Origin of the sequence: Vibrio sp. SS-MA-C1-2 (assembly GCF_021513135.1) — a bacterium.
Classification (GTDB): domain Bacteria; phylum Pseudomonadota; class Gammaproteobacteria; order Enterobacterales; family Vibrionaceae.
The window spans coordinates 115,343-218,490 of sequence record NZ_CP090982.1; the positions used below are offsets into that span (position 1 = coordinate 115,343).

97 protein-coding genes and 1 pseudogene (1 of these 98 cut by a window edge) are annotated in these 103,148 nt (G+C 37.8%); 34 read left to right on the forward strand and 64 right to left on the reverse strand.

The features are described 5' to 3' along the window. A protein-coding gene (gene cueO / locus L0B53_RS18825; protein WP_235062308.1) for a multicopper oxidase CueO crosses the window boundary here: on the reverse strand, positions 1-862 show its 5' portion. 695 nt of this gene lie to the left of the window's left edge; only the first 862 of its 1,557 coding nucleotides appear in the window; it begins with the start codon at positions 860-862; its stop codon lies beyond the left edge, outside the window. A 582-nt stretch (positions 863-1,444) separates the two neighbouring features. On the opposite strand from cueO, the gene L0B53_RS18830 reads away from it, so the two are divergent. Then, positions 1,445-2,869: an IS4 family transposase gene (locus tag L0B53_RS18830; protein WP_235062309.1), complete on the forward strand. Its 1,425-nt coding sequence runs from the start codon at positions 1,445-1,447 to the stop codon at positions 2,867-2,869. Between the two features lie 220 nt (positions 2,870-3,089). Here the strand turns inward: L0B53_RS18830 and L0B53_RS18835 are convergent, their stop codons facing one another. Continuing rightward, entirely contained in the window at positions 3,090-3,260 is a 171-nt protein-coding gene (locus tag L0B53_RS18835) for a hypothetical protein (protein WP_235062310.1), read from the reverse strand. 104 nt (positions 3,261-3,364) lie between these two features. Beyond that, positions 3,365-5,434, reverse strand: coding sequence for an ATP-dependent DNA helicase DinG (dinG, locus tag L0B53_RS18840; protein ID WP_235062311.1), 2,070 nt, complete (start codon positions 5,432-5,434; stop codon positions 3,365-3,367). Positions 5,435-5,566: 132 nt separating this feature from the next. On the opposite strand from dinG, the gene L0B53_RS18845 reads away from it, so the two are divergent. After that, entirely contained in the window at positions 5,567-5,860 is a 294-nt protein-coding gene (locus tag L0B53_RS18845) for a type II toxin-antitoxin system prevent-host-death family antitoxin (RefSeq protein ID WP_235062312.1), read from the forward strand. Beyond that, complete coding sequence (locus L0B53_RS18850) at positions 5,857-6,267, forward strand: type II toxin-antitoxin system YafO family toxin (RefSeq protein WP_311197328.1); 411 nt, start codon at positions 5,857-5,859, stop codon at positions 6,265-6,267. Before L0B53_RS18845 ends, L0B53_RS18850 begins: the two co-directional genes overlap by 4 nt. Positions 6,268-6,292: 25 nt before the next feature. Here L0B53_RS18850 and L0B53_RS18855 read toward each other — a convergent pair whose 3' ends face one another. The 7 genes from L0B53_RS18855 to L0B53_RS18885 are packed head-to-tail and all read right to left on the reverse strand — an operon-like array spanning position 6,293 to position 14,899. Continuing rightward, positions 6,293-7,264, reverse strand: coding sequence for a S49 family peptidase (locus L0B53_RS18855; RefSeq protein ID WP_235062313.1), 972 nt, complete (start codon positions 7,262-7,264; stop codon positions 6,293-6,295). 9 nt (positions 7,265-7,273) lie between these two features. Next, positions 7,274-7,966 (reverse strand): DUF4400 domain-containing protein, encoded by a 693-nt coding sequence (locus tag L0B53_RS18860; protein WP_235062314.1) that lies wholly within the window; start codon positions 7,964-7,966, stop codon positions 7,274-7,276. Between the two features lie 10 nt (positions 7,967-7,976). Further along, positions 7,977-8,585, reverse strand: coding sequence for a hypothetical protein (locus L0B53_RS18865; RefSeq protein WP_235062315.1), 609 nt, complete (start codon positions 8,583-8,585; stop codon positions 7,977-7,979). Between the two features lie 9 nt (positions 8,586-8,594). After that, entirely contained in the window at positions 8,595-10,496 is a 1,902-nt protein-coding gene (traD, locus tag L0B53_RS18870; protein ID WP_235062316.1) for a conjugative transfer system coupling protein TraD, read from the reverse strand. Further along, on the reverse strand, positions 10,493-13,465 hold the full coding sequence (mobH, locus tag L0B53_RS18875; protein ID WP_311197329.1) for a MobH family relaxase: 2,973 nt from the start codon (positions 13,463-13,465) through the stop codon (positions 10,493-10,495). The genes traD and mobH overlap by 4 nt, the downstream gene beginning before the upstream one ends. A gap of 2 nt (positions 13,466-13,467) precedes the next feature. Beyond that, positions 13,468-14,205 (reverse strand): hypothetical protein, encoded by a 738-nt coding sequence (locus L0B53_RS18880; RefSeq protein WP_235062317.1) that lies wholly within the window; start codon positions 14,203-14,205, stop codon positions 13,468-13,470. After that, a complete protein-coding gene (locus tag L0B53_RS18885) occupies positions 14,198-14,899 on the reverse strand; it encodes a hypothetical protein (RefSeq protein WP_235062318.1) in 702 nt (233 codons plus the stop codon). The genes L0B53_RS18880 and L0B53_RS18885 overlap by 8 nt, the downstream gene beginning before the upstream one ends. Before the next feature lie 1,228 nt (positions 14,900-16,127). On the opposite strand from L0B53_RS18885, the gene L0B53_RS18890 reads away from it, so the two are divergent. From L0B53_RS18890 to L0B53_RS18955, 14 genes are all read left to right on the forward strand, one after another. Further along, a complete protein-coding gene (locus tag L0B53_RS18890) occupies positions 16,128-17,186 on the forward strand; it encodes a ParM/StbA family protein (protein WP_235062319.1) in 1,059 nt (352 codons plus the stop codon). A gap of 3 nt (positions 17,187-17,189) precedes the next feature. Then, positions 17,190-17,642 (forward strand): hypothetical protein, encoded by a 453-nt coding sequence (locus tag L0B53_RS18895; RefSeq protein ID WP_235062320.1) that lies wholly within the window; start codon positions 17,190-17,192, stop codon positions 17,640-17,642. 177 nt (positions 17,643-17,819) lie between these two features. Next, positions 17,820-18,407 carry a hypothetical protein gene (locus L0B53_RS18900; RefSeq protein ID WP_235062321.1) on the forward strand — a complete coding sequence of 196 codons (588 nt, stop codon included), beginning with the start codon at positions 17,820-17,822 and terminating at the stop codon, positions 18,405-18,407. Positions 18,408-18,470: 63 nt separating this feature from the next. Beyond that, a complete protein-coding gene (locus tag L0B53_RS18905; RefSeq protein ID WP_235062322.1) occupies positions 18,471-19,007 on the forward strand; it encodes a FlhC family transcriptional regulator in 537 nt (178 codons plus the stop codon). Then, positions 19,001-19,927 (forward strand): conjugal transfer protein TraF, encoded by a 927-nt coding sequence (gene traF / locus L0B53_RS18910; protein WP_235062323.1) that lies wholly within the window; start codon positions 19,001-19,003, stop codon positions 19,925-19,927. The genes L0B53_RS18905 and traF overlap by 7 nt, the downstream gene beginning before the upstream one ends. A gap of 102 nt (positions 19,928-20,029) precedes the next feature. Further along, positions 20,030-20,497, forward strand: a complete 468-nt coding sequence (locus L0B53_RS18915; protein WP_235062324.1) for a hypothetical protein — start codon at positions 20,030-20,032, stop codon at positions 20,495-20,497. Next, entirely contained in the window at positions 20,487-21,917 is a 1,431-nt protein-coding gene (locus L0B53_RS18920; protein WP_235062325.1) for a conjugal transfer protein TraH, read from the forward strand. The genes L0B53_RS18915 and L0B53_RS18920 overlap by 11 nt, the downstream gene beginning before the upstream one ends. A 10-nt stretch (positions 21,918-21,927) precedes the next feature. Beyond that, positions 21,928-27,546: a conjugal transfer protein TraG N-terminal domain-containing protein gene (locus L0B53_RS18925; RefSeq protein WP_235062326.1), complete on the forward strand. Its 5,619-nt coding sequence runs from the start codon at positions 21,928-21,930 to the stop codon at positions 27,544-27,546. A 73-nt stretch (positions 27,547-27,619) separates the two neighbouring features. After that, entirely contained in the window at positions 27,620-28,648 is a 1,029-nt protein-coding gene (locus L0B53_RS18930; protein WP_235062327.1) for a hypothetical protein, read from the forward strand. A 380-nt stretch (positions 28,649-29,028) separates the two neighbouring features. Continuing rightward, positions 29,029-29,625, forward strand: a complete 597-nt coding sequence (locus L0B53_RS18935) for a hypothetical protein (protein ID WP_235062328.1) — start codon at positions 29,029-29,031, stop codon at positions 29,623-29,625. A gap of 79 nt (positions 29,626-29,704) precedes the next feature. Continuing rightward, positions 29,705-30,265 carry a hypothetical protein gene (locus tag L0B53_RS18940; RefSeq protein ID WP_235062329.1) on the forward strand — a complete coding sequence of 187 codons (561 nt, stop codon included), beginning with the start codon at positions 29,705-29,707 and terminating at the stop codon, positions 30,263-30,265. Positions 30,266-30,445: 180 nt separating this feature from the next. Continuing rightward, positions 30,446-30,841: a hypothetical protein gene (locus L0B53_RS18945; RefSeq protein WP_235062330.1), complete on the forward strand. Its 396-nt coding sequence runs from the start codon at positions 30,446-30,448 to the stop codon at positions 30,839-30,841. Further along, positions 30,823-31,161: a hypothetical protein gene (locus L0B53_RS18950; RefSeq protein WP_235062331.1), complete on the forward strand. Its 339-nt coding sequence runs from the start codon at positions 30,823-30,825 to the stop codon at positions 31,159-31,161. Before L0B53_RS18945 ends, L0B53_RS18950 begins: the two co-directional genes overlap by 19 nt. A gap of 194 nt (positions 31,162-31,355) precedes the next feature. Then, positions 31,356-31,826 (forward strand): hypothetical protein, encoded by a 471-nt coding sequence (locus L0B53_RS18955; RefSeq protein WP_235062332.1) that lies wholly within the window; start codon positions 31,356-31,358, stop codon positions 31,824-31,826. Positions 31,827-32,040: 214 nt separating this feature from the next. Here the strand turns inward: L0B53_RS18955 and L0B53_RS18960 are convergent, their stop codons facing one another. The 8 genes from L0B53_RS18960 to L0B53_RS18995 all read right to left on the reverse strand — a co-directional run bounded on the left by L0B53_RS18960 (position 32,041) and on the right by L0B53_RS18995 (position 35,595). Continuing rightward, positions 32,041-32,280 (reverse strand): hypothetical protein, encoded by a 240-nt coding sequence (locus tag L0B53_RS18960; RefSeq protein ID WP_235062333.1) that lies wholly within the window; start codon positions 32,278-32,280, stop codon positions 32,041-32,043. Between the two features lie 16 nt (positions 32,281-32,296). Then, positions 32,297-32,641 carry a hypothetical protein gene (locus L0B53_RS18965; protein ID WP_235062334.1) on the reverse strand — a complete coding sequence of 115 codons (345 nt, stop codon included), beginning with the start codon at positions 32,639-32,641 and terminating at the stop codon, positions 32,297-32,299. Between the two features lie 296 nt (positions 32,642-32,937). Then, on the reverse strand, positions 32,938-33,456 hold the full coding sequence (locus tag L0B53_RS18970) for a hypothetical protein (protein WP_235062335.1): 519 nt from the start codon (positions 33,454-33,456) through the stop codon (positions 32,938-32,940). An 80-nt stretch (positions 33,457-33,536) separates the two neighbouring features. Further along, a complete protein-coding gene (locus tag L0B53_RS18975) occupies positions 33,537-33,914 on the reverse strand; it encodes a hypothetical protein (protein ID WP_235062336.1) in 378 nt (125 codons plus the stop codon). A 23-nt stretch (positions 33,915-33,937) separates the two neighbouring features. Further along, positions 33,938-34,600, reverse strand: a complete 663-nt coding sequence (locus tag L0B53_RS18980) for a hypothetical protein (RefSeq protein ID WP_235062337.1) — start codon at positions 34,598-34,600, stop codon at positions 33,938-33,940. A gap of 81 nt (positions 34,601-34,681) precedes the next feature. Beyond that, a complete protein-coding gene (locus tag L0B53_RS18985) occupies positions 34,682-34,885 on the reverse strand; it encodes a DUF4314 domain-containing protein (RefSeq protein ID WP_235062338.1) in 204 nt (67 codons plus the stop codon). A gap of 183 nt (positions 34,886-35,068) precedes the next feature. Further along, a complete protein-coding gene (locus tag L0B53_RS18990) occupies positions 35,069-35,443 on the reverse strand; it encodes a hypothetical protein (RefSeq protein WP_235062339.1) in 375 nt (124 codons plus the stop codon). Next, entirely contained in the window at positions 35,443-35,595 is a 153-nt protein-coding gene (locus tag L0B53_RS18995; RefSeq protein ID WP_235062340.1) for a hypothetical protein, read from the reverse strand. The genes L0B53_RS18990 and L0B53_RS18995 overlap by 1 nt, the downstream gene beginning before the upstream one ends. Positions 35,596-35,700: 105 nt before the next feature. On the opposite strand from L0B53_RS18995, the gene L0B53_RS19000 reads away from it, so the two are divergent. After that, positions 35,701-36,519, forward strand: coding sequence for a hypothetical protein (locus L0B53_RS19000; RefSeq protein ID WP_235062341.1), 819 nt, complete (start codon positions 35,701-35,703; stop codon positions 36,517-36,519). On the opposite strand, the gene L0B53_RS19005 is transcribed toward L0B53_RS19000, so the two are convergent. The 6 genes from L0B53_RS19005 to lepB all read right to left on the reverse strand — a co-directional run bounded on the left by L0B53_RS19005 (position 36,508) and on the right by lepB (position 42,348). Further along, complete coding sequence (locus L0B53_RS19005; protein ID WP_235062342.1) at positions 36,508-36,888, reverse strand: hypothetical protein; 381 nt, start codon at positions 36,886-36,888, stop codon at positions 36,508-36,510. The two genes, L0B53_RS19000 and L0B53_RS19005, sit on opposite strands and share 12 nt — an antisense overlap. A gap of 99 nt (positions 36,889-36,987) precedes the next feature. Continuing rightward, positions 36,988-38,109, reverse strand: a complete 1,122-nt coding sequence (locus L0B53_RS19010) for a TraU family protein (RefSeq protein WP_235062343.1) — start codon at positions 38,107-38,109, stop codon at positions 36,988-36,990. Positions 38,110-38,124: 15 nt separating this feature from the next. Continuing rightward, complete coding sequence (locus L0B53_RS19015) at positions 38,125-40,053, reverse strand: hypothetical protein (RefSeq protein WP_235062344.1); 1,929 nt, start codon at positions 40,051-40,053, stop codon at positions 38,125-38,127. Between the two features lie 152 nt (positions 40,054-40,205). Further along, positions 40,206-40,346, reverse strand: a complete 141-nt coding sequence (locus L0B53_RS19020) for a hypothetical protein (protein WP_235062345.1) — start codon at positions 40,344-40,346, stop codon at positions 40,206-40,208. Continuing rightward, positions 40,347-41,852 (reverse strand): TrbC family F-type conjugative pilus assembly protein, encoded by a 1,506-nt coding sequence (locus tag L0B53_RS19025; RefSeq protein WP_235062346.1) that lies wholly within the window; start codon positions 41,850-41,852, stop codon positions 40,347-40,349. Next, entirely contained in the window at positions 41,839-42,348 is a 510-nt protein-coding gene (lepB, locus tag L0B53_RS19030) for a signal peptidase I (RefSeq protein ID WP_235062347.1), read from the reverse strand. Before lepB ends, L0B53_RS19025 begins: the two co-directional genes overlap by 14 nt. A gap of 168 nt (positions 42,349-42,516) precedes the next feature. On the opposite strand from lepB, the gene L0B53_RS19035 reads away from it, so the two are divergent. Next, the gene (locus L0B53_RS19035; protein ID WP_235062348.1) at positions 42,517-43,395 is read left to right on the forward strand and encodes a hypothetical protein; all 879 of its coding nucleotides are present in this window, start codon (positions 42,517-42,519) and stop codon (positions 43,393-43,395) included. A gap of 148 nt (positions 43,396-43,543) precedes the next feature. Here the strand turns inward: L0B53_RS19035 and L0B53_RS19040 are convergent, their stop codons facing one another. From L0B53_RS19040 to L0B53_RS19055, 4 genes are all read right to left on the reverse strand, one after another. Beyond that, on the reverse strand, positions 43,544-44,347 hold the full coding sequence (locus tag L0B53_RS19040) for a ParB/RepB/Spo0J family partition protein (protein WP_235062349.1): 804 nt from the start codon (positions 44,345-44,347) through the stop codon (positions 43,544-43,546). Positions 44,348-44,702: 355 nt separating this feature from the next. Further along, positions 44,703-45,929 carry a ParA family protein gene (locus L0B53_RS19045; RefSeq protein ID WP_235062350.1) on the reverse strand — a complete coding sequence of 409 codons (1,227 nt, stop codon included), beginning with the start codon at positions 45,927-45,929 and terminating at the stop codon, positions 44,703-44,705. 633 nt (positions 45,930-46,562) lie between these two features. Then, a complete protein-coding gene (locus L0B53_RS19050; RefSeq protein WP_235062351.1) occupies positions 46,563-47,702 on the reverse strand; it encodes a RepB family plasmid replication initiator protein in 1,140 nt (379 codons plus the stop codon). Positions 47,703-49,320: 1,618 nt separating this feature from the next. After that, complete coding sequence (locus tag L0B53_RS19055) at positions 49,321-53,526, reverse strand: Ig-like domain-containing protein (RefSeq protein ID WP_235062352.1); 4,206 nt, start codon at positions 53,524-53,526, stop codon at positions 49,321-49,323. Between the two features lie 159 nt (positions 53,527-53,685). Between L0B53_RS19055 and L0B53_RS19060 the strand changes: the two genes are divergently transcribed. Both L0B53_RS19060 and L0B53_RS19065 read left to right on the forward strand, forming a co-directional pair. After that, entirely contained in the window at positions 53,686-54,039 is a 354-nt protein-coding gene (locus tag L0B53_RS19060) for a hypothetical protein (protein WP_235062353.1), read from the forward strand. Positions 54,040-54,042: 3 nt separating this feature from the next. Then, positions 54,043-54,480 carry a DUF3268 family zinc-finger domain-containing protein gene (locus L0B53_RS19065; RefSeq protein ID WP_235062354.1) on the forward strand — a complete coding sequence of 146 codons (438 nt, stop codon included), beginning with the start codon at positions 54,043-54,045 and terminating at the stop codon, positions 54,478-54,480. A 1-nt stretch (position 54,481) separates the two neighbouring features. On the opposite strand, the gene L0B53_RS19070 is transcribed toward L0B53_RS19065, so the two are convergent. Both L0B53_RS19070 and L0B53_RS19075 read right to left on the reverse strand, forming a co-directional pair. Next, a complete protein-coding gene (locus tag L0B53_RS19070) occupies positions 54,482-54,775 on the reverse strand; it encodes a hypothetical protein (RefSeq protein WP_235062355.1) in 294 nt (97 codons plus the stop codon). A gap of 12 nt (positions 54,776-54,787) precedes the next feature. Next, complete coding sequence (locus L0B53_RS19075) at positions 54,788-57,172, reverse strand: Ig-like domain-containing protein (RefSeq protein ID WP_235062356.1); 2,385 nt, start codon at positions 57,170-57,172, stop codon at positions 54,788-54,790. Between the two features lie 216 nt (positions 57,173-57,388). Between L0B53_RS19075 and L0B53_RS19080 the strand changes: the two genes are divergently transcribed. The 5 genes from L0B53_RS19080 (at position 57,389) to L0B53_RS19100 (ending at position 62,075) form a co-directional block, all read left to right on the forward strand. Continuing rightward, positions 57,389-58,333 (forward strand): DNA-binding protein, encoded by a 945-nt coding sequence (locus L0B53_RS19080; protein WP_235062357.1) that lies wholly within the window; start codon positions 57,389-57,391, stop codon positions 58,331-58,333. Further along, positions 58,311-58,457 (forward strand): hypothetical protein, encoded by a 147-nt coding sequence (locus tag L0B53_RS19085; RefSeq protein ID WP_235062358.1) that lies wholly within the window; start codon positions 58,311-58,313, stop codon positions 58,455-58,457. The genes L0B53_RS19080 and L0B53_RS19085 overlap by 23 nt, the downstream gene beginning before the upstream one ends. Before the next feature lie 726 nt (positions 58,458-59,183). Then, the gene (locus L0B53_RS19090) at positions 59,184-60,122 is read left to right on the forward strand and encodes an NYN domain-containing protein (protein ID WP_235062359.1); all 939 of its coding nucleotides are present in this window, start codon (positions 59,184-59,186) and stop codon (positions 60,120-60,122) included. A 1,035-nt stretch (positions 60,123-61,157) separates the two neighbouring features. After that, positions 61,158-61,451, forward strand: coding sequence for a hypothetical protein (locus L0B53_RS19095; RefSeq protein ID WP_235062360.1), 294 nt, complete (start codon positions 61,158-61,160; stop codon positions 61,449-61,451). A gap of 168 nt (positions 61,452-61,619) precedes the next feature. Beyond that, the gene (locus tag L0B53_RS19100; protein ID WP_235062361.1) at positions 61,620-62,075 is read left to right on the forward strand and encodes a hypothetical protein; all 456 of its coding nucleotides are present in this window, start codon (positions 61,620-61,622) and stop codon (positions 62,073-62,075) included. A gap of 351 nt (positions 62,076-62,426) precedes the next feature. Here the strand turns inward: L0B53_RS19100 and L0B53_RS19105 are convergent, their stop codons facing one another. From L0B53_RS19105 to L0B53_RS19125, 5 genes are all read right to left on the reverse strand, one after another. Continuing rightward, on the reverse strand, positions 62,427-63,092 hold the full coding sequence (locus L0B53_RS19105; protein ID WP_235062487.1) for a DNA alkylation repair protein: 666 nt from the start codon (positions 63,090-63,092) through the stop codon (positions 62,427-62,429). Then, positions 63,085-63,459: a VOC family protein gene (locus tag L0B53_RS19110; protein WP_235062362.1), complete on the reverse strand. Its 375-nt coding sequence runs from the start codon at positions 63,457-63,459 to the stop codon at positions 63,085-63,087. The genes L0B53_RS19105 and L0B53_RS19110 overlap by 8 nt, the downstream gene beginning before the upstream one ends. Before the next feature lie 438 nt (positions 63,460-63,897). Beyond that, positions 63,898-64,308 (reverse strand): YeeE/YedE family protein, encoded by a 411-nt coding sequence (locus L0B53_RS19115; RefSeq protein WP_235062363.1) that lies wholly within the window; start codon positions 64,306-64,308, stop codon positions 63,898-63,900. Between the two features lie 9 nt (positions 64,309-64,317). Then, positions 64,318-64,737 (reverse strand): YeeE/YedE family protein, encoded by a 420-nt coding sequence (locus L0B53_RS19120; RefSeq protein WP_235059722.1) that lies wholly within the window; start codon positions 64,735-64,737, stop codon positions 64,318-64,320. A gap of 9 nt (positions 64,738-64,746) precedes the next feature. After that, positions 64,747-65,040 carry a helix-turn-helix transcriptional regulator gene (locus L0B53_RS19125; protein WP_235062364.1) on the reverse strand — a complete coding sequence of 98 codons (294 nt, stop codon included), beginning with the start codon at positions 65,038-65,040 and terminating at the stop codon, positions 64,747-64,749. 207 nt (positions 65,041-65,247) lie between these two features. Here L0B53_RS19125 and L0B53_RS19130 point away from each other — a divergent pair, with 207 nt between their 5' ends. Next, positions 65,248-66,894 (forward strand): FAD-dependent oxidoreductase, encoded by a 1,647-nt coding sequence (locus tag L0B53_RS19130; protein ID WP_235062365.1) that lies wholly within the window; start codon positions 65,248-65,250, stop codon positions 66,892-66,894. Positions 66,895-67,249: 355 nt separating this feature from the next. Here L0B53_RS19130 and L0B53_RS19135 read toward each other — a convergent pair whose 3' ends face one another. Beyond that, positions 67,250-72,970, reverse strand: coding sequence for an NACHT domain-containing protein (locus tag L0B53_RS19135; protein WP_235062366.1), 5,721 nt, complete (start codon positions 72,968-72,970; stop codon positions 67,250-67,252). A gap of 286 nt (positions 72,971-73,256) precedes the next feature. On the opposite strand from L0B53_RS19135, the gene L0B53_RS19140 reads away from it, so the two are divergent. Both L0B53_RS19140 and L0B53_RS19145 read left to right on the forward strand, forming a co-directional pair. Further along, complete coding sequence (locus L0B53_RS19140; protein WP_235062367.1) at positions 73,257-73,601, forward strand: hypothetical protein; 345 nt, start codon at positions 73,257-73,259, stop codon at positions 73,599-73,601. Positions 73,602-73,687: 86 nt separating this feature from the next. Continuing rightward, positions 73,688-73,966: a hypothetical protein gene (locus L0B53_RS19145; RefSeq protein ID WP_235062368.1), complete on the forward strand. Its 279-nt coding sequence runs from the start codon at positions 73,688-73,690 to the stop codon at positions 73,964-73,966. A 480-nt stretch (positions 73,967-74,446) separates the two neighbouring features. On the opposite strand, the pseudogene L0B53_RS19150 reads toward L0B53_RS19145, so the two are convergent. The 10 genes and pseudogenes from L0B53_RS19150 to L0B53_RS19195 all read right to left on the reverse strand — a co-directional run bounded on the left by L0B53_RS19150 (position 74,447) and on the right by L0B53_RS19195 (position 82,845). Next, positions 74,447-74,730, reverse strand: a pseudogene (locus L0B53_RS19150) (type II toxin-antitoxin system RelE family toxin). Continuing rightward, the gene (locus L0B53_RS19155; protein WP_235062369.1) at positions 74,720-74,959 is read right to left on the reverse strand and encodes a type II toxin-antitoxin system RelB/DinJ family antitoxin; all 240 of its coding nucleotides are present in this window, start codon (positions 74,957-74,959) and stop codon (positions 74,720-74,722) included. Before L0B53_RS19155 ends, L0B53_RS19150 begins: the two are co-directional and overlap by 11 nt. A 266-nt stretch (positions 74,960-75,225) precedes the next feature. Next, positions 75,226-76,671, reverse strand: coding sequence for a glycosyltransferase family 39 protein (locus L0B53_RS19160; protein ID WP_235062370.1), 1,446 nt, complete (start codon positions 76,669-76,671; stop codon positions 75,226-75,228). A 194-nt stretch (positions 76,672-76,865) separates the two neighbouring features. Beyond that, complete coding sequence (locus L0B53_RS19165) at positions 76,866-77,525, reverse strand: TVP38/TMEM64 family protein (protein ID WP_235062371.1); 660 nt, start codon at positions 77,523-77,525, stop codon at positions 76,866-76,868. A gap of 6 nt (positions 77,526-77,531) precedes the next feature. Further along, entirely contained in the window at positions 77,532-78,263 is a 732-nt protein-coding gene (locus tag L0B53_RS19170) for a glycosyltransferase family 2 protein (protein ID WP_235059179.1), read from the reverse strand. Between the two features lie 104 nt (positions 78,264-78,367). Then, complete coding sequence (locus tag L0B53_RS19175) at positions 78,368-78,940, reverse strand: cytochrome b/b6 domain-containing protein (RefSeq protein WP_235062372.1); 573 nt, start codon at positions 78,938-78,940, stop codon at positions 78,368-78,370. Between the two features lie 249 nt (positions 78,941-79,189). Continuing rightward, positions 79,190-79,660 carry a metal-dependent hydrolase gene (locus L0B53_RS19180; RefSeq protein WP_235062373.1) on the reverse strand — a complete coding sequence of 157 codons (471 nt, stop codon included), beginning with the start codon at positions 79,658-79,660 and terminating at the stop codon, positions 79,190-79,192. Between the two features lie 417 nt (positions 79,661-80,077). Further along, a complete protein-coding gene (locus L0B53_RS19185; protein WP_235062374.1) occupies positions 80,078-80,668 on the reverse strand; it encodes a hypothetical protein in 591 nt (196 codons plus the stop codon). A gap of 79 nt (positions 80,669-80,747) precedes the next feature. After that, complete coding sequence (locus L0B53_RS19190) at positions 80,748-81,425, reverse strand: hypothetical protein (RefSeq protein ID WP_235062375.1); 678 nt, start codon at positions 81,423-81,425, stop codon at positions 80,748-80,750. Between the two features lie 697 nt (positions 81,426-82,122). After that, positions 82,123-82,845, reverse strand: coding sequence for a DsbA family protein (locus L0B53_RS19195; protein ID WP_235062376.1), 723 nt, complete (start codon positions 82,843-82,845; stop codon positions 82,123-82,125). A 189-nt stretch (positions 82,846-83,034) separates the two neighbouring features. Between L0B53_RS19195 and L0B53_RS19200 the strand changes: the two genes are divergently transcribed. Next, positions 83,035-83,478, forward strand: a complete 444-nt coding sequence (locus L0B53_RS19200; protein WP_235062377.1) for an antitoxin Xre/MbcA/ParS toxin-binding domain-containing protein — start codon at positions 83,035-83,037, stop codon at positions 83,476-83,478. After that, entirely contained in the window at positions 83,478-83,948 is a 471-nt protein-coding gene (locus tag L0B53_RS19205; protein ID WP_235062378.1) for an RES family NAD+ phosphorylase, read from the forward strand. Before L0B53_RS19200 ends, L0B53_RS19205 begins: the two co-directional genes overlap by 1 nt. 287 nt (positions 83,949-84,235) lie before the next feature. On the opposite strand, the gene L0B53_RS19210 is transcribed toward L0B53_RS19205, so the two are convergent. Beyond that, entirely contained in the window at positions 84,236-86,179 is a 1,944-nt protein-coding gene (locus L0B53_RS19210; protein ID WP_235062379.1) for a zinc-ribbon domain-containing protein, read from the reverse strand. Positions 86,180-86,255: 76 nt separating this feature from the next. On the opposite strand from L0B53_RS19210, the gene L0B53_RS19215 reads away from it, so the two are divergent. Further along, a complete protein-coding gene (locus L0B53_RS19215; RefSeq protein ID WP_235062380.1) occupies positions 86,256-86,753 on the forward strand; it encodes a CGNR zinc finger domain-containing protein in 498 nt (165 codons plus the stop codon). 35 nt (positions 86,754-86,788) lie between these two features. On the opposite strand, the gene L0B53_RS19220 is transcribed toward L0B53_RS19215, so the two are convergent. The 15 genes from L0B53_RS19220 to L0B53_RS19290 form a co-directional block, all read right to left on the reverse strand. Beyond that, a complete protein-coding gene (locus L0B53_RS19220; protein ID WP_235062381.1) occupies positions 86,789-87,940 on the reverse strand; it encodes a toprim domain-containing protein in 1,152 nt (383 codons plus the stop codon). Between the two features lie 104 nt (positions 87,941-88,044). Next, entirely contained in the window at positions 88,045-89,748 is a 1,704-nt protein-coding gene (locus L0B53_RS19225; protein WP_235062382.1) for a vWA domain-containing protein, read from the reverse strand. Positions 89,749-89,832: 84 nt separating this feature from the next. Beyond that, on the reverse strand, positions 89,833-90,858 hold the full coding sequence (locus L0B53_RS19230; RefSeq protein WP_235062383.1) for a DUF3150 domain-containing protein: 1,026 nt from the start codon (positions 90,856-90,858) through the stop codon (positions 89,833-89,835). 87 nt (positions 90,859-90,945) lie between these two features. Next, positions 90,946-92,328: an AAA family ATPase gene (locus L0B53_RS19235; RefSeq protein ID WP_235062384.1), complete on the reverse strand. Its 1,383-nt coding sequence runs from the start codon at positions 92,326-92,328 to the stop codon at positions 90,946-90,948. Between the two features lie 284 nt (positions 92,329-92,612). Continuing rightward, entirely contained in the window at positions 92,613-93,506 is an 894-nt protein-coding gene (locus L0B53_RS19240; protein WP_235062385.1) for a single-stranded DNA-binding protein, read from the reverse strand. 386 nt (positions 93,507-93,892) lie between these two features. Continuing rightward, entirely contained in the window at positions 93,893-94,165 is a 273-nt protein-coding gene (locus tag L0B53_RS19245; RefSeq protein ID WP_235062386.1) for a hypothetical protein, read from the reverse strand. Positions 94,166-94,173: 8 nt separating this feature from the next. Further along, a complete protein-coding gene (locus L0B53_RS19250) occupies positions 94,174-94,749 on the reverse strand; it encodes a hypothetical protein (protein ID WP_235062387.1) in 576 nt (191 codons plus the stop codon). Next, positions 94,746-95,324 carry a hypothetical protein gene (locus tag L0B53_RS19255; RefSeq protein ID WP_235062388.1) on the reverse strand — a complete coding sequence of 193 codons (579 nt, stop codon included), beginning with the start codon at positions 95,322-95,324 and terminating at the stop codon, positions 94,746-94,748. The genes L0B53_RS19250 and L0B53_RS19255 overlap by 4 nt, the downstream gene beginning before the upstream one ends. A gap of 34 nt (positions 95,325-95,358) precedes the next feature. Beyond that, positions 95,359-95,739 (reverse strand): hypothetical protein, encoded by a 381-nt coding sequence (locus L0B53_RS19260; RefSeq protein ID WP_235062389.1) that lies wholly within the window; start codon positions 95,737-95,739, stop codon positions 95,359-95,361. Between the two features lie 13 nt (positions 95,740-95,752). Beyond that, positions 95,753-96,010 (reverse strand): hypothetical protein, encoded by a 258-nt coding sequence (locus L0B53_RS19265; protein WP_235062390.1) that lies wholly within the window; start codon positions 96,008-96,010, stop codon positions 95,753-95,755. Then, complete coding sequence (locus L0B53_RS19270) at positions 96,003-96,422, reverse strand: hypothetical protein (RefSeq protein WP_235062391.1); 420 nt, start codon at positions 96,420-96,422, stop codon at positions 96,003-96,005. The genes L0B53_RS19265 and L0B53_RS19270 overlap by 8 nt, the downstream gene beginning before the upstream one ends. A 126-nt stretch (positions 96,423-96,548) precedes the next feature. Next, a complete protein-coding gene (locus tag L0B53_RS19275) occupies positions 96,549-96,953 on the reverse strand; it encodes a hypothetical protein (RefSeq protein ID WP_235062392.1) in 405 nt (134 codons plus the stop codon). Positions 96,954-97,216: 263 nt separating this feature from the next. Then, positions 97,217-97,774, reverse strand: a complete 558-nt coding sequence (locus L0B53_RS19280; protein ID WP_235062393.1) for a DUF2913 family protein — start codon at positions 97,772-97,774, stop codon at positions 97,217-97,219. Positions 97,775-97,833: 59 nt separating this feature from the next. Continuing rightward, a complete protein-coding gene (locus L0B53_RS19285) occupies positions 97,834-99,609 on the reverse strand; it encodes a UvrD-helicase domain-containing protein (protein WP_235062394.1) in 1,776 nt (591 codons plus the stop codon). Positions 99,610-99,799: 190 nt separating this feature from the next. Further along, a complete protein-coding gene (locus L0B53_RS19290; protein WP_235062395.1) occupies positions 99,800-100,105 on the reverse strand; it encodes a hypothetical protein in 306 nt (101 codons plus the stop codon). 230 nt (positions 100,106-100,335) lie between these two features. Between L0B53_RS19290 and L0B53_RS19295 the strand changes: the two genes are divergently transcribed. Then, complete coding sequence (locus L0B53_RS19295) at positions 100,336-100,959, forward strand: Crp/Fnr family transcriptional regulator (RefSeq protein WP_235062396.1); 624 nt, start codon at positions 100,336-100,338, stop codon at positions 100,957-100,959. A gap of 160 nt (positions 100,960-101,119) precedes the next feature. Here L0B53_RS19295 and L0B53_RS19300 read toward each other — a convergent pair whose 3' ends face one another. Continuing rightward, positions 101,120-101,281 (reverse strand): hypothetical protein, encoded by a 162-nt coding sequence (locus L0B53_RS19300; protein ID WP_235062397.1) that lies wholly within the window; start codon positions 101,279-101,281, stop codon positions 101,120-101,122. 234 nt (positions 101,282-101,515) lie between these two features. Between L0B53_RS19300 and L0B53_RS19305 the strand changes: the two genes are divergently transcribed. Continuing rightward, positions 101,516-102,121 (forward strand): hypothetical protein, encoded by a 606-nt coding sequence (locus L0B53_RS19305; RefSeq protein ID WP_235062398.1) that lies wholly within the window; start codon positions 101,516-101,518, stop codon positions 102,119-102,121. A gap of 59 nt (positions 102,122-102,180) precedes the next feature. Here the strand turns inward: L0B53_RS19305 and L0B53_RS19310 are convergent. Beyond that, a partial coding sequence (locus L0B53_RS19310) for an IS3 family transposase (RefSeq protein WP_235062399.1) occupies positions 102,181-103,148 on the reverse strand: 968 nt, incomplete at its 5' end.

Consider the following 103,148-nt stretch of genomic DNA (forward strand, 5'->3'; position numbering starts at 1 on the left):
TTGAAATAAGAATTTCATATCGCTCACCAGCAAGTATAGGTAATTCCGTCACCTTGACAGGGCTGTTTAAAAATCCCCCATCACTTGCAATAACATAAAATGCCCTTTTATCTGAGATTGTTACGTTATAGCTTCTTGCATTAGACCCATTTAAAACCCTAAACCTAATCCAGCCAGAAGGTACTTCTTTTTCAGGATAAATATCACCATTTACAAGCACTTTATCGCCAACATATCCTGTAGATACTGTTGGGATATCTAATAACTTATAATTAAAGCTGCCATCATCATTAAATTTGCGGTCTTGAATAATAATAGGAATATCATCTATTCCCCATGCTTTTGGTAATGGCAATGTATCAGAGTTTTTATCCTCAATAATAAATAAACCGGCAAGGCCTTTTGCAACTAATTCAGATGTTTTAGGGTAAATATGTGGATGATACCAACATGTACTTGCTTCTTGTTTAATCGGTAATGAAACTTTCCATGTTTTTGATGGCTTTATAATTTGATGTGGGCCGCCATCTAAACTACCTGGAATAATTAACCCATGCCAGTGTAAAGTAACATCTTCTTTCAAGTTATTATTTACATTCAACTTAATATCCTGACCTTGCTTTGCTCGAATCACTGGCCCCAAGTAATTGCCGTTAAACCCTAATGTTTTAGTTGCTTTCCCAGCTATAAAATACTTATGACCATATTGAAAGTTAAGCACAAAGGTTCCATTAGAACTCGGCTCTAAAATTGGTGGAACAAACAGTTCTTTACGCTTTAATGATTCAACTGCAAAACTAAGAGGGGTCATCATTAATCCAGCACTTCCTAGCATTAACTTCATTAAGTTTCGTCTATTCATCTTTCAGCCTCAAAATTTTCAAAAAGCATGTTTAGTAACTATAGTCAGCTTTAAGCCCACTTAAAAGTGAAAATTATTTGCATTTATATTGTTGATTACATCATGTTACATGTTAAAAATGATATGTATATTATTGAAATCTAAGTATCTAAAATATTAAATGTTCCTCATAGACTGGACATTAAGCATTTAAACTCCGATAAACACCATCTAACGTTATATCTTTTCTAACTTTTCTTTGTGTGCTCTTTATCGTATTTCTTTTTAGATAAGTTATTGCCCAATCTATTTTTTCATCTATTTCAGTTAGAGCACTATGACTAAGAGTGATTAATATTGGTAAAAACCAGACATCCACATTTTTTGCGGCTTTATAAACTGATATTTTACTTCAAAGAGCAATCGCTCTTCGTAAAATTAACGCTAAAACGCTTGTCCAAACTAAGCCTTCAATTGCTGGGTTTTTGAGTCGTTGCAAAACGTCTCCAGCTGACTCTTCTACACAAATATTTGCGGTAAAAAGGGAACGATATTAAGGAATTATGATCAGATCATTAGAACTCACTTTTTTATGGTCTTAATATGTCACTTTTTAACACTGAACAATGGGCGGCTAATCATTTTGCAAATACAGAGCTAGGTGATAAACGCAGAACTGATAGACTAAAACAAGTCGCTTCTCAGTTAGCGTCTGCGGCTAGCAAGTCTCTCGCACGGACGTGCGAGGGAGATGAATCTAAATTAGAAGGAGCTTATCGCTTGATCCGGAATGAAAATGTCAGCGCGTCCGTCATTAGAGCCAATGGGTTTAATTATACCGCTCAATTGGCCGCCGATGTCCCAGAAATACTGGCTCTAGAAGACACAACATCATTAAGCTATCGACACAGTATTGCTCCTCAATTGGGCAAGCTCGGTAAGGAAACAGATACCTCTCGTGGTTGGTGGGTTCATTCTGTGATGTTGCTTGATAGTTCGACTTCAAAGACCTTGGGGTTAATACATCAAGACTGGTGGTGCCGACCAAATGACCCAAATGATGCTGACGAAAAAGAAAGTGGTAAATGGGCAGACGCTTCTCATTTTACTCGGCAGAGGCTTAAAACTCATATGTCACGTGTTATATCCGTCTGTGACAGAGAAGCAGACATAATGAGCTATCTCGCTGATAAACAATCACATGCCGAACGTTTTGTGGTTAGGGCTAAGCACTCAAGAAAACTCATTGATGAGAGCAAGCTATTTGCGCAGATGGACAGTCAACCAATGACTGGCGGATATACCGTGGCTATACCTCAAAAAGGGATGAAAGGTGCTCGCGGTAAGACGAAAAACAGAGTATCTCGCACAGCAAATTTAACGCTAAAAGCCAGCTCTGTCACCGTTAAGTTTAATGGGCAAGAACACATTCTTAATGCGGTATATGCACAAGAGTCAGGAACGACACAAGAAAACGAGAAGCTCTCTTGGTTACTTTTGACGAGTGAGCCGATAGATACGCTAGAGCAACAGCTTCATATTATTGATATTTATACAACTCGATGGCGTATTGAGGACTTTCATAAAGCCTGGAAAACAGGTGCTGGTGTAGAAAGATTACGCATGACCTCCCCCGATAATTTAGAGCGAGCAGCCTCAATCCTAGCGTTTGAGGGCATTCGGTTGCTCCAACTTCGAGAAATTATGACTCTATCTTTGTACCTGCGAAAAAAAGGGAAGAGAGAAGAGGCTGAAGAACTAGAGAAGCAGAGTTGCCACCATGTATTAGAAAAAGATGAGTGGCGCATTTTAATGCAACACTACAAGCCCAGAGGGCACAAAGGAAAAAATGCCCCGAGCTTGAAGTGGGCGTATCAATCCATAGCAAAACTTGGTGGTTTCACAGTTACTAAAAGGACAGGAATGGCAAGTTGGACAACGATTTGGGAGGGTTGGGATAAGCTGCAATCGCAAGTTCAAGGCTACCGAGTGGCCAAGGCGATCTTTGAAGCGGAAGGATCGCTATGAGATCTGATCAAGAGACAGCGTCTCCAGTTAGTATCAGATTTTAGTTCTTTAAGTTCTATCAAGTAGATTTGTTTGGCCAATTGGCGTATGACCTACTTGTGCGGCGGTTGCTGATGTTGCCATTATCAGCAAAGAAAACAGTCTTCTCATTGCTCACCCCACTCAAACTCGGTCAGAATTGGTTGCTCGCTATCAATAGGCTGACTGCATTTGGCAAGTATCACATCGCCATCAAGAATAACTTCTCCTCGCGCTTTTTTATCGCTATTTCTTTTTTATTCAATGTAACGATTTCGCCAACCTGAACAATACGTTCATCATAGAGACACGTTTTTTCCGTCCCAGTTGCCAGCACCGGCGTAGTAATAAGTGCGAGTAAAAGTGGAGTCATAATTCAGCCTTACAATGTGTAACTGAATTAAGTATGAACGATGGTTTCGAGCCAAACCTGCGCTAACAGGATTAAAACGCACGTTTAACAAGAGAGTTTTCACATTATGGATAGGCATTATTTATTTTAAACGGCGGCAAACTATTAATAATCTGTTTACCATAGCCTTTTGTGGTTAACCGATTGTCCAGTATCACCACAATGCCTGTGTCATCTTCACTTCTAATCAGTCGTCCGACCGATTGCGTCAATGCTCGGGCAGTTGTCGGCAGTGTTAAATCGAAGAAGGGTTTGCGGCCTTGAGCGGCAATATTCTCAGAAACAACCGTCGCCAGTGGGGAATTTGGCATAGCAAAAGGAAGCTTTGTAATAATCACGTTTGTTACATATTGACGAGGCAAGTCTAATCCCTCAGAGAGCGATGAAACACCACAGAGCAATGATTTACCACCGTTATCAATAATGGATTTATGCTGTTTTATCAGTTCACTCTTGGATTTATCACCCTGCTTTAAGAGACTAAATCCTTGTTTTTCTGCTTTTTCCTTTATTGCATTACACACTTGATTCATCTGCCAATAGGAGCAGAATAGAACCAATATTGCTTTGTGTTGCCCAACACTTTTTTCTAATAAATTTTTAGATAAGTACTCGGTAAATGCAGTGGCATCAGAGGGCGAAACCTCAATATCGGGAAGGTGCAGTATTGCACTCTGTTGATAATTAAATGGTGAATCTAATTTCAACAGTTGCGCGTGCTCTGGACTACCAACTTCTTGCTTAAAAAGGTTGAAGTTATTCAACGATGACAACGTAGCTGAAGTCAATACCACATGACTTGCGTGCTCCCAAAGTTTGCTGGACAGAATTTCGCCTGGTGATAGCACGGTTGAGTTAAGCTGAAAACTGTCCGTATTGGACTTTTTATCAACCCAATTGGCAAATTGTGTGTCTTCGTCACCAGACAAGAAACCTGTTAGAACCATTTCAACTGTCTCATATCGTCCACCATAAAAGTGCCAATCAGAGAGCATGGTGGCGTGCTTAGTCGATAAACTTTGAGTATCCTTCATCTCTTTATCAATGAGCTGAATGATCTTCTTAATTGTCTTAATAAGATTGTTAGTAACATTTCGATAGTCAGATAATGGAGCCAGCAACTCCTTGTTTGGATCTCTAATAATGTAACTGCCATTGTCTTTGAATAAATTGGGGTTCGCTGCGAATAATTCATCCAGTTGATTTAATAGGGCGTTGCTATCCTGCATTAAGGGAGAGAGTGATTTCATCTCTGTTGTCATTGATGAGATGAAGGTTGCTTGATTACCCATGCTGTTAATTGTCTTAATGTGACGCTTGATAGCTTTATTTACACCATCGAGCATCTCAATTTGACCTTTTATCGAAAAACGACCTGATGTTGATTCTCTGGCGATATCTGACAGGTGGTGCGCCTCATCAATAACATAAATCGAATCTTCGGCAGCAGGCAGAATTACTCCTCCACCTTCTTTGAGATTTAAGTCAGCGAGCAATAATGCGTGGTTTACAACCAACACATCCATTTCATCAAGATTGTCTCGAACGAGATTGAATGGACATTCCGAATGACCAAGGTGTTTTTTACATCGATATCTGTCGCTTTGTACTTCTTGCCATAGACCTGCAGGGATAGCATGAGGATACGTTTCTTTGTCACCATTCCATTCATTGCTGTCCAAGAGTGACTGCATAGTAAGGAATGTTTGGTGCTCGCGTGAATCGTCAGGAAACATCGTACCAAATGACGCATCCCGACCAAGTGCGTCAAGCAATGCATGTTTACAAATATAATTCGCGCGGCCTTTGACCAGCGCGTATTTAAACGGCACATCAAAGAGTGTAGAAAATAGAGGAAGGTCTTTTTGGATTAATTGCTCCTGCAACGCAATCGTACCAGTCGATATGATCACCTTTTTATTACCAAGTGCAGGTGGTACAGCCCCGATGAGATAAGCGAGGGACTTGCCTACCCCGGTCCCGGCTTCAGCAAGAATCACACCTTTTTCTTCTGTGACCGATTTAGCAATTTCCCACGCAAGGCGTTTTTGAGAATCTCGTCCACGATAGTTTGGTATGATATCGGCACAACGATCAAATATTTTAATTAAAATATCAACTACTTCTCTATCCATGCTACATCCTATGGTTCACCTTTAGTAAGTATATGTTACTTCTGAAACTTGTAATACATCATTAACAACATTGCCCACTCAATCAGAATAAAGTACAATATTTGGTACAAATTAAAGTACAAGGTTGAAATCATGAAAGCAAGTACGATTTATGCACAGAAGGCAATATCTTCCAGTGAAGCACGTAAGCATTTCAAAGACTGCTTATCAGGTGAGCCAGTTGTGATCTTATCTAACAATGAACCTGCTGGGTATATGATGAGCGCATCCTTCTTTGAAAGCCTAATGAAAGCGTTAGAAAGTAAAAATGCCACATCAATATCTTCATTTCGTCCGATGAGTGCAAGATTAGAAGCCATTGCTCATCTCAATGTCTCTGCACTTGAGAATATTGACAACACTCAATTGGGTGAATTTGAAGAATGAGTCTTAGGCAAAAGATAAGAGTATTCAAACATAAAATTTTAATTGAATCTCTAACTCAAAATGAGCTAGACGCACTAGTTAATGACTTTAAATCTTATAAAGAAACAGGGGTTATTCCAGAGTTTTTTGGTAGAGATGAGCCATACAATCACCCACACACTCTACCAATATTAAAAACAGAAGAAGTCAAACATATTCACTTAGCAACAGAGGATGCCCCCTTTCTTCAATCAATTCAGTTTTATCAGACAAGTGATAAACATTTAGTTTACTGCCAAGGTTGGAATAATCCTCATTGCTACCTTCTCATTGCGATACTGGCACCTAATGCCCATGAACAAGCTAGAAATCGTACAATTATGTTTAACTTAGGAAAAATTGCTGAAATTTTCAGGCAACAATTTTGATATTTACTTACTATTGGCGTTTTCTTCAGTAAGATATATTATATACCGATGTCTCATTCAGCTTAATATCAATCGCTTTTGAGACAACTTCAGCCCAAAACTCGCTGGTTAATAGCGATTTAATCGAGAAAGGCTTACGTGTGTAATTCTGAATAGTGTCGAGTTGGTACTGCTCAAGCACTTCCTCTCTTAACTGGAAGTGAGTTTTAATTTCGTCAACAAAACCTAAGTCCATTGCTTCTTTACCCGTCCAAATATAACCAGTAAACAAATTCGGGTTATCAATCTGCAGTTTATCCCCACGCCCCTCAATAAGCGCATCTTTAAACTCAACATAAAGTGGCGCCAAGATTTTCGACTTAACATGGGCAACGGCTTCTGCGTTTTCCGGTAAATACGGATCTAACAATGTTTTATTTTTCCCTGCTGACAGGGTACGTCGCTCGATATCAAGCTTCGCCAATATCTTATCAAAACCCCAAGAGTCCATCCGAACGCCAATCGAGCCAATCATACTGTTACGGTGGGCAAATACCATGTCGGCGGCACTGGCCATGTACAAACACGCTGAAGCACAAACCTCACCAACCGAGAAGAAAATAGGTTTAGCGGTGGTATCACGCATGTCCATCATTGTTTGATGCAGAATTTCCGCCTGTACAGGGCTTCCGCCTGGTGAATTAGCTTCAATGATTATTGCGTGGGCAAGCGGGTCATTCATTGCCTTTTTGATGGCCTCTGACAGAATTGTACCATCGGCAGTTTTACTTCCCCGCTGCACAGGTCCCTCTAGCTGAATCAAAGCAACGTGTGGCATCGGTACTTTCCAGAAATGATTCATATAAAGTGTATGACCAATACCAAAAATGACAGCTGTGACGATAGCGATCACTTTAAGCGTGTTAAACCGTGTCATCGTTTTAAAACGCTGCGTCATATCAGCAACTTGAGCTTTTAATGGTGGGCTTTCTTTTTTCTTCTTCTTGAAAAGTAACATAAAATCCTCCTAAACACGGGTATAGTGTCGAATAAGTGAAGATGTCGTCAATATCATGACCAAGATGAACATTAACGGTACATAATGCCAGTACGCGACACTGACCATTGGGATAATTAAATAGATAATAAAAAGGAAGATGCTAAGAGCAATGCTGTTGAGCATCACGCCACTCATCTTAATGTTCTGGATTTCAAAGACAGCTAATCGTATCTTGTAGTTGTAAAACGCATCCATCGCAAAGATAAACCATGCGACACCGCCTAATACGAACCACTCCCAAACAAAGTTAGCTCTAAATAACGCCCGATAAGACAGTAACTTAAAGTTTGTCACAAAAGCATTGGTAACATTGGTCACTTTTGCCAGAGCAACCGAGTAACTACTGTCGATTTGCCGATATATTTGTGTCTCTAAATAGCCGACGATACCGGACTCGATAAACATCGACTGATAACTAGAGTTAGTTCTCTCAATGGCTGTCCGATACTGACTATCGACAAGCGATTGTTGGGAGAGATGTATCTCACTGGCCACTTGCGACTGGAGTTCCTCCTCGTTTAGCCAAAACAGGCTATAGGCCAATGTGAAAAACAAGCTCAATATAATCAGAACAGGCGCAATGGTTTTATATTGATACCCTTTACCAATAAGGCTTTTATTGCCCTCGTCGATTAAATCATTTGTATCGTAAGATGACATAATGACCTCCTCATGCTACGCCAAGATTCAGGCTGCTTGCTATTGGGTTTGCTTGCGTGTTGCGCCCCATATGCGGCACAAATCCCCACAACACCAAATCACTGCGACTAAATACGCGAGCCAATACGATAGTTGCCAACGTGTTTTTATTTAAATCACTTAGCTCATTTTTGTAGCGATAAATGTTCACATCGCACTTCTGATGAACAGTGCAGAACTCATCATAGTTCAACTCAACGGGATCAAAGTGCAAGTTCATGATTTCATCCTTACGTGACCCACCTCGACGACCCGCCGAGGTGATATGCACGCTGTAGTTGAACATCTCGCCAAGTGCGGCAAAAATTTTATGGAACACTTGTTGTGACATCGACTTAAAATCAATTTCCTCTTTTTTCATGCACTCATAAAGATCAAGACTCTCGCAGAGTGTATCGATACTTAAAGAACGGTTTTTTTGACCGATATCAAAACCAACAACTTTGAAAAAATTCATAAAGAAACGTGGGAAGCTTGGCCACATCACTGAAACTTCTTTAAGCAGTGTGAGATGACGATGACCTAAATTTTTCGTAATTTGTGAAAAAGGTGGTAGTGGCTTTAATTTTATCTCTTTCATACCAACGCCTTATCGTGGTTCAACAGGTAGACGAACTAACGTTTTGTCGCCATTTGAAAATGAGCAGATTGCCTGTAAGTTCGGCAAGCCTGAAACGAGCTGTGGTGGAAATAGTGGTCGTTCCTGAGAGTCTTCTCTCATACCTCGGCCCCCTGAGAACTGACCAAATCCGTCATAGGTGTTAGATGTGTTACTGCGCATTTTGGTGTATTTAACAAGGTCGGCGTAACCAATTTTGTCTGAGATATATTCACGCGTTAACTGGTCTTCACAGCGGAAGCCAATTGTGTTTGCACAGAGTGATGTAATACGGTCTAGTTGCTCTTTAGGGAAATCTCCCAAGCCTTGTGAGGCGAGCGTTAATTGATATCGACTTTGACGACCAACCGCTAAGAGCGATAACAAAGTATCATTGATAGCACTATGGCCTTCATCAATATAGAAACTCACTTTCGGTAGTTGGCCACCATTTGAAAAGTTGTAGCGAGAAGCGGATGCCCCTGCGACGGCCGCTGACACCAATTTAGAAATAGAACCTGCAATGATGTCATCGGTTAGACCATCGGTAGCCATATAAAGTACACCACCGAGTTTGGCCAGTTCTTCAATGTTAACGATATTGGGATCATTGAGCTTTATATCTGCATTATTAGGCGAGAGGAGATTACCTAAAGGCTCAGAACAAAGCTGTTCTAACAGTGCATTAAGTGATGCTGTTTTAGAGGCAATGTCCGAGTCCGACTTAGAGAACTGGTCAATTATGCCCGACACTGAGGCATCACTCTGTGTTTTCGCCAATGTCAATTGATAATACCCCACCATCTTATCGAATAAGGTGGTGCCGGGGATTGTTTGGAATTGTGACTGCAAATCACTCTCCCACGTTTGACCAAAATGGTTTGTGTAGTAGCGTAATAAACACTTCTCTACCAATGTCCCCATCCCCTCACGCAGATAATATCTGAGTGTCTGAATGGTAATACGCTCGCCAATATAGTGAATGGCTTGGGCAACTTGGTTAACTCGTTCCCAACAGAAAGCACGGAAGACTTCCCCACTAGGGCCACCTGCAGGGATGCAGTTAACGATACGTGTGGCAACATCCGTCGTTCGGTTGATATTGGCTAAACAATCCACGATGCATGACTCACTTGGTCGAGCAGGAGAGAAATAATAGAAATCACGCTCTCTACCTTGACGCCTCATCTCATCTTCCAGCCCATAACGCAGCTCTGGTGTGTTTTTTGGATCGATAACGATGAGAAGGACTGGCTCTTTATCGTGTTGCCATAATTCGTTAAGAGCCATCATTTTCAAAATCGTTGTCTTTCCAGTCCCCGGCAAACCAACTATCAACGAATGTGCTCGCCATGTGTCATTTCTCACGGTGACCGTTTTCTCGTCGCCAAGTCCCATCAAAAAGGGCTCCCCGCCCAATTCTTCATTGAGTTGTTTGTTATACGGCACGATTTTTCTCATAAAGAATGGTACTTTGATTTCTCGACGAAATGAGGGCATGGAGAGCACTTTATACATGTCTGTTGCGTGCTCTGGGCCATAGTTATAGCCCGTGCCAAGATAAGTACGTTCTGGCGTTTTAGCTGCCTTTTTACGCGTTGCTTCTAATTTTTCTACAGTTAGCTGTGTGCTGACCAATTTAGCCTGACGTTTGAGAAGCGGCATGGCTTGTCTTATTCGGACAACAAACATCACTGCACAGACTAGGACGCACATCATCGAGAACATCATCGTGTCAGAGACTTGATAGCCATTGAACAACACATACATGCTCTCCAATCCACCCGCGATGAAATAGAACACCATTCCAATAAACCAAACTCTGGCTTGTTTTATCTCATACACCTCTCGAAATGAGTGCTCAATACTTTCTATTAGTCGATTAAATTTCATGAATCAACCTCCGTTTTGGTTGAGAAAAGTTCCAATAGACCAGAGCGGTCAACGCTTTCTTGGAAGAAATCAGGGATAAGGAACACGGTTTTGTCTTCACTGATACCCTCAAGAGCTTTAAATAACTCTCCATCCGCCGTGTACTTATCTGCTAGTTTTAAAATATGCACTTCAGGAATAGATGTCAGGTTCGATACCATCAGCATTAAAGACTGATTCACACCCAAGTAATCATCTGATATTCCTTGGATATTCTTAGGTACTCGGTAGTACTGGAGCTTAATATTTGAGCGAGAGTTCTCCAGTTTTTTCATGATAACGTTGGCATTGTCTTCACTAATGGTCAGATTGCGACTAGCGGCAAAGTGGCGAATAACTTTTTTAATAAAGCCTTTGGCTACATAAACAACATCTGCACGGGACTCAACGACAAGCAATGTCTTGGGCGTTACTTTAAATTGGGTTGAATGAAAGTAGTTAGCCAACATCAGAGCAAATGCATGATACTTTTCGCTAGGTACGATATTCATTTGACGCTGCACACCTGCACTAAATCGTGCTGCACGGCGTTTTGGATCATCACCCGATTTTGTTACCTGAAACGGTACCGGTTTTTTGTCTGCTTTTTTGGCTTTACTACTTTCTTCTTGATTGTCTGGATTAGTCTCAGATTGTGGAGGTGTGCTCGGAGAAGTACCTTGAGATGCAACTGCAGGTTCTCTCGCCTGTTCATCAGTAGTCGATGGCTTAACATTTTGGGTAGAAGGCTGGCCATTATTTTCTTTAGCCTTTTTCGCAGGTTTCTTTGCGGCTGGTTTGCGTCGACTGGTGAATGCTGTCGGTTTAGGCTCAGTATTAACAGTTGGCACTGTTTCTTTTGCATCCAGGTTAGATGAAGGCTCTTTTGAAGAATCTACTTTTGCACTGACCGATGCGGAATTTTTTGGATTTTCATCAACTGCAGGCTGCGGGACTTCAGGTTCAATGATTTCTTTAAAGACTGGCTTCTTAATTGTCGGTGTTGGACTTTTTACAGGGTGCCTGTTTTCATTGCCGGTTGTGCTGGACTGAGAAATGTCTTCTTGGCCACTGTGGTCATCTGTTGTTTGGTTATCAGCAACCTCGACTGCAGAAGACACCACATTATCGTCTGTATTGTCTGCCTTCTCACCTGTTTCGCCATACGTGAAAGGTGTTTGCGCTGTACCCAGTGAATAACTGTAATCGCCACTCGGTAATTTTAAGGTTAATGAGGCGTCATAGTACGAGTTACAAAACTCTCTTTTTCCAGCGGGTTTAATTCGATACGGTTCACCAAAATCCGTATCGAGAAAGTCTTTCCACGTCACAGGTGATGCCTGCTCAGTCTGATTTGGAATTTTCACAACGGATTGCGCGGCTTGCTTGCGCTCCATCAACGCTTTGTTAGCCCTATCGATGGCACTGGAGACTCGTTTCGACTGTTTATCAATCTCGCTCATGCCTTCTTGTGGGAATGGTCGGTAACCCTCAACCTCATCCCCTTCAAAGACATTTTTATAACGCGCCTGGTCATCGCAGGTCTCTGGATATTCAATACTTATCTGTTGTCCAACTTCGTCAAACGACACGACTTCTCCCGCTTCAGATAACAAAAGCTGACAATTAGGAATGTTTGGCGGCATAATATCGCCATCAAACACAACGCCTTCGAACATGAATTGCATCACATTGACGTTAAACTCTGCCCCACTTGGTTTAAAGAAGGTCAACGTAGAAGTCAATGAGTGCTCATGCAGATGACGGAGCATCCCGCCATCGTACATCATTCTAATCACACGCTCGGGCGAAATAGGTAGACGGTTAGGCTCTCGCTTATTAACAAATCGAATAATATCGCCAATGCCTTTTTCCGCATCAATGTATAAACGCTCACCCACAACAAACAAACGGCCTTTATCTTTGTTAATGTACTTTCGCCAACTGCCTTTGTACAAATCACGGATAGCCAGTGTAATTGTTGCTTCAATTGCGGCTTTACGCTCACCGAATGCCTGGTGCCACTGCACTTTCATGTCGCGCTCGGACGAATAACAGTCTGCTTGACGCAGAGAGGTTTCTAAAAAACCATCTTGAGTTTTATAGTTCGATAAGCAATTTGCTATCGGACCAGATAAGTTATCATCACTGGTAAATAGCCATGCCTTTACTTCGGGTGTCAGTATTGACTCAAGCAGAAAGAGAGAGAGATTATCATGAGCTTTGTGCATTCTATTCGGCTTCCATGTCACCACATAACGCTTAATGTTGTTATCAACTGCCCATTCGAAAATAGTTTGAGTTTGCGGATTCCAAACACAATCTTCGTTATCTCGGTCACTAATGATCATGTCATCGATAACTTTACCCGCATCATGTAAAATACCAACCAGCCAGCTTGCATATTGCCAGCGAACCAAACGTTCTCGCTCTACGTCCTGAAGACCAATCGGGACAGGGCGGGAAAATTTACACGCTCGCAGTGACATTAAGGCAACCTCTAACGAGTGGCGCAGTAAACCACCCACATCGCGGTGATGATTAAATTCACTTGCAGGTAAAAGATGAAAATAGGCGATGACTCTAGCGATGACTGGCATGTACATTTTTTCAAAGGTTTCACCATTACCTTCAATGCCCATATTAGACGAGCGAATCGTCTCGTTTATAATGTCTTTATAAACATAAACAATGTCCTGAACAGACAAAATAGGAACACCATCTGGTGTTGGGGGATATTCTAAAATTAGGCGGAGTTGCTCCTGCATCTGCTTGATATGCACATCTTGTTTCTCAAGAAGCTTCGTCTTTGCACGCACCACCATCTTGAGATGTTGTACTTTATCAAAAGTCGAATTTATCAAACCAAATTTTTGCAAATACCTAAATACCTGAGTCGATAATTTGGTCGGTACAAAACGCTTAACTAAAGATAATCCCCATACAGCCATAATTAACTTGCCTCCGTTTTTTTCAACTCATCAACTAAGTCGATTTGGTCTTCTTGGTTGACTGATTTGGACTCTGGTTTTTCAGCGACCAATTCTGACAAACCTTCTGTATCAGAATCATCGTTTTGAGCATCAACAATTAATTCAGGCATGATTGATTTAAGCTGATGGCGCATCGCTTTGTTCATGTTTGGACTAGGACGATTAAACTTCTTCAACACATTCGTCTCACGATAAATCTCCATCACAAAGCGATCATAAATGGCGCGGTAACGAAGTTTGGCTATCACCATACGATCTTCTGACAAGATACCTGCATACCAAAATTTTTCGATATTGGTAAATTGACGGTCACCATTTTTAATGCCTGTCACAATTGGCATCATGATAGGGTGTGTAACCTCAAGCTTATGGATAAAGTTCTCAGGGGAAACGAACTCGAACTCCTTCAAGTTCAACTTCATTTTTTTCGCATTACGATGGCACTCTCTGACCATTGCGTTGTACTCAATGTCAAAGTCATTCACATCTTCATTGAGTCGCTCAAAAATCGGATTAAAGACATCGTTCACAACTTGGCGCAGCTCTTTATTTGTCTCCGTGGCTTTATGTAACAGGGCAACACGCTGCATTGCGCCCATCATTCTTGATTCAATATTCTCTAAAATTTCGTGAACCACTTCTGATTGGCAGTAGATTTCACGAGGCATGTTCTTTCGGCGTTGAGTGAACTTAGGCATAGTCAGTCTCCTTTTGTTGGTAACTTATGCTTATTTTCAGACCGAGTTGGTCGGTTACTATCTGTCGCAGGGCGACATTGGATTTATTATGTAGATATTTAATCTCCTCTTTATGGGTTGCTCTGATCACCATCTTTAGGAACTCAGTCTCACTACTCATCAACGCTTTCCAAAGCAGCCGCGTCTTAAAATAGAACGCGACATCAATCATTGATGCGTTCATAAAGTCCAAGTACCACAACATCTCATTATCATCGAGATAAGACGTCATGCTTGATGGCTTATATAAGAAATAATCACCATTCTTTCTTCTCATTTTTTTTCTTATAGTAAAACTAAATCGTTGAATCGCTTTCACCTGCTCTTGTGATGTTACGTGCAGGTAATTTTTTTTACGGCCTGTTGCTTCTCTTGAGTAATCTAGAGCACATAATGTTTTTCTCAGGACTTCTGGTGTGTCCAACTCTGACTTGTTTTTTTTAATACGCAATACGACACGCGACATTCCCACATACGATCGAACGCCATTTTTTATATTGGACTGTCTGAGATTCCTATTACTCGCTTTCTGCTTTTCAATGTACTTTTCATTAAGAGCATGTTCTATGTTAGCGGTAAGCCATACAGCCTTATCCAAAAGAGCCAACGCTTCTTGATTAAATTCAGAATAAAAACGGTCAATTAATGTTTGCATAACCTACTCCTTTATATTGATTATGTATTAAGTATGAGCGATGGTGTCGAGCTAAACCTCTGCTAACAGGACCAAATGACCCCGATTAGAAGATATTTTTATTTTTATTTGCCCGAAAACCAATAAGGCAGCGGATGGCTAACAAGAACGGAGTATGGTGATTGTATTTCATTTAATAAATAATTGATTAATTATTCGTTAGTCTCTAGGCCGTTTGGCCAAGACCTAGAAATAGAGTTTTAACTGAATCCCCAATCTAATCCAACGTGAACGAAGAAACAAATGAATATCGTAAATAAGAAAAAACACTATATTTTTACGAAATTATAGGTGAATATCGATATAAGAAAATATAACCTACTCGCCAACTTTAATATCTACAAATAACTTACAAAACAATAAAATAAAAAATGAAAAAACAAAGGAAATAAAAATAGCTAACTAATGAATATCGATATAAATAATCAACAAAACAACGTAAAAAATGATTTTTTAACTTTATAATTTCAAAAGAATTAATTCAGTTAAATTTCCAACAAATAACACTGTTTTTTTAACCCAACTAATGAATACCGAATATTATTTTGTATCAGTAAGCCGTAAAAACATTTAGAGTAATCCACTGATTTAAAAGGAAATATAGATTATGCACGTTTTATTCATTTTTTAACACAAAATTGTGAAATAAAAAAAATATCAACAACTTACACTAAAATAAACAAAATAACATATCCCACAAACAGTTTTAATATCCTATAAACAGATTTAATATCCCATGAACAACTTTAATATCCCATAAGCAGATATAATATCCCATGAACAACTTTAATATCCCATAAACAGAGTATAAAAAATAACAAATTAAGACACCCTTTAGTCATCATGAAAAAAGCAAAGCAACACACATAAAATATCAATAACCTACATGAAAATAAACCTAATAACATATCCCATAAACGGTTTTAATATCCCACAAACGGTTTTAATATCCCATAAACAGTTTTAATATCCCATGAACACGAAATCTTCTCTATTTTTGAAAGCATCGTGATTACATATATAATTACAGCAATATCAATCGAAAATACACATCCTTACGCACAATAAATAGAATACTTTAATATCCCAAAAACAAATAAATCCAAATTAATATTAATTTTACCTTGATTTTTTAATGAATAATTATATAAATTAAAATAAACACCAAATATAATAATGGAGCAGTATCATGAGTAATAAAGTATCTCTCGTAGGATGTGCCGTAGATATTGGTTTTGGTACAACAGCAATCGGCTACAATATAAAACCAACGTCCTCAGAAATTAAATTTAATTTATTCCCAAGTAGGACAGTACGCACCAATAAAAATAGGAGCCTTGAACTATCAAGCGGAATGTTAGAAAAAAGAGAATCAGTATTCGTAAAGGTAAATGGAACTGAATACGAGGTCGGCCCAAGCGTTTCCTCAATTACCAACCCAGACGAGGTTCGCTCACTTAATTGCGAGTTCACATCATCGGATAAATACCTTGCATTATTCTATGGTGCATTGAGCCTGCAAGATGCTGACACGATCAATATCTTGGTTGCTGGACTGCCACTCAATGCCCTTGGAAAAGTAAATAAGGTGGAATCACTTCTATTTGGTCATCATCAAATTGGCGAGAGAAATATTAATATTGAAAAAGTGAAGGTATTTGCACAACCGCTTGGTGCGCTTATTCATCACGCAAAGTGTATTGCACAAGAGCAAGGAATAACTGACCCGCTTTCCGTCATTGCAGATAAAAAACGACTTATTATTGATCAAGGGTATGGCACGTTCGATTTTCTAACAACCATAGGTTTAACCGCTGACGATAAACGCTCATCGGCAGTCAATCTCGGCCATAATAAAACGATTTATGCGATATCAGAGCATCTAACTTCACATTTCGACATAGACATTCCGTTCGATCTCATTGATCAAGCTTTTCATACAGGAAAACTAGAAGTGTTTGGTCAGAGTTATGACTTCCCGACATCTACTAATAATGAGTTTGATGTGATGCCAATCATAAACTCTCACTGTGATGATTGTATCGAAGCACTAAAAAATAAAGTAGGTAATGCCGTCGATATTTCAGAAATTTTGGTATCGGGTGGACCTGCAAAATTTTTCGTTAAGCCACTCATAAAAGCGTTTCCGAGACACAATATTACGTTAGTCAATCAACACCATATTGCTGTTACACTCGGTTTCTCAGAGTTAACAAAGGTATTATTGCAGACAATGCAAAAGGGGTGAGCTATGGACTTTCCAAAAGTAAAATATAATAAAGAATTTCTTCCACCACAAAGTGCGCCAGAAGAAATTAAGGATCACTTAAAAACTCTTTGTCGAATGGTGTATCAGTTTGATGAGGCAAAATTAACAGAACTTGAGTTATATTATTTTGTTAATCGCCTATCCACGCCAGATACAATTAGACTCACTTTTTTTGATCCATTGGATGAACTTTATAATTATATTGCAGACTGTCATCACCGACAAAAAACAATCAATCGCCTGCTTCGTTGTAGTTTTGCCATGCTCCATCAATGTCAAGTTGAAAAATTAACACTTCAGAGCAATACAGCAGTGAGTAGTAATAATACGGCTCAAACAAATCACGATGAAACTAATACAGGTACTTCGAGTGAGAAATTTGAAGATACATCATTTAATTCATCATTACTTGATGCCTTGAAAATTGACCTATAGAGAAAAGTGTCAACTTTATTAACTTGCAATGCTCAAAATATAAGCAATAATTTGTATATCAATTTAGGAAAATTGATACCTGAAATTAGCGTCGGGCTAAATTTCAAAAAGGACACAAACTTAATTTGGAATTAGGTTTGTACGTGCTAAATCATTATGTATTTAGAGGGTAATAATATGTCTTTAGATAACCTAACTCAGTTGGGACGCACACTCATTGCGTCTGCACAAAATCACAATATCTCCACGAACTTTTCTGATTCATTTGATGAAGAACGATTCTTTGCATTAGCTCATTCTAATGTCAAAAATGTCTTATCATCAAATGGTTGCCCATTGAAACTCATCCCAGTCTCATATCGCGGCTGCTCACCTATCAAGTCTTTTATTTTAGCTTGCCAACGCTTTAACTTTAAAGAGTACTTATCGCTGTATGAAGAGCAGTACAAAACTAAGCTAACAAATGAAAATACAATGGTTCATAATCACGCTTTTGCCATCCTATTTGAAATTCACACTTTAGCAAAAACAGAACCACTCCAAGTAAAAACATTCTTAGCCTGTACTGATGCTGATGTTGCAGCAATTGCAGAACTTCCGCTTGAGCGTTGGACGGGCTGCCTAGCACATGGTTACATCCCATTCACACTAAGTTGCGCAAATGACTTTATTGATTGTTGTGAAAAAGATAATGAAAAAAATTATTTCAATGCACTCATTAAAAAGCAAGTTCAGTCTCTTAGTGAAACACTACTCGCAGCATAATATCTTTACTCCATAGCCATACTTTTTTGAAGGTATGGCTTATTTTTTGTGAGGTGTAGCCATATGAAACTCATGTGTGAATCAACCAAATTCTTCGTACATAACCAAGAAACTTCATTAGAATTAGTCAGACTTGGGGCATCAAAAACAACAATCACCGCGCTTTTTGATACATGTACAAAAGTCGTTAAAAATGAAATTGTAGCTCGAAACAGAGCGTCTGGAAAAAAGCACACTCGCGTAACGTGGCGAGTAAACTTCCTATCTGTATCTAACATTCACTCTTATAAAGGTGCAGCACTATTCTATCTTTGCTACCTGAGAGAAATTGGTCAAAATGAAATCCCATCCAATATAGATCCTGTCTCTGTACTTCATGCTTATAAAACATTTTTACGCACGTTCACGGAAGAAAGAGCACTAAAGCACTTTCCAGTAGACCGTGCTGTTGAAATACTCACTAAAGTCCGAGATAACTCAATTAAATTAGTTCAGTGCAAAAATGAAGACTGTCGATGTTCTTATATAGTACCAAGTGAACTTGATCAAACGACTTGTCCGTTTTGTCGTAAGCGTAACAGGGAGTCGGATCTATGCTGAAACCATTATTAATTTCTACTTTACTATTTTCTTCATCACTATTGGCAAGTGACGCTTACATTAATAGTAATGATTCGCCTGGAGGCTGGCATTTTTATGTCGATCCCAAAAAAGAAGAAGAAGTAAAAAAAGAGAAACCTACCCCACCACCACCATCTGCAAGTCCTGCAACCACATCTGCAAAACCTCTAAGTTCCGAATGGATACGTGCTAATTGGACTGTTTTTCGTGATGCCGCTATAGACAATCCAAGCCCTGAAAATATACGCCGTTTAAGAAATTTGCAGCGCGTTATTATGGATAAAGCACAGGTTTTCTCTGAAGAATTTATGAAGGATGTTGCTCAAAACTCGATGCTGGATGAAACTGTTGCTCGTCCAACTTCGTCGTTCGGTATCATTGCACATGGCCGCGAGGCATATTTAGCTAAAAAGCCACTGATTGAGAAAATTGGTCAACAAGCGGGTTTTTGGTTTTTCTATGAGTCAGATTGTCCATATTGTAATAAACAAGCGCCTCTTATGAAGTCAATCGAGAATATGGGCATTAAAACTCAAGCGATTAGTATCGATGGTCCAGCATTAAGCAGTGGTTTATTTGCCGACAATTTTATTGTTGATAGGAAAGGGAAATATAAAGAACTTGGTGTAAGCCGCGTTCCTGCTTTATTTCTTGTTACGCATGATGGCGAGTTTATTATTCCAGTATCACAAGGCATTTTAACTCAGAACGAAATTTTAGAAATGACGTTTAAGCAGTCAAAAGCGGCAGGCCTTATTACAGCAGAAGAATATGATTCAATCGCTGATGTAAAATCAATGCAGCGTTATACCGAATTTAACGAAGAAAATATCGATGTCGAGCGTCTTTCAACCGATCCACGTTACTTCAATCAGCTCATGGAGAGTGGAAATTTTTAAAACTTTCTTCTAATCGGGGCTTTTTAGTCCTGTTAGCAGGGTTTTGGGTTGTTTTCATCATTCATACTTATAAATAACAAGATTTTTTATAGGTGTATAGATATGATGAAAACGACTTCAACAACGTTGGCAATACTGTTCTCTTTATCTGTATTTGCAGCTCAAGAAGAAGAAACCATTTATCAATTCGAGTCTATACCACCCGCCAAAATAGATAACTCACTTGTTCGTCAAATTCAGACTGATTTGGTCAAAGCACAGCAAGAACATAATGAGGAAGCATTGTCTCACTCGATTTTGCATTATTACTCTCATGTTATCCCTGCGCTTCGATACAACAGTGTCGTACTAAATAATGAACTCTCAACGAATCTCTACATCATTGCTCACGATGCCAGTATCAACTATATAAAGTTACGGCTATCTGATAGCAATAAATGGAACATGGATGAGTATCAATTTCTAAAAAAGATAGCCATTGATGACGCCCTAGAAGGTATCAATAAAATCCAATTAAATTTGGATCAGATCGTTAGTATGCCACAAGGAGGTCAAGATTATGTTCAATAAAATTTTAACAATTATTCTCTCCGCCATGTTCAGTATTGGCATTTTATCGGTTGCAAATGCAGGTAGTCCTCTTAAAGATGTCTTTGATAGTTACTCTGTTAGTCATGGCATGACAACGATTGAAACTCAAAAACGAACGGGTGTTGTCTTTGGTTCAGCCAACATTCGCTTCAAAGGCACAGAAGAAGAACTTTTCAACTTCCAAACCCCTTCAATATCGGCAGGTTGTAACGGAATCGACATGCAGCTCGGCGCATTTTCTGCTATCAAAGACCTCTCAGGACAACTACAGAATGCTATGCGGCAAATTGCCGCTGGTGCCGCATCATACGCCTTCATGTTAGCAATAGACTCACTTTGTGCCCAGTGTAGCTCACTAATGCAAGCATTAAAGAAAAAATTAGACCAACTTTCTCAGTTCTTTAAAAATGCGTGTGAAGCAGGAAGTAAGTTTATGGAAAATGTGGCCACGGAGCATGGTATAGAAGAAAAAATCAAATCCAATGCAGCAGTGACAGCCGTAAATGAAGGTCTAGAAGATGACGTTAGTTCTTGGGTTAACAAAATTCCTTCAATGGGCATCGCGGATATGATGGACTTCATCACGCCAGATGGCATACCTAATGAAGATTTAGAGATCTATTTTGGTAATGTCATTTACAATGCGTTCGACATGGCAAACATCAAAGATACCACAACCATTGGTGGTGGTGATTGGAAATACTTTGAGTTAATTCAATCAATCACGGGGACTTATATCGCACCTAAAGGGCTGGACAAATATGATATCTATAGCTACCCGAGTCAAGTTTCACTGTCTGAGCTGGCCTACGGTAAGCCAAATGGAAAACCTTTCACTTACTGGGATTGCAATAATAACACTGATTGTGATGAAGTGACCAAAGTTGAAAAGACTAACTGGAAATCACTCTCTCACCATATTTGTTTAACGATCATGGGACTGAGTTCAACCGCAAGTGAATGCGTCACGCCTGGTGATGCAAACCTGATTTCTGTTTATAAAGATGGTGGAAGAAGTAAAACCCTCACATCAGATCAAGTCGCTCTGCTATCCGTATCTACTATTAATGTGTACGGCATGATGCGTCACTTTGCTGTTAAAGGTTACAAAATGGAGCAACTAAGTGGCGCGGTAGAATATCTCTCACAATTAATTGCGTATGAGTATGCAAGAGCACTCGCTGTTGATGTGCAAACTCAGTTAATGAATGCGCATCACTCGGCTAAAAACCAAAATGCAGATGTCACAGACAATATCCAAAAGTTACTAAATACACTAAACACCCAACTCGCAGAGTTAAATTCGACCTATAAAACTCGCATTGAAGGTCATCCAAATCACGAAGCGGTATCTGAAGTTGTCGGTGACATCATGAACCATAATACGTTTTATAGATAAGGGGCAGAGCATGGAATGGACTATTTACACGCTTGGTAATTTCGATTTTACTTCACGCATATTTCGTGCTGTTCAGATGGCATTTGATCCATCTACGGGTGACTTTGGTAATGCTAACTATGTACTTGGTCTAGGATTATTACTTGCTGTTCTGGCTGGCGCATTGAAAGGTATTTTCGAGAAAGGAATGCCAGATTTTGGGATGGTCATTAAAGGCTACGCGCTCTGGTTACTCTTATTTGTACCAAGGGTGGATGTGGTCTTAGAGCAGCCAACGACAGGTAATGTGTCCTTTTATCCTGATATGCCTATTGGCCTTGCTGTAGCTGGCAATGTATCGACTTCGATTCCTAACGCCTTTCGTGAAATCGTTGAAAATCTCTTTGTCTTACCAAATTCAGGAAGCAGTCATGTTAATGCACTCCGCGCTTTGGTTAAGACTGAAAAAGCAGGGCAAGGTGACGGCTCCAAGAGGACATTAGATACCAACTTGGGTGATACTGACTTTTCTACATCATTCGTTAACTACATGAACGACTGTTATTATGAGGATATTCGCACTTCAGCTCCAAATACTGAAGCAAATCCCGCTGAACTATACTCGGCATTGGATTCGTGGGCAGCCTTAGAAATCACCTCAAACGCATGGTATACAGATGTAAAATTAGGTACAGCTACAGATGGCGTTTGGAAAAGAGAAAGTTGTGATGAAGCATATAGATTAATTGGAACATACTTCACTAGTCCACATTCAGATTTTCATCAAATGATTCAAGCGAACCTTATTCGTTTAAAAACGTCTGAAGTTGAAGTAAAAAATGCATTGGTCCAATTGGGAAATTCCTCAGAGGATGCACTCGATTTAGCAACCAACCAGTTTATTCAATACCATCTTTATAAGTCTGCTAACAGTCTGCCTAGCGATGATCCACTAAGAGCTTATCTTGCTGATTATCAAGAATTCCAAGCTAAAAACTCTCGAATTTATGAACAAGCTGGTGCAAAAGCGATGTGGATGGAAATGGCACCTGCTCTTATCTCTATTTTTGAAGGGTTTGTCTGGTTTTGTGCGCCATTAATCAGCTTCTTTGTCCTATTCGGAGAAAATGGCATTAAAACCTCGTTGGGATATTTCCGTTTTCTTGTCTTAGTTGGTCTGTATCCTGTGGTCGGTGTCTTAATCGATTTTTATCTAGATTGGTCAATTGAGCAATATAACTCAAATGATATTGTTGATGGCTCAGCCTTTACCATTGGAGGGATTTCTACATTTTATACGGAAGCTCAAAGCTACATTGCTAATGCGTCGTTCATGTACACATTCATCCCACTACTGGCTTATATGATGTTGAAAGGCGGCGAATACGCGGCTGTTTCAATGGCTAATCGCATAGGCGGTGGCCAAGTACAAGCAGGTGGTTTATCACCAAATATTGCACCAAACGTATCTGGCGGCTCATATAAGATTGGTACGCACACTCGCACGATGGGTGAAGATGGCTCTTGGGTAGGTACTCAATCTGGTTTTTCAGGTATCGGTATGGGTTCAATTTCGGGTATCAGTGGGATCACTTCTGGTACAACCAGCTCTACTCAAGCTAGCCATTCGACAATGAAAGCGACGAGTTCTGCAATTAATCAGCAATTGTCTAGTTTAGCCAAAGTTTCAAAAAGCTGGGTAGAAGGTGCAAACAGTGGCGAAGCGGGTCAAACGTCATTATCTAAAGGACAACAATATATCGCTCAAGTTGCCCATCAATTATCTAAAAATACAGGTAAGTCTTATGAAGAAGCCTATAGCACGGTTGTAAACGCAGGTGTTAGAGGCATGAGTAAGATCCCTGGTCTGCCGAGCTTTAATGCAACAACAGGCGGCCAGTTATCTGAAGCCGATAGAAAGTCACTGAACAAGGCCATTTCTAATGTTAATAGTGATTCAACAATCATAAAAAGTGACTTTTCTCTCCAGAATACTGCTGATTTAAGAAAGGCTTTTAGTGATGGTCGCCTTAATGACACGGCTTATACCAACATGAAACAATCAGCTCAACAGTATAATGAGGCTAAACAACGCATTGCGCTTAACAGTGCCACCGAGCAAAGTAGCAATGGAGTAAACTTAAAATTTGACTCTAACTTATCTGCCGCCATCGGAACGAACAACCGATTTGCAGCTTGGTATAAAAACCTAAAAGCAGAGGAGTTTGGTGGTAAAGATACTGACAAATACAAAGAGTTTGAACAAAAATATTTAACAACACTAAAAGCATTGAATGGCCATGAGGGTATGACTGCCGCCCAGATGTATATTCAGGATGTCAATGAGCGTCAACGTAATATTGGCACAATGGATAATAAAGAAGATCGTGCGGCTGCAATGAATAAACTCGGTGGAGAGTTTAGAGAAATCGGCACGAAGTTTGGTAGCGATCATAACTTAGTAAAACTCGGTGGTAGCTTAGAACAGATGGCCACTAACTTAAATGCACAAAAAATTGATCAACCCAAACTTGATCAAGATCCATTTGAGAAAGACCGTAAAAATATTGAACAGGACGTTAGAAATGGCGGTTCACAAGTTAAGGGAAGTGTTGATCATGCTCTCAATGGTAAAACTGTTACCAGCGTGAACAATCAAAATCAGGCTGAACTTAAAACACAAGACGAAGAAAATAAGAACAAAGCTGAACAGCAAGGCGAACAGCAAACTCAAGAGTTTAATCAGAGTGACGCCGCCAAACGGATTCTGCAAACGATTGGCTCTGGACCACAAATGGGTGAGTATGGTATGCCTAAAGCTGCACTTGAAAATGCGACTACGTTTATCAATAACACTCAAAAATCATTATCTACAACAGACTTAGAGAATGATACGTCAGCAGAACCTACGTTATCACCATATTCTAAACAAGTACCCGCTGTAATGGGCTTGGTTACAGATAAACTCAATGCAAATAACGTACTGAAAAATGAAAATAATCCTCTGTTAACATCTAATTCTAAAGAAGCTACGGCCTTAGCAACAACAGTTGCCCTATCAATGCCTGGAGCAAATGGAGAGCCTTCTATTTTAGAACGAGCGATTAATAATAATATCGTTTCTGACTTTGATAAAAAGGTAGGTGCTGAAATGATAAATAACAGTAAAGAAATTTATCAGCAAGCACAAGATAATCCAAAACTGATGGCGATGGCCACAGCGATTCGTGATGGAAAAATCACACCGGAATCTGCCGCTAATTATTATTCTGCAAGAGAAGGAGGTTTTGAAAGTAATACTAATAATCCTAACTTCTTCAATAATGCATATGCAGGCGCGCAGATTGTTGGAGATGAAAAATTACAAGGCCGACTAGCTCCAATGATCGGCCAACATGCTGCATTAAAAGATAATCCAACTACGCAACTACAAACAGGGACAAGTTACTCTACATTTACGCCTGATAATACAGCAGCAACATCGATATATCATGAACAAAAAAATGATAGTAAATTTGTAGATAACGCGATTACAGAAGGACAATCTTCATTTAATAAAGAAAATGAAGCAGAGCAAATCAAGCGTCAGACTGTAGTTACAGATAGCTTAAAAGAAAATGGTACACTGAGCAGTCAACAACACGATTTATTTACTCAAGCTCAAGTTCCTAATGCGCAGCTTTCTAAAGAGCAGTGGCAGACCGTTAATGGAATAGCTAACCAAAACGGTATCCAATTAACGCCTTACCAACAGAAGCGAGTTAATTTAAGCTCCGCTGGTGAGTTACCAAGCTCATTTACCAATAATTCAACATTGAGTCCAGTTGCACCACAAAGTAATGATGGGTTTAAGTTTTCCACATTACTCGGTAATAATCCAGCACCAACAGGTGTAGCAACCGAACCGAATAAAGCTGATGGTGGTCAATCACCAACCCGAACAACAGGGGTTACACCAACACCACAACCTGAAAGTGTTGCGCCTACTGGCAATGCCTCTGAGCCCAAAAATACTGATGGTAGTCAGTCGCCAACTCAAACAACAGGGGTTACACCAACGCCACAACCTGAAAGTATTGCGCCAACTGGCAATGCCTCTGAGCCCAAAAATACTGATGGTGGTCAGTCGCCAACTCAAACAACAGGTGTTACACCAACGCCACAACCTGAAAGTATTGCGCCAACTGGCAATGCCTCTGCGCCCAAAAATACTGATGGTGGTCAGTCGCCAACTCAAACAACAGGTGTTACACCAACGCCACAACCTGAAAGTATTGCGCCTACTGGCAATGCCTCTGAGCCCAAAAATACTGATGGTGGTCAGTCGCCAACTCAAACAACAGGGGTTACACCAACGCCACAACCTGAAAGTGTTGCGCCAAATGGCAATGCCTCTGAGCCCAAAAATACTGATGGTGGTCAGTCGCCAACTCAAACAACAGGGGTTACACCAACGCCACAACCTGAAAGTATTGCGCCAACTGGCAATGCCTCTGCGCCCAAAAATACTGATGGTGGTCAGTCGCCAACTCAAACAACAGGTGTTACACCAACGCCACAACCTGAAAGTATTGCGCCTACTGGCAATGCCTCTGAGCCCAAAAATACTGATGGTGGTCAGTCGCCAACTCAAACAACAGGGGTTACACCAACGCCACAACCTGAAAGTGTTGCGCCAAATGGCAATGCCTCTGAGCCCAAAAATACTGATGGTGGTCAGTCGCCAACTCAAACAACAGGGGTTACACCAACGCCACAACCTGAAAGTATTGCGCCAACTGGCAATGCCTCTGAGCCCAAAAATACTGATGGTGGTCAGTCGCCAACTCAAACAACAGGGGTTACACCAACGCCACAACCTGAAAGTATTGCGCCAACTGGCAATGCCTTTGAGCCCAAAAATACTGATGGTGGTCAGTCGCCAACTCAAACAACAGGGGTTACACCAACGCCACAACCTGAAAGTATTGCGCCAACTGGCAATGCCTCTGAGTCCAAAAATACTGATGGTGGTCAGTCGCCAACTCAAACAACAGGTGTTACACCAACGCCACAACCTGAAAGTATTGCGCCAACTGGCAATGCCTCTGAGCCCAAAAATACTGATGGTGGTCAGTCGCCAACTCAAACAACAGGTGTTACACCAACGCCACAACCTGAAAGTGTTGCGCCAAATGGCAATGTTGAAAGTGCGCAGCCCGCTAATACGACAGAACAAAATATTGATTCTGTGAGTAATCCAATTTCTATTAGTCAAAATTCGTCAGAGCTAGTAAATCAAGAACAGACTCGACAGTTAGAACAAGCCAAAAATGGCGGAATGGATAACCAAACTGCACAGTTATTTGAAATGACTCAAAACGCTGGTGTGGCTAACTTAACCAATAATGAGTGGAAAGAGCTTGGTGATGCAGCTCTTTCGAATAACATTCAGTTAAACAGCTATCAGCAGTCAGAAGTTGACCGAGTTAACCAAGACGTAAAGTATGAAGTACCAACAGAGTTATCCGCTGTCGATGCGATGATATCAGGTCCAAACGCAATGGATGGGTCACTAGATGTATTTAGCACAGAAGGTGATAGAGCCGATCTTCATTGGGATGGTACAGCCTCACCATTGGATATTGATTCCGATGTATTGAAGAAATAGCAGATTAGCATTTTTGCAATAAATGACCGCCTTTGACATAAACTAGTAAAAGTAGTTATTCAAAGGTGGTCTTATGCGTTATTTGGTATTGATGTTGATATTGTTAACAACAAATGTATCAGCCAAAGAAATCATCGGGAAATCAACCATTGCTATCAATGATTTAGAGCAAGAAACGTTTGACTACCTGAAACAACATGGTGTCTATTTTGCCACTAAGAATGCCTCAGAGCAGAGTGCATTTATTATTAGTGCAAGCGAGCTTGGTGCCATTTCTCACAATATCGTTAGCATGTCCAAAGATATCAAAAATGTCGAAGTTGTCGATTACAGCTATCGTGCTTGCCAACCCCATGAGTCCAATCACTCTCATTGCATCGATACCGTTGTAAAAATCACGTTTGATGAGAACATGGCCAAGAACCTCAACCGTTTACACTATAGCCGTGCGCAATTTCGAGTTGCACAACCATCACTTGATGACCAAAAAAAGAATAAACATCGATTTGATCGCAAAGGTGGGTTTGGTCTAGATCTCATTCCTTCAACAACCTACTCACGCTTATTTATTTACCAAGAAAAGAAAGACGTACTACCTTTAGATTTACCCTATGAACAACAAAAAGATACGAGCATTTACTATTCTATTCACCAAGATACATTGCCAACACTAAAAAAAGGACAGGTCCTTGCAACTGTTACCTTCAAAGAGGGTGCGCCTAATTCAAAAGAAATAGGCTATTACTTACATCAAAAAGCTTTAAAGATGATGAATTATCGTGCTGCTAACAAAGTCGTACAGGAAGAATTTGTTGCTTATTCTGACCCAATTTTTCATGCCAGTTATCAGGGCTTTTCACCTGCGATCACTAGTGCCAGTCAGTTTTATCAAACTAAAAAAGCGTGCCCACCTAACTATCCTAAATGTGTTAGCTATCATCAAGTTTTTAATATCAATGAGAAAATCAGTGATTCAATCGTAAACTCCCTTTCAACTAACGCTACAAGTAAAAAAAGAAATGGTCAGCTAACGAGATTGCCAACCTGTATCGCAACGATAAAAAATTCAAAGCACTTGAAAAGAAGTATCAAGCTATCGTAAAAGAAAAAGATATATATTCATCTCGATATTATGGTCCTGTATATGATGCCCGAGAAGAATTAACCAATCGCATCTATGAACTAGTAGAACTTGTAGTCAATCAGTATGCAGAACAACTGCAAGCCGCACTGTCTCATTATCATGGAAATTATGAAATATTCAGTAATTTAGAGCCGTTACACCCTAAAATCAGAGATGTTGCAGTTCAGCCGATTAATATTCATGGTATTTTTCTACATTCAACGTGGGACATTGGTGAGCGAATCATGGAGGTGAATTCACGGTTTGATTTCTCAACGCTTGTTTACGATCTTTGCCAATACAAGTTTTTTAAAAAATCCGATGATTTTAGAGCCACTACCTGTAAATCATGGACTCACTTGAGCAATTTAAAGCCAGATGGTTTTAGGAGTGGCGCAGGTGCGAACTATTGGCAATTAGCTAAAAAAGCCACGTTATTCGACTTCATTAGCAACACTGCTGCAGAAAAAATCTTGTATGGTGGAGGCATGAAGCCGAGCCAAATTAAAAAGCTAGATATGCCAGAAGCTAAACTTAGTTCTGCTGGCGTGTGTACTGGTATTTGGCCGATATTTCAAAACGAATATTTAAACTCAGTCGCATTGAGTCAGGATTACATTGAACTCAGTGAAGCAGGAAAGGTCATTGATCGCTTTTCAGCATACAGGTTTCATTTTGATTTTGAGAAAGATACGGTATTAAGTGGAGATAGTCCGTATAACCCTGCAGCCGACCCGTCCCGGTTATGTTATTTCACATCATTTACTATCAATACCTATATTGAAAATGACTTTCCACACAGTCGTCAAATAGGATTAAGCGTCATTGATTTAAGACCTAAAGCCCTCAATGCGGTTGTAAAGCGTGTGTATCCGAAAGGAGAGTTTGAAAATACTGCACCATCTCGCGGCCATCTGTGGCATTTTGATGCAAGTAGAATGGCACGAAAAAAATGAACCTTTTAGTCCTGTTAGCGCGGGTTTAGTCTCAATCACTCTACCATACTTAAAAATATCAGTATGGTGGAGCATGATTATGCGCGTAAATATCAATCTATTTTTAAAAAGAAAAGTCTTTCCTGTTGCTAAAAAACTCAATATCTCAGATAACATAGACACTGTGATTGAAGATATTCATGCTTCAATGGATACCGACTTATCCCCTAAACAAGCAATGGTATTATTTTGTGTGAAAAACCACATACCTGTTCCGTACCAACTTTATCGAAGTTGGTCAAAAGGTACAAAGAGCGTATTTGACTTAGTATCACAAACTCTGTCCATTAACTCATTAAACTCATTTATTACATCAAAAAAGCATCATTTTCAAAATGCAGTCTATTTTATGGATACAAGAAAATTGGCTAACGATCTTAATTTAGATAATTGCTTAGATTACTCAGCGTCTTTACAACAAGTTCTAGAATCAAAACGGTTAGTCATCTATTTATGTGGTCGCCGTATTTATATCGATGAATTTGGTAACACCAGTAAACCCAATCTCAACTCGCTCTATCACCCATCTGACAGCTCCCCACTTATCTTGACAGATTCCCTTTTTTTTATGGCTTATGTGTTGTTAAGAACCTTCATGTAATGTGGTTCCATCCCAATTCAACGCCAGAGGTGAATACTGAAAAATCTGGTTTTATTGTCGAGTTTATAGAAAAAGACAACCAAACAAACATAAAAGATTTCACATCTATACCATCAATCTACATTGACAAATCAACGGTTAATCCAACCATTTATTTAAATAAATTAGTCGAGGTAACTCATGCTGTATCAACGAATTAATACTGAACTACCGATTTGCAACACTATTCGTTTCTTTACTCACGGCCTTGCGGCATTGGTCGCATTAATGATGAGTAGCTCTCTCATCAATGGCTATGCATTTCCAGTTGAATTAACCGTACTAACATTCTTTTTGTACTTTCTATCGGCTTGGCGCATCAAAGTAAAATTGTTCTACAATCAGGTAAGGATTATTTACTCTCACGCATGGTTCAATATTTTCCGTCGCTCCGTGACAATTCAGAGCCATGAGAGACTAAAGAGCTTGCGATGTGAAGAACTCAATTTTGGTTATGTTCGCTGGATAGCGGTTTCAAATGTTGGCCACGAACAGCCTATTTTAATAGCCGGTAAGCAATGTTTAAAAAGAGTGTAATATCATCATGTCTAATACTACTTGCTGTCGCATGTCAAAGTGCGGCAGCACAGGTTATTTGTCTCGATAACAGACAAACAAGCCTTGATGATGTCACTAAACAAAAACTGGCTATTGATCTTGCTTTTATTCACTTGCTAGATACTCAGAATCAGCAAGTAACCACTTCTCACTATTTAAGCAATAGTACTTATGCCAACCAACATTTTGAGCACGAGCACTACTCTTTAGAAATAAAATCATCACTCTACCCCACCTCGGTTAAAACCGTTCGTATTGACGAAAACTGCTACCAAGTAAAAATAAATTTGGAAAACTAGGTAAAACAACACAACAAAGCTCAAATCACTCAATAAGAGCACTTACTATGTCTTCTACCATTTTATCTACTTTTTCCCATTGGCAGTCACGTTATCAATCAGATGAGCCCATTAAAGAGTTTTTTCGAAATTGGGCATTTTTAATGTAAGAGCAGTATCCCATCGAAAGTGACCTCATTTTAGATCGTCAATTTATGCAAGAGGCTGGTGCGGTCAAAGATGAAATTCACTATGCATTGCTTGACGGTAAAACTGGTTATATTTTTGACCTTCTGCATAAAGCAAACCTTGTTGATACCCCGATTATCGGATCAACATGTGAATGCTATGAGAACGAAACTTTAAGGTTCAAATACCCTGGTTATTCTAAGCAACCCCTTCAATACTTAGAGTCCATTTATGAAACTCAACCGAGTAGCAATCCGTTTGAAGACACGACGATTGTGTTTGAAGAACAAGACGATTTTTTGACTGCTATAATTATGATTCAGCTAGTCTATTTATTTCATCGACATACGAATAGAACTGGACTTGATTCAAATCCAAAAGTGATGGCCGTCATCAATTATTCAAGTGATGGAGAACCGACGCATCATACTTATTTAGCAGGAAAGTTAGACTATGAATATTTACCAATACATCAAAGATCAACCCGATTGCATTAAGGTCATGCTTGCTGGCAATGCCCTTATGTTCATGGGTGTCTTACTCTATAAGTATTCGCGCTCTATTGAGCATACTGGCTTTTTGTATTTATCTGGATTTTGTATGTTGATAGGTGCGGCAACAGGTATTACTTGCATTATTATCTTTATAAAAGGCGAGATTAGTAAGAATAGCACCAAGTAGCTCCAAAAGGAGCCACTTGATTAACTATTGTTATGATTTAACTTTCATTGACTTGAACAACTTAAACACAATGTAAGCAGTTAAGTTAACGGTAACACCAATCGCCATATAAAACGTAATTTCCGTTTCCATCATGCGAAAGACTTCTGAATTTCCAAAACGAGTCGGAAAATCAAATTGAATTAACCCAATTAAAAAAGGCAATGCCACAGTAGATAGAATAACCCACCCCACAAGACAATAGCTGGTCATATCTTTAGAAATTTTCATGATAATACCCTCTACATTAACGACGACGATTAGAACGAGCTTGATTATTAGAACGTTGAGCTTCACGCTCTCTACGTTCTGTCCAATACTGCTCTTGAGCTTGTGATGCGCGAGTTCGTGCATTTGTTGCATTTTCTTGCGCTCTAGCATTCTTTTCGCGTTGAAAATCTTGCTGTTGTTTTGATTTAAAATTCGCGTAACGTTGAGAATCACGAAATTCTTTATCAAATTGGTTATTCCATTTGCGAACATCATCTTCACACGGTAATTCGTCTTTAACGAATACATTGTTATGACGTTGTTCTTTAATGAAAGCGAATAGCGCGATGAATGCAATAATTACAATAGTTAAACCGATCATAATGATCTCCTATATAAAAAAAGCACTCATCTGCCCAATGGCAAAAAAAGTGCCATTGGCGGTGTTGTAAAAAAATACAACGTGGATGTATTACGCCTTTCGACAATAATACTCACTCAAAAGAGCGACAAGAGACTGCTTGCACAGATTCTAAGAATCGCTGCATCAAAAGATGCAAATCTTCTTATAAAGAATATTAAAAGTATAAAAGATAGGATAAGTAGAAAGGTGCGCTAACAGGACTAAATTGTTCTGATTTTTTTAAGTTTGACTCCATTGGAGTCAAACTTAGATAGTTAGAAAATAACTTTTTCCTCATCGATATAGACAGAGCGTGATGTTAATTCATAGCTATGAAGTAACTTATCAATTAACTCCAATGTCCAATAGTGCGCCTTGGCTTTAATTCGCAATAAGATATTATTGTGATCATCTTTAACCGTTAACACGCCTTTTGGATTAAACAAAGGCAATGTATCTGTAGCACCAAACTGAGCTATCTGCTTGATACAAGCAATGCAGTAGGTATGCGGTTTATTGTCAATTCGTGGGTAAAAAAACACACTATCGCACGGATAATACTCATTACACTTCGCGCAGTACTTCTCAACACCAAGCTCGGTTAAAATAAACATACCTTTTTCTAGAATATGTTCATCGTATCCGTTAGAGAAATCAAAAAATCTGACATCATTCACTCGGATTTGATGAATTAGAACTAGAGGTAAATTAAACTTTTCAGCGACATGCTGTATTGAGAAGCAGGCTAATTCGTGGCGTATTTTGTAGATATTTAATCGTAACTTACTGGGCATGTTAACCTCCATTAACCTAAAGAGGCAACACTCCCACAGAGGAAGTATTTTCCTCTTTGGGTAATAAGTTTTTAGTATCTCTATAAGATAAAAGAGATACAGGTTGTACCAATAGATAGCATGATAGCTAACATTGATATTTTAAACGGCAGTCGTATCGTGGCATCGTCATGCGACCATTGATGTTTTATGTGATCAATGTATGTCGCTTTGCGAACGACCAAACGAACGTCTGCATTTTTATAAACACTTAGTAACGACATCGTATCGTAATCCATTGCAATCGCATTTTTGGTTAGACCTGGTATGCCATTTGCACCCCACACTTTAACTAACACCCAATGCTGATTTTCTAGGTTAACAATAACTAAGTCTTGATTGCGTCTATAATTTTTCATCACGTTATTATTTACTCGAACGAATACTCTTTCAGAAAAAGCATCGTCTTTGGATAACATAATGACTCTAGTGAACAATCTCATTATCTTGCTCGCTTTACAGACAGGTGATATTCAGGAACAGGCAACTTAAAGTAGCCTTTCTGCTGATTTATCAATGATGCAAAGAGCACATACTCAAAGCTATTTTTCGGTCTGCAGAATATACGTGTGCGTTTTGAGCTATAGGTCTTCTCAACTTCCAACTCAAACTCATTAATAAATGAAAGCTTATTGCTTATTACATCTAGCGAGTCAAAATCCACATCACATTTAGGTTCAGGTAAGTAACCTGTAATACAATAAGGAAGTTCAAAACGTGACGCATTAGCTAATAATCTCCGCACTTTTTTAATATATCCTTCAGCAACACCATGCCTACCATTTGGATGAATATTGCCATTCTCGACATGAACAGCAGTACGAATACCGTGCTCCTCAAAAATTGATGAATGAATATCAATACCAAGCGTTGTCCAATCTCGTACACGTTGATTATCATCATTATATACATTTGATGGTCCAACCAAGGCTTGCAGAGTGATAACATCTTCAAAATTAACGACGGATAGACCGAATCGGTCACGCGAGAGCGAGTAAATATCGTTACTATCAATAGAACAACCAAAGAAATCAGCCGTTTCTTTCCGTAGTTCATCAATATCAATTTTAGTAGCGACTAGATCATAAAGAATTTCGTAAGACATAATAATCTCCAATAATATAGAGCTTACTTTTGTCCCACTGGACAAAAGTAATGCCCAGTGCATGAAATGAGTTAAATAAATCTATTCGACCAACTCAAATAAATCTTTATCTTGGATTAAACCAAGTGTGGCTCCGTTATCCCAAGCTACATGAATAGTGCCAACATCATCAACATGCAAAATTGTACCCAATAAGTTTGGAGACAATTTTTCATCATGCATATAGATGAGGCGTACTCGACGACCTTGTTTATAAAGGCGATGTACTATAAACGGCTTTAGCATAATTAACTCCTTGTTTAGCGAGTAGTCATGCTCTATGAGCAGTGTTCTACTCATAGTTCTTGTCGCAATGCGACGGATGGCAGGATATTTAGTCCCGATGACAGTTAGCTGCAGTCACAACAGTGTGATAGAAAAATCCTGATGGTATTGAGCCATCAATCAATTTCTATCGGGGAAAATTCTTTAATGAACCACTTTTTTATCTTGCAGTGTTTGGATGATCTTCTCTTTGACCGAAAGCGGGAGAGATAATATTTTCAAGTAGTCATCCCTTGCATCACTCGAATAAGTCCAAAGCAACGTTGCAAAAGCACGCAAATCAAACAAGCCTTGATCATCAAATTGAGTAATCAAAGCGACTTCATTATCATCAATAGCAACATAAGAGCATTGGAGTGCATTGCAGCGTTCAGGATGGAAAATATTTAAAATGATTCGCCATTCAATTAGATTGAAATCATAATGCTTTAATGCCTCAATTGGATGATTAAATCGTTGAGCCATCATCATTTTCTGATCACTAGAAAATGTCTCTCTTTCCAAATTAAAAATCTGCATCAGCTTTTTCCTTTACCTAATTTATTCTTATAGCGTTCTCTCAAGTCAGAACGAACTTGCTCTTGTATCAGATTCATTCCTTCTCGGTAATTTTTATCTGTTTCAGCATTTTTGCGATAAAAATTAAATAGCATTTGTTGATAACCTGTCATCACTCACTCCACTTTTAAATTGTTAATACAAGTACTTAACACTTTTTAAAACTATGGGTGTTGGGCCTGTTATAGTGTTCGAATCAACCGGGCGAGGATCTGATTATGAACAACCAATCTTTCAATAAAAAAATCATCAATGACATTGCAGAGCTTAATCAATTGGTCAATGAACTGTTATTGACGATGGATGTACAACAATTAAAGTCGTGGATTACTCCTCATTTAAATAAACGTCATTTCGCATCACTTGCACTTAACTCAACACGCGATAAAGATATGGCAAAAGAAGCACTCATCTCATTCAGCAGTATTGATGAGCTAATCAAATTAGAGCCATCAGCATTTTTCATTCAAACAGTGATTCCCAAATACTCTGTTTATCGCAGTCATTTATTTAATTTTGACGCGCATTTATCAATGATGGCCTTTGAGTTAGAGTCGGTTAACCACTCAACGTCAATCAATGTGTGTAACAAATATCACGCTAACGAATCCATTGATGATGTAAACCAAGAAGGCTTCTTTATTATCAGAAAATGCCTATCTCATATTCGCTCTAACAGCTCTATCAATGAAGTTGCTGGCTATATATTAAGAACGTTGTATCTCGATAAAGCCGACTTTCTTAAAAAGCAAATTGAGCATAATATTACGCATGACGAACTCGTTTATGATAATGAGCCCCAAGTTTCTTCAAATCCAGAAACCGCGCTCTTATCTAGCTCTATTGAAGATGAAGTTCAAAGCCTGTTTGATAATCTCAAGCCTATGCATCAAATCATTTTTTTAAATGATGCAGGGTTATTGGACAAGCAATATGATATCGCTGAGATTGCTTCCATATTTTCATGTTCAAAAAGTTTGGTAAGCCACAATAAGCACCAACTCAATAGTCAGCTTGAATCGCTATTAGTCGCCTAAAATGGCATCTAAAATTCCCACCTTGGCTTGCGTCACATACTTACCACTTGGCAAGATCGTGAGTAAGCCTTGCGTCATTTCTTCGATACTATTTTCATAACCTGCGCTTGTAAGTGATTTATGCAGTGAAACGACATCACTAACAGATACAGTACTCTTATTAAATTGATTCATCGTATTAGAATAAGCGGTAAAAAATGAGTTACATGAATCAAAGTTGTCATTAGCAATGGATGACTCACACTCATTATATAATGACTTCACTTCCGTATATGGGTTGCCTTTATCGCCAATAAAACTATAAGTAGCAAACGCCATCACACCCGCGATTAATCCATATTTAAATTTATTATCAATAAAAATACTCATGACACTATCCTTTTCTCTCATTAACTACTCATAAGTATGGTTGATGAGTCTTACCCAAACCTGCACTAACAGGACTAAAACGTTCCGATTTTTGATGAGTTATCTCAAGCAGCAATCATTCCACTGATAAATGAGATAAACATAGGCATTTTTGCTTGGTCGTGTTCGGTTATTTCCCCACTTCCACGTTGACTCACCAAGCTTGTGACAGCACTCTTGGTCATAAATGGTTGTCGTTTGTGAATTGTTTTCTGTTGAATTACCGACACTGCTCGCACCATCCATCATTTCAACGGTCGTATTCTGCGCTTCGGGAACGGGGTATAACATCGATGAGCGGTATTGGGTTTTTGGGAGCATTGGTGCGTATTCAACTTCACATGTTCCACTTGTTCTATGATCGCCCATTGTGAGCCAAGCTTGTCCTCGACGGTGCAATACACCAAGTAAGCGAGCAGTAAGCAGCTCAGTATTGCGAACGGCATCATCATCACTGGTTGTTACTGTTCCGGTCATTGGGTATAAATTTCCCGCGCAAGATGCACAAAAATAATTCTGCTCAAACTCTGCACCAGCCATTAAAGCGGCACAATCCGCAGTACAAATACTTTGAGCAATTGGGTTAGCAAAGACTATGGACTCAGGGAACATCAAGAAGTTGAGAAAATCATTGCCGTATAGCGGATCAACTTCACTAAAGAAAGCTAAATCAATGGTGTTCGATGGCCCGGTTGGACAATCGGCATTAGTGAACATCCCAATGATTTGCATGATTGGATAAATCCAGTACTTGTAGTGCATGAAGGACTTATCATCCATCTCTTGCGTGCTCTCAGTACCTAGATTTCCAAGCAAGGTAATATCATCTGATAATCGCGATCCCGAAAGTGACGGCATACAATACGGTGTCGGGCTGTAAGACACTAGGCGAGATGGCTCAAAATAGCCGATAGGCAAACCAATTTCAGGCAACCCTAAAGCTTCATCAAAACACATGCAAAATGGTGAATCTGGTGCAGCTCCCGTAGGTGCATCACCAATCCCTGCCATGCGAATTGGAAGCAAGCAAGACCAACACATTCTATCAATAATACCACTCAAAATATTCGCATCGGGACACATATCACCTGCAAGCTCATTCTCTGTGGCAGATACCGTCGCACTATAGCCAGAGAGTGTAATTGTGAGTGCAAATAGAAGTGTCTTAAAGAGTTGTTTCATTACATGCTCCTTGCTTTATGGCATATCAAATAGGTGGCTCGTTTGAGTTCCCCACGAGTTTTGAGGCGTTGAACGCTGATAACTATCGACACCAATTTGCTCTGCATATACAAGTGAACCATTGTTGTTGGCATGATTACCAAGACCACCTTGAATTGAAATATAATTATCAAGTGCATTACTTAGGCTTGACCAAACAGACGAAGAAATTGAATTCACATTAATTGCAATAATATCGTTAGCCGTCCGTTTACTGTTTAAGTGCGAAGTCACTGATGAGACAAATGAAGCAACAGCCGATGAGCTAGAACTACCGTTATAAACAAAGAAGTCTATTTCTTGTGTTTCATAGTCAAGATAACCAATTTGAATTTTTCCAGAGGGAGATTCTTCACCGTTGAGTTCTAAATAGTTATCACAAATGTCTGAATCCGTCTGAGCGCAACTGACTTGCACCACTCGTCGAAAATCATGAAGTGAATCTAACCAAGGAATAGAGATACCAAAGTTCACTCGCTTATTGGCTGCATTATGTGTAATAAAAGTTAGCGGCGTACCATCTTTTAGAATATCAATGTCTATTTCAACACTATCGCCTGGCTGTAGAGTGTCATTGCCAAGTCGTATGTAAGATTGAGAACTAACAAGATTAGTGAACGTTGCTTTATGAATACCTGTAACCTCATTTCCTTCAGATGAAGTTAGAGCAGGAATAACATAACGGACTAATGATTGATTGGAATTAATGGAAAGTGGTTTAGAAGAAACAGGCACACTTGCTGAATAACTATAATCGTGCGGTTCATTTTTTTGTGCAACATAAAACTGGAATGGACCAAGACGAACGGCACCTGAGTTATCAGTATGCTTGGTATCGATATAGAACATCTGAACACTGTCGGATTGCGATAAAGGCGGGTCTATTTTAATGCGGTTGTTATTGTTTTCGATAGTAACCCATGAAGGTGCATTAACGAGTGTTGCCTTTGCCTCATTAATTTCATCATAATTAACATAAGTAATTTCGTCTGAATAAACACGGGCTGGCATCTCGATTGTCATGCCGCGTCCTTTGACATCAATGGTTGCTGTGCCATTGCCGTAAATATATGAAGAATCTGTTACACGATAAACTATAGCTGCATCTTCATGGCTATCTGAATCAGCAGTGTAGGTCACGGTACAACCTGAAATTGTAGCTGTTCCGCCAGTAAAAGAATCTAGCGAGCAAGTATGTGTTTCAGTGGGATTTTCGTCGGTGTATTCAATAGTAAATTGAGAGCTAGAACCAGAATGAATTGCAATATTTTCATTATCTACAGCAGGTGGATAAAGTTCTTCAATACCAATATATTTTACGCCTGCTTGGGACCAGTTTGTAAAACCAAATTTTCCATCAGCATCGGTGATAGGTTCATCAAAAATAGTATCGCCATTTATTTTAAATAATACTCCAGTTGGCTTAATATGTAACTCAAATTGATAAACGGTATCTCTGGACCATGAATAATTATCTCTACGGTCAATCAATGTTGAAAAGGATGTATTTTGATCATGCATAAGCCACCCATAGCTTTCCATATCAGAAAAAGTTCCTCTCACTTCTACCAGTGCAATGCCTCGTTTCGCACCACTTTGATCGCCTTGCTTCCAATTGATTAAATAAAATTTATCTCCTCCATAACCAAACATAATACCAATATAATCATCATCACCTTCTGTTACCTGCCATCCTCCTCTAAACACTCTATTACCATATGATTCAGATGATAAGAACGCAGTTGGCGAACCATTGACCGTCTGAGTTACAGAGTAGGTATCTGAGGACAAATTCCATGTTCCACTGCCGATTTTTGTCCAATCAGACATAGACACTTTTTGCGCTGTAGCAAATGACAAAGAAGGAAATAGAATACTCATTGTTATTAGCAAAACTCGTAGCATAAACACTCCTTACCTAAAAATTAACCACAGCATACAAATCCAACTCAACGTTACACTCAACACCAATATGAGAGCTAAATACCAACGCACCGATTTACTATCTATTTCTATAAACTCAGCTTCTTCAATGTCATTTAGCTCTCGAATGTTCATTACAAGTTCTCCACAGTTTCTATGACTTTATCCGATACAACATCAGTGCCATCTCTGACCGAATCCGCAATGGTTGGATTGTTGTCAGCCAAATAAACACCTAATGCTACACCGACGATTAACGCTAGGATGGTTTTCATTTACTCCTCCTCACTCTCCTTTTCTATACGATTTAATTGATTTTGATAACGGACGGTTTGCTGTGAAAATTCTTTAATTTTCAATCGTGCATATTCCGTTGTTTTAATTTGTGTAGGCGTAACAGTGAGATCAAATCGTTGAATGATTTCTCTATTAAGCATCTTGATTGGGATCTTGAAATATTGATTGAGCTCTGCAAGTTGAGAGAAGCCTCTTTCACCATCGATACGAGTGGCCAACAACATCACTGAACCAATGGAGTCGGTTTCCACCAAATGCTTCACAAAAGCGAGTTCTTCTTCATCATTTGGATCGAATACGTACATGGTTAAATGACTTGGCACGATGGCCAGTGGATTAAACATTTCACCAGCTTTGGCAAGAACTGTTCCATCGACTGCTCTCACTTCTTTTTTTACAACAACCGTTGGGTTAAATAAGTAAGTTTTATCTTCTTGTGATGGAGCTAAATCGAAGTATTCACGGATTTTCCAATGGCGTGCAACTGCTTCTTCTTGCGCTTTTTCCCAATCATAACGTTCCATCCGTGACTTCATTTCTTCAATCAAATCTCGCTCGGCAATTTTGTTCACATTGCCTATCTCGCCTAAATGAATGTGGTTAACACCTTCCTCTTTATTAACTAATGCAGTTTCCGCTTTATCTTGCAGATAGCTCGGATTTACCATGCCAAAAATTTTCGCGTAAAAAAGATTACCGTCGTAGTCTTGGCGTTCATAAACCAACGCTGGCACACGGTTTATACCAAATCGTGTAAAGGCAGTTGGATCGAGATAAACAGAGGCTATCTCCTCATTTTTTGTTACTTCATTAAGTGATGCATGATTTTGTGACTCACGCATTTCATGACTAATACGGTCAAGATTTGCTTGCATTTTCATGACGTATTTGGCCATTTCATTCACTGAGTCTGTTCCTGGTGCAAGTCCACGATAGATAACACGACCTCCCCACTCAGCAGCTAATTCAAACGCCTTTTTTTGTTGAAGTTTGCTCATCGACGTAGAGACAAATACCCATAAAATCGGTTTATTTCCCGCTTCTGGATAATCATTATTTGGCTCTTGGTTTTCTTCTTTAACTTCAGATTGAAGGGGTGTCGTCCCTGACATCTCGGGTATCTCCCCTGCACTAGCAGAAGACGGTTTAAGTAGTTCACCTACTTTTTCAAAATTGATTGATGGCAATCCATCGCTGTCTTTTGTCACCAACTCATGTTGATGTGCCAACATATCATCGTTGATTTGTTGGGATTGAATTCTTATGCCTTGAAGTTCAGCTTTGAATTTATCTGAAGCTAGAACTTCTTTTGTACGATTGATGATTGCCTGATTTTCTGCGCTTACATTCTTTTGATTGTCCGATATGGTCGATTTAGAGTCGTTTATAAGATCGTAATCATCGGCAGTTAGCTTGCCATCGGCCATGACTGTTTGACTCATAAATAATGCTGAAAACAGAATAGACCCTCTAATAAATGGCATAAGCGACTCCTTCAATATTTTTTGTACTTACTGTTCCCCAGTAACGCGAATCAAACGAACTTGGTAATGTGCCTAATGCGAACACTTGACCAACTTCGACAGTGAACGTTTTTTCAATCATGCTCAGTGGCCAATTCAGATAGTTCAGCATTCTTGTTGCATCAACCGCGTATTCTCGACTGTAAGAACGATTAGTCACAATCACACTGTCTTTATTAATCGTCACTTGGTCACCTTCTAGGGCAGCTGCAATTTTTAGAAACTTGGTATTATTAGCAAATAATGGCTCTGCATTTTCAGATCTGAAATAGATAAGTTGTCCTCTTTTTATAGACGTATTCCAGTTGTCGATAAGGGCAACATCTACGGGTAAGCAGCCAGTGGTTTTAGATCCTGTAAATGCGATTGAATATCTTGAAAACAGATACAAACAAATAATCAAAAAACAGGTGATAAAAAATAAAATCTTATTTCTTAACTGAGGTTCACTTGCCATCTCTGTCATGCCTCTTGCGATTGCTTATATATAAGTATGAGAGATAGTTTCGAGCCAAACCTCTGCTAACAGGACCAAATGACCCCGATTAGACGATATTTTTATTTTTTTGGAGGTTTTCCTGATTTAACACATCAATGAGTAACAAAATGAAAATAGGTAATCATCATGTCTTTTACCCCCGACCCAAATTATTTAAATAACTATCGCCGTGTCTTGAACAATGCTGAACAGAAACAAGTGCAGTCAAATGTTGAGCCTCAAAACTCTGTTCCACCAGAACCGCAAAATGCATTTCAGCAACATCATCGTATGAGTCAGCATAGCGATCACATTCGAGATGATGTTGATATTTACGAGCCGCAAAGTGATGGCAATAGCCATTCTCCTAACTACTTTAATCAAGTTCAACCACAACAAGAGTCGCAACATCCACTCATCGAGAGCCACTCGAATCAGCAACAAACTCAGCAAGAGTACAAACAAATCAGAGAACATGGTTTGAAAGTGCATGGTCGAAGTGCAGCATTAGATGTGAAAAATACAATTGTGATAAAAGAGAAAGAGCAGGGTATTGTTGATCAAAATGGCGAGGTTAATGCTTTTCACACGATTACCATTGAGGCAGCGAGTAGTCTTAGTGATGGTAGTCGAGCATTTGATTGGTCGGATAAAATTATTATAAGGCTAACTAGCAATGAATTGCCTTTGTTTATCGCAACCTGTTTTGGCTTTCTAAGCTCAATTAAATTCGGTAATCACGGGGTAGGGGATAGAAAAGGTAAGTTCTTTGGAATCGCGCATCAAGGAAAGAATCTTTTTGTCCAAGTTGGTCAGCCCAAAGAATACTGTAAAAACCCTTCAAATTCGATTAAATCAATACCGGTTAGTCTGCCAGATGGCACAGCATTGGGACTAAAGGCACTTGGCCAATATTGTACTAATTTCCCTAATATAAATAGTCAAACTGCTTTGGAACAGATAAGGCAAATGGCAAATATTTACGTTAATAATGGTTTTGCTAGCATTGAAAATAAGCTGCCATAAATGAGATTTTAGTTGGTAAATCAGCCTGATTTGAGTTGGTAAATCAGGCTGATTTGAGTTGGTAAATCAGGCTGATTTAAAGGTGGTAGAACTCTAATAAATAATGCTAAATCAATATGTTACACCTGTATTTTTCATTGGTTATTTTTTATTTATTTACCGAATTTTCGAACCATGCAGTTAGTGTTTTTTTCAATGATTCTGATTGTTTGGCGTTGAGCCTCCCAAAATCATAACTAAAGACATCGCCTTTCTTGATCTCTTTTAGATAGGTTCGATGATCGTGTTTAACCAGTATTGACTTCTCAGTTTCAGTTTTAACCTTTTTAGGCTTTTTAGGGAAATCAGTAATTAGTGAAATTATCTTATCTTTTAAATCTAAGCCCGTTAGTTCAATACCATCAAGTTCCTCACGTATACCATTAATCATTTCGTCAACGGCATCATCGTTAATTAACTTTATAGCGTTGTCTATTTTCGTGAAGTCAGGGTGTTTTAATAGATTTATATCACTAAATAATTCAATGATCTTCTCGGGTTGTCGTCCAGCTCTTAATAATCGATTAATAGTAGGAACACTTTTCCCTTCAATCTTTGCTAGTTCATCAGGACTGAGGTTATGGGCTGTCTGCTTTTTATAAAGTCTTAGCCCTTTTTCCCACAGTGAATGCTCTTTAGCTGTTTGCAATGCTTTAGCTAAATCTTTGGCATCTTTTGTCGTAATTGTATCTTTAGTAACTAATACTTTGATTGTTGGTTTATTAGCTATTTTAAGGGCAGCTCTACGTCTTGAACCATCCAGAATTTCAACTGTTCCATCTGGCTTTTCAATACCAATGGCAGGGTAATATTGAGTTTTACTAATGGTAGCTAAAACATCTTTAAGTGACTCTTCTGTTATAAAACTTTGAGCGCGGCCATTATTTTCAAATTCAACAACAGTTTGGTTCAATGGAATATCTTTTAAAATGAATGTCGCTGTTTCGCCACTGGTAAGCTCCCAAGTCTCTGAATAAGGTAAATTTGGTTGCTCTTGATGCTCAGCTTCGGAATCTAGCTTTTTCTTCGCTCTAGAAATTAGATTACTAATTATCTTATCTAATTTAGCAATATTAATATTAATATGCTTTTCAGCAAGTTTAATACTAGTGGGATTGAGTGGTTTTTTTCTTTAATTGCGGTCAAAGCATTCTTTATCTTATTTCTATGATTCTTACTCGCTAAGTTAGCAATTATTTCAAGTTCTTCATTTGTAGCTTCACAAAGGTAAACGCGAAAATTGTTGGATTTGGTTGATGTTGACACGCTTATTTCTCCATTGTTCGGCTGCGTAAATAGTTATTGAATGATTCCCACTCACTGTGTGCTTCTCTAATTGACTTGCTCATTTCTGATGAGGGAAGGGAGTAGGTGGTTTGTTTATCAGCAGATAAAGATTCATAGCAATCCTTCTTGCTGATATATTGCGCGTACACCTTATCACCAAAGAGTTGCATATATTGAGCGTAATAACTCCGAGACGATTCATTATTTGAGAACATGACTGGCAATATAATCAGGTCAGGATCTTTAGGCTCAGCCAACTCTAACTCTTGATTAATATCAAGATAAAATTGATCCATCGATAAAATGAAATTGATACTGGATTCAAAATCCATTGCCTTACAAGGAGCAGGAATAACAACGGTATCGGCTGCAAATAGCAACATCTTAATAAATGTATTGTTATGTGGCGCACCATCAGCAATGATGTAATCAAATTCTGATTCAATAAGATCGATAAATTTTTCTTTGAATAACTTAAATACCTCATTACCTGAGTAATCTTCATCATCCAGTGATAGTTCTAATTGATTTAAATAACCTTCTAATGCATTGTCATCGGTAAGTGCAATGGTATAGAACATATTGGGTAAGTGAGAGGGACGGATTATTTCATTAAGTAAGAATTGCTTCTGTTCATCAATACCCTCAAATTCATGGTCATATTCACCCATGAGATAACGGAAAAGAGTTTTTGTTGTATAGGGGTTGGTATAACGGCCATCTAGAAATGAGTTAATATTGCCTTGTGGATCATAGTCAATGAGTAAAACTTTAGCTTCCGCTAAATCCATTAACGCCATACCCATTGCAGCATGTAAAGCCGATGTTGATTTAGATGCTCCACCTTTTTGATTCACAAAGGCAACTAATTTGGCTTTATGGTTTTTGAATTTCTTAACAACCTGAAATTTGCTTTTTTTACGGGCTTGTTGTTCTAGTTGTCTACACGCATCAATAATCTTATATACTTCATCTAAAGTATAATAATATGGCGATTTCTCGTTATATTGAGTACCCAGTTTTTCACCAACAATGGCTTCAATATCAGGTATTTTGTTTGAGAGTGCATTAGTCGAAGAACATCCAGCAGCTTGAAAGATTTCTCGACGTTGGTATAAACGATGCTGAACACGATCAAATTCCTCATCAGTCCCTTCGTATTCTTCTTTGAACTTTGTTAACAACTCAATCCGTTTTTGACGATCCATTTTGCTACACCACCATTAATAATTAAGGTATCTACCAAAAATTATATATTCTTTAATTATTAAATCAATAGTATTTTATAATTAAAGTAACTATATATGAATTTTGTTTCTTAATTGTCGTGTTATAAATATTTGGTAGCCCAACTGAAATAATTTAATTGAGTGACTTCTCACGCCCATCATCGAGGGGTTACGGTGAATTTGCTAAGTGTGCATATATTTATGCTGTAGAAGCTCTATTAAGCCTTTCTATGCGAAAATCTAAATTTAGTAGAGGCATTGGTAGGGTATAACCTTTAAAAAGGCTTAAATCTGCTTTCAGCTCTTTAAATTATTAATAAAAAAAGAATATTGATTATCTGTCTTGTGGTTAAGGTGTGTTAAAGCGTAGCTTTATCCACTTATCCACAATCTTTATAATAAGTTATATATTGTTTTATAGGTTATATGTTTATAAAGCTTATAACGTTCTTTAAATCGTTGTTTATAAACGACTTCATCTGTAGATCTGGATCATTAAGTTGCTATTTGAGGATCAGAGATATGCATATTTGGGATCGAAAACATGCTTAATAAGGATCAAAAACATGCATATTCGGGATCAAAATAGTGCTTAATAGGGATCAAAAACAATCATTTGTTAAATAAGCTTAATAATTGATCCTCCAGTTTTGCTTCTTCAGAGTCATCTAATTTCGTTGTTTTCTCTTCTTCAGCTTCTTTTTCTTTTAAAAGTCGCTGCTTATGTCCTTCAAACTCTTTTTGCAATTTAGCAAATATAGATGATGTTCGTTCATTATGATCAGCTAAACTAATCGAATCCAACATTGCGAGCACATCTTTCCAATCCTTGATGGTAGGTTTTTTGTGCATATATTTATTAGCTAGATTAATTATTTGTTTTAGGTAATCGGCTTTATTTTGAGTTTTTTTCCATCTATATAAGAACTGGATTTTTTCTATTTTTCTCTTATCCTGCTTATCATAAATAGGTTTATAGCCTAAATATGTGGTTGTCTTATTACCTTTTATTTCTTTATGTTCTATAAATTCGATCTGCTTACCTAAAACTGGGTGCTGTGCGATAAGTTGAATTGGTTCAGCTATATGTCGTCTGATAAAGGTTTTTTTAACTGTAGAGCTTGTGTTTAATTTTTTAACCTTACCATTTTTATCTAATTTTGGCGGCGGATTACCATCTTTATCTAATGCTCCTAGCCTAATCATTAGATCATGGACAGGTATCGGATGATGTATGAAGTTAGGTTGATCTATGCTAAGAGAAATTTGCTCATACAAACGTCGTGCTGAGATATTATTTAGTTCGAGATAATTTTGAGTGTTTATACGAGCATAACCTTTGGAACTAAGATCTAGGAACGGCACAATTTCTGGATGGATCCCAAAAACAAATGAATTCTCTTTTGGTTTTATATGTACATACATCGCATAATCATTTTTTCCAATAATTACACGCTGATGCTTTAATTTCTCAATTGTTTCTAAGACTTTCTTCTTTGCATTACGCTTAGTCCCAGTAGTTCTAAGACTAGCTAGTGCGTAACTTACTTCTATTTCCGGTATCCCATCATCTGTAACATGTGGAAAATCTCCAACTCTTAACGGTATCAGTTTCCCCGTAGCAGCATCTTTTTCTTGAAAAGGCATCGACTCAAACATAAGAAACTGTAACTCTTGTTCCTTCTTCGTTATGGTATGCCCTGAATTAACTAACCAAGTCGATTTTTGAATCTCAGTTTTTTCCTTACTCATTATACTACCCACGAATCATGATTTTATAATTATAGGTTACAAAAAAAGTGAATTGATTGCTATGTTTTTCACTTTTTTTGTAACCTATTTATGTGTTTTTTTATTTGTCCGTATTAGACATAAATGAGAATTGCATTGAAGGTAGGTTACATTTTGGGTGAGTTTTATATGAAACCATTTTTAAAAATGATAAATAGGTTACATTTTTAATGATCTGTTTAATATTTAATTTATGATATTTATTCTTATTAATCAATAGTTAACTGGATGGATTGACGAGGGTAGGTTACATCTTTAGTGACTTTCCTATTTATATTCTGCCTAAAATTGTCCTTCATTTACTATAACCGTCCAGTGAGTAACCGTTAATCAGAAATGGGTTACATTTTTGGTGACTTTTATAGTTATATCCTGCCTAAAATTGTCCCTCATTTACTATAACCGTCCAGCGAGCGAGCGCTAATCAGAAATGGGTTACATTTTTGGTGACTTTTATAGTCATATCCTGCTTAAAATTGTCCCTCATTTACTATAACCGTCCACTGAATGAGTGTTAATCAGGAATGGGGTACATTTTTGGTGACTTTTATAGTCATATCCTGCCTAAAATTGTCCCTCATTTACTACAACCGTTCAGTGAACGAGTGTTAATCAGGAATAGGTTACATTTTTGGTGACTTTTATTGTCATATTCTGCCTAAAATTGTCCCTCATTTACTATAACCGTCCAGCGAGCGAGCGTTAATCAGAAATGGGTTACATTTTTGGTGACTTTTATAGTCATATTCTGCCTAAAATTGTCCCTCATTTACTATAACCGTTCAGTGAGTGACCGTTAATCAGGGATGGGTTACATTTTTGGTGACTTTTATAGTCATATTCTGCCTAAAATTGTCCCTCATTTACTATAACCGTCCAGCGAGCGAGCATTAATCAGAAATGGGTTACATTTTTGGTGATTTTTATAGTCATATCCTGCCTAAAATTGTCCCTCATTTACTACAACCGTTCAGTGAGTGACCGTTAATCAGGGATGGGTTACATTTTTGGTGACTTTTATAGTCATATCCTGCCTAAAATTGTCCCTCATTTACTACAACCGTTCAGTGAGTGACCGTTAATCAGGGATGGGTTACATTTTTGGTGACTTTTATAGTCATATCCTGCCTAAAATTGTCCCTCATTTACTATAACGGTCCAGTGAGCGAGCGTTAATCAGGAATGGGTTACATTTTTGGTGACTTTTATAGTCATATTCTGCCTAAAATTATCCCTCATTTGCTTTAACCGTCCAGTGGGCGATCGTTTATAAGAGATGGGTTGCATTTTTGGTGACTTCTCTATAAATAATGGACTATAACTGTACCCTATTTTTGATAATGTACTAGATTTATCCAGCATCTATTTGTTGTGCTTGTTTTAAATTACTTGGTTATTTAAACAGTGTCTATAGCAAAAAGGTTAATAAAGTTGACACTTTTCGAGTTGTTACTCTAACCTTTTGGATTTTATGGTTTTATCGTTGTCGAAATTTATTAAAATCGATAAAAAATCTACAGTTACCATACACTTTGTCGGGTTAACTGTTCACTGTAACCCGACAAAGTGTTAGATATTCCTACCAATTAACCACTGTTGTCGCGGTAGCAGTGTCGCCAGAATCATCTTCACCGATCAGTTCGACGACAACTGATGAACCGAGTTCTCTGTATTCGGATATACGCTTACCAACGTTGCGACGCTCTACACCATCCACTTTCCAGTGATAGCGAGCCATCTTGCCATCATCATCGTCACAAACCGCTTCTATGCGAGCTGATTTCGAGTAAATGTTGTGCTTAATTTCACAGGTTGGCGGCTTGTTTGGTATTACCTCAACAGTCTGTTCATATTCTTCTTCTTGACCGTACTTAGTTAAAACAGCTAATTTTAATTTATGCACTCCTGCTGGTAAATCTTCAAATGTTGCTGTACTTCTATCAAGTTCTGGTTGAAGCATACCATTTAAGTACCACTTGTAATCAGCTACTCGGTCTGATGGGTGGCCACCGCGTATTTGAGGTCGCATATTGACATTTAGGGGTGCGCGTTGATATTTGTTAGAGAATCGTTCAACTAACTCTATTGATAGAGGCTCTGGTTCAAGCACTTCAATATACTCAATAAAGTCTTGATAATTGCCGCGCTCATCTTTGACCGATACGGTAATTGGGTATAGACCAGGTTGTTTTGCAGTAAAGCGCGCTTTGTAACCCATATCACGGGTAATCTCGACTTCACCATTGCCGTTCCAATCATACTCAAAGTCTTCGTGTAAGTTATGGCCAATTGGTCTTCTTAACCACACTTCAAAGACTGAAGGTGCAACCTTAATTGATTGTTTATACGCTAAATTAAACTCAGGGAATTGATACTCCCACACGCGCACGCGATGCTTATATTCATTGTACGTTTCTGCTTTGGCATCTTGTACCCAAGCACGGAGCGTAAAGTCATGCCAATCTGCCCATGCAAGATCATCAAGTGTTGGTGCAAACTCTAACTCATTTGTTTGTACAATTGAGCCATCTGGACGAACCCACTCAGTAACAATCGTGCTGTCCATATTGGAATAAGGAAGGGATACTCTTGCTTTGAGCATTTCTACATCGCCTGTTTCCATCTCTTTTAAGCCATGAACACCTGTGCGAACAGGACGAGGTGGTTGGCCACGCACGGATAATATGGTTTCATCCCATGAGTTAGGATTACTCTCAAAACCAATGTAGGCTGCTCTTAACAATAGTTTGTTATTGCCAATCTCATCTGCGGTGTAATCTATATTATTCACATCTTCGACGAATGTTAGGCCACCATCGATAGACCATTGTAAAATGATGTCTGATAAATCAGCAGGTTGACCATGATCCATTGCGACATAGTTCTTAGTCATACCTGAAATGACATTGGTTGCACCTATTATGTCCAAGTCAGGCACTTGATACGACATGATTTGAACATGGTTAGTTGTAGCTAAAATGCCAGTAAAGCGGTTTTTGACTTCTGCTTTAACAAGCCAAGTGCCTTCGTTTTCTGCTCGATAAATAAATCGAGATCCGTCTTGGCCATGCTTTGTCCAACTCTGACCATTGTTAGAGCTGATAAACCATTCGACTTCATCTGCAGCATCTTTATCATCTCGACTGTCGTGAACATATTGAATCATTGCACTAAGCGGTGCTGGACCTGCAATTCGCATTGTACGCAAATCACCATTAATGGCTGTCCCTTTTAGCACTTTCACGGCTGACTTGTTGGAGCGAACCTCATGCACATACTTTGGATTTGGACTCTTTAGTTTCGCTATTGTATAGAAGCGGTTATGGCCGATATCATCAGCTGCCCAGTTAAGCTTGTAAGTATCTTCACCATTGGCTGAAATATTCTTTAGCGTTGTTAGTGGTGTAATGGTTTTATCTCTGTTCTCTGCAACAACTTGAATTTCCCAATCACCCATCGTTTCTGGTTTATATACAACTCGACGATAGAATGAGTCATATAAACCAAATGTTGAGCTTAAATTTAACTCATTAAGCGTTGATAACTCTCTGACATTATTTGCCATTTTCATACGAATACGCTTACTTGGTACAGCGTATGAGTAAGCAATGTTTGAGCCTTCAATATTCGGCATCAAAGCATAACGAACGGTTACTGTATATTCATGTTCTTCCCACAAGCGGCGGTTATATGCTTTTTCTAAATCAATCAGAGTTTGAGTGACATTGTGCCAAGCGTAGCGATTAGATTGACGGATAAATGACTCTTTTAATACTTCGCCATTTCTTGAAACTGTCACTCTAATTGGAGAGGACGCTGCTCTTAAACGAAATCGTGATATTTTACTCACGCCTGGTTCAACCGCATACTTGTTGGTATCAAACTGGCCACGCTCATCAAAGATAATCTCAGGTTGGTCGGGTGCTGACACTAGTAGTGTGACATCATCGGTTTTAATGAGGTTTTTGCGACCAAACTTATCGTGCATCCAAATCCGTGCATTAATAAATGCATCGGTATCATAAGCAAAGGCACCAATTAACTCAGGTAGTGGTGTATCCCACGCAGGTTCTAAACCATCTGGTATCGACAACCATTCGATTGAGCAGTTTAACTGGCCATGATTACGAATAGCTGTTACCGCTTCGTGTTCTGATTTATAGAGTTTACAACTTTGGCCTTGCGTCTGAATAAAGCTGATTTGTTGCTCTTGAACCAATGCAAATTTTTGGTTTTCAATATCAGAATATCTGAAATTAAGTGGCATAAAATCAAGTGTAAAGGTACGAGTAATCGAATTTCCTGCCATGTCTTGACCTGTGATGGATAAAGCATGGACGGTTCTTGCATCTAAGCTAATACCATCACTGATGGCTTTGGCCATGTCATGCTCACCATGAAAATCTATGTCATTACCATTTAATTTAACTGCCGTAATTTGGTTGTTATCTGATGTTTCATCCTGCACTGTCATGACAAGGTGCTCAAGAAAGTAAACAGGATCACCATTGCTGAACTTATCTTTGATATTAAACACATGAATTTCTGGCGGAAGTCTATCTATAACACTCGAATCATGGCTGAGTGTTGATGAATTATTGAAGGTATCTTTAGCAACAATTTCGCCTTTATAAATGCCATCTTTCACGTTTGCAATATTCACACGATATACATATTTATTACCGTATTGCTCGTATGTACCGTCCGAGAGCATCGTTCTATCTGTATAATTAACAAAGTCATTTTTAAACAACTTACCAATATTTTCACCATCTAGTGTCACATATGACATATCAATCACATGATCTTCATCTTTGGTAAACTTCACCTCTAGGGTTGGCGGTAACCACCAAAAGTTAGAAGAGTAGGCTGCTTTATGTGGCGAACTAACGACAATTACTGCTTCATCATTGCCAACTGTCACATTGTGACCACCGACATTAATTGACTTAGGACTGTTTTGATGCGCCTGGTTCGATTTAGCGTTTACAACATATTGCTCAATCACTGGTGGGCGATAGTCCCAAGCAAAGTTAATGGTGTCGGCATTGGTCATAAAGTTGTATGGATCGGCAACACTAAATGCAATTGGTAGGTTACCTGTTAATGCATCGTTGCTTGATATTTCTAAAGTCACATTACTGATATTACAAGATGTATTGTTTTCAGGAACAGTACATTGAGCGTTTGCAAGGCTTGGCACTCGTATTATTTGAGGGTAATTTCTGGCTTCGACATGCACCTTCACATTTTTTAACTTTTCGTTTTTATTATGCGTGATGTGGTTCAAACCAGAATATGTGCCTGTAGAAGTGGTAGTCACAATGTTGGTGATAACAGGAGGTACGGGATCGACGGTTGTATAGTTAATATCGCCACCACCGACGATAACTTTTTCTTTACTAGAGCCTGAAAAAAAGGATATTTGGTAAGAGCGAGTATGATTTCCAGCAGGAGCTAATGCGCGGCCGCTAGTATTAAAGCCACTGTTATTCCAGCCACCACCATTGTCGGTATCACTGAGCCACTCAAAATAACAGTATCGATTGTCCAATGTGGACTGTTGAGCTTGCGATATATCAGTTGTAATAGTACAACCCGCTTGGCCACCACTTTGACTACCGACGAAATTATAGGACTTAACACCTCGCAAAATAGGCGAAGGTATCGTTGATGAAAACGTTGGTTCAACGGTTTGAATTGTACCTGTGATGTAGACTGATTTTGCTACAGCAAGTGACGAAACTATCGTCATCGTTAAAATACTCAGTGCTCTTTTCATCATAGTCATATCCTTTTTATCGCTCTATTTATAAAACTAGACGATGGAAAGTGAGCAAAACCCTGCTAACAGGACCAAATGACCCCGATTAGAGGAGAGTTAACATTTTTTCATGGTTTTTAGCTAATTTTGATTAAAGCCGATAGCTAAATGGAGAGTTTGATGAAAAAGTTAATCGTTATTGCACTTACTGCAATTGTTACTGTTGGTGCGTTTACTTCCCTCGTTATTTATCATGAAAACAATAATGAGAATAAACTGCAGATTGTTGGTCAATGGAAATCCGAAGATGGCTCAATTGTTGAAGTTGGACAATCGACAATTTCGCTGAATGGCATTTCTGTGCCGGTTAATTTTACCTTTGATAAAGATGGTAAGTCTCAAGCTGAATCGAAGTTCCAAGTATTTAAGTTTGAAGAAAAGGGGAATGAGTTATTTATGACTGTTTCTCGACGAATTTTCACGCAAATTGGTGATGAAGAAGTTAAATCAATGATTTATAAAATGCAGAGGTAATGGATGTTAGCTACTAAAAAAATAAAATTTGATAAGACATTAACTATTTATTGTCATATCTGCCATGCGGATAAAGTGTGTAACCTTAAATTAGGTGCAGAACTGTTCCCGAAATTGAAAAACATAGCCAAGCGCAAGTACTGGCGATGCAGTTCTTGTGGTGGCAATGTTGGCTGTCGCCAAGGTACGAGTAAACCAATAGGTCCAATCGTGTCAGCTAAGATAAAGCGTTATCGCTCTACCATTCACCTTTTACTGCGGAGCTTTGAAGACGAAAAACTGTTTAGTAATAAAGTAGAGTTTGAAAATAAAATCAGTAAGTTATTGGGTAATCCCCTTATTATCAGTCAAATAATAACCAAGGATGAAGCAAGATCGGTATATCAACAACTCCAATCTTTAAAACTAGCGTTATTGTTTGGTGAAGAATCTAGCAAGTAGCTTAGATATTTCTTAAATGATCTATCGCACTATCCTCTAACTCTCTTATAAACGGGTTCATTTCTACTGTTGTTCTGGCATCTATAACTTCTGACGGTATAGCTAACCTCACTAATCTCTCAACCACCTTCTGTTTCACTTTATATTTATTACCTGCAACTCGAATTGCACGCTTTAGCGAGGATTGCTGTTCCAAATACAACCATAACGAAAGTGTTACAGCACTAAATAATTTTTTATCTTGAATGTATGGTAACTCTCTAACCGCCTGTTGCTTTGTAATAAAATGGAACATGAAGTTCTCCTACTAATATAAACTTTCTAATTCAGGTATCTCTAACAGGAATTCGGCTGTTCCTTCCTCATTGTTTGCTGGATACACCTCTATTTCAAAAGGCCGACCAGCACTACCTAAATCGAGAGTAAATTCTGCTATCTGACCAATACTGACGTTTAAACTCGTTCCATCATCAAGTTTGAGTGCAATTGGTATCTCGCTATTACTTCGATTAATTACCACCACTTTTTGAGGTCCAGTAGCTAGTTGGCCGTTATCAAGTCTTAATAACTCTGGTGCTCTGATTAATGCAAATGGTTGATTATTCAGTAAGTACATAGTTTGATTCACGTTAAAGAGCAGTAAATTTTCTAATGTGATCAGGTTCTCTGGTGTATAACCAAAACTAATAGTGCGTGATTTCGCGGTGCCAAAGGAATCTAATGCTGTTAGATGTAGTTGATAGCGTTCGCCATCATCAAAGTTCAGAGTGGGGAATATCTTCGGTTGTTGGAGTGAATAATTGGAGTTACCTTCATCCACAATGGCTAGATAGACATCTTCTGAACTATTTGAACCAGTCAGCCGAGCTTCTGTTAATACTGGTTGGCTATTATCATCAATAGTCACCAATAACTTCTCTATATTATTAATCACGGAAGGCAGTTGATTACCATCATATTGAACTGCTATTTCTGGCTCGATGTTATCAATAAAGAAGGTATGTGTTGTTGTTGTCGAATTACCATATGAGTCGGTTGAAATTAATCTAAACTGCACGTTAGATTCAACACTCAAAGCACTCACATCATAGTCTTGCTGGTGAGTCCAAGCATCTAAATACTTACCATTTGCTTCGGGTAGTTTTTGCCATGCACTATCAATAAAGGCTTCTACATCGACGTTTGAGAGATTCCATAAGTTTTGTCGCCAGTCCGTGACGTCATCGGCATTGTAGACGATTGATGTAAGTGATTTGGCTTGTTGATTGAAGTTTAAGGATAAATTTTCTGGCGCGTTGAAATCCCAGTAGGCACGATGATAATCTTGATGGACGCGTAAAGAATCGTCTTCGGTTTGTATGTAAAACGCGTGTGCAACGTAACCTTTTCCACTCGAATAGGTAATTCCACTTGCATCATTACTTATCACACAACTCGTTTGTCCAACAGGGACAAGGCATGTTCCGACGGAATTAAAAACAACCTTTTGAACGTAATCCCTTGTTTCAACGGACACCTCTATATCTGTAACGGTGTGGGTATAGTTAAGACGGCTGTGATTAGCATCAATCCATAAGCCGCTGTTGTTGATCTGATAGCGTACGTTTGTGTACTTGCCTGCCACTTGAACACCTGCTGCGGGAGTGAAGGTGAATGATCTGTCATGATAAGTACCACATGGACTGCCACTTGCGTTAAAGTAATGGAAGTAACTGTACATGGAGGGATAGATGAAGGTTCGTTCATAATAATGATATTGACTATCAGAGTTCGTTATATAGCTGTTGGCATAACCTATTGGCCAACCATCAGTGGCAAACTCTGATATTAAGCGACCATATCTGACTTTTACTGGATTGGAGTGAATGACCATGCCTGGGGAGTAAGTTTGCCATTGGCCACTGCTAGAATTAAATACTTCTTTTTTAATTGTTGCACCATTTGGACAGCGAATGTTGAACCATGAATAACGACTAATTGTTGCTTTATTCCCTGCCTTATCAAAGATATCAAATCCTAACTGATAATAATTATCTTCGGGAACGAGGGTGCTAGAAGCAACAATACTTCTATCTGCTATTGCTCTATTAGTATCAGCATTAAACTGCACATCTCTCTCAATACGATTGTCTCGATTGGTCCAATAAACCGCTCTGTTTATTCCACTGTTGTCCGTGGCATCAACGTATAAATAACTGGTTGTCGAAGTATTACCGATGTTTTCAATGGTCGTATGGTAAGCAGAACGAACGAGTTGGATCTCGGAACTAAATGTTGGCGGCGTTAAATCATTTTCAAACGTGACACTATCTGTTGACGTTGTTTCACCGAGTAAATTTTTAGTTACTGTCGTTACCCTGTAATCACCTTCAATCAATGCTGATGATAAGGTGAATATATTGGCGTAGTAATCTTGGCCATTCAAAGTTTTGCGATCATCAACACCAATAACATGAGATGTTTGCTGACTAACTTGGACATTATTTCTATACACCGTCAGTGTCACTGTTGTATCTAAACCTGATGAAACAAACACCTCAGTCGATTTCGCATTTTCAAGATCAATATCAGCACGAAGTTTTGTCTTATCCTGACCATTATTATCTGTGTAGATAATAGCTTCAATCGCTGCTTGAGCAGTGGATGTACACATGATGAGTATTAAAGGTAGTAACCGCATTTTTTCGTCCATTAGCACGCCATATCTTTTAAGTGTAAATGTCTGCAAGTACCAAAACCTCTGCTAACAGGACCAAATGACCACGATTAGACGCAACTTTTGTGATAAGCACCACACCTTTGTTAGTAAAACGTGTAAGGAATTAGTTTTCAAAGGGAAACATTAGTTTCCCATTTCCTTCTAAATTATCCTCTTATATATAGATTTTTTTATAATTTTTGTAGGTTGATGATGACTGATAAAGGCATTAAAAGAGAGCAAGTTGAACAAGCAGCACTGGCTATGTTGAGTAAAGGCATTCGTCCTTCTGTAAGAAACGTGCTGAGTGTCACGGGTGGAAAAACTGAAAAAGTTTCTGAATTCTTAAGAGATTTTAATGATAAGCGAAATGCAGAGATTATGCGGATTGCGGATGAAGTAGGAAGTAGCAAAATCGCTCAATTGTTAGCTGATGAAATGCAAACTGTGGTAGAGAGAAGGACAACTAACCTTCAACAAATTATTGCTGAACAAAAAGAGATTATTGATGAACACGTTGCCTTATTAGGTGAAAAGCAAAAAGAGTGTGATTTACAAGTTGAAATGTTAGAAGCAAAACTTTTTCAACTAGTGAATGAAGCGAATGAGAAAACGACCAATGCGCTGAATCGCGTGGATATTGCAGAGAAAAAGTTAGCTGATACCATTTCAGATAGTGAAGATAATAAGCGAAAAAATGACCAAATTATCGCGGATCATTCGAGTAAGTGTGACTTACTAGTGACGAATGCTAAAAGTGAAGCGAATGGCCTTGTTGAAGCCGCAAATCGTCGTGCTAATAAAGCGGAGCAAGAGTGTGAATCACTGCGTGAGCAGGTGAAATTGCTCTCCATCGAGCAAGCAAAGCGAGAGCTAGAACAAGAGCAGTATAAGAAAGAGCAATCTAATCATATTGAGACTCAGAAAAAACTTAATAGTGAGCGTGAGATTATCGTTAAATTAACTGAACAGAATAAAGTACTGTCCGATTCTCATGAGCAGAGGGAAATAGAAAAGAAACAATATTTAACAGTATTGACTCAACTTGCAGGTGAAAGAACGCTTGTTGTTAGGCTGAAAACGAACGAGGAAAACCATAAGGCGGAAATAATGCGTTTGGGTGGTGAGTTAGTTGAAGCGAGATCTGATAAGTAAACAATTATCAACGGCACAAGGCCAGTTAGTCGAACAGCAACGTCAGATATCGCAACTACAAAGTGATCTAGCTCTTTCCGAACGCGAAAGAGAGTCATTGTCTGTCGCACTTAGACAAAAATAGACTTTAGTTTCACATTATCAAAAAGCTTGGTAGGGTGTCCTTCGTTAGCGATTATTTCAGCCATTGCTATAGCTATCACTAACTTCGTATTACGGTTGATAGATATTTATGATTCAAATATGATTAAATGGTAAATTTTTCTTAATTATTAAACGCTTGCGTGGAGGCTTGGATGCAAATTAAATCCAAATGATTTTTATCATACTTTTGTCAAAAAATGCCACTTTTTAGGCTTTAATCACAATTCACTTCCCTTTTTTATGATTAAAAAACATCAATTAATTTACTTATTTCTTTATATATTTTAACTCACTTCTGGACAAAACCTTGCTAGAGTAATATGTTAAATTAGAAAGATGCTGATAACTTTGGGTATTGAAAAGTAGCTTGATTGGGTATGCCGCCTTATTGGTATAGAACAGTTCAATGACAAACACTTAAATAAACTTGCAAAAAGGGCTGCGGTTCGCTATCCTTTATTTACAACTTACCCTTCTTCCACGCGCGGCGACATACAGACCCCTGGAGCTGGGCGGAGAAACCGGCCTTTGAGTCGGTTTTTTCAATTTTAAGCTATTGATTTCAATTGTTGCGTACCGATTGCGACTCTTGTATACTTGCTCTACAACTTACCCTTCTTCCACGCGTGGCGACATACAGACCCCTGGAGTTGGGCGGAGAAACCGACCTTTCAGTCGGTTTTTTCAATTTAGGGCAAAAATAAACGTGAAAACAAGAATATACATCGACGGTTATAACCTCTACTTTGGGTGTCTCAAAGGAACCTCTCACAAATGGCTAGACCCAATTTCTTTATCAGAACGACTTTTAGCACGTTCAGGGGAACGAGGTTCTATCCTGGATGAGGAGGTTGGAGTTAAATTCTTCACGGCTGAGATATCCGAAAAAGCAGCATCTGACAATACTTCTCTCAACGACCAGCGTTCCTATCATCTGGCTCTGCATATTCACTGTGGATCACGCCTCGAAACTATCAAGGGTAGCTATGCGATTGATAAGGCAAAGTTCCCCTGCGTCGAAAAAGACGATAAGGGAAATGAAAAACAGCCTAGAGACTCACGGCGCGTGAAGATCTGGAAGCTAGAAGAGAAGCAAAGTGATGTAAATGTCGCGATTGAAGCTGTCTATGACGCAATCACTGAACCGGATCTAGAACAGGTTGTATTCGTAACCAATGATACCGACATAGCCCCAGCACTAAGTAAAATACGCGAGTACAATAAGTTGCAGCTTCGAGATGAAGTGAAGATAGGTCTTATCGTACCAATCAAAAGCGACGATGATTCCAGACGAGCTAACAAAAGCTTGAGTGCACTTGCTGATTGGACAATTCATCATATTAGAGATGAAGAGCTTGCTGCATCCCAACTACCTTGCAGGCTACCAGCGAAAATGTCAGCCTTTAAGCCTAGTGGCTGGTTCAAATACCCAGATAGAGTACAAGAGATACTGGAGATCCTTAGTGATAGAGAAGTAGCTAAGAGCATCCCTGCCTCTTGGAAATGGCTAAGCAAGCCTTTACAACAGGTCGAAGGTTTGCCTAATTTAGAAAGTCTACCTTGTGATTGCATGGACGACGAAGTAGCTCTTGAAATCATTCGTCAGCATGCCATTGCCTACGCGACATTTAAAAAGTCACTCTAACACTGAGTACAAATCCTTCTAGGCTTGGCTTTTCAATAGTGGCAGTTTTATAATCTTCACATCCTGCTGTCCCTCATATTTTTAGGGGCTCTGGCTGTTGTAGCTTGCCATTATTCCAAGTATGGCTAACTGTGGATTATCAAATGTGCGTTGAGCTTGTAGCGGTAATTCACAAAGGGGCAAAAGTGAGTTAGGTAAAAGGATCTTCCTAACTCATATATGGACAAAAACGTGTTAGACCCTCTTGGTAATGTATATTTTCAAGCTATTCGTTATAAAATTTAACTAAAGTTAGATTTAACATTTTTTCAAAAAATCAGACTCCGTAATTCGGGATTTTTTGTTACGTTTTCCTTATAAAACATGCCTTGTATGGGGTTTTTATGATGAAAGACTTTTCTCGGTACGGATAAGATTACATATGTTAAATACAACAAAAAATCTTAGAATCCGGTAGGTATCGGAACTGAGGTTCTTGTAATGCAGCAAAGCTATCATGATAAAGAAATAGTTAAAATGTCCTAGATAATATTGCAAAGATCGTAGTAACTTCCCCTTGTGATTGGGTGCTACGGAAAGGTCGCTATTAGCGGCCTTTTTTGTGTTCTATAAACGGAAAAAGCCACTCAATGGACAGAGTGGCTTTTTATGTTGCTAGTACTTTCATATTTATACTTACTTTTACTTTAAACAATATTCATATTTCTATGTTACATGTTTCTTTCTAGTTAAAAACGTTGCTCATTTCTACTGATGATGCTCTATCAGTAATTAAAGAATAGCTTAATTTTCGAGCGGTTCAAGAAATTTAATGCACAAGGATAGTATGTATTAAATGGAATGCCTACTGCCGGCCAAAGCAAGTAGGCAAGGAATGCATGGTTATAGATATAAGCTCATGCTACCTATTATTATAGCATTGAATACCTGTTTGGTATATATTTGTATTACTAATAACTAAGGTGTAAGCAATTGTTTTCTTATGTGTTATATTAATAGCAGGAGGGTGTTTTGTTGTATGTAATATCCTTAATCATGATGGTTTTATTATATGTATCAATCCCTGATATCGGAGGGGATAGTACTAGTACTGATATGGTTATTTCTTTTTTCATTGGGGTTGCCTCATTTTTTATTTTACAGCTTATTACAAACCGACTTTTATTTTGGAGTTTAGCTATAGCGATACTGCTAAGAATTACCTTTGGGATATTAAATACGTATTATTTATTCAAAATGGATATTGGCATTCATCATTTAGCTATTTTGATGTCACTGCTTTGTTGGGGTTTGAGTGTTTATGGCTGGAAGCAATATAATAAAAAGTAATCTATCAAATCAAAGGTGGAATTATGAATAAAAATCAAACTAACTATGCTCATAAAGTATTCATTATTTTAATTAAAGATAACACTCGTTGTACGAATAAAAAAGGCCGCTCATTGCGGATTTTTTATGTGTAAGACAATGTAATCGTATTTGTAATCAGGTGTAATTATGGAAACTGTACAATATACATTTAGGCTGCCAAAAGATGTAGTGGATTTAATTGATTCTCAGATTGGAAATACTAGAACAGACAAACTGTTATCTCTAATTGAAGGCACTGTAAGATACGAGGATGACAGTGTAGTCAATAACGTAAGCCAAACTGATTACAGTAGTATTGATGAGCGGTTATCTAAAGTTGAAATGGCTTTGTCTGTATTGTTAAAACCAGAGCAAGATAAGTCTGTAGCAAATCAACCTAAAAGCTTATCGACAGCCAACCAACGCAAATCTGAAGAGTATAATAATAGAATTCGAGAAGCAGTCAGAAACTTAACTCTAGAGCAAAAGCTTGAAGCTATAAGCTCGCGTTATCCTGTATCTAAAGTTAGAGAGTTTACTGGACTAACAAAGGGAATGACCGATGGAAAGACAGAGTTGATAAAGGAATGGTTATCCAATTAGATGTAAATCTGTTCTATTTTACAGGTAAGCATTTACCAAATCACCAGTTGGGAGGTAGTGCATGGTTAGTCGGTTAAAATAAATTTATATTTTATAGAAACTTAAGTGACCTTAGTGCATTTTGTCATGTCAAATACTACATGTACTTAGCTATTTAAAACTACATATAATGATTTCAAACCAATCCACTACATGTAGTTGTAGGTATTAAATTTTATCTACTTACTAAATGGTTACTTGAAAGCTTGGAAATAAATCTACTTTCCTCTTTGTTGATCTTAACTCATTTTTGGACAAAAAAGAGTTACAAACTGATTCAAATTACTAGGGCGCTAATAACTACTATAAACTTTACAGTGCCATTAATTTTTGGCGATCATGATTATTTAGTTTTCCAACAGCATAACGAAAAGCTACTCTTGGGATTAGTTTTACATTTACAGTTAGATAATTTTTTACAATCTCTGGTTCTTTTTCTGAGATAGTCTTTAATAACCAACCATATCCTTTTTGTACAAGATAATGTGGGTCGTCTTTAATGAGATCTACAATTTTTAATGCTAACGTATTATCTAAAAGCCCCCTTTTGCTTGATAGTATTAATATAACAGGAATAGCTCGTCTAACAGCAAAGTTCTTACTCGATGCCCATGGAATTATTTTCTCAATTAAATCTGTTTTTTGACTTAATAAATATCCAAAGGCATGTGTACAGAAATCATCGCAATCCCACCAATCATTGATATAAGAAAATAGCCAGTATTCGAATCGAACGAAGGTATCATTATCATATTGGGCTCTTACTTTAAAGGCCCAATCAAAAGCAATTAGCGTAAACACTCTTTCTTTTTTATTTAAAAGAATGTCACATAAATCAAAAATATCACTGATTGCTTGACCTTTAACCAAACGAAAAGTTTTTGATGATACCTTACGTATTTCACTAGTTTTAATATCATCATGATTAGAACTTAGATTGCTTAATTCATCATTTATTATTTCTATATAATTAGTCATCAAGATATACAGCCTCAATTTTATGTGCATCTAAGTCATATACAAAAGCAGCATAATAATTATTTCCATACTCTTTTCTATAGTTAGGCTCACCAGCACATGTTCCACCTAACTTTAGTGCAACTTGATGAAAATTCTTTACAGCTTCAATTGAGGGGGCATTAAAAGCAATATGACTTCCATTTCCACTTGATACTTTACCTTCATAAGGGGTGTTAACCCAAAATTCAAAACGCTCTCCATAAGCTGCTGCAATATTTTCAATATAGTGTGTTCTTTTTATGCTAATAGTAGACAAAACATCATCATAAAATTTAATAGCTTGTGTTATATTTGACGTGCCTATAGAAATGTGGTTGATTACCATAGTTATTCTCCATTTGACTTAAGTAATCCATGCAATTCATTTACTATAAATTACATTGACAGAGCATTTAAGTAGCATTATATACAACGCATAAATGAATTTTGTGAACATAGCGATAAAGTAACTAAATAAAAGTATTTAAAATATCACTAACTCACTTTGGGGCATTTCCGAGTTAGAGATATGAGATAGTTTCTTGTTCGACAACCCCATTTTCGTTAAAGCTGAGCTAAAATCTTCTGAATAGCCAACACGACCTCATTCTTAAATAAAGGACGACCATCTTCATCTTTGACCACAACATTGGAACTGATAATTGTTCAGGGTATAACCTAATCATATTTGCTGCTCACTTCATTTGAACAAGTAATACTCAAAGAAGTGAGTAGCAACCTTTAATATAGAAAGAGTTGATTGAGGAGGGAAAGATTAAAAAGTTTATTTTATCCATTTTTTTGTGACAAACAAACCAAGCATCATAAAGAGAAAGAAGACAATTGCACCACTATTGCCACTTGCAAGCGATGAGACAACAGGGCCAGGACAGATCCCCCCCAATCCCCAACCCAGACCAAAAATACTCGCACCGACAATAAGGCGTTTATCGATAGATTGTTTATTACTTATAGCAAACTCTTTGCTATATACAGGTTTAGAGCGTGGTTTAATAATTAGAAAGTAACAAGGTAAGAAAACAAGCAGAGCACCACCCATTACAAAGGCTAAATCTGGTTTCCAATTACCAGCAACATCCAGAAATGCCAAAACAACTTCAGGGATCACCATACCAGACAGAGCCATACCCATTCCAAATAAGAGTCCACTTATTAGTGCAATAAAGAAAAACATCTGTGTCCCCTATAAAACATGAAAACGAATAAATACAGTGATAGCAGCAACCAGCATAAATGTACAAGTTGCAGTGATGGAGCGTTTAGATAAACGGCCCATACCACATATACCATGGCCACTAGTACATCCATTACCGAGTTTTGTGCCTATACCGACAATGAACCCTATAAAGGCAAGATAAAAGTAAGAGTGATCATAACTCGATGGAAGCTCTGTTCCAAAAAGCTTAGAGCCTAAAATACCACCGATAACCATACCTATAATAAAAAGTACTCGCCAGAAGAAATCCTTTTGTGTCGGTGAAAGTAAGCCTGATACGATACCACTGATCCCCGCAATCTTGCCGTTAAAAAGAAGTAATAAAACAGCAGATACGCCGAGTAGCATGCCACCAAATAGTGACAGCCAAGGAAGTTGAAATGTCATCATTTAACCTTAAACACAGTAAATTGAGTGAAGACAACCAATTAATTGTCGAATTTTTTCATCAGCAAGTGAATAAAAAACCTGTTGCGACTCTTTTCTAACACTAACCAAATTGTGCTTTTTTAAAACACTCAAGTGTTGAGAAAATGCAGATTGGCTAAGTTCGGAGGTTTTTTGTAACTCACCCGCCCCTACTTCACCACCCATTAATGTGCACAATACAAGGAGCCTTTCAGGGTGTGCCATCACTTTCAGTTGTTCCGAAACTTGTGCTGCCTTTGGTCTTAATTCTGCAATATCCATGATTCACCACTTTGAATGTTTTTTACTAGTTTAGTAAACCCATATATTAAGTCAAGCTAATTTAGAGTTTATTAAATTAGTAAAATATATATTAGTCATTCCTAATTTTAGTGCTATTATCAATTTATAGCAACTAATCATGAAAAAGCAGTAAGTGTATGCAGATGGTTAGGTGGAAATGGTTAATTTATTTTTGGAGAATTTAAAATGCCTAAAATCCTTATTGTGGGTGGTGTTGCTGGCGGTGCTTCCGCTGCTGCCAGAGCACGAAGATTAAGTGAAGACGCTGAAATCGTTATCTTTGAAAAAGGACCTTATATCTCATTTGCAAATTGCGGCTTGCCTTATCATATTGGTGGCGATATACCAAAACGAGAAAACCTATTATTACAGACGCCGGAAAGCTTTCTTGCACGATTTAATGTCGATGTAAGAGTGATGAATGAGGTGATTGCTATTGATCGTTCAAAGAAGCAAGTGACGATCAAAAATCTATTGGATAATACACAATATCAAGAAAATTATGACTTTCTCTTATTAAGTCCAGGTGCTTCACCTGTTATTCCTCCGATTCTAGGGTTGGATAACCCTTTAACGTATTCACTACGTAATATTCCCGATATGGATAAAATTATTTCAACCATTGAGAAGAACAGACCAGAACATGCAACGGTTGTTGGTGGTGGTTTTATTGGTTTAGAAATGGTAGAGGCGTTTCATCAATTAGGCATTAAAACAACGTTAATTGAGATGGCCGATCAGGTGATGACTCCAATTGATAGAGAAATGGCTGGATTCGTGCATACTGAAATTAGAGAAAAAAATATAGATTTACAGCTAAGTGTGGCACTTTCAGCAGTTGAGCACAAAGACAAAACCCTCTCATTGACACTTTCGAATAAGAGTCGTCTAGAAACAAACTTACTTATTATGGCGATTGGTGTAAAACCAGATAATCAATTAGCTAAAACGGCTGGTTTGGAACTGGGTGATTTTGGTGGTATCTCTACAAATAAATATATGCAAACAAGTGATCCTGCTATTTTTGCTGTGGGTGATGCAATTGAAGATGCAGATTTTGTCACGGGAAAATCTGGTCTAGTTCCTCTTGCTGGTCCTGCAAATCGTCAGGGGCGAATGGCGGCTGATAATATGTTTGGACGTCAAGAAGCTTATCATGGCACACAAGGCACTGCGATCTGTAAGGTCTTTGATCTTGCTGTTGCATCAACAGGGAAAAATGAGAAACAGCTTGTACAAGAGGGGATGGTTTACCAAAAAGCATATGTTCATACGGCAAGCCATGCGAGCTATTATCCCGGGGCTGAAACGGTATCATTAAAATTGTTGTTTGCGCCTCAAAACGGAAAAATACTCGGAGCTCAAGCTGTTGGTAAGGATGGTGTCGATAAGCGTATTGATATTCTGGCGGTAGCACAACGTGCAGGAATGACTGTTGGACAGTTACAACATTTGGAATTAACTTATGCGCCCCCTTACGGTAGTGCTAAAGATGTGATCAATCAAGTCGCTTTTGTTGCTAGCAATATTTTAAAAGGTGATACAGACCCCATCCATTTTGATGAAATCGATCACTTAAATGGAAATCAACTGTTGCTAGATGTAAGAAACCCGGAAGAGTTAGAAAAAGTTGGTTATATTTCTGGTGCCATCAATATTCCAGTGGATCAGTTAAGAAATCGACTTAACGAGCTGCCAAAAGAAAAAGAGATCATTATCTACTGTCAAGTTGGGTTGCGCGGTAACGTTGCATATCGTCAATTAGTCAACAATGGCTATAAAGCGAAGAATTTAATCGGCGGTTATCGAACGTATAAGTTTGCTAAACTATAACCTTGTTCAAATAAACTCTCAGAATTAACAAACATCCCTTAATCAGCTCAATAAAGGGGTGTTTGTTTATATATAATTGAATAATTTTCCTTTCTTTTACTTTAACACGCTTTGGGGCCATTCAACGAGTTAGCCAGAACAATCTTTAGCACACCTTTGTACAGAAACGAGTTACAAAGCTTACCCTCAACCTAACTCATTTCTGGACAAAAGTGAGTTAGAACGCTTACTCATCCAAAACCATATATGGACAAAAAAAGCTTAAGGTTATTATATTAATCAATGGTAATACTCATTAGATTTTGTAGGAGAAACGAGGGAGCTTAGCAGATTTCCTCGCCCCGATTAACATTAGCTAGTACTGGTCAAGACTAAAATTATATTCATCAATATTGAAATCATCATAGTGATTTTCTCGAGTTAAAACTGATACAGAACAGAGATAAATATCTGGCTTATCTTGTAACTCTCTTTCTAACCATGCATTATTATTGTGATCGAATATGGTACACGTGCCATATAGTGATTTGATTTTTTTTGGGTGAGATAAAGAATGTACTGAAGGCCAAAATATAGACTCTGCAATCTGTTTCTCACCCAAAAAAAGTGATGTTTGAAAAGCATTATGTTTAGCGTTGATTTTTTCATCAGTTAGCGGTATATACAGCCCTCTCGATTCAAGATCAATTTGCCAATACCCTATCCTTGTAAGAGGATGAATAGTACCAAATAATGGGTGGCAGTTATCATACTTACTGTAAGAGCTAAGTTTGGTCTCAAATTGTAAATCAGTCCTTAGTTTATCTCCAAAACTAAATCCAATATCACCACGTGATATATTAAAATCCACATCATATTGATTTGTTTTTTTCGCTAAAAGAATCGTTATATCGATCCACTTGTTTGAATCAATCTTGAGAGGAAACGACAACGCCCCAAGATCCAAAACCTCACTATAATTAGTTATACAATTACCTAAATATTTACGTATATTACTTTCAGATACATCTTGACCAAATTCCCATTCAGGTAGCCAAACTGGCTTATTCTGAATAGATGATATATATACAGGCTCTACAGGAAAAGCAAGAGTAGAAACCGATTCTGAATAATCACGAGGCATGCCAAATACGTTTTCCGCTATATTTAGAACATTGAGAAATGCTGACCGACCTCGATGACTATTACGAGTAAAAAAATTACCAGTACTTTTACGATCACTACTCAGAAAATAATCAATATTATCCCAACGAGGTTTTATCCTCTCACAACTGTTTATCCATTCTGAGCGATATAAAATCAAGAAAGGAATTCCAGTTTTTCTTTCTAGATTTTCTAACTCAGAATGGAAGGCTAGTGGTACTTCGGTTCCTTGCGCTTTCTGAAAGCCAAAATCATTTGCATAATCATTAAAATCAGGTACGAGTTCTTTTGCATATTTACCATAGCCATCAATTTTCGACAGTATTACATCTAAAATCATATCTGAGAGTCTAGAGCGAGCTTTTATATAAGAAGCTATATTTTCTTTTGCTTCATAGCCTTTCTGCTTTGCCAACCAGAATACCACTAGTATTTCAACAACTTCTGATTCTAATAATTTTGTTGCTAATTCAGAAAGCAATAGCCTCTCGAGGTTAACTGTATGAGTTTTGTCACAGAGTAAACCAGCTATTTGGCTAGCAACTTGGAGTTTAATTTTAGGTACAGGCCAGGCAAGTCGACTAATCAATATTTTTGCATTTTTTATATCTTCGGATTCCCCAACTACCCATGACCAATTAGGTTGTACTAAAGGTAAATTAGCAGTTTCTTTTTCAATTTCACAAATCATTGATAAAGCTAATGAATTAGCTTCATCTACTCTTTTAGCTTCGGCTAAGAGGAATGCTAATGTTTTATTAGGGATGATTAAATTACCTACCTCTTTGCTCCAAGGATCAATCTGAGTGGTAGTTTTATACAAGAATGCATTAACTCTGCTTGGATAATGTTTAGCCACCTTTTTAAGTCTATCAAGTGAAGCTTCTGAAGTCTCATACCAAGAAGACCAGCCTCGCATTTCGACTTGAGCTTTCACAAGTACGTTAAACGCTTTCCGAGGTCCATATATTTGTCTACAACTAACAAATAAAGGGTCTAGAAGATATTTAGAATTCCCTAGATCTAGCTCTTTTTCCAATAAAATAGAATATAGATGATTTACTAACTCTGACTCTTCTCCTCTAGTAAGCCAGAAGTTATACCACATTAAATAAAACTCTTTCGAAGGTCGACAAGTTAACAGAATATCAAATTGGCTAGGAAGATAATCAGCAGGATTTAACTTACTTTCATCCTTCGCTACATCTTCTTCTTTATTTTCGTCTATGGAAATTTCAATACCAGAGAGGTTTAACTCGTCAATTATATTTTGAGCAGATAAATCCCCATCACCTGCTCGACTCGATATGATTTTCAACTGGTCATTCGTTAACCCAGTGAAAGAAAGTGCTTTCGCGAAAATTGATGAAAGATCTGTGTACTTCAAAAAGTATTCAAGAGAAGTATCTGCGTGATACCACTCTCCGTCATTAACTTCCTGATTGTATTTTGAAACTATTGCAGAAATATTGTATTTAGCGCTAATCCTAGCAATATCAGATAAAGCAAACCGAGTATGGTCACCATCAGTAAACTCGCACACATTAAAGGCTAAAGGAGCTACCCGCTCTAATAAATTGACAGCCTTGTTAAGATCTCTATCCGCAATGTATTCTATAGCTTCTATAGTATCATTAATCGTCATGTCTTTATGGTGTACATAGCCTAATACGTAATCCCATGACAGCTTAGTGTGCCATTTCATCGAATCATAATTAGCATGACGTAAAGCAATTGAAGCTAGTTCCACATTTCTATTTGTTCTAGCATTCGTATCCTCTAATGTATGAGCTTGGTGAGTAATATCTTTTTCAATTAATAGATTTACAGCTTCATCAGTAAGTAAGTTGTCTCCACTCTCATAGTACCAAAGCCTAAACCATTCAATGTCTAATATATCAATTTCGAATGCATTTTTTAATGTGGTATAATCAATCTTACTTCGACTGAACACTACCGCACAATTTGCTGCGATACGTATCCAATCTCGCTTAAATTTAATATCTTCTCGCCTTGTGTTCCAATTTGTTGAGGTACTTTCTTCTATAGCAGTGCTCATGAAACATAAGTCATCAAAAGTTACTTCTCCGTGTTCTATAAAAATCTCAGAGAACATATCAGCAAAAATACAAAGCTGTTTGTAATATTTAGACAGATCGATTCGTTCACGCTCTACGTTTACAGAAAGCCAGCAGAAGTCACCACAGGCATTCAAACGAACAAGTAAACTTTCATAAAACCACTCATCGTAAGAAACTTTAGACGCTATATTCCCCCGCCCCGACACAGTAGTAGAGATAGGTAGTTGTTTAACTTTACCTACTTCCTTATATAAGATTGATAGATGACTATGTTTAAAATTATTAAATTCTTTCCAAGCTGTTAAATCTACCTCTTCCACAATACTTAACATGATCGTCGCAGTTTCGATTAAATATTTAGTGTTTTCATTGGTAACCTTACTATGCAAGTTGATTAGTAATCTTAAGTCACCTTTAATTTTTACAGCAGTAATAAACTCATTTATATATTCGGTAGGCCATTTAAGTATGTGTTCATTATTGCTTAACCATGCTCCATCAAAACACTCAGTTATCACAGATGCTCGAATAAGAAGTAAATCGTCAGAACGGCTATTACTTTGCATTCTCGAGCTATATATATCTAATTCACTGCGGTGACGACTAAGGGCTAGTTTAGTAATTTTTTTAGCATTATATTCATCCTCTCTATACCAAAGAGTAATTGCTAAGATAGACAGCATCTTAGGTGAATACTCAGCTTTCATTGCTATTAGTTCATTTATCAAACACGAAGGAGCAGAAACTAAACTGCTTATCCGCAAATTTGATAAGTCCTCGAGCTGAAAATTTGGACCATTAATCAACCGCGTTTTTAAAGAACGATGGCTATAAGCTTCATCGAACTTAAACTCCATAAACGCATAATGCTCCGCGCATTCAAGTAACCTTAAAATACTACTGTCATCATAACCTTCAGATAATCGTTCAAGTACCCACGTTCTAGTTATGCCTTCTCTAAGAGGTATTTCGTCACCTAAACGTCCTTTACATAGCCAAAGCCAGCATGCATTAATATGCTCTGGAGCACTATTTTCAAGCCAATGACATACTTTGGGTAAGAGCTTCTCAACTCTAGCTTCATGTTCAGCAACGGTTTTAACAAATACAATTAAACTTTCATGAAAAGGTCTCAAGCCAGATAATGAATCATGAAGTAAATGTACAACGCCATCAACACTAGGAGTGTTAAGAGGGTTCTCTTCCAACAGGTCAGAAAATGAATTCTGTGGCCAAAGAAAATTAAAGTCACAGCATAAGTGTAAAATATCTTTTTGAGGACCATTCAATGTACGCCAAATCGATTTGTAATAAGTTTCAATTTTACCGTCTTCACATGGAGGGAGCTGTTCTATGGCATATTTAGAAAGCCCATTTCCTGACGAGATTAAATATTCACACGAATATATAACATGCAATGGGTAACCATTTGTAATTGATGCAAGAGCTTCGGCAGATTCGTTTAAAACTTCATCTTTGATTTCCTCATGGAACGTTTGCTTAAGACGGTTTGATTTTAATTGATACTCCAAATAGCTTTTTATTGCATTACCTGTCATTGCAGGTAACTCATCCCATTCACTTTTTGGGCATTCTCTAATCAATGAATCTGGCAGCATGGCTTCATTTACAGGTTGCGTGCCTATAACTAAAACAACATTATCATGGGTGGGAATTAACTGATTGAATAACTCATCAAGTGGTTTTTTGTTTTTATTATTATCCCGCCACACATGATCTAAACCATCGATAATAACGACAAAAGGAGTTTTGTTTTTTTTGCTAAAATCTCCACATTCTTTTAACGCTAAATTTAAATTTTCAGATTCATATCTATTTAAATCTCCAGCATCATATTTACTCGTAATTTGAGTCATCAAATCTTCAGAAACTACCCTTGGACTTAAACGGTCATTGGTTCGATCGTCTAACGAAAGAAAATAATGGTGTCTCACATATGGGATTTTATACTCTTTTAATTCCTCACAGAAATAACTTAAATAAGTGCTTTTCCCCTTACCTGGGGAGCCTGTAAGTACATGTATATTCGATTCAAGTTGGATGATTTTTTGTAGAAAATATTGGTGAAAATCTTCATCCGGTAACACATAGTGCTCTGGAATAATAAAACTTTGAGGTATTGGCTCTGGACGTTTTGTAGATATCACGCCCCTTATATCTTCGAGCGTAATCCAACCACCTTCAGTCGGCTGATTTTTAAATTTAGACCAGTCCCTAGATTTATTAATTAGACGGTGTACGCCAGCCTCATCGGTTAACTTTCTTAATGATTCTTCTATATCGATACTTAATGTTTTATAACTTAGGTCACTGTGATGCACGTCTAGAATAGAAAATAAGAGTCTAGCTTTTTCTTCACTACCAAGTTGCATTACTATTTCATCTTGTGTTTCTATAGGTATTAGATCGTAAATAATTTTATTATCATTTAACGCACATTCAACGTCTCTTTCTGGTATTTTGTTCGTGAGTAAAATAACACTTCCTGTGTTTTCAATTGAAATATCATCAATTGCATCTGAAAATTTTTGAAGTAAAGTACGTGACCTTTCCGTTTTTCCACTTTTTTTCAGTAACCACTCCCAAGAAAGCAGATTGTTATCAGTATTTGGAGTGAATTTCACTTGTATATAATCACGCTTTAAATTTTGCCGCTCACAAACGATGTCATCAATACCTTGGGGAATACAGTCTTCAGAGTCATCGACCTCGAAACCAATGCGCTTGTATCTAGTTGGAGAATTTAACCAACTAGCTAACAATTTAACACCATGTAGTGTTTGATATTCATATCCTGTATAGGTTATTGCGCTTGATTTGCTCTCGTACATGCCACTTCCTAAGGTTTTACTGAAATTAATAAAAACATTATACATTGATTAATAGTCGTAAATAATCAAAGATATACTGATGTTCCCTCGATTCTTTGAACACTTTACATACATGAGAAAAACTTGGTCAAATTACGGCTTGTTGAAATGAGACAATAATCAGTCTAAATACAGAAAGGGGCAGGAATGAGTTGGGCAGTTTACTTACTTCCTAACTCGAATATGGACAAAAACGTGTTAGATTGTTTTAATCAGTATAGTATATCGATATGTGAGGTAGAAACTAATGAAAAAACTCCTGTTGCTCCTTTTAATATCTGTTGTCCTAAGTGGATGCGGGACTCTAGATAATAAAACGATATTAATTAATGCTGGAGACTCAAAAGAGAAAGTAATAGATATTTTAGGGCTTCCTTATGATCGACAATTTGAACAGCAAAAAGAAGCTTGGCAATACTGTGTCTCTGGAGCTGGTTTTGGATATAACGATCATAAAATTATTTGGTTTACAGATAAAAAGGTTACTGGTATTACAAGTTATAGGACGACACGTAGTGGTTGTACTGGATCATTGAAAACAATTAGGTGGGAAGATGCACCTGATTATATTGTTGAAATCAGAGAAAGGTGATACGCATAACGAAGGTTTAAGAGTGATTCATCGAGTTTGATATTTTTAGTGATTACTTAACTGGGAGTTATAGTTTAGGAGAATACATGAAATACTTTTTTTACCCTAAAAATGAAGAGAGCTTCAAGAAACAGGCTGTTGGTAATTTTGTCAGAACATTGGTCTTTGATTCTGAGAATGATAGAGTATTATTAACATTTCATAGAAGGGTTTCGAAAATTTGGGAGCAAACACGTAAAAATAATATTGAAACCGATCATCGAATTAAAGCACTAACAAATGAGAACTTGCATGTTTATTCTTGGGTTGTCAGCAACAAAACTGAATTATCACTACCACATTTTTTCGAGCAAATTGAATTATAACAAACATTAAAATTCATTTAACAAATTTTGAGTTGAGAGTTGTTACATGGATGTGAACAAAAAAAGCTGATAATTCAGCTTCTTTTTTCTATAGAGTAGTTCAAGAAATTAATTAAATTATTTTGCATATATTGATTGTAGTTGACTCTATGAAAAGGTGAGGCAAATAAAAAGTCTTAAAATAGATAATCATGCTGACACTCTTCTTGTTTACCAATCATCACAGGTTTAATTAATATACCTTATGGCTAATAATCGATGAGGTTGCTCCTAAGGCGGTCAAATTTGCCCTGCCTTTTCGATTCAAGCGCATTGCGGGATCATCGAGCCAACGGAGGAAAAGAAAGCCTAGCCCTGTTTAGGAAGAAGTTCTATCGGTGGTGGTGTGGAGAAGGTATGGGCTGCCATTTAGGAAGGAAATAACTAGTTAACGCAGAAGCTTGTTTGATGTACTTCAATAAAAAGCTGTTAATGCGGTTTTTAAACTCTATTTGATGTATTTTTATAAGCTTTAGATTTATCTCTTTTTCCTACAGCCACGACAAAAATAACGACTCGTTCATCTTGAACTTGATAGATTAACCTATGGCCAGATTTTCTTAGTTTAATTTTATAACATGATGGCAATTCACGAAGTTTATTAGCTTCAATTTTAGGTGAAATTAAAACCTTCGATAACTTTTTTTGAACTGCTTCTTAACTTCAGAATCTAGCTTCCCCCATTCTTTTAAAGCTCTATTATCAAACTCTAACTCATAGGTCATCTAAAGAAACCTTTACTGGCTTGGGTGACTGTAATCGTTTATTAACTAGATCAATTAAATCTGCATCTTCATCAGTAACTAGTAATGTTTTAAAAGGAAGTCGTTTATTTGTTGCAACATATTCTAACGTTTGTCGTAAAAGTTCTGACGGTGATACACCAAGTTCTTCTAAAGCCTTAAATGATTCAGCTTTGAGATCATCATCAACACGCACATTAACTGTAGCCATATAACCCACCTGTATATACATATGTAATGACACTATCGTAGCATTATATATAAAAGGTCGCAATGATCGACCTTTCTCAATTCGTATAATGAGTGCTATGCAAAATTTAGATAGGATTTCTTGTGTTGTAACTCATTTTTGGACAAAAGTGTGTTAGGTATCCAATATATTAAGGGTCAATCAAAATGTAAGGATATTCTGAGTTATGGACGAATCTACTCGTCCACGACATCATTAAGCAAAAAGTTAGTAATTTAGTTTTTAACTTAATCACTTTCCTTTAGATAATCATATAATGTTGAAGCCTTAATTAAGGCTTGATAGCGATTACGAAACGTATGAATGAATATAGCCTTATTTTCTATTTTTTCTTTATGTTTAACTGTATAAACAATTACTGCATCAGGGTGTTCTGCTAGCCACGTCATTGTGTCTTGTCCCTTAATTAACGTTAAAGGGTGAGTTAATCTACCATTAAACTGATAGGTATCAGGATAGTCTCCCAAATACGCTACCTCCGTTCCTTTATCTTGTTCAGCTTTAACAGCCATTGACATTGGCTTAGTATCATAAGCGCTGTATAACATTGGGCTTGTGGTAGCTAAGGTTGCCATGATTGATAAAGGTAAGGATAGAAAGAGTATGGATAAGTAATATTTTCCAAGTTTCTCACCTTTATACAGTAACCAACAGAATATCAAAGGGACAATAAACAAAATTTCATAAACATGGACATCACTAACCGTTGTAAATACATAATGAACCCAAAATCGGCTAGATAGCATTGCTATAGATAAACTTAGCAATAAGGCAATTAGCCCATACTCTCTAACAAATTTATATTGTAGATTTAATTTTGAAGAGATATAGATGGCTAACATTGGAAACGTTGGAAATAGGTAGTGTATCTGTTTTCCACTCACTAAACTGAAAAGAACAAATGTTGAGGCGAAACCGATGAGCGTATAACGATCACCTAATGATATTAATCGCCAAGTATTTCTTTGCCAAAATCCCCGTAAAACAATCCAAGGTAGAGTTAATACAGGTAAAACTTGAAGATACCAGTAGATTGGACGAGCATGTGCAAAAGAATGAACCATTCTTCCTGCTGTTTGCCCCCAAAGTAATTCATTTCGATACTCTGCACCTCCCACAATCACGGCTGGTACTACCCAAAGCAATAGGATAACTACCGCAAGACCAATTGAGATAAATCCTTTTTTAAACCATGTTTTATTGTTTATCATTTCAGTATGAGACCAAAATGGATAGGTTAAAAATAAAGGAAGTGTATAAATAAAGACAGCAGGGCCTTTAGTTAATAGCCCTATACCTAGCGCAATACCGGAAATATAAACATATTTTGATTTATACGTTAATGCAAATTGATAGCTAGATAATAGATAACTTAGCACTGCCACAGTTAATAGTAAATCAAACATTGTCAGTGAACTATAAAGTAACCAGCCAGAAAAACCGAGTAGAAGTAATGGACTATATGATACCCCATCATTCTTTGGGTATACTTTTTTTGCTAAATGATAAATTAACACGAAATTGATTAGTGATAAAAAAGGAACAATAAGTCGTGTTGCTAACTCTGAAACACCAAAAATCCCCCATGTGATATTAATTAACCAAAACATCATTGGGGGTTTGTGTGCATATGTTGCGCCATTAATATGTGGGACTAACCAATTATTATTCATCCACATTTCCCAAGCGACAGATACATAACGAGTTTCATCAATTGGTAGTAGGGGGCGAATAGAAATACCAATAAATATTATGACTAGCGCGAAGAATAGCGTCACTATAAGGGGCTTTCGATGTTGAATTTGATTCAATGTTCTTTACTCCAAAGAATTACTCATATTGATAAAGTAAACTATAGTTCGAATTGTTACTGATTATCCATCACTATCATCGATTTCACATGGTGCTTATAAAGATAAGCAGTGAGTACAAGACTAATAAAGAAAAGTCCAAGACTGATACTTAACTGTAAGTGATTCGTATCACTAACTCCCGTTCCAGCTAAACAAAATATGATAACTTGGGGGATATACCCAATAAAGCTGGCACTAATAAAAGAGAGAAAAGGAATACCTAAACTTCCAGCAAAAAGGTTTGTAGCCAAATTACTTCCAATGGGGAAAATTCGTAATATCAACACCTTGATAAATGCTTTATCCCCTATAAACTGTTTGAACTTCTGTATTTTTTTTGACGAATGATGGCTGAAATATGACTGTAAAGAGAACGATGAAAAGCTATAGGTTAGTACAGCCACAAGCATATAGATTGCCATTGTCAATAATACCCCTTCTCTCAAGCCATAAATAAAACCATAGGAAAACGCAATAATTTGCTTAGGCCCTCCAACCCCGACTAATAGCATTGCAAATAAGAACAAGATAATATGACCTGTCGTACCATGACTACTTACATAATGATAAAGCCACTGGTTATTAAGCAAATGTTGTAAAAAGGCATTTTTTGATAAAAAATATAAACCAATGATAATTAGAAATATCATTATTGATTTTAACCATTTATTCATAACTAATTATTCAACATGCTCAATGGTATACGTAGGTTTCTTCGCTCTTTTAACTAGCCACATCACTCCGATAATATCAACAATTCCCACCCACACACGATTCCATGCTGTATAATTGGACGTCCCTTCCATTCTATCTCGATGATCAACTGGGAATATATTAATTTCCCCTCCTATACGCTTAATTAAGGCCGGAAGGAAACGATGCATATGGTCAAAGTAAGGCAGCGCTAAAAAGGTATCTCTAGGAAAGATTTTAAGACCACATCCAGAGTCGGGAACACCATCATTTAGCAAGCTTTGTCTAATTTTATTCGCAACTTTTGATTGAAATCGTATCCATTGAGTATCTTTACGTTTATTGCGATAACCTGCTATACAGTAATGATGATTGGTAATACATTCAGTTAATTCCAACATTTCTGGAATATCTGCTGGATTATTTTGGCCATCGGCATCCAATGTGACAATAACTGAACCCTTGGCATTTTTAACTGCAGAGTGAACAGCCGTACTTTGACCGCAACTATATTGATGTTTAATGATTTGAAGTGAGCAATTTAATGCTTTTGCAGTTGAAAGGGCTTCAGTGACTGTATTATCAGTACTTCCATCATCCGTAATCACAATTTCAAAGTTAGTTGAAAGGTTAAGTGCTTGATGGATTTCTGTTATCAGTTGACCAATATTTCCTTGCTCATTCTTTGCAGGGATAACTACTGAAACTAATTCGGTCATAATGTTCCTCTTTACCTTTTTGTAAAATAAGTACGTATTGACAATATAATGAAAATACTTTTAATGAATCTAATGGAATATGTTTATTACTAAAAGACGTATATTTATAGCATAGATGACTTTTTATACCTTCTTGTCTCTACGAGTATATGTAATACCCCCATCAGACCATGAGCATAGAAATAAGTTTCAATTAAGCCAACCGTAGTTTTATGAATAGTAAGAAAAAAAGATGCATCAAGCCCAGCTTTTATAGCAACAAACCAAGCAACACCGGTCAACAAGGATGATAGCAAAGCTAATAATCCGAAACCTTCAACTGTTGCAGCTAAACCACTTGGAGAAGGCTGGGGTAACTTGCATTGCTTGAGAATAAGTAAATCAACTTTTAATTGATAAAAGTATTTGAATCCCCAAGGATAAAGATCTTTGCATGTTCGACGTTTGATGATAATAAAAACAAATAGCAAGCAAATAGGCAATAAAAGTATACCACTGTATATATGTATGAGACTTAATGTAGAGATATCTGCCCAAATAGCGTGATGATTTATATGCATTAATCCTGACGAAAGAATTTGGATTAAAACCCAAAGTACAGTTAATCCATGTAGTATTTGCTCAACTTTCGGAAGCGTTGAAAAAACACGTTTTATCGCTGAAATATACTGATTCATATTAAACCTGAGGAAAAATTTCCGCCACTATACCAACTAAAAAAACAAACTCAGTTATTAATAATGAAAACTAATGTTGTTTATGACTTGTCATAAAGCTGTAATATAAGAATGGTAGTTGTAGTTAATAATGAATGAGGTTTAGAGGTTTTATGAGTAAATACACTTATGTAGAAATAATTTTAGCTATATTGGGGTTGGCTTATTCTGCTTTATTTAGCAATTACTCATTGGGATAAACTATTTTAGTTAAAGAAAACTGATATAGGCTATCACTAGCATTGACATACTGGTGATGTACTCAAACGTTGGATTACGTGCAATCAAAATAGGAAAACGGTAGCGAGTGGTTAGTGGCCAGAAGTAATTAACGCCAGCTTTGGTGCAACTGTCACCGATAAGATGCATGACATAACCAAATGTGAGACTGTATGCCCAGTTCTCACCGATGATTTCAACGGTGGAATAGAGAAGCAACGCAGCTGCTAATAACGAGTGAAATGCGCCGCGATGACCGAGCAGATTTTGAATTGGAATAGAGAGGAAAGGAACAAGCCTACCAATGCGCGAAGTGCGACAATCTATGTCCGGCAATAATGCACCAACCATAGCTAAAGTGATGCCTTCTGGAAGACTCATAAAAGAGAATAAAGGTAAGCCACTATTGTACGCTATCGCATAAGCGGCTCCCGTTGTTAGCTGGTGATTTATCGCATTCATTGACTAATTCTCCTATCAAGTTTAACTTCAAAGAAAGGTACACTGCATTGCCTTCAACAACAGGTAATCTAGTCGTTGAATTAACAAATTTTCCCTCACGAAAAGGGTTATAGCTAAACTCAACACTTGCCTTAAAAGGCGGAGGCTCAGTTGCATTAACGGCTGTAATGATGCCGAGCACATAAGCATGGACTGACCTATTGCCAGTATCTCGACAGCGCGAAAGTCCTGCTTTGGATACCTTAAACATGGGAGTCTCGCCATCTTGAACAAGAGAAACAGTTGAAAAGTGGCCGATCACTTTACCTTTATATATGCCAGTTGTTGCTACTACCGAGAAACTATTGTTGTTCAGGTTACGGTAGCATTTAACAGCTGAAAATAAAGGTATAAATCGACCACGATATCCCCCGATCATTACTCTTTGGCCGTGTTTTTATCGACGCGATCCATTAACTCAACATGAGCGTTGGCTGAATTTTGACGTACATTGTGCAGCAACTCATTTGGATCGAACTCTTGATGACTACCATAAGCGAGTAGGTAAACACGGTATTGTGTCCCTTCACGTAAAATCTTGTAATCAACAATGCGAAGGTGACCAAGATTCTCGTTGGAGAAGGCATTGATAGTGGTTTCACTGTCTTCTTGTGTTAAGTCGCCATCGGTAATATTTGATGTGGTGCTCGATACATAATCTTTGTTGAGCTTGGCAACTTCTGTTTTATACGCATTGGCAATGTTGCCTGTGGCTCTAGACCAGGCTTTATTCCGAGCTGAGTAAATAGATGAACTTAATCCTGTGCCTGTACCATAAAAACCTTTTTCATTGCCTTCTGGTACTTGCATGTACCAAGTCGGAATTTCTGAGATGTTGTTATCAATTAATTGTGCAACCTGCTCATTTTTCTTTTCTACCTGCTCATGGTGTGCTTCTTGAGCTGTTTTAGCAGAACAACCAACAAGGCTCGCAATGGCCGTCGCAATCATAAAATGTTTAATCATCATAATACGTCCTAATTTGTCCGTTTCTGTCCTCTTATGGTGTACTTCTCACCATCATCCAAAAAAAATATTAGTATCTTTTTCAATTTTTGGTGATGAGCGCAATGAGCAAGATAGGCAGAGATAATACGGCTCCTAAGAACATGAATTGACTTGAAAAGAGCAATAGATGATTAAGGTTTAAAAATATCTGGCTGTAAGATATTGAAAATACAGTGATTATGATGGCGCCGATAATAACAAAATCAAATACGCCTCTTACTGCAATTTGGATATCTGCGACACTTGGCAACATGTATAGAGTAATTGAGGCGAGCATGTATAGACCCAAAAGAAAGAGTGTATCCACCTGACTCATCCAAAGATTAATTGCATAGTAATATTCAGTGACCGAGTTGGCTTGATAAAGCACATCAATCAAAAGAGAGTACTCGGTGACTTGGCTCGCTGCATAAAGTAGTAAAATGCCGAAGGGGAGTGGTGCAATGGCAACCAAGATAGATTTAACACCAGAACCAAATCCTCGCGTGGGAACGAATTCGACGTAACCAAGCCGTGCATCGGTTGGTGTTGGCATCTGGAATAGCTTAACTTGCACAACGGGAAACCCAACTAGTTTGCACGCTAAGTAATGTGCAAATTCATGGGTAGGTGCGCCAATACAGCCAGTCGTAAAATAGATAGCACTTCTGATTTTGCTGCGAGCTATGGCGAGTTGAATTAGTACAATGATTGCAACAGCAATGATAAATTGAGTCATTTTTATAACTCCTTCTGCTTACCTCTTACTTCCATTTTAAACGACTGTGGGGGAACATAAGGCTGCTAACAGGACTAGATCATTCGTTTTTAAAAAAAATAGCGAAGTAAGTTCCTAACTCACTTCGCTATTCAATAATCATCTTCCTAAGATGATTATTCCATCGCCCGATGAAATAGTGTATCGCCCAACACACTCTAATAAGTGCTACTTTGAACACTCATTAGAGTGTGTTGAACAATACTCAGACAATGGTTTCAGGTTTAAAAAACCAATGTGGCAGTCAAGGACTGATCGTAGTTAATGAGAACGACACCCAACTAAGGCAAGATCAAAAAATGAAATGAATCATTAGAAGAAAAGCTTAGATTTTAGAAAACTGGTTGCTTGTGCATACATTCAATGTAGTAACAAAACTCGCATTTGTCCACTATCATGCAGCATCTTATAGACTTGTTTATATGGTTGGATATACAGTGAAGTTTGCCTGTGCGAAAAAAAGCCCCAAGTCATGATTGAGGCTTATTCAAGGCACTTTCTTTTATCGTGCCGAGGGTAGTTGGCAAGAAAAAGTCGAGTACATCGGGCGACGGTAGTTGAGAAAACCTACTCAAAAAATAATAAAACTCCCACTTCCATATGGAAAGCTGTTGAGGTTTTAACGCCAGCTCATAACTCCGTCGAACCAGAACTAACCTCAGTTTTTCATATAGCTGTTTATTACTGGGCGTAACTCTGTAATTCCTGTCACGCCACCAAATTTCGTATCCTCAACAAACATGGTTGGTGTTCCTCGTAGGCCAAGCTCTGCAAATAAACGATTATTTGCAGCAAGTTGATCTGCGATTTGTTTAGAGTTTGAAACATCGATGAGTTGTTGTGTATCAATGTCTAAAAGTTTAGCTAACTTGTAGGATTTTTCCAGTGATGGCGCACTCATGGACATAAGCTCTGTATGGAATGCAGGGTATTTTGTTGAATCAATTTGATTTACAGCCAAGGCGACTTTAGCCAATTTTTCTGACTCTGGACCTAAAATAGAAACATCTTTGAAGACTACTCGAACATTAGGATAGTCCTGAATGATTGTTTTCATCGTTTTCATATTCGCTTTACATGCACCGCAGCGATAATCAAAAAATTCCACCAATGAGACTTCACCCAGTCGATTGTGAACCGGTGTGTTTTTACCGTGATACAACTCATCCTGCAAATGAGCAATCTTGGCAGCTTCTTGCTGTCGCTTTTGCTCATTGGCATAGATCTGAACGGTTTTAATTCCCTTCATCAAGATGGTTGGATCATTAGCTAACGCTTCATTTAGCATTTTATCAAATTGCTGTTGCGTCATTTCATGCGCAAATGATGTAGTTGATACCGTTAGTGTCGAAATTAGAAAAATAAGAGGTTTGAGCTGCATGGCGGTCTATCCTTAATTTAAGTGGTTTACTTAATTTTAGATAGGCTGAAGATGCCAAACCTGTGCTAACAGGACCAATTGACACTAGTAAGACGATATTTTTACTGGTTAACCAGATAAAATTGAAAATTAGGTTCAAATGGTCTATATTGGTAGGATAAAATGAGCCGTTAAATTAGTGAGGCTGTTATGGTTGCGACAACAATCCAAACATTTAAACCTAAATGTGGACCAAAGAATAACTTCTGGTTTGCACTTGGCATTGAAGATGCAAGAACGGATGCCGTACATCAAGGCTTTAAACCTAAAGTATATAAAAACATTATAAAGAGAACACAACTATCACAAATTGAATTTCATCATGTAACTCATATTCCTGTGAGTACTATTAAGCGCAGATTAAAAAATGACGAACGTTTCACAACGCAAGAAAGTGATGCTATTTATCGATTAGCCATGTTGATAAAGCTTGCTACTGAACTTTTTAATGATGAAAAACGTGCGCTTGAATGGATGCGCGAGAGTGTTTACGGTCTAGGAGGTAAAAGACCTTTAGATATGGTTTCAACCACAGTAGATTTTGAGATAGTGAAAGATTTAATCGGGCGAGTTGAGCATGGAGTGTTTTCATAGTGAAGTTGTATCGATTGACACAGAAAAAGTTTGCTGACTCGCCATTTAGTCCTATCGGTGCAAAGTTATATGGTGGTAGATGGAACTCAAAAGGTACTGAAGCATTATATTTTGCTGAATCTGAATCGTTGTGTGCGCTTGAAGTGTTCGTCCATGTTAATAATGATCCGACTATAATAGATCAATATGATTTATATCAAATTGATGTGCCTGAAGAATTAATTGTTAAGTTAGATCTTGATGACCTACCTAAATCGTGGCGTGCAATTCCTGTGAGCGAAGATACGCAATTCATTGGTGATGAATTTTTAAACATCCCCGATTCTCCATTTGCCGCTTTACAAGTCCCCTCAATCATATCGCCTAGAGATAATAATTACGTCATAAACCCTCACCATCCTAAAATGAAATCAATATTTAAAAATTCTAAAAAACTTACTTTTACATTTGATCCGAGAATTTTTAAATAGAAAGGGTTTTTGTATTGATTAATGAGGAGAATATGGCTCCCACTAATGAGAGAACATAATTCATAATGATAAGCCATTAAACATACCTTTGGATAAAGAGGAAAACGGTCGTGTCGCAAACCAGTTGAATAAATGATAATGTTCCTCAGCACTAAAAGTAGACACCCAATTAAGCTTATTCTGCAGTTACCAAACCTCTGCTAACATGCCAAAATGAGGGTAGTAAGATATTTTTGTTAATTATCAAAAACACCCATCAAAGATGAATTCGGCAGGTATAAATTCAGTTAATCTGAAAATAAAAGGAGTTGATTTTGATTTATTACCTTCTTTTTCTGCGTATTACTTGATTTTATATATCGGCACTTAGGGCAGTCACTACCTCTACTTGTTCTATGAATAATTGAATCTTTCCATTCATGCCCACAATTTCCTGTCCACCATACTTTTATGCCAGAACCAGGCGTAAATTGTTCAGGGTATAGATTGTTATTTTTAACTTTATGCCATTGTTTAGCTAATTGGGGATATAAATTAGCTAAAGACTTATCATAATCAATGATTTTTCTTTCTGCATATTGTCGATTGAATTCGGTATTTGCTTGCCAACTATTGTTTTCAAGGTACTGATTGATGGAATGAATTAAGTTCGGTGGTATTAAATCATTACTTTTCATTAAATTTAACATTAAGTGTATATGTATAGGAGCAAAGTTTTTTTTAGGCACATTAAGACATAAACCACCCAAAGCTGGAAGACCATCTTCCCGAAGACGAATTAATGTTAATTTGCCCAATAATATTTCATTTTTATTTATGTCTCTCGACTTTTTATCTTTATGCCAATAAAAACCGTCATACTCTATGCCGACATTTATATCATGTATATAAATATCTATTTCTTGACCAAAAAGCAAAGCCCTATGTTCAACTTTATTAAATATAAGACTTAATTCTGTGAACAATCGCAATTCAGGTATTGACCATACTGGGTTACACTTTGGGCATCCAGTTCCTCTGTTTCGATGGTTGACTGTAGCTTGCCATTCATGATCATTACCTCTTGGACACTTCCACCATACTTTTTTCTTACTAAATGGTGCAACATCATAGGGTGTTAAATCACCATTTTTTGTTGGATGCCATTGTTCTGATAATTTTTGGGAAACTGAGCCTAAAGAGTTTTCTTTTATCAATATCTGGTTAACACAAATAGGACATCCTTTATTATTAGCTCTATTATTTATCTTAGCTTCCCATTCATGAGTACTATTCTTATCACACAACCACCAAACTTTTTTTGATGAGCTTGGAAAAACATCAAATGGTGTTAAGTCATCATTTTTAGTTGGATGCCACTGTTTTGATAGTTTTGGGTTCGTAGAGCCTAAGCTATTTGAGCGAACCAATAATTGATTAGAACAAATAGGGCAACCACCGCCTTTAGTTCTGCCCTTGATGCTGCCTAACCACTCATGATCATTGCCTTTTGGACACTTCCACCATACTTTCTTCCCTGAACCGGGTGATAAGTCAAATAATGTTAGGTTATTATTTTTGGATGGATGCCACTCTTTTAATAAGGTGGGAAATAAAGCACCTACACTATTACAAATCAGGCATTTTTGATTCTTCACCATACTTTTTATTGATCTTGACCATGTATGAGCTTGGTTCTTTTGACACTTCCATAAAAATATTTTGTTTGAAGTACTACTGACATCACATGGATTAATCGGGGAGTTTTCATTAGCCCAGAATTTCGCTATCTCAGGGTGTGTATAGAGTAAACTTGTAGACTTTACAATTAGTGTACCAGAACAAATTGGACATTTTGGTGATCTTACTCGATCAGAAACTCTAGCAATCCAGATATGATCAATTCCCTTATCACATCTCCACCAACCTCTAATATCTGAACCAGCCTTAATATCTGTAATGTTGACGTTATTATTTAATTTTGTATCCCATTGTTTAGCTAAACTCGGATGTGTGACTGATAAATTGTTATATTTAGTTGCACGTCTACCTGAACAAAATGGGCAACCAGAACCCTTAAACCGGCTTACAACGGATGCTTGCCAAATATGCTCACTATCTTTTGAGCATTGCCACCAGACTTTTTTTTCTGATCCTGCAGATATTGAGTCTGGGGTAAGTGAGCCATTCTTCTCAATATGCCATTGATTTAAAAGATTTGGTTTCTCAATAGCTAATGATTTTCTTTTCATTGATTCTTACCATAAAGTATATTAATGTTACGGTATTTTATAATATAAACCGTTACGTTTTATAGGGGGGATTTTTATGAAAAACCCGTTTCAAAAACCAAATAAACACTTTTCAATGAGAAAAGGGGAGTTAACAGCTGATGTATTCAATACTCAAGAGATTATTGATGCTATTAATGATGAATATCAGAATATAGAGATGCTCAATATACTTAGAGAACGTATTGTTAACTACATCAACAATGGACTTTCTGATGCAGACATTAATGAAATAAATAATAAGTTAGTTAAAATACACTATTCAAAAGCCTTATTATCAGATGATCTAATGATTCAGAATAATGACTCAAGAGTTATATATATAGCGCAACTTGATCAACTAACCTCTCCCGATATTTATGCTATAAATGAATTTGTAAAACTGTTAGAGTTAAATGCACTTGATAAAGTCAAAATTTGTCAATTGGATAATTGTCAGAAGTTATTTATAGGAAGGCCTCAAGGGAAATGGTGTTCGGATAGTTGTGGCAGTAAAAATAGAGTAAGAGTGAAGCGAAAAAGAGATTCTATTTGAGTTTATGGCTCCTTTGCAGGAGCACATAAGGTTACTTATTGCGTAGATAAGTTGTTTTCGACCAAATATTGCGGAAAGTGAGCGTTACCAAATTGGTTTAATTCGTCTAACCAATCTTGGCTTTTACTACCTTCATTAATATCAGTCGGTGGCGTAAAAATGCTAACTCGCGTAAATGGATGACTAGTGGCAATTCTATCAGCAAGAGCTTTAGCTGCTCTAGTCCCTTCACGCTGGCCATTTGCTTGATTAACTCGATCTTTATCAGCAAAGATAAGTAAATCTGTCACAATCTCAGGTACATACATCTTTTCCATGATTGTACTGCTAATGCCACACCAAACGCCGATACCTTCGATATTTTGGATAGCAAGTCCAGTCTCAGGTCCTTCGCATACTGCTAGTACCACTCGTTTATGACCAAATTGGTCATAGCAGATTGTGGGTTCACCTAAATGGATGCTCGCACCTTTGCTTTCAGCAACAGGACTGCACTGCATCTTAGCGTTCTCTAAACACTTGGCTTTGTCTGAGCCATCTGATTCAAGAAAAATACGGTGCATTGATATTGCTTTTAAATCAGGATTCACAATATAGAAGACCAGTCCCGGCAGATTTACTTTATTGCCCTCTTTGTCGTACATAAACAATGATGGATTAAAGCCAACAGTTTCCGGTGCATAGTCTGTCAAACCGCGACTATTGAGATAATTCAGTGCTACTTGAGAGTCTTTGGCATAAATACAACCTTGTTCAACTTGGCTGATTATCCAACGATTTTTCTCCAATTGCGCTTTATTTATCTCCTCCCATGATTTTTTAGGGGCAGCTGTATAATGAGATTGTTGATGACCTCGAAGTGCTGAACGCTCCTCGCCAAGTATCTCCAATATCACTGATATCGCTTTGCCTTTTGAACAGTTTTCAAGTAGTGCTACCATGTCAATTCCATCGCCTAGACGACCAAATTGGTTATGATAACCGCCACCATTCTGCTCCCAATCTTTGTAAAACCGAAATACAGTTTTACCTTGTTTTGAAAAAGGGCATGGTACGGCTTTTGACTGGCCACCATGACACTTATGACGCGCTTGGTCGAGGTCTGGATACGCTGAAAATACACGATCCCAACCACCATGACGACTCACCAAATTTTGAACTTCTTGTACTGTTTCTCTAAAATCCATGATGCCTCTCAATGTATAAAAAGAGGGAGCCCTTGAGGGCAAATTTACCCTCGAAGGTTGTTCGTAAGAACAAAGTAACTGTACTTACGAACACAATGCTCGATTTAAATAGAGATACTTTCCAACAGTCGATTTTTGACAATATCAAACATCAGATCTGGTAGTTGCTCAATGTCATTAAGCACGACGAAGTTCTCTAATCCTTTATCCTTTCCACAATCTAATTGAATTGATGCAACATCAATATTTAGACGATTCAAGTAATACGAAGCGGCTTCCACATCACGCTCATCACACTCCATATCAGTAATGACGAGGATCTGCTTGCGCGGAATGTCTTCAGTTAGTTTTTCAAACTCAAAACTCGCTTTTTCTAAAGCTGAACCTGTATCCGTCCCACCGCGACTATCAACACTGAATGACATTTCAGTGATTCTGTTTTCAAATGCGCTATGCACTTCAAAAACGGTGTCGAAGTAACACAAACTGTATGGAATATTTAGTGATTCTAATGCTTTAGCAATTGCCACAGATGCGACATTAGCTGTATGCATATCATCAAATCCCATAGAACCTGAACGGTCAACCAATAGCAAAATCGCACTTTTACTGGTTTCAACCTCATTTTCTTGGTAGAAAATATTATTGTTACCAGCAACGACGCCAGCCAGAAGATCTGCATCAAAATCAGAACCACTGTCATCATAGTTGCGAGAAACCATTTCCTTCGACCACATCGCAGATTCAATTTGAGCCGCGACTGGTCGAGCAAGAGCTTCACTTTCAGAGTCAATAACACTGTGCCAAACATAATCCATATGACGATTTATCTCAGATTGAGATGCGCCTGGCTTATTATATTGTTTGAGTGTTTCATCACTGACATCTTCACTTGCTTGCGCATCTATGGCTTCGTTCATTACATCATGTAAGTCAGTAAAATCCTGTCCCATTTGGTGCAACTCATCCTTAGATAAGCCTTTTTTGCAAGTAGATGATTGGTTGCTATCGTCATCAGAGCTTGCAGATGCATCGTCTTCACCTTGATCATTATTCTGATCTTGATTTTGACTATCATCTCCAGTTCCATTTGATTCTGATTGCTGATCACCTGTTTCGCCAGAAGGGGATTTATCTTGACTCTGTTCATCAGATTGCTCATCTTCATCAGCTAATTGGTTAAGAATTTCAATAACTCGCAAGGTTTCTGCGATGTTATTTTCTGTACTACCTAAGTCGCCCCATGTTTCCATGCGCTCCTCTACTTCGTCCAAGACCGACTCTGGATAACCGTTCTCAACAAGTAACTGTTTCGCACGATGACCTTCATCGATTAACCAAAGCTGTCCAGCAATCGCTTTTCCGCGACCCGTGTAAAGCAAAAATGCTTGTAGCAGGCTTGGATCGGCATGATCACGCTTGGCTGAAACAAAGTAACCTTCTTTAAACAAGTTTTCAGTCATTTCCAAAAAGGTATGATATGTACCACCATATTCTCTAATGACCTCTGACTCAATAAAGCAGTCCTCAATGATATTTGAGAGAGCTTTTTCCAGCGGTGTAGCCTTCTTCAGAAAGTTCATAACGTCTGTAGAGAAGTTGGTATGTTTTTGGTGACCACCAATTTCGTGCGTCACTTTTGCTTCGATTAAACTTGCCCACACCTCGTCATCAGGTTGCCCGGCATTTAACCAAAGATTTGTACCATCTGTCGCACATGGACCATTGTGAAAAAAGATCTTACAGTCTTTATGGGCATGATGGATGTTCATGATTGTACGAATCGTTTCAAGTGCTCGATAGTTCATGATATTGACCTCTGTATGATAGGTATAAAAAAAGGCAGCTCAGAGAGCCACCCATTTTTTTGGAAGGAAGTTAGGCATTAATAATTACCAATCTTGCTCTTTACTCCAGTCCATCTCGTCGTCATTCGACGTTACTTCTGGAATGTTCTGTGCTGATGATGACGTAGTCGTTGTCGGTAGTGGTTCATTTTCTAATGAATCCATTTCAACGATAGGCTCGTCAACAGGTGCAACATGTTCAACAGCGATGCCGTTGCGTAATTTATCAATGTCTGTCAGATTTTCGAGTAAAGCATAGAAATCACTAATTTGATGGCCTTTATAGCAAACAACGCCACCAATCTTCTCAATTTCATCGTCGATTTCCTCGACCAATCTATCCAACATTTCATTGTCCAAAGACAAGTTGTAGGCATAATCTCTAACATCACGAATGAAGTTGGAAATTGTATTTTTTCTCAAGACGTTCTTACCAATGATGCCTTTCATGGTACTTTTTGAACGCTTGATAATCACTTCTAAGAGATTATCTTGGAGAATACTGATCGTGCTTTCTGCATCATTTTCCAAATATGGCTTTAACGCTATAGATGGCAAAATGGAGTAAGTAAAACGTGAGATAAAGTCCTCTTTTCCAAGCGTGTACTTATCTATCTCAGTGACAAGATCAGGATTTTCAGCTTTGTAGTCATTCATAATCGAGTCATAGTTTTGCTCTAAATCATCAACAACTTGGTAAAACTCGGACTTTTGCTCCTCTAGTTTTGCGATTACTTCGGAAAGCATCGGTACTGGAATAGCTATTAATCGTCCGTATTTGACACCGTAGGACTCGATTAGACGGTTGGCACGCTTCGCAAAAACACCATAAAAACCAAGCATTTCTTGCGGGAACCAAACCACTTTTCCTTTGCGTGTTCTGTTTTCTGATAACTCATGTCCATCAACGACATTTTTAGCATCGCGTAAAACTCGCTCGCCTGAAATGCCAGTTACCTTCACATCAACAAGAACCAAACCATCCTGTAGAGATTGACGATTTGTTTGATTGATACTTTCAGTCTGATCATGAACAATTGCATTGATATCAGTATTATTGATCTCAGTCATAATAATTAACCTATTGAATTAGTTAAATTACTGAGATTTACTCCCGACTGGGAGTAAATCCCCAGTGGGTAGTTATTGAAGTAAAAATTAAATGATAAGTTCAGCTACAGTGTACGATTTAGTCGCACCCGTTGCGTGATAACCTTTGTTTAACTTTTCACGTTCTTTCGAATTTAAATAGTTATTCGCTTCGCTTTCACTATTAAACTCTTTCTTATGCATTCGGTATTTAGCTGCACCTGTTGCACCATAGATAGTGAAACAAGTTGTACCGCGAACCACACCTGCCCAAATTTTGTCAGATCCGTTATCTTGGCAACGAAGTAAGTTGAACTGTAAGCTCTCTAAATCTTCATCATCGACGGGATCAACTGGGTCAGTTGTTGATTGCACATTTTGTTTAGCTGCATTTTTCAAATCGTCATACCAGCCCCACTCATTATCGAGAAAATGGCCAGCAGGCAAATTGAAAGCTTGATCAGCTGTCATCAAAATGTCATCTCGCAATTTTGGCTCACAACCAGATAAGAAAATCATTTCTAATGACTCTCTTGGTTTAGCTTTGCCACCAATGCTCAAGTAGTACATCCAACTCATCAATAATCGAGTAGAGAACGCGACGGTAATCGACGACTTTTCTTCCGCTCGACGAGATTGGCCAAGCATGGCATCTCGCATCATGTTGGCAAATTTCACGATAAGTTTTACCGAGTGCTTATTTGCTTTTAATTTAGGGTAGCGAGTGTAAATTGCTTTTGTTTCATCGGCTGGTGAAAGGTAATCAAACCACAACACACCTGCACGATTACGAAAAGCCGTAGACCAACGCTTACAAGCTGGATAAAGTCCAGAAATATCACCACAACCAGGCGTGTTGCCAGTGGTTACAAAGCGATAGTTTGGATTGGGATAAATCAGCTCTCCTGTGTCCTCAAGCATCCAAGGTTTGTTCATTTCTGATGGCAGGTGCATCTTCGCAATAAAATCTTGCGATGACGTATCCGCCTCATCTAAAATCAACAATTTACCTTGAGACATGGCTTTAGAAACAGGACCATGAACAAACGAAGTTTGACCATCCTTGAGAATCCAACGACCTTGCATCTTTTCTGGACGCATGGTTGGATTACAAGAGACAAACTCAACAGGCCAATTAGTCTTAGCTGCAAACCATAACCAGAATTCTGTTTTACCAGAACCAGAAGGTCCGCAGGAATGGAGAAAAATTGGTCGTTCAGGACTAAAGAACCACTTAATAACGGAAACTAACGTGTCTTTATCAGGCATGTAGTTTGGATTAACGCGTGGAACGTCAGGATGCGTATGTTTTGGGATAGTTACCTGCATACCATTTTTTGGTGAGATAAACCCTTTAAACACATCACGCAGCATGACAGTTTTAGTTTCTGAATAATCAATAACCGCATTTTCTTGCTCTACTGTAGTAGTATTCGTATTTAAATCAGACATAGTATTTACCTATTAAATAACGTGAACCAATCGTTCTCAAAGAGCCTAAAGGCTGACTTTGATAACTTTTGGTTATTTATAAACGGACAACTAGAATTAGCTGTTTGTGTTTAGGAAGGACTAAGCGTTGTCGAAATAGTCATATTCAACTAAGTCGGCTATACGCTTTGCTTTTTGTTTTAACCGCCAATCGCCACTGCGCTTTGCAGATCGAAGAAGGCGCAATGAGCGCCTTCTTTTATCGGTAGCGGTTGACGAATTATGACGACGCATAACTGTTACCTCTACTGACGAAATTGACCTTGATTAAAACCATTTGCTTGAGCTGCAGGTTGAGCATTGCCTTGCTGTTGCATTGGAGCCTGATTAACAGGTTGGTGCATTGCAGGTGGTGTTTGAACAGGAGCTTGCTGATGCATTGCTTGTTGATTCACAGGCGGTTGCATTGCAGGGGCTTGCTGTTGCGTTGGAGCTGACTGTTGCGTTCGTGCAGATTTAATTGCATCGAGTTCGGCTTTGGGAATGTGATGAATAACGCGATTTAGTCGAAAATCATTAGTAACAACTTGGTTACCGTGCTGATCTTGGTACTGAGAAGTTCGCACTTCAGAGTCAACTAATAGCAAATCACCTTTTTGTGGTAAGGTCTTCATCATGTTGCCGTTGACAACTAAACGAGTCCAAACCGTAGGCGCATCTTGCCAGTTTCCGTTTTCATCTTTAAACGAGCGGTTTAATGCAATAGAGATATTACTAAAGACATTATTCGCTGTTTGTTTTGTCTCTACATTACCGACATTACCACCGAGTAAATAATTATTGGCAGTAATCATCGACGCACCATCATTTGCTAAATTTGCGTAGGTATTGGCATCAATATACGTCTCAAATTCATACACATAGTGGTAGTGAACTTTAAACTGACTATTGTTGTTACCTTGCGCGTCAAAAGCATCAAAATAAGTACGAGCAATAACAAAATCACCAGCTTTTAACATAGAAAAGCGAGGATTCGTGTTTGGAACGTAGAGCGTTAATGAACTTTCAATACATTTAAGTTCATTGTTTTGTGTGTAATAAACACGATTGAGTAAATCAATCGAAGCAAAACCTTCAAAGTGTTGAATATCAAGGATTTGACCAGATAGACGACCTGAGTTTACTTTTAAATTACGCATAATATTTACCTTCTTATTTGATAAAGTACGTCAGATAAGAAGCTTCTTCCTCCCAATCGGGAAGAATTTCTTCTGCTCCGACGGAGGTTTGTGTCGCAATGCGACGGTTGGCAGGATATTTAGTCCTGATGACAGTTAGCTGCAGTCACAACAGTGTGTAAACATTGACCGTTGGCAAGGCCAAGAGGATCGCGTTTACGATTGAATAAGTAAATTATGGCAGGTGAAATGAGGAGAAAAGTCATCTAACAGGATTAAAACGTTCTGATTTTGGTTTAGTTAATGTCTAATGCACTATAACCAATTTGGTATGAAAAAATATAATAGCAAACGTGATACTCCCCAATCAGGGAGTATCAACGCTAATAAGTTACTCATTAATGAAGCTAAACAATGAGTATATTCATATTCATCAGACGATGGTCATTGACAAAGTTGAGTTCATCAAGAGTGAAAAACCCTTGATCAACGTAGAGTTTATCAACTGACAGTTCTGTACATAGATCGAATAATTCACCCACAAACAACGAATTACAATCACCGTAGTTGTGCAGTGTGTTATATGTGACTGAATTGAGCAGCGTTTGCACGCGATCATCAATAATCACATTCTCATTTGATAGAGCCAGAGCTTTATCAGAAAAATTTAAGCTATTCATATAAACCTCTAAACTTTCAAGTTTGATAAGTATGCAAAAGCTAAAAATTCTACATATTCGTCGTAAAAATTTAGGTAATGCTGCTCACAGCCAGTTAAAGCACAGTGGCAAACGTCATTTTGATAAAAGATTAGTTCAGGACACTCAAAACTATCTCTTGTTGTTAAAAGAAGATCGTTAAAGTCATCTTGATATTTTCCGCCATCCATCACTAGATGATATTTAGCTGCAACAGCATTACTCTGGACAGTAGCGAAATTATCGTATTCGCTGATAATACCGATTTCTCCTTTTAGCTTGATTTGCACGCCATATGACTTGTCATGACTAAAGAAGATAAGCGTTGCATCAAAATCTGGTAAAGATAATGATACGAGGCCATCTAAAAAAGCGTAGTTTCCTTTAATGTGGTCAAACTTATCGTTAGGTAAACCATTCTTTAGCTTGCCGTATTGTGTGTTCAATTTAGCTGCAAGGCTATCTATATCAATATGCTTACCGCGATTTTCCAATTTGGGCAAACGGTAGCGATATGGATGCTTAACAAACGAGTTAATACTAAAATCTAGATCATCAATGTTCATTTTGTTACCTCGCTTAACTTGGTTGATTCAGTTAGTGTCTCGATTAGTTGCAGTTCAAATTTTGGCGTAGCTTTAACGGTTGTTAAAAAGCCTTTTTTGACCGCTTCTTCAATTGACAATTGCTGACCAAGTAATTGAATCAACTGATTAACATCAGTGAAATAGATATTATCTTTGGTGTCTGAAAAGATAATTGGAACAAGGTACTGCTTCCAGATGAATGACCAAAAATAGCGATTACCATAGCTATCGACCAGATATTCAGCTTCCGTCATGAGTTTACCAACTACTTTTAATTCATCCTCATTAAGAAGTGAAAGGTATAGTTCTGGTAAGTTCATCGAAGCGATATAAGCATTCAATTCAATGGTATCTGTTGAAGTCACGATATTGCCTTGGCCATCGTACATGACGGTTTTTGCAATAACGGCCCCTGGCTGAATACTGTATATTTTTTTGTTGACCAATTTGGTCAAGGGAGTGTTTTTATCAATTGTCTTGATTTGAGATGCAAACATAGTTGCCTCCTTATCAAGCAGATCTGAACCTGCACAAGCAGGTTCTTCACTGCTCATGGCGGTTTTTTGGATAGGATTTACATAGGTACGGTTAAATATAAACAGTAACTAATGGTTGCGATGAAAAGATAAAAATAAGCCATAATTTTGCCCATTTTAAAGCATTTAAATAAGCTAATTCGTCACTTCTTGCTCTTAATCCTTCCTTTTTGGCTGTTTTATTTAGCTTTTCTAAAGTTAGATAAACTAAATTCCAGGCCAGAATATTGACCCAATCCAATAAGTGGGGAAATGTCTCACCAAATATCATCAACTCGGTCATTGCAAAACAGAAGTCAGTCAGAAAAATACCAACGACCATTAGAAAAAAATAACGGATATTGATAAGCGTCAGGCTCGAATCTGGATACAAATAAAATCGAATCATATTGCATTGATAGATATTGATGGCTTTCAAAAATAGAAAATTCATAGGTAAAACCTCACTATTTTAGGCATACGACGAGATCATCATGCTGAACACCAAGTTTCATCATGAGACTGATTAGATATGTATTAATCTCTACTGGTTGAATGTGTTGGCGGCGAATAACTGTGTTGAAGTCAGAATTGCTAGATAGCAATGTTTCAACGGTTGTATGCTGCACATCACTCTTGATTACAACTTTGAATGTAATATTTCTTGCATAAACAATTGTTTCAAGCGCACCAGAGGAGGATGGAGTGAAAACGATATTAGTCATAATTAGCACCCCCAAGAAAAGGTAATCTTTCGCTTACTAGCTCATAGATTGACTTATCACGAAGATACATTGCTGTACGTTCAAAAATAGAAAAACCCATTTTATCGGCAATATCAGCAGGAATTATGATTGTTCTCTCGCAGATAAACTCGCCAGTACAAGGAACAACAGATACTTCAAATCGCTGTCTTGTTCGATGGTTAATCATTAGCAAGTTTGTTTTAGTGTGAAAGTAACGACAAAATGTTTTTGGGTTAACTTTAACAACGTGTGTTGACTCATCAGTGATCGCTTGAGTAAAAATATGCTCTGTACGACCCGTTATCTCAACGCGAATTGCTGGACGCGGGATGTCACCGGGTAAAGTTCGACGTATGGGTTTATTACGAAGTAACTTGGAGGAGTAACTCATTTTAGCCTCACTTATTTTCATAAAAAAAGAGAGACCTATCCCGAACGGGAGGTTGTCTCCCTGTGGGGTTGTTGCAATGCGACCGATGGCTAAATAAGCGCATCTATCGAAGTTGAAATGATTTCTTTAACAGCCAAACATCTCTAATATCACATCTAAAAGTGACTTTGTTTCCGTTGGCTTTTCTTGAAAAGTAATCGTTGTATTCGTCATAAATGCAAAGTTCATTTTATTCGCAATTTGGACGGGTAATATGACAGTTTTCTCACAGATATTAAGATCTCGATAGGGTACAACAGAAACTTCAAACCGTTGTTTCGTATCATGATTTATCATCAGCAAGTTATTTTTGTCTTTAAAGTATTGATCAAAAATCTTAGCGTTTACTTTGACAACATTTGTTGTAACATCAGTGATCGCTTGAGTAAAAACATGAGCTGGCTTGTCTTGATAATCAATCTGATTAACAGGTATCAGGATTCCACCAATAAAAATGCTTTTAACTGGACCAAATTTTATAGAATACTTCATTTGTAGCCTCACTTATTTCATAAAAAAGAGAGACTTCTCCCACTATTGGGAGAATTAGTCTCCCCTGCGGGTTTATGTCACAATGTGACGGATGGCGAGATATTGAGTCTCGATGGCAGTTAGCTGCAGCCACAACAGGGTGTGAACATTGACCTTCGGCAAGGCCGAGTGGATCGTATTCACGGGTTAATGTATTAAGTTTGGCAGATGGAAAGCATCAAAATCTCATCTAACAGGACTAAAAGCTTCTGATTTTTGTTGAGTTACGGTGTTTGAATATCAATTTGGTAAAAACCGTCTGACAATTGTGTGGACTCTGGTTTAAGTAAATGATGAGAAGGAAATTGAGAGCATAGCTCCATGATCTGTTTGATATTCGTTCTCAGGACCAAAGGGATAGGTTTTATCAACTTTTTATTCTCAAAATGGCTGTTTATATCTTTTGTCTTAATAAAAATGAATTTATTCTTATTGATGGCTGACAGATTGGGCTCAGGGATAAGAAGAAGCGTCGTTGACCAGGCACGCTCTATCTCGCGTAAAAGATGCACTATGTTGTCGTAGTCATTATCAAACTCAGGCTTAACTATCTCACTAAGCTCTATCACTTTATTGAGTAGTTTTTTGTCTTTCTTGGCTATTTGCAGGAGCGTCTTGATGTCTTTTTTCGCTGATTTATAGCATGGCTTAGTTAAAGCTGATTTTAAAAATGCGGTGACTTGCTTAGTCTGCTCTGCTTCAGTGGTGCCATGTTTTAAATTGATCAACATCTTTATCAATAGATTATCAATTAATTTCTCAAATTGGTCAGTATATGGCATATTAAGTGTTCATGGTGTTTAAGTTGTTAAATTGTAACATATTTAATAGCAATTGAACCTTACTTTTCAGGCTTGCCTTGCAGTGTGTAATAATCGGCCCAGGCTTCTAAATATTGAATAAACATTGATGGCTTCTTATAAGAGAACAGTATTTTTAGTTCTTGTTCGGCTCTTGTCATACCAACATAGAAAAGCCGCACTTCTTCATCAAGGTTATCGTCTTCGTCCTTCTTTTTAGGGATAGTATCTTCGTTCACATTAATGATATAAACCGTTGAATATTCTAGCCCCTTACTTGCATGGAGGGTCGATATAACTAAACTGTCGTCGCTTGTTGTTCCTTTTTTCATTGGCCGTATTATTTGCTGATATAATGAAGATGTTGCTTTCTTTATTGACTTAGATCCTTTAAACCTATCTGTGATGATGTCACTAACTATTTCTAATAATCGGATTTTGTCTGTTTCTCGGAACGCACAAATCAACGGTATGAGTTCAGCATGGAACTTGGCAAGATCAGCTGGTGAAGCGGTGTCACTTGGCAATTCCAATGCCAGTTTTTGAAGCAGTTTTTGTCCATCTTTGTTTGCGGTATTTTCAAATATTAACTGAACAATATCGGCAAAACTTTCATTATTAAGAGCAACATTCACTCTGCTAATCATGTACTCGGGATAGCGAAAATAACTCATTATCTCTGTAAGTAACCTTTTATCTTTATGAACGAATGTATACATTATTTTGATAAAATATTTAACATCTAACTCATCTAAAAGAGCTTTGCCACCGAGCCGTTGATAATCGGTCACATCTTCAAGTAAAAGCCTTTTTTCAAGTAAGGTAATTTCTAGGTTGGTTCTGGCCAGTACTGCATGATTTTTCGTTGTTGGACTTTTCTTTAATAACTTGGTTAAACAAAAGTACATGTCGCCATCCACTTCATAGAGAGAAACTGAACCGTCATGATCAAGTGCTGAGTGCAGTGTTTTTTCATAACGAAATGTATTTATATTAATAATTTCATTTGCAGCATCTAGTATACCTTGGCTGCATCGATAACACTCTGATAGATAAAATACTTCAGCTTTACTTCTATTTTCAAACCTTGTAAAAGCCTGATTTCCAAGTGAGTTTCGAAATTTATAGATTGCTTGATCGTCATCGCCACAGGCGAATAAGTGAGTGCCACCATGTTGTTGCAGAACAAATTCAAGCTGCAGTGGATCACAATCTTGGAACTCATCAATGACCATGTGGGTCACGCCATAGAGTGTTGATAGTGTAGGTATAGAACTATTCACCATACCATCAACCACCTCTCTCATTATTACGGACAAATCAATAACTTTCTCTTTTTTTAGTAAGTCACAATAGACTGTCCAGAATTTAAGATACTCAGATAATTCAGCAGTAGCCTTTACTTGACCGAACCTGTCAATTAATAGCATAGCTTCTTCCAGTCCGAGTAGTTCCTCTGGTTCATCTGCATTATAGATAGACGCAGCTCGTTCGATATAAACATAGGTATCAACACCTAAAATTAACCGGCGCGGTTTGTTGTATTTTTTCCAGACCTTGATGGCCAATGAGTGAAAGGTGGTCGCATCAACTCGACGTTTTTGATGGGGTAGTAGGTTTGCTTTGAGTCTCTCTTTCAGGCTATCAGCAGCAGCTCTAGTGAATGAAATCATTAAGATAGAGCTATTATCATTACTTGTAATTTGTTTTATGGCATAGGCGATAGATAAGTGACTCTTACCAGAACCAGGAATTGCAACAACGAGAGCTGATTGTTCAGCGTTGACGGCAGCTTGCTGCCCTTGATTTAATCCCATAACTTCTACCATTTAGCCATACATAGTAAAAGTATAAGTGATCGCTTATCCAAGAAGCCGAACTAACAGGATTATTTCATCATTATTTGGCAAGGAAACACTAACTTTAGCGCAGAGAGGAATTGCCACCTCGATTTGTTGTGTTAGTGTTGTAGTTCGGGAAGATAAGCTAACAACGTTCTTTTTAAGGTTATTTGACACGTTTAAGCCATACGGTAAGTTGTATACGGTAGGTTTCTAATTGATGGTCATTATAAGACAAAAGTGCTTTAGGTTCGGTTATTTCATTGTTACTTATAGCTAAGCATCGGGCTTTATTTTGCTCCCATTCCGCTTTCTCTATGACTGTTGCTATTTTTCCTAGAAAAATAACCTGCTCAATAAAGGAAAGTGAATTCTCTTCATGTTGATACTGAAAGTGTAATTCTCCCAACTTATCAAGCAATTCATCTGTTCTGGTTAAACGTGTATGGATTGGGGGGCCCATCTTTGACATATAAGACTCCACGGTGTTATTCGTTTTTAGTTATTATTTAGTGTAGTTAAGAAATTGAAATTATTACAATCTTAGTGAAATACGCTTTCTGATTTTTATACGAGTAAAAATAACGAATCAATGAAGATAGAGAATTGAGAATTTAATTACCAACATTACCCATAGACCCATTGGCATACTTGGCTAATAATTAAGCCTTAGTGCATCTTGCTTCATTGGTGGTTGATGGTATGGTAATTGATGAAAAATTTATTGATACTTTTAAGAAGTATGGAAAAACTATTTCTATTCCAGAGCGGAAGAATATCATTACGCCAGATATGAAAAATTGTGGTGTGTTCTTGATTTTAAGAGGTAGTTGCAAGGTATGGTTAAGTGGGCCTGAAAATAAACCACTTACTTTATCTTACCTGAATAAAGGTAGCTTTATCGGAGAATTAGCATTTTTAAATCCTCACCATCAATCTCGGCATCATGTTACTGCAATGTCAGATTGCATCTTAGTTTTGATGGGCGAATTTCAGCTTAATGAATTAATAAAAAAAGAGCCTATGCTTCTTTGGGAAATCAGTCAGCAAGTTGCGGTCAAATTACGTAAGACCTCTTTACATGCAAAAATCTTAGCACTCGACAATGTGGCTTCTCAGTTATATGTATTATTACAAGAGTTAAGTTTGGGTGATGATTGTAAACCTCACACTGCTGGAGTGCTTGTTCCTACATCAAGAAAAAAATTAAGTGAAATATTGAGTTGCTCTTTTGATGCAGTCTCTCGCGGGATGACATCGTTAGAATCTCAGGGGTTTATATCCAGACGTGGAAATAAAACGTTGCTTTATCATAGAGATGAGTAGTTTATCATGTTTACATTGTTAATTTTTTGATAATGTTTCTAGTTTATTTGAATAGGGAATTATTAAGAAACATGGACGCGATAATATCATAATTTAAAACCTATCAATTATATATTAGCATTGCACTTACGCTAGTCGTATCAGTCATTGTCTTTGAATATTACCAGGATAAACTGAGGATCACATTGACAATCAGTTCTAATGCTTTTCTCGCTTTAATCAATGCAAGATCCGGTGCGGATTCCATGTTATCTCTAATGCTTTTAATTTCTTTAGCAAGCTCTGGTGATTGATGTGCAATATCATGGAGTATGTTAGTCATTTTTTATTCCCCTTTTGATTGCGCATGATTAATAAAGTTGATTTACTTATGCTCAAGCAATGTCAGACACCCTATCCTTCTCCAAGTGGTTTAGCTGCAGCAGTTGAAGGTTTCAGCTTTGATATTACCCTTGTTGACTGGTGTTGCTTGGTTTGTTGCTATAAAAGCTGGGCTTGATGCATTTGTATTATATTTGGATGATAAATATTTTTACATTCGTTAAGGCGATAAATAATGAAACCCAATTTTAATCTATTCTTAGCTCTACTTATATCTGTATTATCTTTTTCAGCTACAGCTACAGCTACAGATAACCAATTTGAATTATGTTCAAAGATAACCGATCCAAATAGCTCTCATAATTCAGACTACATAAATCAAATTACAAAAAAATATTATTCATCTGGTGATTATAAAGCAGCCCCAATTCCTAAAGACTCTCAACTTTCTTTAGAATCTAGAGTCGAATTAGTTACAGCAAGAATGTCAATGATGGTTTCTGCACATGCTTTTGGTGGTCGACCTATGACAAAAGAAGAATGCCTACAGAATATAGCAACATCAAGAATGGTGTATATGAACATGTTTGAAAATAAACAGTTTATCATTAATGCCTATAAGACTATAGATGAACCATATAGTAACCGTGAATTGTTAAATACACATCTTCAGCAGCTAAAAGAAAGTGATAAAAACTATAAGGAAAGTGGCAGTAATGTAAATATATCAATAGATATGTGCACTATTATCTCTGAAAAACTATCGAGTGATACTAATACACCGTATATGAATATGAAAAAAGATGAAGTTCAAGAAATTTGTAATTTTTATTACCAATAAGTTATCTTAACAGTAACTTCTCGGTGTTTGTCAAGGTAGTTGGCACTAGTTAGTTCATTCTATGCTGCTTCTTTTTCTGGGTTTAATGTGATATTTCCAACCGGTTTTAAGTTCTGAATATCCCCAGACCAACGTTCAGGATGTGCAGCTTTTGCTGCAAGAATAACTTTCTTTCGTTGAAATAAAATGCTCCTATCTTTTCCTTCATGCCGTTCATTTGGTGTAATGTATTTTATCTGGCTATGCTGATGCTCATTGTTGTACCAATGTACAAATTCATTTGCCCAATCTCTAGTTGCGCTTAAGCTATTGAATCCCTCTTTTGGCCAGGAATGATGATATTTTACTGTTTTAAACAATGACTCTGAATATGGGTTATCATTACTGACTCGAGGGCGATTATAAGATGAAGTCACGTTAAGTGACTCCATCTTTGCTTTCATTGTCAATGATTTCATCGGTGCACCATTATCTGAGTGCAAAACAAGTGGCTTATTTAATATTTTTTCACGCCAATATGTTCGTTCTAATAACGCTGATGCATACTCGCCATTTTCACATTCATGAACCTCATACCCCACTATTTTTCGACTGTAGATATCAACAATCATATACAGATAATAAAACATTCCCTGTACTTGGGTTTTACAATAAGTAATATCCCATGTGTAAACTTGATTTGGTCCTGTGGCGGTATAAGTGGTCGGTGGTTTGCGTTTTATTGCCTTTTTCTGACGTCCGCGATGTGTTAACTGATTATTTCGTTTTAAAACACGATAAAATGTAGAAGGTGATGCAATATAAACGCCTTTATCCAATAACTTAGGGTAGATTTGAGATGGAGGTAAATGTGCATATTCTTCTTGATTACACACATCAATAATTGCCTGCTCTTCATTTTTTGTTAGCTTATTAGCGGGCTCAGGACGAACTGCTGTTGCACGATTATCATTGATAATCGTGCCTTTAATGAACCATCGGCGATAAGTTCTTAAACTTATTCCCGCTGTTTTACAAGACTCAAACG

Coding starts and splice junctions, on each gene's coding strand:
- L0B53_RS18830 (WP_235062309.1), top strand. CDS start 1,445: ATGTCACTTTTTAACACTGAACAATGGGCGGCTAATCATTTTGCAAAT.
- L0B53_RS18835 (WP_235062310.1), bottom strand. CDS start 3,260: ATGACTCCACTTTTACTCGCACTTATTACTACGCCGGTGCTGGCAACT.
- dinG (WP_235062311.1), bottom strand. CDS start 5,434: ATGGATAGAGAAGTAGTTGATATTTTAATTAAAATATTTGATCGTTGT.
- L0B53_RS18845 (WP_235062312.1), top strand. CDS start 5,567: ATGAAAGCAAGTACGATTTATGCACAGAAGGCAATATCTTCCAGTGAA.
- L0B53_RS18850 (WP_311197328.1), top strand. CDS start 5,857: ATGAGTCTTAGGCAAAAGATAAGAGTATTCAAACATAAAATTTTAATT.
- L0B53_RS18855 (WP_235062313.1), bottom strand. CDS start 7,264: ATGTTACTTTTCAAGAAGAAGAAAAAAGAAAGCCCACCATTAAAAGCT.
- L0B53_RS18860 (WP_235062314.1), bottom strand. CDS start 7,966: ATGTCATCTTACGATACAAATGATTTAATCGACGAGGGCAATAAAAGC.
- L0B53_RS18865 (WP_235062315.1), bottom strand. CDS start 8,585: ATGAAAGAGATAAAATTAAAGCCACTACCACCTTTTTCACAAATTACG.
- traD (WP_235062316.1), bottom strand. CDS start 10,496: ATGAAATTTAATCGACTAATAGAAAGTATTGAGCACTCATTTCGAGAG.
- mobH (WP_311197329.1), bottom strand. CDS start 13,465: ATGGCTGTATGGGGATTATCTTTAGTTAAGCGTTTTGTACCGACCAAA.
- L0B53_RS18880 (WP_235062317.1), bottom strand. CDS start 14,205: ATGCCTAAGTTCACTCAACGCCGAAAGAACATGCCTCGTGAAATCTAC.
- L0B53_RS18885 (WP_235062318.1), bottom strand. CDS start 14,899: ATGCAAACATTAATTGACCGTTTTTATTCTGAATTTAATCAAGAAGCG.
- L0B53_RS18890 (WP_235062319.1), top strand. CDS start 16,128: ATGAGTAATAAAGTATCTCTCGTAGGATGTGCCGTAGATATTGGTTTT.
- L0B53_RS18895 (WP_235062320.1), top strand. CDS start 17,190: ATGGACTTTCCAAAAGTAAAATATAATAAAGAATTTCTTCCACCACAA.
- L0B53_RS18900 (WP_235062321.1), top strand. CDS start 17,820: ATGTCTTTAGATAACCTAACTCAGTTGGGACGCACACTCATTGCGTCT.
- L0B53_RS18905 (WP_235062322.1), top strand. CDS start 18,471: ATGAAACTCATGTGTGAATCAACCAAATTCTTCGTACATAACCAAGAA.
- traF (WP_235062323.1), top strand. CDS start 19,001: ATGCTGAAACCATTATTAATTTCTACTTTACTATTTTCTTCATCACTA.
- L0B53_RS18915 (WP_235062324.1), top strand. CDS start 20,030: ATGATGAAAACGACTTCAACAACGTTGGCAATACTGTTCTCTTTATCT.
- L0B53_RS18920 (WP_235062325.1), top strand. CDS start 20,487: ATGTTCAATAAAATTTTAACAATTATTCTCTCCGCCATGTTCAGTATT.
- L0B53_RS18925 (WP_235062326.1), top strand. CDS start 21,928: ATGGAATGGACTATTTACACGCTTGGTAATTTCGATTTTACTTCACGC.
- L0B53_RS18930 (WP_235062327.1), top strand. CDS start 27,620: ATGCGTTATTTGGTATTGATGTTGATATTGTTAACAACAAATGTATCA.
- L0B53_RS18940 (WP_235062329.1), top strand. CDS start 29,705: ATGCGCGTAAATATCAATCTATTTTTAAAAAGAAAAGTCTTTCCTGTT.
- L0B53_RS18945 (WP_235062330.1), top strand. CDS start 30,446: ATGCTGTATCAACGAATTAATACTGAACTACCGATTTGCAACACTATT.
- L0B53_RS18950 (WP_235062331.1), top strand. CDS start 30,823: ATGTTTAAAAAGAGTGTAATATCATCATGTCTAATACTACTTGCTGTC.
- L0B53_RS18955 (WP_235062332.1), top strand. CDS start 31,356: ATGCAAGAGGCTGGTGCGGTCAAAGATGAAATTCACTATGCATTGCTT.
- L0B53_RS18960 (WP_235062333.1), bottom strand. CDS start 32,280: ATGAAAATTTCTAAAGATATGACCAGCTATTGTCTTGTGGGGTGGGTT.
- L0B53_RS18965 (WP_235062334.1), bottom strand. CDS start 32,641: ATGATCGGTTTAACTATTGTAATTATTGCATTCATCGCGCTATTCGCT.
- L0B53_RS18970 (WP_235062335.1), bottom strand. CDS start 33,456: ATGCCCAGTAAGTTACGATTAAATATCTACAAAATACGCCACGAATTA.
- L0B53_RS18975 (WP_235062336.1), bottom strand. CDS start 33,914: ATGTTATCCAAAGACGATGCTTTTTCTGAAAGAGTATTCGTTCGAGTA.
- L0B53_RS18980 (WP_235062337.1), bottom strand. CDS start 34,600: ATGTCTTACGAAATTCTTTATGATCTAGTCGCTACTAAAATTGATATT.
- L0B53_RS18985 (WP_235062338.1), bottom strand. CDS start 34,885: ATGCTAAAGCCGTTTATAGTACATCGCCTTTATAAACAAGGTCGTCGA.
- L0B53_RS18990 (WP_235062339.1), bottom strand. CDS start 35,443: ATGCAGATTTTTAATTTGGAAAGAGAGACATTTTCTAGTGATCAGAAA.
- L0B53_RS18995 (WP_235062340.1), bottom strand. CDS start 35,595: ATGACAGGTTATCAACAAATGCTATTTAATTTTTATCGCAAAAATGCT.
- L0B53_RS19000 (WP_235062341.1), top strand. CDS start 35,701: ATGAACAACCAATCTTTCAATAAAAAAATCATCAATGACATTGCAGAG.
- L0B53_RS19005 (WP_235062342.1), bottom strand. CDS start 36,888: ATGAGTATTTTTATTGATAATAAATTTAAATATGGATTAATCGCGGGT.
- L0B53_RS19010 (WP_235062343.1), bottom strand. CDS start 38,109: ATGAAACAACTCTTTAAGACACTTCTATTTGCACTCACAATTACACTC.
- L0B53_RS19015 (WP_235062344.1), bottom strand. CDS start 40,053: ATGCTACGAGTTTTGCTAATAACAATGAGTATTCTATTTCCTTCTTTG.
- L0B53_RS19020 (WP_235062345.1), bottom strand. CDS start 40,346: ATGAAAACCATCCTAGCGTTAATCGTCGGTGTAGCATTAGGTGTTTAT.
- L0B53_RS19025 (WP_235062346.1), bottom strand. CDS start 41,852: ATGCCATTTATTAGAGGGTCTATTCTGTTTTCAGCATTATTTATGAGT.
- lepB (WP_235062347.1), bottom strand. CDS start 42,348: ATGGCAAGTGAACCTCAGTTAAGAAATAAGATTTTATTTTTTATCACC.
- L0B53_RS19035 (WP_235062348.1), top strand. CDS start 42,517: ATGTCTTTTACCCCCGACCCAAATTATTTAAATAACTATCGCCGTGTC.
- L0B53_RS19045 (WP_235062350.1), bottom strand. CDS start 45,929: ATGGATCGTCAAAAACGGATTGAGTTGTTAACAAAGTTCAAAGAAGAA.
- L0B53_RS19050 (WP_235062351.1), bottom strand. CDS start 47,702: ATGAGTAAGGAAAAAACTGAGATTCAAAAATCGACTTGGTTAGTTAAT.
- L0B53_RS19055 (WP_235062352.1), bottom strand. CDS start 53,526: ATGATGAAAAGAGCACTGAGTATTTTAACGATGACGATAGTTTCGTCA.
- L0B53_RS19060 (WP_235062353.1), top strand. CDS start 53,686: ATGAAAAAGTTAATCGTTATTGCACTTACTGCAATTGTTACTGTTGGT.
- L0B53_RS19065 (WP_235062354.1), top strand. CDS start 54,043: ATGTTAGCTACTAAAAAAATAAAATTTGATAAGACATTAACTATTTAT.
- L0B53_RS19070 (WP_235062355.1), bottom strand. CDS start 54,775: ATGTTCCATTTTATTACAAAGCAACAGGCGGTTAGAGAGTTACCATAC.
- L0B53_RS19075 (WP_235062356.1), bottom strand. CDS start 57,172: ATGGACGAAAAAATGCGGTTACTACCTTTAATACTCATCATGTGTACA.
- L0B53_RS19080 (WP_235062357.1), top strand. CDS start 57,389: ATGATGACTGATAAAGGCATTAAAAGAGAGCAAGTTGAACAAGCAGCA.
- L0B53_RS19095 (WP_235062360.1), top strand. CDS start 61,158: ATGATGGTTTTATTATATGTATCAATCCCTGATATCGGAGGGGATAGT.
- L0B53_RS19100 (WP_235062361.1), top strand. CDS start 61,620: ATGGAAACTGTACAATATACATTTAGGCTGCCAAAAGATGTAGTGGAT.
- L0B53_RS19105 (WP_235062487.1), bottom strand. CDS start 63,092: ATGACTAATTATATAGAAATAATAAATGATGAATTAAGCAATCTAAGT.
- L0B53_RS19110 (WP_235062362.1), bottom strand. CDS start 63,459: ATGGTAATCAACCACATTTCTATAGGCACGTCAAATATAACACAAGCT.
- L0B53_RS19115 (WP_235062363.1), bottom strand. CDS start 64,308: ATGTTTTTCTTTATTGCACTAATAAGTGGACTCTTATTTGGAATGGGT.
- L0B53_RS19120 (WP_235059722.1), bottom strand. CDS start 64,737: ATGACATTTCAACTTCCTTGGCTGTCACTATTTGGTGGCATGCTACTC.
- L0B53_RS19125 (WP_235062364.1), bottom strand. CDS start 65,040: ATGGATATTGCAGAATTAAGACCAAAGGCAGCACAAGTTTCGGAACAA.
- L0B53_RS19130 (WP_235062365.1), top strand. CDS start 65,248: ATGCCTAAAATCCTTATTGTGGGTGGTGTTGCTGGCGGTGCTTCCGCT.
- L0B53_RS19135 (WP_235062366.1), bottom strand. CDS start 72,970: ATGTACGAGAGCAAATCAAGCGCAATAACCTATACAGGATATGAATAT.
- L0B53_RS19140 (WP_235062367.1), top strand. CDS start 73,257: ATGAAAAAACTCCTGTTGCTCCTTTTAATATCTGTTGTCCTAAGTGGA.
- L0B53_RS19145 (WP_235062368.1), top strand. CDS start 73,688: ATGAAATACTTTTTTTACCCTAAAAATGAAGAGAGCTTCAAGAAACAG.
- L0B53_RS19155 (WP_235062369.1), bottom strand. CDS start 74,959: ATGGCTACAGTTAATGTGCGTGTTGATGATGATCTCAAAGCTGAATCA.
- L0B53_RS19160 (WP_235062370.1), bottom strand. CDS start 76,671: ATGAATAATAATTGGTTAGTCCCACATATTAATGGCGCAACATATGCA.
- L0B53_RS19165 (WP_235062371.1), bottom strand. CDS start 77,525: ATGAATAAATGGTTAAAATCAATAATGATATTTCTAATTATCATTGGT.
- L0B53_RS19170 (WP_235059179.1), bottom strand. CDS start 78,263: ATGACCGAATTAGTTTCAGTAGTTATCCCTGCAAAGAATGAGCAAGGA.
- L0B53_RS19175 (WP_235062372.1), bottom strand. CDS start 78,940: ATGAATCAGTATATTTCAGCGATAAAACGTGTTTTTTCAACGCTTCCG.
- L0B53_RS19180 (WP_235062373.1), bottom strand. CDS start 79,660: ATGAATGCGATAAATCACCAGCTAACAACGGGAGCCGCTTATGCGATA.
- L0B53_RS19185 (WP_235062374.1), bottom strand. CDS start 80,668: ATGATGATTAAACATTTTATGATTGCGACGGCCATTGCGAGCCTTGTT.
- L0B53_RS19190 (WP_235062375.1), bottom strand. CDS start 81,425: ATGACTCAATTTATCATTGCTGTTGCAATCATTGTACTAATTCAACTC.
- L0B53_RS19195 (WP_235062376.1), bottom strand. CDS start 82,845: ATGCAGCTCAAACCTCTTATTTTTCTAATTTCGACACTAACGGTATCA.
- L0B53_RS19200 (WP_235062377.1), top strand. CDS start 83,035: ATGGTTGCGACAACAATCCAAACATTTAAACCTAAATGTGGACCAAAG.
- L0B53_RS19210 (WP_235062379.1), bottom strand. CDS start 86,179: ATGAAAAGAAAATCATTAGCTATTGAGAAACCAAATCTTTTAAATCAA.
- L0B53_RS19215 (WP_235062380.1), top strand. CDS start 86,256: ATGAAAAACCCGTTTCAAAAACCAAATAAACACTTTTCAATGAGAAAA.
- L0B53_RS19220 (WP_235062381.1), bottom strand. CDS start 87,940: ATGGATTTTAGAGAAACAGTACAAGAAGTTCAAAATTTGGTGAGTCGT.
- L0B53_RS19225 (WP_235062382.1), bottom strand. CDS start 89,748: ATGAACTATCGAGCACTTGAAACGATTCGTACAATCATGAACATCCAT.
- L0B53_RS19230 (WP_235062383.1), bottom strand. CDS start 90,858: ATGACTGAGATCAATAATACTGATATCAATGCAATTGTTCATGATCAG.
- L0B53_RS19235 (WP_235062384.1), bottom strand. CDS start 92,328: ATGTCTGATTTAAATACGAATACTACTACAGTAGAGCAAGAAAATGCG.
- L0B53_RS19240 (WP_235062385.1), bottom strand. CDS start 93,506: ATGCGTAATTTAAAAGTAAACTCAGGTCGTCTATCTGGTCAAATCCTT.
- L0B53_RS19245 (WP_235062386.1), bottom strand. CDS start 94,165: ATGAATAGCTTAAATTTTTCTGATAAAGCTCTGGCTCTATCAAATGAG.
- L0B53_RS19250 (WP_235062387.1), bottom strand. CDS start 94,749: ATGAACATTGATGATCTAGATTTTAGTATTAACTCGTTTGTTAAGCAT.
- L0B53_RS19255 (WP_235062388.1), bottom strand. CDS start 95,324: ATGAGCAGTGAAGAACCTGCTTGTGCAGGTTCAGATCTGCTTGATAAG.
- L0B53_RS19260 (WP_235062389.1), bottom strand. CDS start 95,739: ATGAATTTTCTATTTTTGAAAGCCATCAATATCTATCAATGCAATATG.
- L0B53_RS19265 (WP_235062390.1), bottom strand. CDS start 96,010: ATGACTAATATCGTTTTCACTCCATCCTCCTCTGGTGCGCTTGAAACA.
- L0B53_RS19270 (WP_235062391.1), bottom strand. CDS start 96,422: ATGAGTTACTCCTCCAAGTTACTTCGTAATAAACCCATACGTCGAACT.
- L0B53_RS19275 (WP_235062392.1), bottom strand. CDS start 96,953: ATGAAGTATTCTATAAAATTTGGTCCAGTTAAAAGCATTTTTATTGGT.
- L0B53_RS19280 (WP_235062393.1), bottom strand. CDS start 97,774: ATGCCATATACTGACCAATTTGAGAAATTAATTGATAATCTATTGATA.
- L0B53_RS19285 (WP_235062394.1), bottom strand. CDS start 99,609: ATGGGATTAAATCAAGGGCAGCAAGCTGCCGTCAACGCTGAACAATCA.
- L0B53_RS19290 (WP_235062395.1), bottom strand. CDS start 100,105: ATGTCAAAGATGGGCCCCCCAATCCATACACGTTTAACCAGAACAGAT.
- L0B53_RS19295 (WP_235062396.1), top strand. CDS start 100,336: ATGGTAATTGATGAAAAATTTATTGATACTTTTAAGAAGTATGGAAAA.
- L0B53_RS19300 (WP_235062397.1), bottom strand. CDS start 101,281: ATGACTAACATACTCCATGATATTGCACATCAATCACCAGAGCTTGCT.
- L0B53_RS19305 (WP_235062398.1), top strand. CDS start 101,516: ATGAAACCCAATTTTAATCTATTCTTAGCTCTACTTATATCTGTATTA.